Origin of the sequence: Spongiactinospora rosea, from assembly GCF_003315795.1 — a bacterium.
Classification (GTDB): domain Bacteria; phylum Actinomycetota; class Actinomycetes; order Streptosporangiales; family Streptosporangiaceae; genus Spongiactinospora; species Spongiactinospora rosea.
In genome coordinates, this window is record NZ_QMEY01000010.1 from 1 (window position 1) to 113,641 (window position 113,641).

General features: G+C 69.9%; 104 protein-coding genes and 2 pseudogenes (1 of these 106 cut by a window edge). 48 read left to right on the forward strand and 58 right to left on the reverse strand.

Annotated features, from left to right (window positions below; all coding sequences use genetic code 11):
- The first annotated feature begins 167 nt into the window (after positions 1-167).
- On the forward strand, positions 168-470 hold the full coding sequence (locus DP939_RS22525) for a hypothetical protein (RefSeq protein ID WP_113982750.1): 303 nt from the start codon (positions 168-170) through the stop codon (positions 468-470).
- A 333-nt stretch (positions 471-803) separates the two neighbouring features.
- On the opposite strand, the gene DP939_RS22530 is transcribed toward DP939_RS22525, so the two are convergent.
- From DP939_RS22530 to DP939_RS22540, 3 genes are all read right to left on the reverse strand, one after another.
- Positions 804-1,778: an alpha/beta hydrolase gene (locus DP939_RS22530; RefSeq protein ID WP_225878428.1), complete on the reverse strand. Its 975-nt coding sequence runs from the start codon at positions 1,776-1,778 to the stop codon at positions 804-806.
- A 79-nt stretch (positions 1,779-1,857) separates the two neighbouring features.
- Entirely contained in the window at positions 1,858-2,418 is a 561-nt protein-coding gene (locus DP939_RS22535; RefSeq protein ID WP_158578654.1) for a TetR/AcrR family transcriptional regulator, read from the reverse strand.
- 147 nt (positions 2,419-2,565) lie between these two features.
- A complete protein-coding gene (locus DP939_RS22540; protein ID WP_113982753.1) occupies positions 2,566-3,774 on the reverse strand; it encodes an MFS transporter in 1,209 nt (402 codons plus the stop codon).
- A 65-nt stretch (positions 3,775-3,839) separates the two neighbouring features.
- Between DP939_RS22540 and DP939_RS22545 the strand changes: the two genes are divergently transcribed.
- Positions 3,840-4,250, forward strand: a complete 411-nt coding sequence (locus DP939_RS22545) for a MerR family transcriptional regulator (RefSeq protein WP_113982754.1) — start codon at positions 3,840-3,842, stop codon at positions 4,248-4,250.
- Here DP939_RS22545 and DP939_RS22550 read toward each other — a convergent pair.
- From DP939_RS22550 to DP939_RS22595, 10 genes are read right to left on the reverse strand one after another with little or no spacing between them, the layout of a single operon-like run.
- A complete protein-coding gene (locus tag DP939_RS22550; RefSeq protein ID WP_199565352.1) occupies positions 4,172-5,131 on the reverse strand; it encodes an FAH family protein in 960 nt (319 codons plus the stop codon). The two genes, DP939_RS22545 and DP939_RS22550, sit on opposite strands and share 79 nt — an antisense overlap.
- Positions 5,132-5,141: 10 nt before the next feature.
- Positions 5,142-6,419: an aminotransferase class I/II-fold pyridoxal phosphate-dependent enzyme gene (locus tag DP939_RS22555; protein ID WP_225878429.1), complete on the reverse strand. Its 1,278-nt coding sequence runs from the start codon at positions 6,417-6,419 to the stop codon at positions 5,142-5,144.
- A 31-nt stretch (positions 6,420-6,450) separates the two neighbouring features.
- Complete coding sequence (locus DP939_RS22560; protein WP_113982756.1) at positions 6,451-8,085, reverse strand: AMP-binding protein; 1,635 nt, start codon at positions 8,083-8,085, stop codon at positions 6,451-6,453.
- Positions 8,082-9,197: a Glu/Leu/Phe/Val dehydrogenase dimerization domain-containing protein gene (locus tag DP939_RS22565; RefSeq protein ID WP_113982757.1), complete on the reverse strand. Its 1,116-nt coding sequence runs from the start codon at positions 9,195-9,197 to the stop codon at positions 8,082-8,084. Before DP939_RS22565 ends, DP939_RS22560 begins: the two co-directional genes overlap by 4 nt.
- A gap of 25 nt (positions 9,198-9,222) precedes the next feature.
- Positions 9,223-9,789 carry a type 1 glutamine amidotransferase gene (locus DP939_RS22570; RefSeq protein WP_113982758.1) on the reverse strand — a complete coding sequence of 189 codons (567 nt, stop codon included), beginning with the start codon at positions 9,787-9,789 and terminating at the stop codon, positions 9,223-9,225.
- A 30-nt stretch (positions 9,790-9,819) separates the two neighbouring features.
- Positions 9,820-10,614 carry an amino acid kinase family protein gene (locus DP939_RS22575; protein ID WP_113982759.1) on the reverse strand — a complete coding sequence of 265 codons (795 nt, stop codon included), beginning with the start codon at positions 10,612-10,614 and terminating at the stop codon, positions 9,820-9,822.
- Positions 10,611-11,666: an N-acetyl-gamma-glutamyl-phosphate reductase gene (gene argC / locus DP939_RS22580; RefSeq protein WP_113982760.1), complete on the reverse strand. Its 1,056-nt coding sequence runs from the start codon at positions 11,664-11,666 to the stop codon at positions 10,611-10,613. The genes DP939_RS22575 and argC overlap by 4 nt, the downstream gene beginning before the upstream one ends.
- Entirely contained in the window at positions 11,663-12,514 is an 852-nt protein-coding gene (locus DP939_RS22585; protein ID WP_113982761.1) for an ATP-grasp domain-containing protein, read from the reverse strand. Before DP939_RS22585 ends, argC begins: the two co-directional genes overlap by 4 nt.
- A gap of 4 nt (positions 12,515-12,518) precedes the next feature.
- On the reverse strand, positions 12,519-12,704 hold the full coding sequence (locus DP939_RS22590; RefSeq protein WP_113982762.1) for a lysine biosynthesis protein LysW: 186 nt from the start codon (positions 12,702-12,704) through the stop codon (positions 12,519-12,521).
- Positions 12,705-12,724: 20 nt separating this feature from the next.
- Positions 12,725-13,879 (reverse strand): LeuA family protein, encoded by a 1,155-nt coding sequence (locus DP939_RS22595; protein WP_113982763.1) that lies wholly within the window; start codon positions 13,877-13,879, stop codon positions 12,725-12,727.
- A 287-nt stretch (positions 13,880-14,166) separates the two neighbouring features.
- Between DP939_RS22595 and DP939_RS22600 the strand changes: the two genes are divergently transcribed.
- The 4 genes from DP939_RS22600 to DP939_RS22615 all read left to right on the forward strand — a co-directional run bounded on the left by DP939_RS22600 (position 14,167) and on the right by DP939_RS22615 (position 18,745).
- Entirely contained in the window at positions 14,167-15,336 is a 1,170-nt protein-coding gene (locus tag DP939_RS22600) for an acyl-CoA dehydrogenase family protein (protein ID WP_158578655.1), read from the forward strand.
- A gap of 18 nt (positions 15,337-15,354) precedes the next feature.
- Positions 15,355-16,557 carry an acyl-CoA dehydrogenase family protein gene (locus DP939_RS22605; RefSeq protein WP_113982765.1) on the forward strand — a complete coding sequence of 401 codons (1,203 nt, stop codon included), beginning with the start codon at positions 15,355-15,357 and terminating at the stop codon, positions 16,555-16,557.
- 793 nt (positions 16,558-17,350) lie between these two features.
- Positions 17,351-18,064: a response regulator transcription factor gene (locus DP939_RS22610; RefSeq protein WP_113982766.1), complete on the forward strand. Its 714-nt coding sequence runs from the start codon at positions 17,351-17,353 to the stop codon at positions 18,062-18,064.
- 45 nt (positions 18,065-18,109) lie between these two features.
- Complete coding sequence (locus DP939_RS22615) at positions 18,110-18,745, forward strand: LysE family translocator (protein WP_199565353.1); 636 nt, start codon at positions 18,110-18,112, stop codon at positions 18,743-18,745.
- 4 nt (positions 18,746-18,749) lie between these two features.
- Here the strand turns inward: DP939_RS22615 and DP939_RS22620 are convergent, their stop codons facing one another.
- From DP939_RS22620 to DP939_RS22640, 5 genes are all read right to left on the reverse strand, one after another.
- On the reverse strand, positions 18,750-19,232 hold the full coding sequence (locus DP939_RS22620) for a flavin reductase family protein (RefSeq protein ID WP_113982767.1): 483 nt from the start codon (positions 19,230-19,232) through the stop codon (positions 18,750-18,752).
- On the reverse strand, positions 19,229-20,452 hold the full coding sequence (locus DP939_RS22625; protein ID WP_113982768.1) for a styrene monooxygenase/indole monooxygenase family protein: 1,224 nt from the start codon (positions 20,450-20,452) through the stop codon (positions 19,229-19,231). Before DP939_RS22625 ends, DP939_RS22620 begins: the two co-directional genes overlap by 4 nt.
- A 134-nt stretch (positions 20,453-20,586) precedes the next feature.
- On the reverse strand, positions 20,587-21,561 hold the full coding sequence (locus DP939_RS22630; RefSeq protein ID WP_113982769.1) for an AraC family transcriptional regulator: 975 nt from the start codon (positions 21,559-21,561) through the stop codon (positions 20,587-20,589).
- 84 nt (positions 21,562-21,645) lie between these two features.
- Positions 21,646-23,793 (reverse strand): cytochrome P450, encoded by a 2,148-nt coding sequence (locus DP939_RS48780; RefSeq protein ID WP_113982770.1) that lies wholly within the window; start codon positions 23,791-23,793, stop codon positions 21,646-21,648.
- 327 nt (positions 23,794-24,120) lie between these two features.
- The gene (locus tag DP939_RS22640; RefSeq protein WP_113982771.1) at positions 24,121-25,341 is read right to left on the reverse strand and encodes a PucR family transcriptional regulator; all 1,221 of its coding nucleotides are present in this window, start codon (positions 25,339-25,341) and stop codon (positions 24,121-24,123) included.
- Positions 25,342-26,217: 876 nt separating this feature from the next.
- On the opposite strand from DP939_RS22640, the gene DP939_RS22645 reads away from it, so the two are divergent.
- Positions 26,218-28,833 (forward strand): terpene synthase family protein, encoded by a 2,616-nt coding sequence (locus tag DP939_RS22645; RefSeq protein ID WP_113982772.1) that lies wholly within the window; start codon positions 26,218-26,220, stop codon positions 28,831-28,833.
- A gap of 271 nt (positions 28,834-29,104) precedes the next feature.
- Here the strand turns inward: DP939_RS22645 and DP939_RS22650 are convergent, their stop codons facing one another.
- Positions 29,105-30,229 (reverse strand): FAD-dependent monooxygenase, encoded by a 1,125-nt coding sequence (locus DP939_RS22650; RefSeq protein WP_113982773.1) that lies wholly within the window; start codon positions 30,227-30,229, stop codon positions 29,105-29,107.
- A gap of 90 nt (positions 30,230-30,319) precedes the next feature.
- On the opposite strand from DP939_RS22650, the gene DP939_RS22655 reads away from it, so the two are divergent.
- A complete protein-coding gene (locus tag DP939_RS22655; protein WP_113982774.1) occupies positions 30,320-31,207 on the forward strand; it encodes a GntR family transcriptional regulator in 888 nt (295 codons plus the stop codon).
- Positions 31,208-31,210: 3 nt separating this feature from the next.
- Here the strand turns inward: DP939_RS22655 and DP939_RS47055 are convergent, their stop codons facing one another.
- A complete protein-coding gene (locus tag DP939_RS47055; RefSeq protein ID WP_199565354.1) occupies positions 31,211-31,354 on the reverse strand; it encodes an amidohydrolase family protein in 144 nt (47 codons plus the stop codon).
- Between the two features lie 59 nt (positions 31,355-31,413).
- Positions 31,414-31,632 (reverse strand): annotated as a pseudogene (locus tag DP939_RS49335) (amidohydrolase family protein); the annotation flags it as partial.
- Between the two features lie 154 nt (positions 31,633-31,786).
- On the opposite strand from DP939_RS49335, the gene DP939_RS22665 reads away from it, so the two are divergent.
- From DP939_RS22665 to DP939_RS22675, 3 genes are read left to right on the forward strand one after another with little or no spacing between them, the layout of a single operon-like run.
- Positions 31,787-32,428 carry a GntR family transcriptional regulator gene (locus DP939_RS22665; protein ID WP_225878430.1) on the forward strand — a complete coding sequence of 214 codons (642 nt, stop codon included), beginning with the start codon at positions 31,787-31,789 and terminating at the stop codon, positions 32,426-32,428.
- A gap of 29 nt (positions 32,429-32,457) precedes the next feature.
- Positions 32,458-34,002 (forward strand): aldehyde dehydrogenase family protein, encoded by a 1,545-nt coding sequence (locus DP939_RS22670; RefSeq protein WP_113982777.1) that lies wholly within the window; start codon positions 32,458-32,460, stop codon positions 34,000-34,002.
- A 42-nt stretch (positions 34,003-34,044) separates the two neighbouring features.
- Positions 34,045-34,773: a phytanoyl-CoA dioxygenase family protein gene (locus tag DP939_RS22675; RefSeq protein ID WP_113982778.1), complete on the forward strand. Its 729-nt coding sequence runs from the start codon at positions 34,045-34,047 to the stop codon at positions 34,771-34,773.
- Here the strand turns inward: DP939_RS22675 and DP939_RS22680 are convergent.
- From DP939_RS22680 to DP939_RS22690, 3 genes are all read right to left on the reverse strand, one after another.
- Positions 34,770-37,544 carry an outer membrane protein assembly factor BamB family protein gene (locus DP939_RS22680; RefSeq protein WP_113982779.1) on the reverse strand — a complete coding sequence of 925 codons (2,775 nt, stop codon included), beginning with the start codon at positions 37,542-37,544 and terminating at the stop codon, positions 34,770-34,772. The genes DP939_RS22675 and DP939_RS22680 overlap by 4 nt on opposite strands.
- Entirely contained in the window at positions 37,484-38,275 is a 792-nt protein-coding gene (locus DP939_RS46265; protein WP_158578656.1) for a hypothetical protein, read from the reverse strand. The genes DP939_RS22680 and DP939_RS46265 overlap by 61 nt, the downstream gene beginning before the upstream one ends.
- Before the next feature lie 269 nt (positions 38,276-38,544).
- Positions 38,545-39,345 carry an NPP1 family protein gene (locus tag DP939_RS22690; protein ID WP_113982781.1) on the reverse strand — a complete coding sequence of 267 codons (801 nt, stop codon included), beginning with the start codon at positions 39,343-39,345 and terminating at the stop codon, positions 38,545-38,547.
- 290 nt (positions 39,346-39,635) lie between these two features.
- On the opposite strand from DP939_RS22690, the gene DP939_RS22695 reads away from it, so the two are divergent.
- Positions 39,636-39,923, forward strand: a complete 288-nt coding sequence (locus tag DP939_RS22695) for a hypothetical protein (RefSeq protein ID WP_113982782.1) — start codon at positions 39,636-39,638, stop codon at positions 39,921-39,923.
- Between the two features lie 24 nt (positions 39,924-39,947).
- Here the strand turns inward: DP939_RS22695 and DP939_RS22700 are convergent, their stop codons facing one another.
- Together DP939_RS22700 and DP939_RS22705 are read right to left on the reverse strand one after the other, a co-directional pair.
- Positions 39,948-40,289 (reverse strand): DUF5713 family protein, encoded by a 342-nt coding sequence (locus DP939_RS22700; RefSeq protein WP_113982783.1) that lies wholly within the window; start codon positions 40,287-40,289, stop codon positions 39,948-39,950.
- Between the two features lie 8 nt (positions 40,290-40,297).
- Positions 40,298-40,498 (reverse strand): hypothetical protein, encoded by a 201-nt coding sequence (locus tag DP939_RS22705; protein WP_113982784.1) that lies wholly within the window; start codon positions 40,496-40,498, stop codon positions 40,298-40,300.
- An 89-nt stretch (positions 40,499-40,587) separates the two neighbouring features.
- Here DP939_RS22705 and DP939_RS22710 point away from each other — a divergent pair, with 89 nt between their 5' ends.
- The 11 genes from DP939_RS22710 (at position 40,588) to DP939_RS22760 (ending at position 52,784) form a co-directional block, all read left to right on the forward strand.
- Positions 40,588-40,965, forward strand: coding sequence for a VOC family protein (locus DP939_RS22710; RefSeq protein WP_113982785.1), 378 nt, complete (start codon positions 40,588-40,590; stop codon positions 40,963-40,965).
- 342 nt (positions 40,966-41,307) lie between these two features.
- The gene (locus DP939_RS22715; RefSeq protein ID WP_113982786.1) at positions 41,308-42,234 is read left to right on the forward strand and encodes a glutathione S-transferase C-terminal domain-containing protein; all 927 of its coding nucleotides are present in this window, start codon (positions 41,308-41,310) and stop codon (positions 42,232-42,234) included.
- Positions 42,231-43,550 (forward strand): NtaA/DmoA family FMN-dependent monooxygenase, encoded by a 1,320-nt coding sequence (locus DP939_RS22720; RefSeq protein ID WP_113982787.1) that lies wholly within the window; start codon positions 42,231-42,233, stop codon positions 43,548-43,550. The genes DP939_RS22715 and DP939_RS22720 overlap by 4 nt, the downstream gene beginning before the upstream one ends.
- The gene (locus DP939_RS22725; RefSeq protein WP_113982788.1) at positions 43,547-44,668 is read left to right on the forward strand and encodes an LLM class flavin-dependent oxidoreductase; all 1,122 of its coding nucleotides are present in this window, start codon (positions 43,547-43,549) and stop codon (positions 44,666-44,668) included. Before DP939_RS22720 ends, DP939_RS22725 begins: the two co-directional genes overlap by 4 nt.
- On the forward strand, positions 44,665-45,696 hold the full coding sequence (locus DP939_RS22730; RefSeq protein WP_113982789.1) for an LLM class flavin-dependent oxidoreductase: 1,032 nt from the start codon (positions 44,665-44,667) through the stop codon (positions 45,694-45,696). Before DP939_RS22725 ends, DP939_RS22730 begins: the two co-directional genes overlap by 4 nt.
- Entirely contained in the window at positions 45,693-46,817 is a 1,125-nt protein-coding gene (locus DP939_RS22735) for an LLM class flavin-dependent oxidoreductase (RefSeq protein WP_113982790.1), read from the forward strand. The genes DP939_RS22730 and DP939_RS22735 overlap by 4 nt, the downstream gene beginning before the upstream one ends.
- Positions 46,814-48,421 carry an ABC transporter substrate-binding protein gene (locus tag DP939_RS22740; RefSeq protein WP_225878431.1) on the forward strand — a complete coding sequence of 536 codons (1,608 nt, stop codon included), beginning with the start codon at positions 46,814-46,816 and terminating at the stop codon, positions 48,419-48,421. Before DP939_RS22735 ends, DP939_RS22740 begins: the two co-directional genes overlap by 4 nt.
- A complete protein-coding gene (locus tag DP939_RS22745; protein WP_113982792.1) occupies positions 48,418-49,323 on the forward strand; it encodes an ABC transporter permease in 906 nt (301 codons plus the stop codon). Before DP939_RS22740 ends, DP939_RS22745 begins: the two co-directional genes overlap by 4 nt.
- The gene (locus tag DP939_RS22750) at positions 49,320-50,111 is read left to right on the forward strand and encodes an ABC transporter permease (protein WP_113982793.1); all 792 of its coding nucleotides are present in this window, start codon (positions 49,320-49,322) and stop codon (positions 50,109-50,111) included. Before DP939_RS22745 ends, DP939_RS22750 begins: the two co-directional genes overlap by 4 nt.
- Positions 50,108-51,736: a dipeptide ABC transporter ATP-binding protein gene (locus tag DP939_RS22755; protein WP_113982794.1), complete on the forward strand. Its 1,629-nt coding sequence runs from the start codon at positions 50,108-50,110 to the stop codon at positions 51,734-51,736. Before DP939_RS22750 ends, DP939_RS22755 begins: the two co-directional genes overlap by 4 nt.
- 115 nt (positions 51,737-51,851) lie before the next feature.
- Positions 51,852-52,784: a CPBP family intramembrane glutamic endopeptidase gene (locus DP939_RS22760; RefSeq protein ID WP_113982795.1), complete on the forward strand. Its 933-nt coding sequence runs from the start codon at positions 51,852-51,854 to the stop codon at positions 52,782-52,784.
- Here the strand turns inward: DP939_RS22760 and DP939_RS22765 are convergent.
- Entirely contained in the window at positions 52,744-53,916 is a 1,173-nt protein-coding gene (locus DP939_RS22765; RefSeq protein ID WP_113982796.1) for a UDP-N-acetylglucosamine--N-acetylmuramyl-(pentapeptide) pyrophosphoryl-undecaprenol N-acetylglucosamine transferase, read from the reverse strand. The genes DP939_RS22760 and DP939_RS22765 overlap by 41 nt on opposite strands.
- A 404-nt stretch (positions 53,917-54,320) precedes the next feature.
- Between DP939_RS22765 and DP939_RS22770 the strand changes: the two genes are divergently transcribed.
- From DP939_RS22770 to DP939_RS22815, 10 genes are all read left to right on the forward strand, one after another.
- Complete coding sequence (locus DP939_RS22770) at positions 54,321-55,280, forward strand: D-alanine--D-alanine ligase family protein (RefSeq protein ID WP_199565355.1); 960 nt, start codon at positions 54,321-54,323, stop codon at positions 55,278-55,280.
- Positions 55,277-56,659: a UDP-N-acetylmuramoyl-tripeptide--D-alanyl-D-alanine ligase gene (locus tag DP939_RS22775; RefSeq protein WP_113982798.1), complete on the forward strand. Its 1,383-nt coding sequence runs from the start codon at positions 55,277-55,279 to the stop codon at positions 56,657-56,659. Before DP939_RS22770 ends, DP939_RS22775 begins: the two co-directional genes overlap by 4 nt.
- Before the next feature lie 25 nt (positions 56,660-56,684).
- Positions 56,685-57,698, forward strand: a complete 1,014-nt coding sequence (locus DP939_RS22780) for a tyrosine-type recombinase/integrase (RefSeq protein ID WP_199565356.1) — start codon at positions 56,685-56,687, stop codon at positions 57,696-57,698.
- Positions 57,695-58,024 carry a helix-turn-helix domain-containing protein gene (locus DP939_RS22785; protein ID WP_225878432.1) on the forward strand — a complete coding sequence of 110 codons (330 nt, stop codon included), beginning with the start codon at positions 57,695-57,697 and terminating at the stop codon, positions 58,022-58,024. The genes DP939_RS22780 and DP939_RS22785 overlap by 4 nt, the downstream gene beginning before the upstream one ends.
- A 295-nt stretch (positions 58,025-58,319) precedes the next feature.
- The gene (locus tag DP939_RS22790) at positions 58,320-60,365 is read left to right on the forward strand and encodes an ATP-binding protein (RefSeq protein ID WP_113982799.1); all 2,046 of its coding nucleotides are present in this window, start codon (positions 58,320-58,322) and stop codon (positions 60,363-60,365) included.
- Between the two features lie 220 nt (positions 60,366-60,585).
- Complete coding sequence (locus DP939_RS22795) at positions 60,586-61,827, forward strand: branched-chain amino acid ABC transporter substrate-binding protein (RefSeq protein WP_113982800.1); 1,242 nt, start codon at positions 60,586-60,588, stop codon at positions 61,825-61,827.
- A gap of 3 nt (positions 61,828-61,830) precedes the next feature.
- Entirely contained in the window at positions 61,831-62,742 is a 912-nt protein-coding gene (locus DP939_RS22800) for a branched-chain amino acid ABC transporter permease (protein WP_113982801.1), read from the forward strand.
- Positions 62,739-64,283 (forward strand): branched-chain amino acid ABC transporter permease, encoded by a 1,545-nt coding sequence (locus tag DP939_RS22805; RefSeq protein ID WP_113982802.1) that lies wholly within the window; start codon positions 62,739-62,741, stop codon positions 64,281-64,283. Before DP939_RS22800 ends, DP939_RS22805 begins: the two co-directional genes overlap by 4 nt.
- Positions 64,280-65,038: an ABC transporter ATP-binding protein gene (locus DP939_RS22810; RefSeq protein ID WP_113982803.1), complete on the forward strand. Its 759-nt coding sequence runs from the start codon at positions 64,280-64,282 to the stop codon at positions 65,036-65,038. The genes DP939_RS22805 and DP939_RS22810 overlap by 4 nt, the downstream gene beginning before the upstream one ends.
- Positions 65,032-65,730, forward strand: coding sequence for an ABC transporter ATP-binding protein (locus tag DP939_RS22815; protein ID WP_113982804.1), 699 nt, complete (start codon positions 65,032-65,034; stop codon positions 65,728-65,730). The genes DP939_RS22810 and DP939_RS22815 overlap by 7 nt, the downstream gene beginning before the upstream one ends.
- Positions 65,731-66,110: 380 nt before the next feature.
- Here DP939_RS22815 and DP939_RS22825 read toward each other — a convergent pair whose 3' ends face one another.
- The 3 genes from DP939_RS22825 to DP939_RS22835 are packed head-to-tail and all read right to left on the reverse strand — an operon-like array spanning position 66,111 to position 67,419.
- Positions 66,111-66,572 carry a VOC family protein gene (locus DP939_RS22825; protein WP_113982806.1) on the reverse strand — a complete coding sequence of 154 codons (462 nt, stop codon included), beginning with the start codon at positions 66,570-66,572 and terminating at the stop codon, positions 66,111-66,113.
- Positions 66,569-67,087, reverse strand: coding sequence for an SRPBCC family protein (locus tag DP939_RS22830; protein ID WP_113982807.1), 519 nt, complete (start codon positions 67,085-67,087; stop codon positions 66,569-66,571). Before DP939_RS22830 ends, DP939_RS22825 begins: the two co-directional genes overlap by 4 nt.
- Positions 67,084-67,419 carry an ArsR/SmtB family transcription factor gene (locus tag DP939_RS22835; RefSeq protein ID WP_113982808.1) on the reverse strand — a complete coding sequence of 112 codons (336 nt, stop codon included), beginning with the start codon at positions 67,417-67,419 and terminating at the stop codon, positions 67,084-67,086. Before DP939_RS22835 ends, DP939_RS22830 begins: the two co-directional genes overlap by 4 nt.
- Before the next feature lie 89 nt (positions 67,420-67,508).
- On the opposite strand from DP939_RS22835, the gene DP939_RS22840 reads away from it, so the two are divergent.
- The gene (locus tag DP939_RS22840; RefSeq protein ID WP_113982809.1) at positions 67,509-68,120 is read left to right on the forward strand and encodes a dihydrofolate reductase family protein; all 612 of its coding nucleotides are present in this window, start codon (positions 67,509-67,511) and stop codon (positions 68,118-68,120) included.
- Between the two features lie 122 nt (positions 68,121-68,242).
- Here DP939_RS22840 and DP939_RS48790 read toward each other — a convergent pair whose 3' ends face one another.
- From DP939_RS48790 to DP939_RS22895, 11 genes are read right to left on the reverse strand one after another with little or no spacing between them, the layout of a single operon-like run.
- On the reverse strand, positions 68,243-69,499 hold the full coding sequence (locus DP939_RS48790) for a phenylacetate--CoA ligase family protein (protein WP_113982810.1): 1,257 nt from the start codon (positions 69,497-69,499) through the stop codon (positions 68,243-68,245).
- 13 nt (positions 69,500-69,512) lie between these two features.
- Entirely contained in the window at positions 69,513-69,881 is a 369-nt protein-coding gene (gene paaI, locus DP939_RS22850) for a hydroxyphenylacetyl-CoA thioesterase PaaI (RefSeq protein ID WP_113982811.1), read from the reverse strand.
- Entirely contained in the window at positions 69,878-70,732 is an 855-nt protein-coding gene (locus tag DP939_RS22855) for an SDR family NAD(P)-dependent oxidoreductase (protein WP_113982812.1), read from the reverse strand. Before DP939_RS22855 ends, paaI begins: the two co-directional genes overlap by 4 nt.
- Positions 70,729-71,997 carry an MFS transporter gene (locus tag DP939_RS46270; RefSeq protein WP_158578657.1) on the reverse strand — a complete coding sequence of 423 codons (1,269 nt, stop codon included), beginning with the start codon at positions 71,995-71,997 and terminating at the stop codon, positions 70,729-70,731. The genes DP939_RS22855 and DP939_RS46270 overlap by 4 nt, the downstream gene beginning before the upstream one ends.
- Positions 71,994-73,211: an AMP-binding protein gene (locus DP939_RS22865; protein ID WP_158578658.1), complete on the reverse strand. Its 1,218-nt coding sequence runs from the start codon at positions 73,209-73,211 to the stop codon at positions 71,994-71,996. The genes DP939_RS46270 and DP939_RS22865 overlap by 4 nt, the downstream gene beginning before the upstream one ends.
- Entirely contained in the window at positions 73,208-74,197 is a 990-nt protein-coding gene (locus DP939_RS22870) for an ATP-grasp domain-containing protein (protein WP_147268088.1), read from the reverse strand. Before DP939_RS22870 ends, DP939_RS22865 begins: the two co-directional genes overlap by 4 nt.
- Positions 74,194-75,534 (reverse strand): KamA family radical SAM protein, encoded by a 1,341-nt coding sequence (locus DP939_RS22875; RefSeq protein ID WP_113982815.1) that lies wholly within the window; start codon positions 75,532-75,534, stop codon positions 74,194-74,196. The genes DP939_RS22870 and DP939_RS22875 overlap by 4 nt, the downstream gene beginning before the upstream one ends.
- Complete coding sequence (locus DP939_RS22880) at positions 75,531-77,240, reverse strand: class I adenylate-forming enzyme family protein (protein ID WP_113982816.1); 1,710 nt, start codon at positions 77,238-77,240, stop codon at positions 75,531-75,533. Before DP939_RS22880 ends, DP939_RS22875 begins: the two co-directional genes overlap by 4 nt.
- Positions 77,237-78,559: a flavin monoamine oxidase family protein gene (locus DP939_RS22885; protein WP_113982817.1), complete on the reverse strand. Its 1,323-nt coding sequence runs from the start codon at positions 78,557-78,559 to the stop codon at positions 77,237-77,239. Before DP939_RS22885 ends, DP939_RS22880 begins: the two co-directional genes overlap by 4 nt.
- Positions 78,556-78,774, reverse strand: coding sequence for a phosphopantetheine-binding protein (locus DP939_RS22890; protein ID WP_113982818.1), 219 nt, complete (start codon positions 78,772-78,774; stop codon positions 78,556-78,558). The genes DP939_RS22885 and DP939_RS22890 overlap by 4 nt, the downstream gene beginning before the upstream one ends.
- Complete coding sequence (locus tag DP939_RS22895; protein WP_113982819.1) at positions 78,771-80,231, reverse strand: amino acid adenylation domain-containing protein; 1,461 nt, start codon at positions 80,229-80,231, stop codon at positions 78,771-78,773. Before DP939_RS22895 ends, DP939_RS22890 begins: the two co-directional genes overlap by 4 nt.
- Positions 80,232-80,521: 290 nt before the next feature.
- Between DP939_RS22895 and DP939_RS22900 the strand changes: the two genes are divergently transcribed.
- Together DP939_RS22900 and DP939_RS22905 are read left to right on the forward strand one after the other, a co-directional pair.
- A complete protein-coding gene (locus DP939_RS22900) occupies positions 80,522-82,351 on the forward strand; it encodes an AfsR/SARP family transcriptional regulator (RefSeq protein WP_158578659.1) in 1,830 nt (609 codons plus the stop codon).
- A gap of 64 nt (positions 82,352-82,415) precedes the next feature.
- Complete coding sequence (locus DP939_RS22905; protein WP_158578660.1) at positions 82,416-83,762, forward strand: serine/threonine-protein kinase; 1,347 nt, start codon at positions 82,416-82,418, stop codon at positions 83,760-83,762.
- A gap of 3 nt (positions 83,763-83,765) precedes the next feature.
- On the opposite strand, the gene DP939_RS22910 is transcribed toward DP939_RS22905, so the two are convergent.
- Positions 83,766-84,920 (reverse strand): serine hydrolase domain-containing protein, encoded by a 1,155-nt coding sequence (locus DP939_RS22910; RefSeq protein ID WP_113982822.1) that lies wholly within the window; start codon positions 84,918-84,920, stop codon positions 83,766-83,768.
- 203 nt (positions 84,921-85,123) lie between these two features.
- Here DP939_RS22910 and DP939_RS22915 point away from each other — a divergent pair, with 203 nt between their 5' ends.
- Complete coding sequence (locus tag DP939_RS22915; protein ID WP_113982823.1) at positions 85,124-85,795, forward strand: GbsR/MarR family transcriptional regulator; 672 nt, start codon at positions 85,124-85,126, stop codon at positions 85,793-85,795.
- 42 nt (positions 85,796-85,837) lie between these two features.
- On the opposite strand, the gene DP939_RS22920 is transcribed toward DP939_RS22915, so the two are convergent.
- Positions 85,838-86,608: a cytidine/deoxycytidylate deaminase family protein gene (locus tag DP939_RS22920; RefSeq protein WP_113982824.1), complete on the reverse strand. Its 771-nt coding sequence runs from the start codon at positions 86,606-86,608 to the stop codon at positions 85,838-85,840.
- 1,047 nt (positions 86,609-87,655) lie between these two features.
- On the opposite strand from DP939_RS22920, the gene DP939_RS22925 reads away from it, so the two are divergent.
- From DP939_RS22925 to DP939_RS22945, 5 genes are all read left to right on the forward strand, one after another.
- Positions 87,656-88,186 carry a TlpA family protein disulfide reductase gene (locus DP939_RS22925; protein ID WP_113982825.1) on the forward strand — a complete coding sequence of 177 codons (531 nt, stop codon included), beginning with the start codon at positions 87,656-87,658 and terminating at the stop codon, positions 88,184-88,186.
- A 186-nt stretch (positions 88,187-88,372) separates the two neighbouring features.
- Entirely contained in the window at positions 88,373-89,809 is a 1,437-nt protein-coding gene (locus DP939_RS22930; protein WP_147268089.1) for a hypothetical protein, read from the forward strand.
- A 256-nt stretch (positions 89,810-90,065) separates the two neighbouring features.
- The gene (locus DP939_RS22935) at positions 90,066-91,763 is read left to right on the forward strand and encodes an ABC transporter ATP-binding protein (RefSeq protein ID WP_225878436.1); all 1,698 of its coding nucleotides are present in this window, start codon (positions 90,066-90,068) and stop codon (positions 91,761-91,763) included.
- Entirely contained in the window at positions 91,760-92,188 is a 429-nt protein-coding gene (locus DP939_RS22940) for a S26 family signal peptidase (RefSeq protein WP_113982827.1), read from the forward strand. The genes DP939_RS22935 and DP939_RS22940 overlap by 4 nt, the downstream gene beginning before the upstream one ends.
- Positions 92,188-92,748, forward strand: coding sequence for a MauE/DoxX family redox-associated membrane protein (locus tag DP939_RS22945; protein ID WP_113982828.1), 561 nt, complete (start codon positions 92,188-92,190; stop codon positions 92,746-92,748). Before DP939_RS22940 ends, DP939_RS22945 begins: the two co-directional genes overlap by 1 nt.
- 317 nt (positions 92,749-93,065) lie before the next feature.
- Here the strand turns inward: DP939_RS22945 and DP939_RS22950 are convergent.
- Both DP939_RS22950 and DP939_RS22955 read right to left on the reverse strand, forming a co-directional pair.
- Positions 93,066-93,654, reverse strand: a pseudogene (locus tag DP939_RS22950) (transposase family protein).
- Positions 93,655-93,819: 165 nt separating this feature from the next.
- The gene (locus DP939_RS22955) at positions 93,820-94,731 is read right to left on the reverse strand and encodes an RNA polymerase subunit sigma-70 (RefSeq protein WP_113982829.1); all 912 of its coding nucleotides are present in this window, start codon (positions 94,729-94,731) and stop codon (positions 93,820-93,822) included.
- A gap of 112 nt (positions 94,732-94,843) precedes the next feature.
- Between DP939_RS22955 and DP939_RS22960 the strand changes: the two genes are divergently transcribed.
- Entirely contained in the window at positions 94,844-96,247 is a 1,404-nt protein-coding gene (locus DP939_RS22960) for an MFS transporter (protein ID WP_113982830.1), read from the forward strand.
- Positions 96,248-96,252: 5 nt separating this feature from the next.
- Here DP939_RS22960 and DP939_RS22965 read toward each other — a convergent pair whose 3' ends face one another.
- Both DP939_RS22965 and DP939_RS22970 read right to left on the reverse strand, forming a co-directional pair.
- On the reverse strand, positions 96,253-96,486 hold the full coding sequence (locus DP939_RS22965) for a hypothetical protein (RefSeq protein WP_113982831.1): 234 nt from the start codon (positions 96,484-96,486) through the stop codon (positions 96,253-96,255).
- A 239-nt stretch (positions 96,487-96,725) separates the two neighbouring features.
- Positions 96,726-97,010 carry a hypothetical protein gene (locus DP939_RS22970; protein ID WP_113982832.1) on the reverse strand — a complete coding sequence of 95 codons (285 nt, stop codon included), beginning with the start codon at positions 97,008-97,010 and terminating at the stop codon, positions 96,726-96,728.
- A gap of 89 nt (positions 97,011-97,099) precedes the next feature.
- On the opposite strand from DP939_RS22970, the gene DP939_RS22975 reads away from it, so the two are divergent.
- Positions 97,100-97,333 carry a GntR family transcriptional regulator gene (locus DP939_RS22975; protein WP_199565358.1) on the forward strand — a complete coding sequence of 78 codons (234 nt, stop codon included), beginning with the start codon at positions 97,100-97,102 and terminating at the stop codon, positions 97,331-97,333.
- A 78-nt stretch (positions 97,334-97,411) separates the two neighbouring features.
- Here the strand turns inward: DP939_RS22975 and DP939_RS22980 are convergent, their stop codons facing one another.
- The 4 genes from DP939_RS22980 to DP939_RS22995 all read right to left on the reverse strand — a co-directional run bounded on the left by DP939_RS22980 (position 97,412) and on the right by DP939_RS22995 (position 102,198).
- Complete coding sequence (locus DP939_RS22980) at positions 97,412-98,599, reverse strand: helix-turn-helix domain-containing protein (protein ID WP_113982834.1); 1,188 nt, start codon at positions 98,597-98,599, stop codon at positions 97,412-97,414.
- A gap of 37 nt (positions 98,600-98,636) precedes the next feature.
- A complete protein-coding gene (locus DP939_RS22985) occupies positions 98,637-99,824 on the reverse strand; it encodes a helix-turn-helix domain-containing protein (RefSeq protein WP_113982835.1) in 1,188 nt (395 codons plus the stop codon).
- A 142-nt stretch (positions 99,825-99,966) separates the two neighbouring features.
- Positions 99,967-100,608, reverse strand: a complete 642-nt coding sequence (locus DP939_RS22990; protein WP_225878437.1) for a GNAT family N-acetyltransferase — start codon at positions 100,606-100,608, stop codon at positions 99,967-99,969.
- A gap of 237 nt (positions 100,609-100,845) precedes the next feature.
- Positions 100,846-102,198: a carotenoid oxygenase family protein gene (locus DP939_RS22995; protein WP_113982979.1), complete on the reverse strand. Its 1,353-nt coding sequence runs from the start codon at positions 102,196-102,198 to the stop codon at positions 100,846-100,848.
- A 183-nt stretch (positions 102,199-102,381) separates the two neighbouring features.
- Here DP939_RS22995 and pafA point away from each other — a divergent pair, with 183 nt between their 5' ends.
- Positions 102,382-103,740, forward strand: coding sequence for a Pup--protein ligase (pafA, locus tag DP939_RS23000; protein ID WP_113982837.1), 1,359 nt, complete (start codon positions 102,382-102,384; stop codon positions 103,738-103,740).
- Between the two features lie 466 nt (positions 103,741-104,206).
- A complete protein-coding gene (locus tag DP939_RS23005) occupies positions 104,207-104,839 on the forward strand; it encodes an IS5 family transposase (protein ID WP_199565359.1) in 633 nt (210 codons plus the stop codon).
- A gap of 29 nt (positions 104,840-104,868) precedes the next feature.
- On the opposite strand, the gene DP939_RS45500 is transcribed toward DP939_RS23005, so the two are convergent.
- From DP939_RS45500 to DP939_RS23025, 4 genes are all read right to left on the reverse strand, one after another.
- Positions 104,869-105,459: a DUF6461 domain-containing protein gene (locus DP939_RS45500; protein WP_147268090.1), complete on the reverse strand. Its 591-nt coding sequence runs from the start codon at positions 105,457-105,459 to the stop codon at positions 104,869-104,871.
- A gap of 74 nt (positions 105,460-105,533) precedes the next feature.
- A complete protein-coding gene (locus DP939_RS23010; protein WP_113982838.1) occupies positions 105,534-107,324 on the reverse strand; it encodes a NucA/NucB deoxyribonuclease domain-containing protein in 1,791 nt (596 codons plus the stop codon).
- A complete protein-coding gene (locus DP939_RS23015; protein ID WP_158578664.1) occupies positions 107,260-109,143 on the reverse strand; it encodes an Ig-like domain-containing protein in 1,884 nt (627 codons plus the stop codon). The genes DP939_RS23010 and DP939_RS23015 overlap by 65 nt, the downstream gene beginning before the upstream one ends.
- Positions 109,144-110,777: 1,634 nt before the next feature.
- Complete coding sequence (locus tag DP939_RS23025) at positions 110,778-111,071, reverse strand: hypothetical protein (RefSeq protein ID WP_113982840.1); 294 nt, start codon at positions 111,069-111,071, stop codon at positions 110,778-110,780.
- A 329-nt stretch (positions 111,072-111,400) separates the two neighbouring features.
- Here DP939_RS23025 and DP939_RS47065 point away from each other — a divergent pair, with 329 nt between their 5' ends.
- The gene (locus DP939_RS47065) at positions 111,401-111,574 is read left to right on the forward strand and encodes a nucleoside triphosphate pyrophosphohydrolase family protein (protein ID WP_199565360.1); all 174 of its coding nucleotides are present in this window, start codon (positions 111,401-111,403) and stop codon (positions 111,572-111,574) included.
- Between the two features lie 23 nt (positions 111,575-111,597).
- Positions 111,598-111,717 carry a hypothetical protein gene (locus tag DP939_RS47070; protein ID WP_263972342.1) on the forward strand — a complete coding sequence of 40 codons (120 nt, stop codon included), beginning with the start codon at positions 111,598-111,600 and terminating at the stop codon, positions 111,715-111,717.
- Positions 111,718-111,813: 96 nt separating this feature from the next.
- Here the strand turns inward: DP939_RS47070 and DP939_RS23035 are convergent, their stop codons facing one another.
- The 3 genes in view from DP939_RS23035 to DP939_RS23045 are tightly spaced (at most 7 nt apart) and all read right to left on the reverse strand, a layout consistent with a single transcriptional unit that may run on beyond the window.
- Positions 111,814-112,185, reverse strand: coding sequence for a hypothetical protein (locus DP939_RS23035; protein ID WP_113982841.1), 372 nt, complete (start codon positions 112,183-112,185; stop codon positions 111,814-111,816).
- Between the two features lie 3 nt (positions 112,186-112,188).
- Entirely contained in the window at positions 112,189-112,950 is a 762-nt protein-coding gene (locus DP939_RS23040) for an MFS transporter (protein WP_113982842.1), read from the reverse strand.
- A gap of 7 nt (positions 112,951-112,957) precedes the next feature.
- Positions 112,958-113,641: the 3' portion of a helix-turn-helix domain-containing protein gene (locus tag DP939_RS23045; protein ID WP_113982843.1), read on the reverse strand. 507 nt of this gene lie beyond the right edge of the window; 684 of the gene's 1,191 nt are visible here — the last part of the coding sequence; the start codon falls outside the window, past its right edge; its stop codon occupies positions 112,958-112,960.

The window sequence follows — 113,641 nt, forward strand, 5'->3', positions numbered from 1 at the left end:
ACTCTACCGGCCGGTGGCGCAGACCCTCGGCGGATGGGATCGAGTTGTTCGATCTGCGGGCGGTATCGGTGAGGCGTTACCGCTATCGGGGTTACTCGATCCGCGGCCCCTGGACTTTGTCCGGCCCCGCCTGACGGCAGATGCCGTGGAGAGCCCGGTGCTCAGAGATGGGCACGCCGGGTTCGGCGAGCGGTCTGGGGAAACGGACCGGCGGCAACGCCGGCACCGCGCCCCAGGCCGACTCAACGAGCCCGTGGGAACGCCTTCGCCTGTCCGCGATCGAGGCCACCTATCCCGGCTGGCGCATCCTCGTCCGCGACGGCCTGTGGTGGGCCACGAAGTACACCCCGCCGACTGAGGAGCAGAAGGCGTGCGGGATGTTGCACCAATTCGCCCGCCCCGGGCCGGATGAACTGGTCGCCGCGCTCAACGTGCAGCTCGGCATCCTCGCCCGGATGGGCGCGGCCTAAAGACCAGAGGCGGCCGGGCCGACGTCCACCCATAGAGGGACACCCGCTCGCCGCCCCCTAAGAAAGGTCTGCGCCGACGAACCCCCGCGCAGGCCCCGCGCCACACAGCAGCGCCCCGCCCGGAAGATCCCAGGCGGGGCGCTCGCGCGTACGGCTGGGCGTGGGATACGAGCTGTATCTGTTGTTGATCTTGCAGGGGGTGCCGGCAGGTGTCAGGCGCACCCGGCCACCCACTTCTGGTAGCCGCGCGCCGACAGCCGGTCAGTGCGCTTGGGCGCGATGCGCTGGAGTAGGGAGTGCTTGGCCACCTGGGCCGTCTGCATCGGTGTTGGGTCAGAGGTGGAGGATGCGTTGGAGCCAGGTTTGTTTGGTGGTGAGGGCCGCTTGGGCGACGTGGGCCGTTGAGGTGCCGGCGAAGCCGTGGTAGCCGCCGGCCCAGACGTGGAGTTCGGCCTGGCCGCCGGTGGACCAGATGCGGGCCGCGAAATCGACGGCCTCGTCGCGGAAGACCTCGGCCGCGCCCACCTCGATGTAGGCGGGGGGCAGGCCGGACAGGTCGGCGGCGCGGGCGGGGGCCTCGTGGGGGAGGACGTCGGGGGTGCCGCGCCGGGCGCCCAGGATGGCGGTCCAGGCGGTGTCGTTGTTGTTGCGGTCCCAGGCGCCGATGCCGTCGTACTGGTGGCTGGAGACGGTGGTGTTCCGGTCGTCGATCATGGGGGCGCCCATGTAGAGTCCGGCCGCGGCCGGGCCGCCGCGGTCGCGGGCCATGAGGGCGACCGCCGCGGTCAGTCCGCCGCCCGCGCTGAAGCCGGACACCAGCAGTCTCGCCGGGTCGAAGCCCAGTTCCTCGGCGTGCGCGGCCGTCCAGAGGTACCCGGCGTAGCAGTCCTCGGCCGCCGCGGGCGAGGGGTGTTCGGGGGCGAGCCGGTACTCCACGGTCACGCCCACCGTCCCGTGCTCAAGAGCCGCCGAGATCAGGCCCTCGATGCCGAAGAAGCGAGTGCCGAGCAGCATGCCGCCGCCGTGGATCTCGTAGATGCCCGCAGCGCCGGGCCGGGGGCCGCCCTTGGGACGTACGACGGTGACCGTCACGTCGGGCGCGCCTTCGGGACCGGGTACGTCCACGTCCCACCACTCGACCGGGCGGTCGCCGACGATGGCGGCCATCGGCGGGATCAGCGAGGCGAAGATCTCCCGGTTGCGCCGGATGGTGTTCGCGCGCAGCGGCAGCGCCTCCACCATCGCCAGGAAGGCCGCCAGCCCTTCTTCCAGCTCGGGGTCATAGGGAACCGGGACGTACTTCATCATGGACCTCCCCGCACCGCACGGCAGTGAAATTCTACGAACGTAGACGCTAGCCGCCGCGGGCCGGTTCGTACAGCCCTCATCACCCGCCCGGATGCACCGGTGCCGCACACCGATCGGCCCGCAGCAGGTCCAGCAGTACGCCGCAGGCGCGCTCGGCGTCGTGATCCGCGCGACCCGCCGGTTCCCTGGGCGCGCGGGAGAAGTACCACACGAAGGCCAGCAGCAGCCGGGTGACCACCTCGGCCGGGTAGTTCGCCACGATCGCGCCCTCCGACTGCGCCTGGCGGATCAACGTCAGCAGCGGGATGTGGATCGCCGTGAGGTCCGCCGAGGCCGCCGGTCCGTCGGTGAGCAGGCGGATGGCCGCCCGCGTGCGGATGTCGCACTGCAGGCCCCTGGCCAGGGCCATCACGCTGCGATGCAGGGCCACCTCGGCGGAGACCCCGGATCGCCGGTTGCGGGTGTAGGTGTCGGCCCAGCTCGTCAGGAACTGGTCGATCAGTACCCCGGCCAGCCCCTGCTTTGAGCGGAAGTGCGCGTACAGGGCGCCCTTGGTCATGCCGATCCGGGCCGCCACCGCCTGCATCGTCGCGTCGCCATAGCCGTGCAGGACGAACTCCGCGGCCGCGCTGTCCAACACCTGTTCGCGTGTGCGTCGAGACCGCTCCTGCACTGGCCGCCTCTCATCATCAGCAGATGGGGTGAATCGGGAAACGGGCCTCAGGCAGCGGCGGCGGCCCCACGCCGCCGCCGCGCGAGAGCGAGAACGAGAGCGAGCGCGAGGCGGCTAGAGCGCGCCCGGCCGCTTCGGCGGGAACGCGTGCGCGCGGGCGCCCACCACTACGATCAGCACCGGCACCAGCAGCAGGAACACGCTCCACGGAAAGGACGTCGGGCCGAGCCTGTCCAGCAGGATGCCGCCGACCGCACCCCCGCCCGCCATGAACGAGTTCCAGGTGGTGACCAGGAGGGCCTGCCCCCGGTCGCCGCCCGCGTCGGTCACCGCGGTCTGCAGGAGGGTCGCGACGCCGCCCCAGCCGAGCCCCCACAGCACCATCGCGGCGTAGACGACCGCGGGAACGTCGGCCAGCAGCGCCAGCGCCGCGGCGGCCACGATGAACAGGGCCGTACTGCCGATGGTGAGGTGCCGCAGCTTGCGGTCCACCAGCGCGCCGGTGATCCAGATGCTGACCATGGACGCGATGCCGAAGACCAGCAGCACGATGTCCCGGTCCGCGCCCATCCGGTACTCGTCGAGGAACGTGGCGATGTACGTGTAGAGGATGTTGTGCGAAAGCACGTACACCGCGACCACGAACAGCACCGCCACCACACCGGGCAGCGACAGCGCGCGCAGGATCGGTTCGCGGGCCTCCGGCCGCTGCCCCGGGTAGTTGGGCACCGACAGCGAGATCCACCCGAGCAGGATCACCGCGATGCCGGTGACCAGTAAGAACGTCAGCCGCCAGCCGAACAGCCCGCCCAGGAAGGTGCCGGCCGGGATGCCCAGAGACAGCGCCAGCGGAATGCCCGCCATGGTGATCGCGATTGCCCGGCCCTGGAGGTGCGGCGGGGCCAGGCGGCGGGCGTACCCGACCAGTTCCGCCCAGATGACGCCCGCGGCCACGCCGGCGACCAGCCGGAAGACCATCGTCACCGGGTAGTTGGACGAGATCGCGGTGATGGTGTTGGCCACCGCGAACGTCGCCACGGCCAGCAGCACCAGATGCTTGCGCCGCCATGTCGCCGTGGTCACCGCGACCGGGATCGCCGAGACGCCGGTGGCGATGGCGTAGATGGTCAGGGCCTGGCCCATCGCCGACTCGCTGACGGCGAGGTCACGGGCCATCTCGGGGAGTACGCCCGCGGGCAGCGCCTCTGTCAGAATGCCCATGAACGCGGCGGTGCACAAGGCCAGCAGCGGCGACCAGGGAAGCCGGTCCGTGACCGCCACCGTGCCGGGGCCGGACCTTGATTCTGTACGTTCGGTGGTCATGGTTGGTATCCTCAAACCCTCTCATAGATGTGAATGTCAACAGCGAGCGCTGTGAGGTGGGTCACATGCGGATCGGGCAGCTTTCCGAGCGCACCGGCACGTCCCGTCGCCTGCTGCGTTACTACGAAGAGCAGGGCCTGATCGGCGCGGCGCGCTCCTCGAACGGATACCGCGAGTACGACGAGCGGTGTGTGGACAAGGTCCTTCAGGTGAGAGGTCTGCTCGACGCCGGACTCCCGGTCCGGATCATCAAGCAGATCCTCCCGTGCATCGACCAGCCGCGGACCATCCACGTCTCCGACGCCACTCCCGAGACGATCGCCACCCTGGAGCACGAGCGCGACCGGATGACCCGGCAGATCCGCTGCCTGACCCGCAACCGCGACGCCCTGACCGACTACCTCGACGCCGTGCGCGCCGCCGCCCCCGACCCGGCCTGCGCCGCCGCCGAGCCCGAGGTCGCCAGGACGGCCTGACCCGCCGCGTACTCCACGACGTTGGAAAGCACGACGTCGTGGCTGGTCACCTCGATGGTCAGCCGGTCGCCGTCGGCGATGGTGAACCCGTCGTGGTAGCTCGCCTTGTCCGCGCCGAGCAGCAGGTAGTTCACCAGGCCGGGCCTGCGCACCGCCGGGTACGAGAACAGGTTGCCCACCATGTCCGGCACCCGGTGGTAGATCGCGTCGGACCCGCAGGCGAAGGGGCCCTCCCACGCCGTGACCCCGGCGCGCTCGATGACGATCCGGCCGGCCACGGTCCAGGGCGGCGCGTCCAGGAACAGCCACGGCGTCAGCGAGGTGTCGCACAGCTTGGCGTAGGGGGTCCAGCCCCACGGGTTCTGCAGGTGCAGGCCGATGTCGTTGAGGTCGTTGCCGAAGGTGTAACCGGCGTAGCGCGGGGTGCCGCCGGCGTCGTTGACGTACACCAGCGCGACCTCCGGCTCCTCCAGCAGCGCGATCGGCGCGGCGGGCACCGTCAGCGGCTCGCCGGGCATCCGCAGCCACGAGCCGAAGCCCTTGATCACCCAGTTCGGCGCCCGGAACTCCTCCTCCGGGTCCGGGTCGCGGTCGAACTTGGACCTGTGAGTCCCCATGAAGCCGCTGACCAGCGCGTTCCCGCTGCCGGTGGGCAGCAGCGGGGGCAGATAGCGTACGTCGGGGTCGCCCGCGGTCACCGTCACGGTCGCGGCCCCCTCGGTGACGGCGGCGATCACCGCCGCCGGGCCGCCCCCGGTGATCACCGCGTCGCGCAGCGTCCCGTCGGCGACCCGGTAGAGGGTCACGGGCTCACCGTCGGACGGCTTGCCGAGGCCCGCGTACCGGTGGCCCTGGTACTCGCACTCGAAGATGATGGACATGGGATGCCTCCTAGGTCGTGGAGCCGGTGAGGTCGGTCAGGATCTCGGCGATACGGTCCAGGGACGCCCTGATCCAGGGCAGCCGCAGCGGGTCGGACGAGGTCAGGGCGGTTTCGCGTTCGGCGGGGGTCTCGCCGTACAGCCGGGCGGTCGCGGCCCTGATCCGCAGCGAACGGCGGGGTTCGCCGAACGCCGGCCCCGCCAGCACGCCCATGCCGTACCGCTCGGCGAGCAGCGCGGCGAGGTCGTCGCCGCCGCGTACGCCGTGGTCGCGGGCGAGCCGGTCCCGCAGCGGCCCGAAGTCCGGGTAGAGGTAGCTGGTCGCGCGGACCGGCGCCAGCTCGGCCCCGGCCGCCGTGAAGGACCGCGCCACCGCGTGGGCCACCGCCTCGTGCAGCGCGCGGCTCGCGGCGACGCGCGCGACCACCCCGGGCGGCTCCGCGAAGGCGTACGCCGCGGCGGCCTGGACCGGGGCCGCCGTGGTGGACCAGATCTGGCTGGCCACCGCGACCAGCCGGGTGTGCAGGTCGCGCCCGAGCGGCCCGTCCGGGAGCCGGGCGACCCCCATCCGCCAGCCGCCCAGCGCCAGGTTCTTGGTGAGCCCGGTGGTGACCACCGTGCGCTCGGGCGCGAACGCCGCCGGGGAGACGGCCGGGTACAGGGGGTCGAAGACCAGGTCGCAGTAGATCTCGTCGGAGATCACGACCAGGTCCAGGTCCCTGGCCGCCTGCCCCAGGGCCCGTACGGTGCCGGGCGCGGCGATGGTGCCGGTCGGGTTGTCCGGTACCGTCACCACCACGCACCTCGGGTGCCGCCCGGCCGCCCTGGCGGCGGCGACCGCCTCGCGCAGCGCCGCCGGATCGGGCACCCCGCCCTCGCCCGGCCGGATGGGCACCGGGATCGCCCGGGCCCCGGCCAGCGTGGCCTGCGCGGTGTAGCTGACCCAGCTCGGCACCGGGACCACCACGTCGCCCCCGGCGGCCAGCAGCAGCGCGAAGAGCAGCGGCTTGCTCCCCGGCCCGCAGACGACCTGGCCGGGGTCGCAGCCGAGGCCGCGCCGGGCCCAGTATCCGGCCGCGGCGGCGCGCAGCTCCGCGCTCCCCGCGACCGGGCCGTACGCGTTGCCGCCCGCCGCCGCGGCGAGCCGGTCCGCAAGCTCGGGCAGGACCGGCAGGCCGATCTCGCCGCTGGCCAGGGACAGCACCCGCTCGCCCGCGTGGCGGCGGCGGGCCAACGCCTCGTCGGCGGCGAGGGTCGCCGACATCGTCACCGGTGTGGGTCCGGGCATGGTGGCCTCCAGCAGTCAGAAAGGATCAGGGTCAGCGCACGGCGTGGCGCTTGCGGAGTTCGGCCTTGCGGACCTTGCCGGTGAGGGTCTTGGGCAGTTCGTCCACCACGACGACCCGTTCCGGTACCGGCAAGTCCGCCGCTCCGGCGTCGCGGACGTGCCGCCGGATCTCGGCGAGGGACGGCCCGGCCGCCCCGCGCGCGACGACGACCGCGCAGATCTCCTCGCCGGTGGCGGTGGGCAGCCCGACCAGGGCGGCCTCGGTCACCTTCGGGTGGCGGGCGATCAGCGCTTCGAGTTCGGTGACCGGGACGTACGACCCGCCGCGCAGGATCGCGTCCTTGGCCCGCCCGAGGACGCGGATGCCGCCGCGCCCGTCGGACCGCGCCAGGTCGCCGGTGTCGAACCAGCCGTCCGCGCCGAACTCCGCCGCGAACGCGTCCTCGCGCCTGTGGTACCCGAGCGCGAGCGACGCGCCGCGCATCCGCAGCCGGCCCACCTCGCCGCCGGGGGTGGCGGGGTCGATCCGGACCTCCATCGGGCCGATCGGCCGCCCGTGGCTGTGCGCCGCCCAGTTCGCCGGCTGTTCCGGCCTGGTCATGGTCACCGGGCCGCTCTCCGACATCCCCCACAGCGAGTAGGCGCGCGCGCCCAGTACGTCGCGCACCTCGTCGATCAGCCCCTGGAGCACCGGCGCGGTGCCGATCACCACATGCCGCAGCCGCCCGACGTCGCGGGGCCGCTCCCGCTGCGCGGCGATCACGTCGCCGATGGTGGCGGGCGGCCCGTACAGCAGGTTCGCCGCGTACCGGTCCACCAGGTCCAGCAGCGCGCCGTTGTCCGTGACGTCCTGGAACACCACGGTGCCGCCCAGCATCACCCCGCCGAGCACGCCCTGCGCGAAGCCGGAGTAGTGGTAGAGCGGACTCGACAGCACGGCGACCAGCTCGTCACCGACGCCGTACGCGGAAAGGTAGCCGCGCACCGCCGCGTAGATGGTGTTCTGGCTGTGCAGCACGCCCTTGGACACCCCGGTGGTGCCCGAGGTGAACAGCACCACGAACGGCTCGTCGGGGCCGAGCGCCAGCGCGGGCAGGTCCTCGCGCCGCCGGTTCTCCCAGTCCACGGCCACGAAGAGGGAGTGGAAGTCGCGGGCCCCCGGCGGGACCTCGCCGCCCGCCACGACGACGTGCTCGACGGCGGGCAGCGCGGCGCACAGCTTGGTGGTGATCGCCGCCACCGGGGTGTCCGCCCAGTCGCTCAGCGTGATCACCACCCGGGCCTGGGTGAGTTCCAGCCGGTGGCGTAACTCGGCCTCCGGGCAGATCGGCGCGATCGGGCAGACGACCGCGCCGACCCGGGCGCAGGCGAAGATCAGCGGCACGATCTCCCAGCGGCTGGAGAGCTGGACCGCCACGAAGTCGCCCCGCCGTACGCCCAGTTCCAGCAGCGCGCCCGCGAAACGGTCGGTGAGCCGGGCCAGTTCGGCGTAGTCGAGGGTGTCGGTACGGGCCTCGGCGAGCCGCCGGCCGGCGATGGCGGGCTTGTGCGGACGCTCCCTGGCCTGGCGGAACAGGTCGTCCAGGAAGGTCTCGTCGCGCCACCAGCCCCGCTCGCGGTACTCCGCGGCCCACGCCGGGCCGTACGTCGCGAGGGCGGTGGTCATGCCCGGACCTTCCGCCGCGCGGCGAGCAGGTCCGCCAGCGGATCCACCGAGCCACCGGAGGCCGCCGCCAGCAGGTCCCTGGTGTTCTCGCGCACCCGGTCGGCCACCCAGCCGAACACCCAGTCCTTGCGCGCGTCCGCGGCCAGCTCGAACGGTACGACCCTGGCGATGGCCAGGCCCGCCGCCGCGGCCCCGCCGACGTTCGCGACCACGTCGGGGATCAGGGTCGCGCCGGAGGCGGCCACCTTCTGCTTGGCCTCCGCGCTGGAGCACAGGTTGCCGCCCTCGACGACCAGCCCGGCGCGCAGCCGGTAGGCGTTGTCGGCGTTCAGCGCGTCCTTGTTCGCGGCGAGGACGAGCAGGTCGGCGTCCACGTCCAGCCAGCCGTCGGACTCGTCGCAGGTGGTGACGCCCTGCGGCAGCCGGGAGCGGTCGATCCGGCCGAGGCTGTCGGTGATGGCGATGAGGCCGTCCACCGGCAGCCGGTCGGCGCTGATGGTGCCGCCCACGTCGGCGACGGCCACGATGCGGTGGCCGCGCTCCTCCAGGAAGCGGGCGACCGCGCGGCCGACCGTACCGAACCCCTGGATGACGACCCGCGCCTCCTTGTCGTGGCGCGCGGCCTCAAGGGCGGTGACGGCCGACACGCCGACGCCGTGCCCGGTGCAGTCCACCAGCGGCTCGTAGTACGTGCGCCAGTCCATCGGCATGTCCACGGCCCTGGCCCGGTGCCGAGGGTCGTAGCCGGCCTCGGCGAAGAACAGCGCCCGGTCCGCGGGCGTCACGCCCAGGTCGATGCCCAGGTGGATGCCGCCGTGCAGCAGGGGCCGCACGGTACGGCCGAAGGTTCTGAACGTCTCCTCGCGGCCGGTCCCGTCGGAGACGATGCCGCCCTTCGCCCCGCCGATCGGCAGGCCGACGAGGGTCAGCTTCTCGGTCATGCCCCGGGCCAGGCCGCGTACCTCGTCCTCGGTCACCGAGGCCGTCATCCGGACGCCGCCCATGGCCAGGCCGTCCACGAGCGAGTCGGCCACGACCCAGCCTTTCAGCGGGCCGCCGCTGCCGTTCAGCGAGACGACGAAGGCGGGCTCGCGCTCATCAATGCTGCTCATCACGCACTCCTCAGTTCGATGGGGGTCACTGGTAGAGCCGGGCGAATCCGCGCAGGATCTCCAGCCCGTCGCCGCGGAATTCGAGGTGCGCCTGCGAGCCGTAGATCCGGCCGTCCGCAGAGCGCAGGAACTCCACGGGCGCGTGCTCGGAGCGGCCGATGGCGCGGAATCCGGCGGGGGCCTCGCGCAGGTACAGCGTGTGCCGGTGGAAGACCGTCACGGTGGGCTTGACGTGGGCGAACAGCGGGTCGTCCAGGTCCACCTGGACCTCGTAGCCGCCCACCCGCTGCGGCCCTTCGACCAGTTCGCCGCCGTGCGCGACCGCGATGATCTGCATGCCGCCGCAGATCCCGAAGACCGGGACGCCGGCGGTGGTGATGAGGTCGATCAGCGGCCGGTAGTGGTCGCGATCGTAGGCGCGTACCTTGGTGCCGCTCAGCACGATCGCCTGGTAGCGCCGTGGATCGAGCCGGTCCGGCACCTCGGAGACGGGCACCGCGTCGGTCTCCGACCCCAGATCTTCCAACCGCCGGCGAAGCTGTTTCAGGGAGAGCGTTCCGTTGTTGACCACCAGGACCCGGGACGTCGCCACGAGTTCGGCTCCTTTCGATTCAGGGTCGCTTCAGGCAGGGGTGATGACCGTGCCGGACCGCTCGGCGAGCATGTCGGTGACGAGCGCGCTGCCGATCACGACCCGCTGGACACCGCCCGCCAGGGCCTCGCCCGCGGCGCGCAGCTTCTTGCGCATGCCGCCGGTCGCGCCCCGGTCGCGGAACTCCGCGGCGGCCTCGGCGGTGATCCGCCGCACCGGGCGTCCGTCGATCAGCAGGTGGGCGACGTCGGTGACCAGGGTCAGCGACGTCGCCGAGGTCGCCGCCGCGATGGCCGCGGCGGCCCGGTCGCCGTCGGTGTTCACCTCCTGCCCGGCCGTGTTCCTGGCCAGCGGGGTGATCAGGTAACAGTGGCCCGGCTGGAGGTTCTTCAGCAGGCTCGGGTCCACGCCGACGATCGGGCCGACCAGGTTGTCCAGTTCGACCAGTTCCTTGCCGCGCCACCACCAGCGCTCGCCCTCGCCCGCCCGGACCAGGCCGTCGCCGCCGATCAGCCGTTCGGTGGTGATGCCCCGGTCGGCCAGCAGGCCGATGACCTGCTCGGCGAGTCCGGCACTGACGGTCTTGATGTCGGCGATCACCTCGGGGGTGGTCCAGCGGCTCTGGTTGCCGTAGCGGTCGCGCAGGATCGCCGACGGCTCGGCGTACTCCGGTTTGAGTCGTTTGAGCGGTTTGGACCAGCCGTGGACCAGGATCAGCGGGTGGTCGCGGCCGTGCCCGGCGAGGTCGTCCCACCAGGCATCGGCCATCGCGTGCAGGGTCGAGCCGCCGAGCTTGACCACCGTGGGCGGCGTTTCGGCGCTCATGCGGGCATCACCGGCTGCATCTCCAGCCCGGCCCGCTCGGGCAGCCCGAACCGCCGGTTGATCGCCTGGACGGCCTGCCCGGCCGCGCCCTTGATCAGGTTGTCCAGCGCGGCCAGTACGACGATCCGGCCGCCCTCGCCGTCGTGCAGGACCGTCACGTCGCAGTAGTTGGACCCCAGCACCGCCTGCGGGTCGGGCATCGGGATCAGCGTCTCGGTGTGCCTGCGCACCCGGACGAAGGGGTGCTCCTTGTAGAAGCGCAGGTAGGCGCGCTGCAAGGTGCGTTCGTCCACCTCGTCGTCGGTGAACGCGTAGCTGCTGGCCATCAGCCCGCGTACGTGCGAGACGCCGTACGCCGACATGCTCAGCGAGCCGATCCGCCCCGGTTTGCCGCGCTCCAGGAAGTCGGTGACCTCGGCGGCGTGCCGGTGGCCGACCGGCGCGTACGGGGCGATGGCCCCGTTGCGCAGCGGGTGCAGGTCGGCGGTGCGGAGCTGGAGGCCGCCGCCGCTGGACCCGCTCTTGCCGTCCACCACCACGGTCTTGAGGTTGAGACCGAGGGAGAGGACGAGCGGGGCCAGCCCGAGGGTGATCGCGGTGGCGTAGCAGCCGGGCAGCGAGATCAGCGGGGCGCCCGCCATCTGGTCACCGACCAGCTCCGGCACGCCGTAGACGCTGCGGTCGGCCAGTTCGGCGGACCGGCGTACCGACGGGTACCAGCGTTCGTGCAGCTCCGGGGTCCGGATCCGGAAGGCGCCGCTGAGGTCGATGACGGCGGGCACCCGGTCGGTCAGCCGCGCCGCCAGCTCCGCCGACACCGGTGCCGGGGTCGCCAGCAGTACGACGTCACAGCGGCCGGACAGGTCCTCGGTGACCGGTTCGACGGTGACGCCGAGATCCAGCCGGAGGTTGGGGTGCAGCTCGGCGGGCCGCCGCCCGACGCTTGAGGAGCCGCCCAGGAAGGTCAGTTCGAGTTCGGGGTGCTGGGCGACCAGCCGGATCAGCTCGCCGCCGGCCAGCCCGGAGGCCCCGGCCACACCGACGCGGATCATGCGATCAGCTCCCGTACGTACTGGCAGATGGCCGTGGCGATGTCCGCCTCGCTGACCGAGGCCACCGCCCGGAAGGCGGGCGCGTGGTTGACCTCGTTGACGACGTGGCCGCCGGGCGTGCGGAACAGGTCGATGCCGTACACGCCTTCGCCCAGCTCGTTCAGCACCGCGTCGATGATCTTGCGTACCTCGGGGCCGGGGGTGACCGCGCGGTTGCGGTTGCCCACGGCCGCGTTGCTGCGCCAGTCGCCGCCCGCGCTGCGGAACTCCGCGACGGAGACGAGCTCGCGGCCGACGACGAAGCAGCGCAGTGACGAGCCGCCGGCCAGGTACGGCTCGACCAGCCCGGCCTGCTCGAAGCCGTGCCCGAGGTCTTCGACGTGGTCATAGACCGAATGCGCGGTGTCGGCGTCGCGCAGCAGGGTGACCCGGCGGCCCATGCCGCCGAAGACCGGCTTCAGCACCACGGGCGGCGGGAGTTCGGCCAGCGCCTTGTCGAAGTCCGCGCGGGACAGCACGAGCCGGAAGTCCGGCACCGGCACCCCGGCGGCGCGCAGCAGCGAGCGCAGCGACAGCTTGTTCTCGCAGGCGTGGACGGCCGCCGCCGAGTTCAGCACCGGGACCCCGGTGGCCTCGGCCAGGGTGGCGACCAGCCCGCCCCGGGTGTAGCTGCGGCTGCGGATCAGCACGGCGTCGTAGCCGGTGAGCGCCGCCGGGGCCGGGTCCCCGAGGCAGAGGGATTCGTCGTTGACCCATTCGGCGCGCAGGCCGAGCGCCGGGGCGGCGTCGATCAACCGGCGTTCCTCCCAGCCGATCCGGTCCGCGACGATGGCGACTTTGCGTTCCATGGGGTCACTGGCCCCAGTCGCGGAGCTTCACGGCGACCATCTGGAGGGCGAGCCTGCCGTCCTGGACGTCCTCCACGCGCAGCGTCAGCATGCACTCGGGGCAGGAGATGGTCTCGCCCTTGGCCATCGGCGGAGTGGTCACGTCGGTCTCGCACTCCGGGCAGGAACCGTTCAGCGTGCTGGTGGACATGGTGGTTCTCCTTCGCTGGATCAGAGGGACAGGAAGTCGATGGCGGCCTTGCAGATCTGGACGCGGTCGAGCAGCCCCCGCCCGTCCCGCTCCTGGCGGTCGATCAGCCAGGTGGTGAAGGCGGCCACGTCGACGTCGATGCCGGACTCGTCGAGCGCCCACCCGACCAGGGCGGGCGTCAGGCGGGTGCGCACCCGCAGTTCGCGGGAGTTGCCGACCAGCTCGGGCGGCACGCTCTCGTACGCCGCCGGCTGGCTGAGCTGGCCCGGCAGCTCGTACGCGAAGGCGTGCGGGGTGGTCGGGCCGGGCTGGAAGGCGTCGCCGAGCTGCGAGCCGCGCAGCGCGATCTCGGTGAGCTCGGTGAGGTGGCTCAGGTCGAAGCGGGTGTCGCCGTGGATGATCCGCAGCGAGATGAGCAGTTCGGCCAGCGGGGCGTTGCCGCCGCGCTCGCCGATGCCGCCGACCGTGGCGGAGATCCACTCCGCGCCCGCCCGGCAGGCGGCCAGCGAGTTGGCGACCGCCATGCCCAGCATGTTGTGCGAGTGGATCTCGATCTCCGCGCCGTCGATCGCGGTGATGCTCGCGATCTGCTCCTCCATCTGCCAGGGCGACAGATAGGCGACGGTCTCGGCGAGCCGGAACCGGTCGGCCCCGGCCGCGAAGCCCGCGCTCACGTAGGGGACGAGCCGTTCCTTCGGGGTGCGCGCGCCGTCCTCGCCGCTGAACGTGACGTGGAAGCCGTGCTCCTTGGCCTGGGTGATGGCCGCGCGGGCCAGCGCGTTCAGGTACTTGAGGCTGGGGGAGTCCAGCTTGAGCCCGGCGTGCTCCTCGGAGGTCGGGATCGAGAACATCACGGACCGCACGCCCAGCCGCGCGGCCTCCGCGAGCGCCTTGGCCACCTGGTGGCGGTCGCGCACCAGGACCAGCGTCAGGCAGCGCTCCGGGCCCACCGCCTCGTGGGCGGCGAGGATCAGGTCCGCGTCCTTGGTGGAGGGGCCGGAGATCATGCCCACCTCGACCAGTTCCACCCCGGTCCGCACCAGCAGGGTCGCGATGCGGGCGGCGTCCTCCGGGCCGAACTCCACGCCGGCCATGTGCGCGGAGTCCCGCAGGGTCGCGTCGGACAGGTGAGGCAGCCCCCTCGGGAGGCCGCCCCCGTGCTCTGTTACAGCCATTGCGCGCTCTCCTTCGCTGAAGCTCTCTTCGGTGGAGCCGTTGACGATGGTGGGCCAACCTTTCCTAAAGGGACAACGGCCTTTACTTCAGAGGTTTGTTAATGACTGTCATGGAACGTTATGTGAAGTGAGATATGCGAATTCTCGGTCTGTGTGATGACAAATCACCGGGCGAGTCGTCTGGTAGCCCGGCTTTTCCGGTTAGCGTGGGCAAGTCCGTCGCGACCGATCCGAAGGTTCTTCAAACGCTCCGCACATCACCGGGCGATGAGAAGGAGAAGGATCCAATGGTGCTTTCGCACATCTCCACCGAGACCAGCGGCGTCGAGCCGCCGCTCGTCGAACGGGTACGGGCCCTCGCGGGGCGCGTGGCGGGGCCGACCGCCGCCGACCGCGACCGCGACCGCCGCTGGGACCCCGAACTGCTGACCGAACTGGCCCGCGCCGGGGCCGGATGCCTCACCGGGCCGCTGGTGCCACGATCTCTCGGCGGCGCCGAACTGTCCGCCGTCCAGACCTTCGCGCTGCTGGAAGGGCTGGGCGAAGGGGCCCGCGACCCGGGCCTCGCCCTGGCGGTCGGCGTCCACGCGGTGCTCGCCACCGTACCGCTGCGCGCCTTCGGCACCCTCGGGCAGCGGGCCCGCTACCTGCCCCGGACGGCCTCCGGCGAATGGCCGGCCGGGCTGTCCCTGCGCCAGACGCAGGGCGCCGCGCTGGACTCCACCGTCACCGCCCGGCCCGCCATGGCCGGGCTGGGCGGCTGGGTGCTCAGCGGCGAACTCGACCTGGTCGTGAACGCGCCGATCGCCAACCACTTCCTGGTCGTGGCGGCGCACCACGGCGGCGGGCGTACCGCCTTCGTCGTGGACCGGACCACCCCGGGGCTGCTGATCACCGAGGCTGCCCCGGCGGCGATGCGCACCTGCGCGTGGGGGCGGATCGTCCTGGACGGCTGCCGGGTGCCCGACGAGGCCGTACTGGGCACCCCGCTCGGCGCGGCCACCGAGGTCGAACCGCTGCTGGCCACCTTGGACTGGGTCTTCACCAGCGCGCCCTGGCTCGGCATCATGCGTGCCCTGACCAGGGACGCCGTCAACGGCGCCCACCAGGCCAACCGCTTCGGCCGGCCCGTCGCGCACGCCCAGTCCGCCCGGTTCACCCTGGCCGACCTGGCCACCCGGTGCGAACTGGCCGGCGGGCTGCTGTACCGGGCCGCCCGCCGCTTCGACACCGACGGCAGGCCCTCCCACCAGGACGCGGCCATCGCCCGGCTGTTCGCCGCGGAGGCCGCCCTGGCGGTCACCGAGGGCATGGCCCGGCTCTCCGGCCCGCTCGCCTTCACCGGCGACCACCTGATCGAACGGGCCCACCGCGACGCGCTGTTCTTCGCCGAAACCGGCGGCGGCACCGAAGTGCTCCGCCCGGTGATCGCGGCTTCCCTGCTCGGACTCGGCTGAACGCGGGAGTACACCACCATGACCGACGCACTACCGAACTTTCCCGGCATCGCGGCCCGTGCCGCCGAGACCGACGCGACCGGCCGGGTGCCGCCGCCGAACTGGCAGGAGATCGCCGACAGCGGGTACGCGCGGCTGTTCTACCCGCCGGAGCAGGGTGGCACCGGGGCCGACGGGACCACCCAGGCCGAGGCCATGGAGGCGCTGGCCCGGGCCTGCCCGGGCACGTACTGGGCGGCGACCGTCTCCGCGCTGCTGTGCGGCAAGCTGATCACCGGCTACGGCGACCCGGCCAAGCACGGCGACCTGCTTGAGGGCCTGCTGTCCGGCGAGCGGCTGGCCTGCTTCGCCATCGTCGAACCGTCCGCGGGCAGCGACTCCAGCACCTACCGGACCATGGTCCGCCCGGTCGGGGACGCGGAGGGCGGCTACGTGATCAGGGGCGAGAAGTCCCGGATCACCAACGCGCCCTGCGCCGACCTGGCCGTCACGCTCGCCCGCCGGGAACGCCCGCCGGGCGACGACGGACCCGAATGGTGCCTGGCCTTCGTCGACCTGCGGCAGGACGGCGTACGCCGCTACGAGATCCCGCACATGGGGCTGCGCGGCATGCCCTGGGGCGGCATCGTCTTCTCCGACGCCTACATCCCTTCGGACAACGTGGTCCCGGTGACTCTGGAAGTGCTGTCGGAGGGCATGGCGTGGGGCTGGCTGCTGGTCTCCATCGCCGCCATCGCCACGGCCGAGTCGGCGCTGGCCGCCTCGGTGCGGCACGCCCGCGAGCGGGTCTCCTTCGGCCGCCCGCTGGCGCACATGGAGGGCGTGCAGGCCCAGCTCGCCGACTCGCGCACGCAGATCGACGCGGCCCGGCTGCTGGCCCGCCAGGCGGTGTGCGAACGCGTGGCCGGGCGGTCGGCCCGCGAGCTGATCGCCATGCTCAAGATCTACGCCACCGAGATGGCCGTCGAGGTCGCGACCCGGGCCGTGCAGATCCACGGCGCGGCCGGCGTGACCCAGGGGCACGAGGTGGAACGCCACTACCGGGACGCCCAGATGAACGTCATCGGCGGCTTCACCTCCAACCGGCTGCGCGAGGTCGTCGCCGAGGGGCTGGGCCTGGGGCCCGCGGTCTACCGGCCGTTCGACTGGGTGAAGCCCACCGGCATGGGCCAGGACCCGGTGGGCCTGGACGGCCTGTGGCCCGTACCGGTGGTCTCGTGATGGACGTCTGATCCGTGTGATCGACGACACGGGCCCGTGCGAAGGTCTCGCCGGGCCCGTGTCGGCGTGCCCGGGGCCGGATGCGGATGACGTCATCTGCGCGTTCAATCGGCTTTTGTTGCACGATCTGTGAATCATCTCCGCGTGCCGCGAAGGCCCGGCCCGGAAATCCTCGCCGCCGGCGTGCGAACCTGAACCGCGTTCGCCTGTTTTGAACTGCGGAAATGCCCCGCGGGCCGGAAAAGGAGCGGCGGCTCTAGATTCCGCTCATCCGGTCAATTCGCGCGCTTGACGCGCGGCCATGATGGCAGTGAGAGAGCGGTTCACAGGGCATTGCAATATACCTTCCGGCAGGTATATTCGGTCCTGGTGACGGCCGATTCACCGCGTGCTGTCGCGCTCCGGTCCACGCTCAAGTGGGCGGAGCCGGAACTTCCCCCACGGAGGAAATCTGTGAGCCTGCCGGTGCGTCTGATGGAGTTCGACTGGCATGCCGAGAGGTGCGGCATGCGGGAGGCGCGCGAGCACGCAGGGATCATCACCAGTAGTACACCGGGAGCGCCGCGTCCGCGGCCGGTACCTCTGGTCCCCACCGTGCCGGGCGAGCTGTTACCCAGGGCCGCCACAGGCCCTCGACATTGCGGGAAAGGCCCCGGAGTTCACCGGAGGTCTTCGCCCGGCTCCTGATCAATCGCTGTGGATCCGCCGGATCCTGCACCGGACGACCGGCATTAACTCGAATGCGGGGTGGCGGGTGCTGGCGCCCGTCATCGGGTGAGGAGCCAAAGCCATCATGGAGATCCTGATAGTCGAACCGTCCGAAATCGTGGCCGAACGGCTGGTCGGCGCGGCCCGCCGGCAGGGTTACACCGTCTCGACCGTACGGCGCGGCCAAGAGGCCCTGCGGAAGTACCATGGCGCCGATTTCATTCTGCTGAATCTCGGACTCCCGGACATCGACGGGCTGGAGGTCTGCCGGTCCATCAGGGCCGCGAGCCCGACCCCGATCATCTGCCTCAGCGAGCAGGACAGCGCGGTCGAACGCGTGCTCGCCCTGAAGTCGGGGGCCGACGACTGCGTGGTCCAGTCCTGTGGCGAGCGCGAACTCATGGCCAGGATCGAGGCGGTGATGCGCCGGGCCAACGGCCTGGCGGCCGGCCCGCAGGTGATCGCGCTCTGCACGCTGCGCATCGACGGCCCGGCGCGCGAGGTCCGCCTGCGGGACCAGGTGGTCGATGTGACCTCCAAGGAGTTCGAACTGCTCTACACGCTGGCCGCCAACCCCGAGACGGTCGTCTCCCGCAAGGAGCTGATGGCCAAGATCTGGGGCGACAACTGGGCGCAGACCAGCCGTACCATCGACACCCACGTCAGCAGCCTGCGGGCCAAACTCGGCTCCCCCACCTGGATCGTCACCGTCCGGGGGGTCGGCTACCGGATCGGCCTCGCCTACCCCAGGGTGCCCCAGCCGGTGGGCGCCCGCGCCGGAGACGGCGACGAGGAGTAGGTTTTCCGGCCTGGATCACCTGAATCGTCAGGAAGGAGATCGGCTGTGCCGTCATCAGTGCAGATCGTGGCTTTCACCGGGATCGTGTTGCTCGGGGCGATGAATCCCGGGCTGGACTTCACCATCGTGGTCCGTCAGTCGGCGTTGCTCGGCAGGCGGGGCGGGATGGCGACCGCGCTGGGGATCGGCGCGGGGGTGTTCCTGTGGGCGTGTGTGGCGGCCACCGGGGCGGCGGCGCTGATCGCGGCGTCGGCGGCGGTGTTCATGGTGATCAAAATGGTGGGGGCGGCGTACCTGATCTGGCTGGGGGCGCGGGCGCTGCGGTCGGCGATCAAGGGCGGGGGCGGGGCCGGGGTGCTCGCCGAGATCGACGGGCCGGCCGCCTCGGCCTGGGTGGGCTTTCGGCGGGGGCTGCTGACCAACCTGCTCAACCCCAAGGTGATCGTCTTCTACGTGGCGCTGATGCCGCAGTTCCTGGGGGACGCCCCGGCCGTCGGGGCGACGTTGCTGCTCAGCGCTATCGCGGCCGGGGTGTGTCTGGTGTGGTTCGTCCTGGTGGCGAATGTCGTGGGGGCGTTGCGGCGGTTGTTCACCCGCCGGGCGGTACGTCGGGGCATGGACGCGGTGACGGGTACCGCCCTGGTGGCGCTCGGCGTCGGGGTCGCCGTCAGCCGTACCTGACGGCTCACGCCAGGGCGGGCTGCGCGGCGGCGACCGTGCGGTACCGGCCGGAGTGGAAGATCAGCGGTTCGCCCGCCGAACGCTCGAAGTGCTCCACCGCGCCGAGGAAGATGTGGTGGTCGCCCCCGGCGTACACGTCCGAGGTACGGCAGACGAACGTGGCCAGCGTCCCGGCGAGCACCGGCAGGCCCGTGGCGGTGGTGAACACGTCCACCCCGGCGAACTTGTCCGGGGCGGGCGTCGCGAACCGCGTGGACAGCTCGTCCTGGCCCGCCGCCAGGACGTTCACCACGAACCGCCCGGCCCGCAGGAAGACCGGCGCGCTCGGCGCGCGGTCCGACAGGCACCACAGCACCAGCGGCGGGTCCAGCGAGACCGATGAGAAGGAGTTCACCGTCACGCCCGCGCGCTCGCCGTCCGGGGTCACGGTGGTGATGACCGCCACCCCGGTGGCGAACTGCCCGAGCGCCGCGCGCAGCGATCTCATGCCGCGACCTGGTCGAGGTAGGCCCGGGCCTTGTCGGCGTCCAGGAACCACTCGCTGAAGTCGGTGGGGTCGTCGAAGCCGTTGACGAAGCGGGAGGCGATCTGCGGCACCTGCCCGGCCGTCCCCAGCAGTTCCAGGTGGTGCGGCTGGGCGGGCGCGAGCAGCGCGTTGGTCCAGCGGGTGGCGTGCTGGGCCTGCGACCAGAACCGCTCGAAGGTCCGGCCCATCCACTCCGCGTCGAACGGCAGGCCGTCGCGCTCCAGGATGGCCTGGAGGTAGACCGCGGCGCACTTGGCGGCGTTGTTGCTGCCCTGCCCGGTGATCGGGTCGTTCAGCACCACGACGTCGGCGACGCCGAGCACCGGCGCGCCGGACGGCAGTACGGCCACCGGGTGGCGCACGGTGGGGGCGAACCGCCCGGTCAGCACCGCGTTGGCGTCGGTCAGCTCGATGCCCGCGCAGCGCTCGGCCTCCCAGGGGAAGAACGTCGCCAGGAGCTCGCAGCTGCGCGCCAGGTGCTCGGCGGGGCCGCGTACGTCGCCCCAGCAGTCCATCGGCCCGCCCGGCAGGCCCTCGAACACCATGATCTCGCACGGGCCGGTGTGCGTCAGGGCGGGGAAGACGAAGTACTCGCCGACGCCCGGCAGCAGGTTGAAGCACACCGCCGAGTGCTCCGGCCGCGGGGCGAGGCCGTGGACGTAGGTGACCGCCAGCGCCCGCTGCGGGGCGTCGTGCACCGAGCGGGCCGCGTCCCGCTCGAACAGCGAGGCGATCTCGCCCTTCCCGGCCGCGACCAGCACCAGGTCATAGCGGGCCGCGTACTCCTCCAGGTCGGCGGGGGTGACATCGTGGATGACCAGCTTGCCGCCCAGCCGCTCGAACTCCGCCAGCCAGACCGGCATCTTGATCCGCTGGTCCACCGCGGCGGCCGGCGCGTGCAGCCGGGCCGACCAGCCGAGCGCCTTGCCGCCGCCCGGGGCGGGCACCGACAGCTCGATGCCCTCGACGGGCGGGCAGACGTCCGCCCAGAGGTCCAGGCCGAGCGCCCGTTCATGCGCCCGCGCGGTGCCGAACATGCACTGTCCGGACATCACCCGGCCGTCGCGGATCGACTCGGGGGTGCGGTTGGAGACCACGGTGACGTCGTAGCCGTTCTGGAGCAGGCCGATGGCCAGGTGCAGCCCGGCCTGACCGGCTCCGACGACGAGGATTTCGCGCATGGGGGGTGTCCCTTCCGAGGTGGTCTGGGGTGGTCTGGGGTGACACTCAAAAGGTACGGAGGCGGGGCCCGGGTGATCCATCCACTGAGCGCGGATCTCATCCATCCGGCGCGGGCTTCGAAGCGGGGCCGCGTTCAGCCGCGGCGCAGGGTCTCCGACGGGTGCCTGCCGTACCTCTGGCGGTACTGCGCGGCGAACCGCCCCTGGTGCAGGAACCCCCAGCGGGCGGCGACGGTCGTGACCGTGCAGCGGGACGGGTCCCCGGCGGACAGCTCCTCGTGCGCCTTGGCCAGCCGTACCTCGCGCAGCTGGGCCGTCGGCGTGCGGCCCAGGTGGGCGCGGAAGCCCTCCTGGAGCGAACGGCCACTGACCGCCACGGCCCGCGCGACGTCCTCGGTGGTGATCGGCAGGTGCGCGTGCTCCTCGATGAACTCAAGCGCCCGCCGCACCACCTTGGGCAGCGCCGGGGGGCGGGGGGCCGTCAGCCGTTCCCGGTAGTTGGAGGGCTGCATCGTGAGCAGCGAGGTGACCAGCGCGCTCTCCAGGTGCGTGATGGCCAGCGGCTGCGCGGTCAGCCCGTCGTCGTGCTCGGCCTCCCTGACGATCAGGTCGACCATCCCGCGCCAGGCGCGAGCCCAGCCCGCGGTGAGGTCCACCCCCAGGTCGAAGACGATCGGCCGGTCGAGCGGTTCGCCGAGCAACTGCTCCAGCGCGCACTCGATCGCCGTACGCTCGAACTTGACGATCAACTGCGGCGTGCCCGCGGTCCACCGCATGTCCAGGTGCCGGGTGGGGGAGGGCAGGGAGGCGAGCGCGGACGTCGAGACGATCTCCTGGTCGCCCCCGCGGATCAGGCTCCGCCCGGCCAGCGGCATCATGACCAGGAAGAACGTCTCCAGGTCACCCGGCTCGATGCGGACGTCGGCCCCGTAGTCGAGGTAACTGACCCGTACCGAGCCGAGCCCCACCGAGTTGAACCGCGCCGACAGCAACGACGCCGCCCCGGCCAGGTCCAGCCGGTGCGGGCAGAAGATCCGGCTCACTTCGTCCCGCACCTCGTCGAGGTCGCTGCTGGCGAAGACCGGCCTGTTGCCGAGCAGCACGTCCATCCATCCCCCGCTTCGACGAACCTGTCGCCGGATAATCGCGGGAGACGGTCAAACGTTCCAGGTAAAAAGACGTGTTCGGGTGGATCACAGGTCGAGGTGGATGATGTCGTCGAGGGCCCGGCTGACGCACGGCATCATCGTCCGTCCGGCCGCGCGCTCCTTGGGGGACAGCACGACGTCCCGGTGGTCGGGGCGGCCGGCGAGCACGGCAGTCTCGCACGAGCCGCAGGTGCCCTCGCGGCAGGTCGAGGGGATCAGCACACCGGCCCGTTCCAGGGCGGCCAGGGCGGTCTCGCCGGCGTCCACGCGGATGGTACGGCGCATGCGCGTCAGCCGGATGTCGAAGGCGCGTTCCTTGGCGGGGTCGAGCGTGGCGTCGGCGTGCGCGGCGAAGCGCTCGGTGTGCAGCCGTACGCCGGGCCGCCGCCCGGCGTGCTCACCGGCCTGGTCGAGCATCCCTGCCGGGCCGCAGCAGTAGACGTGGCCGCCGGGCGGCACCCGGCCGATCCATTCGCCGAGGTCCGGACGGCCGCGCGAGGCGGTCGGCCAGAGCGTGACCCGCCCGTCCCCGGGCGGGGGCAGCCGGGTCAGGAACGGCATCCGTGTGACGTCCTCGGCCACGTAGAGCAGCCGCCAGTCCAGCCGCTCGCGTTCGGCGCGCTCGACCATGGGCAGGATCGGCGTGATCCCGATGCCGCCCGCGATGAACAGCGTGGCCGGTGCGGGCACGAACGGGAAGTTGCCACGCGGACGGACGCAGCCGATCGCCAGGCCGGGGGCGAGGTTGTCGTGCAGCCAGCGGGAACCGCCGCGCCCGTCGTCCTCGCGCTGGATCGCGATGTACCAGTCACCCGAGTCCGGCGGGCCGCACAGCGAGTAGGACCGGTACCGCCCGTCGGGGAGTTCGAGCTGGAGGTGGTCGCCGGGCGACCAGGCAGGTAGCGGCGTACCGTCCGCCGCGCCGAGCCGGACGCCGATGATCCCCCGGGCCTCCGCCGCGACGTCCTTGACGACCAGGCGGAGCGGACCGGCCTCCTGGGGGCGGGGCGCGGGCCTGCGGGCCTTCCTGGGCCGCCACGCGACGTGTAGATCGGTGGGGCCGCGGAACTCCCAGCCGCGCACGGCGGGCTCGGCGGTCAGCCGCAGGTCGTCGCACCGCTCGATGACGGCCGTCAGCGCCGCGCGCACCTCGGTGCGGGCCAGCGCCGCGCCGACGCACGCGTGCACCCCCGCCGCGAACGCCATGTGCCGCAGGTCCTCGCGGTCGATGTCGAAGTCGTCGGGTGCCGTCCAGCGTGATTCGTCCCGGTTCGCGGAGGCCAGTACGGCCGCCACGGTGACGCCCGGGTCGAGCCGGGTGCCGCTCAGCTCGACCGGGCGTACCACCTGGCGGGTCACCGTGCCGACCGGCGAGCCCCAGCGCAGCGACTCCTCTACCAGGCGCGGCACCGCGCCCTGTGGGTCGCGGTCGACGGCGGCGCGTACGTCCGGCCGGGTCAGGTACGCGTGCAGCGCGGTGCCGAACAGGTCCCTCGGTTCCTGGATCCCGCCGATGATCAGCAGCTTCACGGTGGAACAGAGCCGGGCGAACTCCTGGTCCGGCAGGCTCCGGCGTCCCCCCGCGATGGCGGCGATGATCGAACCGTCCGGCGCGCCGCGCGCGATGAGCCCGGCCAGCGTCTCGTCGATCTCGGCGTTGGTCCGCTCGACGTCGGCGTCCTTGGCCGGGTCGCGCTCGTAGTTGGCGGCGGCCCGCCCGATCGTGTCCACCCACCGCCGCAGAATGGCGGGCGCGACCGGCGGCAGGCCGCTGACCTCGCGCAACACCCGCAGCGACAGGTTCTCGGCGAAGTCGGTGATCAGGTCCGCCCGCCCGCGCGGCAGTACGTCGGCCAGCAGGTCCGCCACGGCGGCGTCCACGATCGCGGCCATCGCCGCCGCGACCGCGGACGGCCGCAGCGCCCGGGTGAGCGGTGCACGCTGCTCGGCGTGCCGGGGGTCGTCGGAGTGCAACAGGTTCGGGCCGATGGCCCGGCTCAGCGGCGAGTCGTGGACCTCCGCGCTGAACACCTCCGCATCGCGGGCCACCCGGCGTACGTCGGCCCAGCGCGTGACGAAGTACGTGTGCATGGACGGGACCCACGCCACCGGCGCGGTCCTGCGCAGCCGCGCGTAGGTGGGGTAGGGATCGACGTCGAGTTCGTCCAAGTGGACCACGACTTCGGCCGGCATACATCCTCCTGGAGTGGTCCCCTCAGGGTGGGCGGCGGAGGTGCGGCGGGGGAAGAAGCCATCATCGGAAGTCGGCGGTGGCCATTGCGACGATCGTCGGAATCAGTGACCGAGCAGGCGGGCCGGTCTCAGGTTGAGGTGCAGGACGAGCCGGTCTGTGGCGTTGGGCAGGTCCAGGCCGGTGATCTTGTTGGCTCGGTGCAGGTCGTGCCGTTGTCAGCGGTGGGGGCGTGTGCGAGGAGGCGGGAGAGGCGGAGGACGAGCCGGTCTGTGAGGGCGGCGAGGTCCGGGCTGGTGGTCTTCTTGGTCTGGTGGAGTTGTGCCGTGTCAGCGGCGGGGGTCGTGGGTGAGCAGGCGGGCCAGCTTCAGGTTGAGGTGGAGGAGGAGCCGGTCTGTGGCGTTGGGCAGGTCCAGGCCGGTGATCTCCTCGGTCCGGTGGATCCGGTAGTACAGCGTGGTCCGGTGCAGGTTGAGCCGTTCGGCGGTGGCCTTGATCCGGGCTCCCGAGTCCAGGTACCGCTCCACGGTCGCGGCGAGCACGCCGTCGGCGTCGTGCGCCAGCAGGCGCCGGACCGCCGGGTCGAGCCGTTCGGGGCGCAGGGCGGCGGGCTCGATGCCGAGCAGGGTGCGGTAGATGCCGCATTCGTCCCATACGGCGGTGTCGCCCACCTCCGCGTCGGCCTCGGCCACCCGGCACGCCATCAGGGCCTGCTCGTAGGAGGCCAGGGCGTCCACGCCGCGCTCGTGCGGGTCGCCCGCCCCGACGATGATCGGCTCGCCGCCGTCCGCGCGGTTCGTGCCGCGCTGGTACGCCGAGCGTACGGCGTCCCGGAAGGCCGCGGCCATGGCACGTACGTCGTCGCCGGGCGGCTTCACGGGCCGGACCACGACCAGCACGACATGGTCGGCGTGAACCAGGTGCAGCGCCCCGGCGAGGCCCGGACGGTTGCGCAGTGCCACAAGCTCGGCGTCGAACGCGGAGGTCAGGCCGGTCAGCGGTACGGCGGGCGCGGCCGGCCGGGCGACCAGGACGGTCCACCACTGACCACCTCGTACGGCGAGCCGGGCGGCGGCACTCTCACGAGACTCTTGATCGGCGGCGAACAGGTCGCGCAGCAACTCGCGTTCGCGGGTGCGTTCGCCCTCCTGGGCGACCTGTTCGCGGTGCAGCAGCAGCGCGATGCGCTCGGCCGCGCCCGTGGCCTGCGCCAGCTCGTCCGGGGTGATCGAGCCGTCCCTGTCGATGATCCACAGGTAGCCCCGCATGGCGCTGAGGTGCCGGATCGGGACGCAGATCCGCCCATGCGCCCCGAACTCGGGCTTGGCGGGCACCCGCACCGCGCCCGTGGCGTTGTGCAGCCCCAGCGAGCGGACGTACTCGACCACCTCGGCCGGGACGGACCGGTGCAGAATGGACGCGATCCGGGCCTGGTCCAGCGACCCTTGGTGCGGGCTGTGGTACTGCAGGCGCAGCCGTTCGTCGTCGATCGAGACGGCCCGCCCGATGGCACGCGCGAGCCGGTCCACGACCTGCTGGATCTCGCTCATCACCGACCGCCGGGCTCCCGTACTTCCGACGATCGTAGCAACGCGCCCGGACCGTTCTTCCGATGTTCGTCCCTGTCCGGCGGCCGGGCCGATCGGCCACCCTGGGTGTGCCCCCAATTCCCTACTCGACCTGGACGCGCTGATCGACGCCCTGGCGGCGGTGATGGCCGACGTCAGCCGCGGCGACACGTCGGTACCGGGCCGGGTCGGCGCGGTGGTGCCGGACGTGTCGGCCGCGAGGCTGTCGCGGGTCGCCTGGGGCTTCCCCGAGGGGTGAGAGCGGGCGCGAAGCTCGGCGTATTCATCGGTGCCCGGCTGATCGCGAAGGCTGCCGGGCAATGCTACTCTTTGTAGTGACTTGGTCACAGCTTGGTGGTCGGCTGACATCCGGAGGCAGAGTTGAACGATCGTCCCGGTCCGGATCGGCGTGTGTCCTCGGGCCTGCCCGCGTTTTCCGGCCGTCCCACGGGTCTGGGCACGTCCGCGGCCCACCTCGCCGACGTGTCGTCCCTCGCCGGCACCCGGCCCGGCTCTCCGGCACTCCGTGATCTGTGGTCCGCTACCTCGCCCGCCGCCGTGGCACCCGATGCCGCCCCGCCCGGCCCCCCGCCGCCCGGCGATGCGGGGGCCACCGTCCCGGGCCCCGCTGGGATCAGGCCCGGTCTCCCGGCATGGCCAGGTGCCCTGGTGCGCGGCGATCTGGGGTCTGCCCTCGCGCCCCCCGCCGATGCATCACCCGGCACCGCCCCGCCCGGTCCCCCGGCAACAGGCGATGCTGCCGGTACCAGGCCCGACGCTCCGGCGCAGGGAGCGACTTGGCCCGGTTCCCCGGCATCCGGTGATGGGGAGTCGTCCGCCGATACCCCGTCCGGTGAGGTGCGGCAGCGGCTGATCGGCTACCTGGTCGAGCGGGTGGGGCCCGATGGGCGGTTGCTCGACCTTTGTGAGAGCCGCATTCTGGAGTCCGCGCTGTTTCTGCGGCTGTTGCAGGACGAGGACACCGGCCCCGCCGAGCAGCGGGCGTTGAGCGAATACCTGGAAGCGGCCGAGCCCATGGACGAGGGGAGCGCGATCATTCGGGCCGCCGCGTTGGGGCATCCCGACCCCGCGCGGGCGGAGCGGTTCCGCGCCGCCTTCTCGCACAGTACGGGCGAGCGCAAACAGATTCTCCTCGCCACCGTGTTCGCGCTGTTCGGCCTGGTGCCCATGGCCGATCTGCCGGCCGTCCGCTACGCCGGGCAGGCCCAGTGGACCGAGCTGATCCTGTGCGCCAACAACATCCTCGGCGCCCACGCACGCGGTCGGTCCGACCTCGAGGATCAGGCGTTCCTAGTGGGCCGCCTGGCGACCGGCACGTTGCTGGGGCGGCCCTGGCAGGGCAATGTGCTGGCCCACCTGATCGCCCTGCACGCGCTGCGCACCTTCCAGCCCAAGGGGGCGCTGCTCGGCACCGGGCTCGCGGCCGTGTCCGGCACCCGGCGGCCCGATGGCGGGGTCCCGTTCGTCGGCTCCCAGGACGTCTACCTCACCGCGATGGCCGGGATCGCGCTGGCGGGCTGTGGCGAGCGGCCCGAGGTGGTGGCCCGGATGGCCGACTGGATCGCGGGCGCGCAACTGCCCGACGGGGCGTGGGGCTACTGCACCGAGGCCCTTCAGACCGACGTGGACGACACCTCCCGGTGCGTGGAGTTCCTGCGCGCGGTCGATCCCGGCCGCTACCAGGCGGTGATCGCGGCGGCCGAGCGCTACCTGGCCGGTATGGCGGGCCCCGACGGCGGGTTCCCGACGTACCTGGCCGGGCACCCGTCCGAGCCCGACATGACCGCCGGTGCGGTCGTGGCGCTGAGCGAGGGCTGGGACCGGCACGCCGATCTGCTCGGCGCGGCGGTCGAGTACCTGCTGGGCCAGGGCCGCGACGACGGCACCTACGAGCAGAGCTGGACGCTCAGCGAGTCCAGCGTCATCTGCCACGTCCTCGACGCGCTGCACCGGGTGCCCCGGGAGGTCGCGGGCGATCGGGCCGGGCAGGCGGCGGACGCGAGCCTGCGCCGCCTGCGGAAGACCCAGAATGACGACGGCGGATGGGGGAGGCGGCCAGGCGACGCCAGTGACGTCCTGTCCACCGCCCAGGCGCTGACCGCGCTCGCCCGCCATGGCCCCTCGTCGTCGGCGGTGCGCCGGGGGGAGGGCTGGCTGCGGCTGCGGCAGCGGCCCGATGGAGGCTTCCCCTCGATCCCCGACCAGGCGGGGCCGCGCCCCCACCCGTACGACTATCCGGCCCTGGCGGCCGTCCACACCCTCAACGCCTTCAACGCCATCGCCGCCGACGTCCCCGGTGATTCCGATTCCGATTCCGGTGGCGGTGGGCGGCGGCTGCCCGACTTCTACTGCCCGTTCCCGTCCGCCGCGCACGCCGACGGCGAGGAGCTGGACCGCCGGACGATCGCCTGGATGCGGCACTACGGCCTGGGCGCGGGCGACGCGGAGCGCGACCGCCTGGCCCGGGTCGGCGTGGGACACTTCGCCGCCCGGGTCGCCCCCCGGGCCCGTGCCGACCTGCGGCAGATCCTCGCCGACCTGACGATGTGGATCTACGCCTTCGACGACGAGTACTGCGACGAGGGCCCGCTGAGCGACCGGCCGGGCGAGCTGGCCGAGGCGATGGGCCGCATTCACCGTTGCGGCGATGTCGTCGAGGACGCGGTCTACGACGACGACCGGTACGGCATGAGCCTGCGCGACCTGCGGACCCGGCTGTGGAAGGCGGCCTCACCGGCCGAGAGCGACCGGTTCATCGAGGCGATGCGCGGCTACTTCGAGGTGGAGGCGGCCAGAGCGTCCTTCGTGGCCAGGAAGGAGCGTCCCGGGCTGGACGCCTTCGCCCTGGTCAGCCTCCGCTCCGGCGGAGCGCTGGCCCTGGCCGGCCTGGCCGGGTCGCTCAACTGCGGCGGCGCGCCCCCACCCACTCTGCTGCACGATCGCGCCGCGCAGGCGGTGACCGAGCTCGCGGGCACCATCGCCACCTGGAACAACGGCATCATCTCCATCGCCAAGGAGCGGGAGCGGACCCCTGACGGGTTCAACCTGCTCGACGCGATCCGCCAGGAGACCGGCTGCGGCGACACCGAGGGCGTCGAGCGGATGATGGCGCTCATGGACCGGACGACCACCCTGTTCATCCGGCTGCGCGACCGGCTTCGGCTGCGCCGCCCCGATCTGACCCACTACCTGTCGGGGCTGGAGCACTACATCGGCGGATCGCTCGACTGGGCGTTCACCAGCGACCGCTACCTCTATCTCGACGGCCAGGGCGGCTCCCTGGCCTTCGAGCCGGGCGGCCGTCGCCTCACCCCCCGCGACGACTCCACCGTGCCACCCCCCATCCCGTCCATCGCCTGGTGGTGGCACCACGACCCCGGCCCTTCGCCCTTCCCGTCCACAGGGAGCGGGATGCCGGTGGTCGCGGGAAAGGACTACGCCGCCTCGAAGTAGTCCGGCGCCATCCTGTTGAGGATGAAGCCGTTGTCGAGCGCGACCCTCAAAACGGGGTGCGCTCCGCCCCCGACCTCGGCGGCGAGCCTGCCGAGCCCCGCCGAGCCCTGCCGAGCCCCGCCGCGACATCCGGCGAGACCTCGTACGCCTCTTTCACCACGCCGGTGGTCCCGATCGGCGCGATCAGCACCGGAAGCCCTGCCGACTTCAGCCGTCGAGTTTCCCGGCCCGCCATGAGCCGTCCGGTGCCGGTCGGCCCAGGACGATCACGTCAGAGGGCGGGAAGCCGGATGGCGTTCTTGGCGTGGTCGAGTCCATGCTCCTCGGTGGGTTCGTGATCCATGGCCTCGCGGTTCTGCTCGATCAACGCCTGGTTGAGGGTGACGAAGGGGCGCATCCGGGCCTCGTACGCCGCGAAGGCGGCCTCCGGGTTCGGGGCTGTGGAGAGTTCGGCGGCCAGGACGTACGCGCCGACCAGGGCCAGGCTGGTGCCCTGGCCGGAGAGCGGCGACGGGCAGTAGCCCGCGTCGCCGAGCAGGGTGACGCGGCCCGCCGACCACCGGTCCATGTGGACCTGCGCCATCGAGTCGAAGTAGAAGTCCGGGGCCGCCCACATGGCCGTGAGCAGGCGCGGGACCTCCCAGCGCACGTGGGCGCAGTGGTCGGCGATGAGCCGCTTCTGGGCCTGGACGTCGCGGTGGTCGTACTCGATCGGCTGCTCGCTCTGGAAGCCCAGGTTGATGCGCAGTTCGGTGTTGCCGCGCACCGGGTAGACCGCGCCGCCCGCCCGCCCGTCGTTGAACCAGGTCTGCCAGTCCGCCAGGCCCAGGTAGTTGTCCGTGGAGAAGATCGACAGGTAGGTCCCGAGGTGGCGGACGTACTCCCGCTCCGGCCCGAAGGCCAGCCGGCGCACGTTGGAGTGCAGCCCGTCCGCGCCCACCACCAGGTCGAACGCGCGCGGAGCGGAGCGCTCGAAGGTGACGTGGACGCCGTGCCCGTCCTGGGTCAGCGCGGTGATCGAGTCGCCGAAGACGTACTCGACGTCCTGCCGCGTCCGTTCATGCAACAGACCGGTGAGGTCTTCGCGCAGCACCTCGATGTCGTCGCCGCCGACCCGGCCGCTGGACAGCGCGACCTCCGTGGACCGCCACAGCTCGTTGCCGTCGCCGTCCAGCATGGAGGTGCCCTTCATGTGGGTGCGCAGGCTCCGGAGTTCGGCCAGTACGCCCAGGCGTTCGGCGACCGTGAGCGCGGCGCCGCGCACGTCGATCGCCTGGCCGCCGGGGCGGGGCGCGGGGGCGCGTTCGACGACGGTGACGGAGAAGCCCTGGCGGCGGAGGAAGTAGGCGAGCGCGGGTCCGCCGACGCTCGCCCCTGAGATCAGTACGGAGGTCATGGATCCTTGGTATCCCCGGCCGCCCCCAAGCGTCCAACTGTGCTAACACAGTCTCGCCGCTCCCGAGTAAAACTGTGCTAGGACAGCTGGATGGATTCACCGTACTTGCGGATCGCGGCCGAGCTGCGCCGGCGCATCCGGGAGGGCGAGCTGGCCCCCGGCGACAAGGCGCCCTCGACCCGCGCTCTGTCCAGGGAGTTCACGGTGGCGACGGCCACCGCGGCGCGGGCGCTCGGCGTACTGAAGGAAGAGGGCCTGCTCACGGCCCGCCCCCGGTCCGGGACGGTGGTGGCGGTCGCGCTGAGCCGTCCCCGGCGGCGCGCAAGGCCGGTGGAGCTGACCCGGGAGGCGATCGTGCGGGAGGGGATCGCCATCGCCGACGCCGAAGGGCTGGGCGCGGTGACCGTCCGGGCGGTGGCGGCGCGGCTCGGCGTCGCGGCGGCGGCCGTCCACCGGCAGGTGCGCGGCAGGGACGAGCTGATCCGGCTCATGGCCGACCTCGCCTACGGCGAGGAACGCCATCCGCCCGAGGCCCTGGACAGGCGGGAGCGGCTGGCGGCGGTCGCCCGGACGCTGTGGCGGATCTACCGGCGGCACCCCTGGCTGTCCAACCTCACCCCGCTCGGCCGCCCGCTGCCGCTGCCCGGCCTGCTCGGGCACAGCGAGCACATGCTGCGCGCGCTCGACGGCCTCGATCCCCGGACCACGCTCACCATAGAGATCCTGATCTACGCGTACGTCCAGGGCCTGGCCGTGCACATCGAGCGGGAGGCGCAGATGCTGTCGGCCACCGGGCTGTCCAGCGAGCAGTGGCTGGACGTCCACGGGACGGAGATGAGCGCGTTCATGGCCTCCGGCCGGTACCCGCTGTTCACCAAGATGATCACGGGTCTCGGCCCGGAGGGGTACGACTTCGACCTCGACCGCCTCTTCGAGGCCGGGCTGTCCGCGCTCCTCTCCGGCCTGCGCGTCCCGTGAGCGTCAGTGCCGGATCGCACCGCCGACCAGGGTGTGGCGTACCTTCGTGTCCGCCACCTCGTCGGCGGGCACGCACAGCACGTCGCGATCGAGGATGACCAGGTCGGCCAGTTTGCCCGGTTCGAGGCTGCCCAGCTCGGCCTCCACTTGCCCGCGGCGATCGTGCCCAGGTCGTCGGCCACGCCGAGCGGCTCGGCGGACGAGGAGGTCGCGGCGACCAGTACGTCCGCCGGGCTCATTCCGGCCTGGGCCATCAGGTGGAGTTCGGTCAGGTTCTCGCCGTGCGGGGTGACGCCGCTGTCGGTGCCCATCGCGATCTTCACGCCCGCCGCGTACGCCCTGGCCACCGACTCGCGGTGGACGTCGGTCAGCTTGCGGGCCTTGGCGAGGGCGTTCGGGCTGATCCGCATGCCCTCGTCGGCCATCCGGACCAGGAAGTACCCGGCCGACAGGGTCGGCACCAGTCACGTCCCGGACAAGTTACATACTTCTCACACACAACTGATATATCAGTGGGCCGTTGGACTGTAGGCTTTGCCGGGAAAGTACGTCAACACCAGGAGAGCAGGGATGGCGCAAGTGACCGACGGCTTATTGATGGCCGAACGGGCATACGCCTACATACGCGATGAGATCGTCACGACCAGGATCCAGCCGGGCTCGCCCGTCGACGAGGAACGCCTGATGGCGGAGCTCGGCGTCGGCCGCACCCCGGTACGCGAGGCGCTGAAACGCCTGGCGCAGGAACGCCTGGTCACGGTCTTTCCACGACGCGGCACGTTCGCCGCCGACATCCACATCGACGACGACCTCTGGCTGACCGAGGTCCGCGTCCCGATGGAGGGCATCGCCGCCCAGCTCGCCGCTCGCCGGGCCACCGCCCAGCAGCGGGAGAAACTCGCCCGGCTGTCCGACGAGATCACCAAAGAGATCGAGTCGGGGGCCGACCTCAAACGCCTGGTGCTGTTCGACGCAAAGATCCACCGGTGCGTGTTCAACGCCGCCCAGAACCCCTTCCTGGCCGACACCCTCACCATGTACCTCAACCTCAGCATCCGGATCTGGTTCCACCGCCTGGACCGGCTGCCGGACCTGGCCCCGCACGTACTCGATCAGCGTGAGGTCATCCAGGCCATCCTCGACCGCGACGGCGAACGCGCCCATGCCGTCGCGCTAGACCACCTCAATGGGTGCTCCCACAGCATCCGCACCGGCTTCTGAAGACCGGTTCGCATAAGGAGATCGATCGCGTGTCGCACACCGTACGTTCCGTCATCGCCGGGGAGCGTGAGGCCGCCGCCGGGCGGACCTTCCGCTCGACGAACCCCGCCACCGGCGAACTCGTCGCCGAGGTCCAGCTCAGCGACGCCACCGGGTTCGCCGCCGCGGCGAGCACCGCCAAGCGGGCCCAGCGGGCCTGGGCCGACCTGCCCGCCCCCGCGCGCGGCGAGGTGATCGCCCACGCCGGGCAGCTCGTCCGCGCCAACGCCGAGAAGCTGGCCAGGCTGGTCACCCGCGAGATCGGCAAGCCGCTCAAGGAGGCCAGGGGCGAGGTGCAGGAGGTCATCGACACCTGCACGTTCTTCCTGGGCGAGGGCCGCAGGCTGTACGGCCAGACGGTGCCCTCCGAGATGCCGGACAAGGAACTGTTCACCTTCCGCCAGCCGGTGGGCGTGGCCGCCGTCATCACGGCGGGCAACTTCCCGGTCGCGGTGCCGTCGTGGTACCTGGTCCCGGCGCTGCTGTGCGGCAACGCGGTCGTGTGGAAGCCCGCCGAGTACTCGGCGGCGTCCGCCGAGGCGCTGTACGAGCTGTTCGCCCACGCGGGCCTGCCCGAGGGCGTGCTCAACCTGGTCTTCGCCGACGGCGCGGATACCTTCGCCGGGCTCACCGAGGCGCTGGGCGCCGGCACGGTGAACAAGGTCGGCTTCACCGGCTCCTCGGAGGTCGGCGCGCGCATCGGCGAACTGTGCGGGCGCCACCTCCAGTCGCCGTGCCTGGAGCTGGGCGGCAAGAACCCGATGGTGGTCACCGCCGACGCCGACCTCGACCAGGCGGTGGAGGGCGCGCTGTTCTCCGGCTTCGGTACGGCGGGGCAGCGCTGCACGTCCCTGGGCACCGCGATCGTGCACGAGTCGGTGCTGCCGGAGTTCCTGCGCCGGTTCGACGAGGCCACCCGTGCCGCCGTGATCGGCGACCCGACCGGCGACGTCCTGTACGGGCCGCTGCTGGACGAGAAGTTCGCCCACTCCTACGAGAAGACGCTCGGCCAGATCGGCACGCACCACGAGGTGCACGGCTCGACCGCGATCGGCCGGATCGGCGACGCGCGCCCCCGGGCGGGCTTCACCGGCGACGCCACCGGCCTGTACTACCACCCGGTGATCGTCTCCGGGGTACGGCCGGGCGACGCGCTGTTCGACACCGAGACCTTCGGCCCGATCGTCGGCGTGACCTCCTACCGGACCCTCGACGAGGCCATCGAGCTGGCCAACGCCCCCGGCTACGGCCTGTCCTCGGCGATCTACACCACCGACCCGGCCGCGGCCTTCCGGTTCCGCCGGGGGATCGGCGCGGGCATGGTCAGCGTCAACAACACCACGTCGGGGGCCGAGGCGCACCTGCCGTTCGGCGGCAACGGCAAGTCCGGCAACGGCAGCCGCCAGTCCGGCATGTGGGTGCTCGACCAGTTCACCCGCTGGCAGTCGCTGAACTGGGACTTCTCCGGTCACCTGCAGAAGGCCCAGATGGACATCACCGTCGTCGACCCCGACCTGGAGTACCGCCTGCCCTGAAAACCGATTCCGGTCCGGTCCGGCGCTCGCTAGGGTGCTCGCATGACCATCGTGGACATCGACCGTTTCGTCACCGACGGGTTCGTCAAGCTGACGGCGGCCGTGCCGCGTGAGGTCGGCGACGCCGCGCGGGAGCTGCTGTGGCAGCGGATCGGCCTGTCGCCCGACGACCCGTCCGGCTGGCGGGAGCCGGTGGTGTGGACCGCCGACCTCACCGGGGAGGGCCCCTTCGGGCAGATCATGACCAGCCCGAGGCTGTACAGCGCACTCGACGAGATCGCCGGTCCCGGCGGCTGGTCGCCGCGCGGCGCCCTCGGCAACATGCCGATCCGCTTCCCCGGCCGGTCGCTCGTCGACGACCGGGGCTGGCACATCGACGCCTCCACCGCCCGGCCCGACGGCTCGTGGGCCGTGTCCGGGCGGCCGGAGGCAATGTTGCTGCTGGTACTGCTGTCGGACGTGGGGCCGGACGACGCGCCCACTCGCATCCGGGCAGGCTCCCACCGCGACGCCGCCAAGGCGCTCGGCGACCAGGTGCTCGACCCCTTCGAGGCCGGTCCGCTGCTGGACGCGGCCTCCAAGGAACGCCCGCTGGCGTACGCGACGGGCTCGCCTGGCGACATGTACCTCGTCCACCCGCTGACCGTCCACGCGGCCGACGAACACCGGGGCACCCGGCCCCGCTTCATGTCCCAGGGCCCCATCCTGCTCAGCACCCCGGTCACCCCGGACGGCACGAACGCGCTGTCCCGCGCTCTTCGGGCGGGCTAACCGCCGGTGGCGGTGGGCAGCGCGTAGAGGTTGCCGTTCGACGCACCGACGTACACGAAGTCCGTCGTGACGACGGGCCGGGTCTGCACGTCGCCGCCGGTCTGGAAACGCCACCGCTCCTCACCGGTGGCGGTGTCCAGGGCGTGCAGCACGCGCTGGGCGTCCGTCAGGTACACGGTTCCGCCCGCCACCGTGGGGTGGGAGGAGTAGCCGGTGCCCGGGGCGGCGCTCCAGCGTTCCGCGCCGGTCGTCGCGTCGAGCGCGTGCAGCCGGCCGCCGGCGCCGCCCGCGTACACGACGCCCCTGGCCACCACGGGCTCCCACCCTTCTCCGTCCTCGCCGCTCATGGCGGGGAAGCTCCACAGGCGCCTGCCGGTGCGGGTGTCCAGCGCGTACGTCGTGCCGTCCTCGTCGGCGAGGTACACGATTCCGCCGGACACCACGGGACGGAAATTGACAGGGCCGAAGACCCGCGAACTCCAGCGGACCTTCCCGGTGGCGGCGTCCAGCGCGCGCACCTCGCCGGTCTCGCTCGCCGCATAGATCACGTCGCCGGTCCGTGCCAGATGGATGGTGTCGTGCCGTCCGCCGACCCGCGATCGCCACCTGCGGGCTCCGGTGCGGGGGTCCAGCGCGTACAGCGTGCCCTCGGGGTCGCCGACATGGACGAGCGTTCCGGCGATCAGCGGCGTGGGGGCGGCGAAGTCGCCCGGCGGGCGGAAGGTCCACAGCTTCCGGCCGGTGGCGCGATCCAGGGCGACCAGCTCGGCGTCCGGCAGTTCGGTGAACCTGACCCAGAGGTAGAGGCGGCCACCCGAGACCACCGGGATCGTGCCGGCCTCCATGGTGCGGCCCCACTTCAGCCGGCCGGTGGCCACGTCCAGCGCGACCAGCCGCTCACCGTTCGCCGCGAACACGGTGTCCCCGGCCACCACCAGGTGGCGGGCGTTCATGCCGCCGATCCGGAAGCGCCACCGCGGCGCGCCGGTGGCGGCGTCCAGCGCGTGCACCGTGCCGTCGTCGCTCGCGGCGTGGACGACGCCACGGGCCACCACCGGATCGGAATAGAAGACCGCGTCGGCCGGGTGGTTCCAGCCGCGTGGGTGCGGGGTGGAGGGGGCGCGGACGCCGGGCCGGTAGCGTGCGAGCAGATTGTCGCGTAGCAACGGCGAGATGAGCCGTACCGCCGAGCGTGACGGGGAGCTGAGCCGGACGATGACGGGGCCCACGTTGATGATCGTCGCACCGAAGTACCCGGTCGGGTGGGCCGCCGTGTAGGACAGGAAACCCGGGCCTTCCGTGGTGGGATCGTAGGCGTCCACCGACTTGACCTCCGCGGCCTGGGCGGTGAACAGCTTGCGGGCGCCCGCGCTCGACGGCGACACCGCCTCCACGGAGACCGAGATGACGGCGCCGTCGTCGGTGAGCGGAATCCAGTCGCACTTCGCGGGCGTCGTACCGGCGAGATCGTCCGTGCCGGGCAGCACGCGGTAGCCCTCGGCGAAGACCGACAGGTCGCGTTCGGTCAGCAGGGAGCAGGCGGCGGGCCAGGCGCTCGCCGGGACGCCACCGAACCGGGCGGGCCCGCGGGCAGGCCCGTAGCCCAGCCTGTAGGCGATGACCCGGCTGTCACCGGGGACGGTGCTGTGCACGAAGGCCATGTCCCGGATCGCGCCGAGCAGGATGGCGTGCTCGTGCGGTACGTCCAGGGGCAGTCCGCCGAGCCGCCCGGAGCCGGGGTCCAGCGACATCAGATAGGCGGGCAACGGCCACCTGTTCCGGGGGGTGTCCTCGCGCCGGTGGATCGCCTCGGAGTAGGAGCCGGTGAACAGGGGTGGGCTCCAGCCGTCCGGGTCCGTCATGCCGGTGGCCGCCCTGGCGTCGGGCAGCGGGTGGCCGTCCCCCGCGTAGAAGGAGTCGTTCGTCCCGATCCAGACCCGGATGTGCCCCTCCGCGTTGGTCGTGACGGAGAGATAGGCGTCCTCCATCGCCGCGAAGGGCGAGGTCAGCGGACGTGTCCAGGCGGGGCGCAGGGTGCGCGGGTCCAGTGCGGCGAGCTGTAGCCTGCCGCCCGCGCAGTGGCTGAGCAGGAGCACCGATCGCGAGGTCGCGGCGCTGCGCATCTCGCACCCCCGCGCGTACGTCGTCCGTGCGGTGGGCGCGCCGGTCCGCAGATCGAGGCCGTACGCGGCGGCGGGGTCGGCCGTCCGCTCGAACACCACGATGCCCCGCTCGGTCACCATGATCGGTGAGCCCAGGTACGCGTAGTCCTCATTCGGCGCCACCTCGCGCACGGTGATCGCGCGCCGCCACAGCACGGCGCCCGTGGCCAGGTCATGGCCCTCCACGGTCTTGTCGGCCCGGTCCCGTGCCCCTCTCGACACGACCAGGACGTCCGCCGCGATCCACACCCCCGTGATGGGCTCGATGGGGGCCGGGGCGGCGGGGACGGTGCGCCTCAGTTCACCGGTACGCGGATCATGGACCCGCACGCCGCCCTCGCGCGTCACCGCGGCGAACGCGTCGCCGGACACGGCGTGTCGCGGAGTGTCGGAGAACGACGTGCCGGTGTCGAAGTCCGCGGGTACCGACCACGCCTCCCGCCACTCGGCGGGCACCGGCCGGAACCGCGGAGCATCGCCGGCCACGGCAGGCGAGGCTGCCACGACCACCGCGGCCAGGACCGCCACCGAACGGGGCCTGAGCACGGTCAGCACCCCATGGCCTTCTTGACCTCCGCGCACGCCGCCGTACGGGAGAGCGGCTGCCATCCGCCCAGTGCGGAGATCCCGTAGTAGGCGCGATAGCGGTCGGCGATGCCGCTCACCCGGAACGGCCGGCCGTCGGGCCCCCCGATCGTCATCTTCTCGGTCCGGCCGTCCGCGAGCAGGGTGACCTGGAGATCGAACTCGTAGTACGCCGCCGATCCCGTGATGGACATGGCCAGCGTGACCGGATCGTCCCGTTTCAGGTCTATCTGTTGTTTTCTGAAGTAGGAGGTGTCCGGGTTCTTGGCGTTGGTGAAGCGGGGGGCCTGCTCGTCCAGGTCGGCGGACAGTTCGATGGTCTGGGCCACACCCTCGGAGGAGTAGACGAACAGCGCGCCGTCCGAGACCGGCTTGCGGGTGAGCACGCGCGGCGTGATGTCGATGATGCGCAGGCTGCTGCGGTTGCCGGCCAGGACCACGGTGACGTCCGCCGTTCCGAGCGGGGCCCAGTCGTGGCTCCGCATGATCGCCTCCCGGCTGGAGCCGGACCCGGCGCCCAGCAGGACCGCCCGTTCTCCGGGATCGGTCACCGGCCTGCGCAGGGTGGTGTGCTGCGTGGCGTAGTCCACGGCCACGTGGGCGACCGTGAGCGGTCGCTGTCCGCTGATCCGGTCGACCGCGTCGGGGCCGCGTGCCTCGAACCAGACGGTGAACGCGGTGCCGATCGCCGCGACGAGCACAGCGCCGAGTAGCCCGGCGAGCCAGGCCCGCATGGCCTTCCATCGGCCCGCCATGGGTGTGGTTTCCTCTGCCGGAGTGCGGGCCGCCACATTCGCCCGATTAGATGTGGTCCGCCGTTTTTGGCGCGCTTTGACCATGAGGCTTCCTCCCAGGAACAATGCGCGAAGCCGGCACCCCTTATCGCCTAGCTATATACCTGCGAGGCCGCGGCGGACAGGTTTTCGGCGGACTCTATGTTCGGCGGGCCTGGGAATTGTCCAATTAATCCAATTGTGGTGCGTATGAAACCCCGGCCCTGGTGTGGGCCGGGGCGGTGATGGGGTCAGGCCCAGGGGTCGAAGGGGATGCCGCCCGGCTTGGCGGCCGCCAGGTGGCTCTTCATGGTGTCGGTGCCGAGCTTGATGGTGGCCCGGCCATAGCCGGTGTGATAGATGAACTGGTTGCGGAAGTCCACACTGGGATAGCCGTTCCAGCCGACCAGGCGCGGATAGAACCACCCGCCGGTGTGGTTCTCGATCGCCTCGTCGCTGGCGTTGGCCAGGCGGAAGCAGTGCGTCTTGCGGGCGTCCTTGTGATAAACGACCTTCGGGTGCGTGCCGCTCGCGTCGAAGCGCACGCTCGAACGGTGGTAGGTCTCCCAGTAGTCGTGCTCGGAGTGGGAGACGTACTGCACCTGGTTGTTCTGCACCCACACCACGACGTGCTCGAAGTCGTGCCGGTGGCCGCAGCCCGGCTCGGTGCTACAGCCGTCCACCGTCTGGTCCTTCTCGAAATAGCTGGCGTACATGATCGCGCACCAGCCGTTGTTGCACTTCGCCCGCGCGTAGGTGTTGGATTCCTGTAATTGCGCGAGGTCGCGGCAGTGGCCGTTCACCGCGCCGCCGAGGCGCAGCCCGGGGTTGACGTAACGGCCGGAGGTGATGGCCGCCGTCGCGTAGCAGCCGTCCCTGTCGTAGTCGTACGCGGGGGAGAACGTCTGCTCCAGGCCGTCCGCGTTCTGCGGCATTTTCGGGATGACGTCGGCCCGGGCGGGAGACGACACGCTCAGCAGGAGCAGGAGAGCGCCGAACGCGCTCGCCAGAGCGCGCGGCCAGGTTCGGCCCGGAGTCGGAGCGATGGTCATTCGCGGCCCTTTCTTTTCCTTCGACGGCCCGGAACGTGTTCTCCGGCGGAATCCGGGCGCGTGGCCGGAGGAAATCGGGGGAGCATCGGCCGCGCGCCCCATTCAGCATCCGCCGGGGGCCGCATTTCGTCATCGGGTGACGGTCGCCCGGGTGGTGAATTTCCGATCGATGCCCGATGGCCGCCGGCCGTCGGGCGCGCAGCGGGGGTGACACGGGAGGCGGGGCACGCGTACGGTGAGCGCGTGGAGCATGGAGGCGGCCCCCTGGCCTGTGCAGGGACGAACGGCCGATGAGCGGCGGCAGTTGCCCCGACTGCGGCGGGAGCGGCGAGGACCGCACCCTGCCCGGCTACGTCCTGCGCTGCGGGCGGTGCTCCGGCCGGGGAGTCGACCATTTGCTGGGCAACGCCCCCGCCGCGCCTGCCGAGCCCCCGCCGGTCTGGGAGGACCGATGCTGGTCCGACCCCCGGCTGGCCGGGATCTCCTGCCGGATCTGCCTCGATCAGAGGTACGTCGCCAACGTGCGGGGCGGCGTCCTGGCCACGCTCCCGTGCCCGGCCTGTACACCGGGCGACTGAACCCCCGCGTCATGCCCTCCCGGCTCACCACTCCCGGGTGGCGATCAGTTCCTCCACATCGAAATCCGTGAATCCGTACGCCGTGGCGATGAACCAGAAGTCCTCGGCGATCACCTCTCGCGCGATGGTCTCGATCTCGCTCCCCGCCGCCTCGAACTCCGCCTCCAGCCGGTTGAACTCCTCCGTCGCGGCCTGGGTCAGCGCGTACAGGGACGCCAGGTCCGACGGCCGCTCCGCCTCGATCCGCTCGCACAGCGCGACCAGGATCGCACTGCCCTTGTCGAGGACGTGATCGGGGAAGTATGGGTCCGCGTACAGTCCGCGCAGGAACGTGCGCCCGGTCACCTTCTCGTTGGTGATCGTCATCGTTGATCTCAGTCCTTTCGCTGGTCGCCCGGGGCCCGGTCCTGGATCGACAGGCTGAGGAACACGAAGGCGACGACGAACACGACGCCCGCCGTGGCGCCCCAGCGCCATTCGCCCAGCCAGATCCACGCGATGAGCATCGCGGCGACGGCCGCGAACAGCGCGATGGCGACGTTCTTCATCCATCCGGTGGGCTGGCGCGTGCTCATCAGGCTCCTGTTCGCGGTGACGGGGGGCGTGCGATGCCGACGATAGTTGCGGGTGGCCGGGAGCAGGGACGGTCGGGCAAGATCGAGACATGGTCTCTGTAGTACAGAACGTCGCGATCGACTGCACGAACGCCTACGAACTCGCCCGCTTCTGGAGCGAGGTGACCGGCCACCCCCTCCACCCCGATGACCGGCCGGGCGACGACGAGACCTTGGTCATGCTCCCGGAGGGGCCGGTGCTGCACTTCAACCAGGTGCCCGAGGGCAAGACGGTGAAGAACCGGATCCACCTGTGCCTGCGTCCCGACAGCACCCGCGAGGCGGAGGTCGATCGCCTGCTGGCCCTCGGCGCGACCTTCGTGGCCGACCACCGCAAGCCCGACGGCACGGGCTGGGCCGTGCTCGCCGACCCCGAGGGCAACGAGTTCTGCGTACTGCGCAGCGCCGCCGAGCGAGCGGCGACCTGACCCGAGCCCTCCACCACAGGCCCGCACGGTCGCGTACCTATTTCCGATATATCAAGTAGGTAATATTGACTTATTGGAGATCGCGGCTTAGCGTCGAAGCATGAGCCAGGGCCTTTCCTTGATCAGGTGCCGCCACGTGGACTTCGGGCACGTCGCCGCCGCTCTCTGTCCTTGATCGGGGACCCGTAGCCGCGGGCCTCCCGCCCCTTTCGCGCTCGCGGCGTGGCCGGTGCCCCCGCCGACCTCCGGCTCTCCCCGCACCATCCGGGCGCCCGCCCCGGTCGCCGGGTGAGCGTGCTTCTCCCGTGAGGCCCCTTTCGACTCGTCACCCTGGGAGGACTTGTGTCCACATATGCACGTACGGCCACCAAGCCATCGCTCTACGCCACCCCCATCGATCACACCGCCTACGGCCACTACGGCGAGGGCCGCCTGTTCCAGTCCCCCGGCTGGAACCGCCCCCTCTACCCCTTCCAGGGCCGGATCTCCGCCGAGGGCGCCGGTGGTCCCTTCCCGGCCGAGCCCGGCCGCTACCACATCTACGCCGCCTGGGTCTGCCCCTACGCCCAGCGCGCCGCGATCGTCCGCAAGCTGAAGGGCCTGGAGCACGTCGTCTCCCTCTCCTACGTGGACGACGAGCGCGACGGCCGGGGCTGGGCCTTCCGGGAGCGCCGCGGCGCCGACCCGGTCAACGGCTTCACCCTGCTTGAGCAGGCGTACGAGGCCACCGAGAAGGGGTACGGCGGGCACATCTCGGTGCCGGTGCTGTGGGACCGGCAGACCGGCCTCATCGTCAGCAACGACTTCCCGGACATCACCATCGACCTGGCGACCAAGTTCGAGCGGTGGGCCGGTACCGACGCCGACCTCTACCCCGTGCCGCTGCGCACCCGGATCGACGAGCTGAACCGCTGGATCTACGACGACGTCAACACCGGCGTCACCCGCGTGGCCAGGGCCACCGTGGAGGTCGAGCGGGAACGCGAGCGGCACCGGGTGGTCGCCGCCCTGGAACGGCTGGACGAGCAACTGTCCGAGCAGCGGTTCCTGACCGGGGACACGGTCACCGAGGCCGACGTACGGCTGTGGGTGACGCTGGCCAGGTTCGACTCCGAGTACAACCGCGACCACCTGGTGAGCGAGCGGGAGCTGACCGACTTCGAGTACCTGTGGCCGTACGCCCGCGACCTGTACCAGCGCCCGGCGTTCCGGGAGACGATCGAAGGGCTGCCCGCCACCTGGGAAGCCGCGCACGGACGGGGCCGATGAGCCGCAGGCGGGTCCACCTGGCGGCCCACTTCCCCGGCGTGAACAACACCACCGTCTGGAACGACCCACGCTCGGGCAGTCAGATCGACTTCGCCTCGTTCGTCCATCTGGCACAGACCGCCGAGCGCGGCAAGTTCGACTTCTTCTTCCTGGCCGAGGGGCTGCGGCTGCGCGAGCTGAAGGGCCGCATCCACGATCTGGACGTGGTCGGCCGCCCCGAATCGCTCACCGTGCTCAGCGCGCTGGCCGCGGTGACCGGCCGGCTCGGCCTGGCCGGCACGGTCAACGCCACCTTCAACGAGCCCTACGAGCTGGCCCGCCGGGTGGCCACCCTGGACCACCTCAGCGAGGGCCGCGCCGGGTGGAACGTGGTGACCACCTCCGACGCCTTCACCGGCGAGAACTTCCGGCGCGGCGGCTACCTGGACCGCGCCGACCGCTACGAGCGGGCCGCCGAGTTCGTCCGGCTGTCGCGCGAGCTGTGGGACTCCTGGCACCCGGACGCGATCGTCGCCGACCGGGCGGCCGGGCGGTTCGTCCGGGAGGGCGCGATCGGCACGGTCCGGCACGAGGGCGCGCAGTTCACGATCGAGGGCCGGGCCACCGTGCCGCGCCCGCCGCAGGGCCACCCGGTGATCATCCAGGCGGGCGACTCCGACGAGGGCCGCGAGTTCGCCGCCTCGTCCGCTGACGTGATCTTCACCCCGCATGGCACGCTGGAGGACGGCCGGCGCTTCTACGCCGACGTCAAGCGCCGCCTGGCGAAGTACGGCAGGAAGCCGCACCAGCTGAAGATCATGCCAGGCGTGACCTTCGCGCTCGGCGACACCGAGGAGGAGGCCGCCGAGAACGCCGCCGAGATCCGCCGGAAACAGGTCGGGCCGCAGACCGCCATCGCGTTCCTTGAGCAGGTCTGGGGCCGGGACATGTCGGCCTATGACCCGGACGGCCCGCTGCCGGACGTCGAGCCGGACCTGTCGGGGGGCGTCAGCCAGGGCCGCACCCAGCTCGGGGACCGCGCCGCGGTGGCCGCCAAGTGGCGGGCGCTGGCCGACGAGAAGCGGCTGACGATCCGCGAACTGGTCATCGAGGTGACCGGACGCCAGAACTTCGTCGGCACCCCGCAGGCCGTGGCCCAGAAGATCGACGAGTACGTGCAGGCCGAGGCCGCCGACGGGTTCATCCTGGTGCCGCACCTGACGCCCGGCGGCCTGGACGAGTTCGTGGACCGGGTCGTGCCGCTGCTCCAGGAGCGCGGCGCCTTCCGCGCCGACTACACCGGCACCACCCTTCGCGAACACCTGGAGCCGGCATGACGTTGCACCTCGCGGTGGCCCTCGATGGCGCGGGCTGGCATCCGGCCGCGTGGCGCGAGCCGCCCGCCGCGCCGGAGGCGATCTTCTCGCCGCGCTACTGGGCCGGACTGGTCGCCGAGGCCGAACGCGGACTGCTCGACTTCGTCACCATCGAGGACGATCTAGGGTTGCAGTCCACCCTGCCCGACGCCCCCGACGATCGCATCGACCAGGTGCGCGGCCGGTTCGACGCGGTACTGCTGGCCGCCCGGCTGGCCCCGCCGGCCGGCCGGATCGGGCTGGTGCCCACCGCCACCACCACCCACACCGAACCGTTCCACGTCGCCCTCGGCATCGCCACCCTCGACCACGTCAGCGGCGGCCGGGCCGGGTGGCAGGTGAAGGTCTCGCCGCGTTCCTTCGAGGCCGGGCACCTCGGCCGCAGGCCGCTGCCCGGCTACCGGGACCTGTACGCCGAGGCGACCGACGCCGTGGAGGTGGCCAGGCGGCTCTGGGACAGCTGGGAGGACGACGCCGAGATCCGCGACACGGCCACCGGCCGGTTCATCGACCGCGGCAAGCTCCACTACATCGACTTCGCCGGGCGGTTCTTCTCGGTCAAGGGCCCGTCGATCACGCCGCGCTCGCCGCAGGGGCAGCCGGTGGTGACCACCCTGGCCGACTCCCGGGTGTCGTACGAGTTCGCCGCGGCCGGGGCCGACGTCGTTTTCGTCACGCCGCGCTCCGCCGAGGAGGCCAGGGCCGTCGTGACGGAGATCAGGGAGCTGTCCCCGGACCTGAAGATCTTCGCCGACCTGCTGGTCTTCGCGGGCGAGGACGCGTACCGGCGCAAGGCCCGGCTCGACGAACTGGCCGGGGCCGAACCGGCCTTTGACGCCGCCGTGGTCACCGGCACCGTCACCGAGCTGGCCGATCTGCTGCTGGAGTGGCGGCGGGCGGGCGTCCAGGGCTTCCGGCTGCGGCCGGGGGCCCTGCCGTACGACCTGCGGGAGATCACCCGGGGACTCACCGCCGAACTGCGCGACCGCGGGGCGTTTCGCTGCGAGTATGAGTCCGACACCCTTCGCGGGCTGCTCGGCCTCCCGCGGCCGGTCAGCCGATACGCGGAGGTTCGATGAGATTTCTGGCCATCACCCTGATCGCGCACAGTGACGACCGGTCACCCACCGAACGCTTCCGCGAGGTCGTCGCCAACGCGGTGCTCGCCGAAGAGCTCGGCTTCGACGGGTTCGGCGTGGGCGAGCGCCACGAGCGGCCGTTCATCTCCTCCTCGCCCCCGGTCGTGCTCAGCCACATCGCCGCCAAGACCACCAGGATCCGGCTGTTCACCGCGGTCACCACGCTGAGCCTGCTGGACCCGGTACGCGCCTACGAGGACTACGCCACCCTGGACCACCTGTCCGAGGGCCGGCTGGAGCTGATCATCGGCAAGGGCAACGGGGCCGCGCAGGCCAAGCTGTTCCACGTCACCGCCGACGACCAGTGGGACCGCAACCGCGAGTCCTACGAGCTGTTCCGCCGCCTGTGGCGGGAGGACAAGGTCACCTGGGAGGGCCGGTTCCGGCCCTCGCTCACCGACGCCGAGACCTGGCCGCGCCCGCTGCAACGCCCGATCCGGGTCTGGCACGGCAGCGCCACCAGCAAGGAGTCGGTGGACCTCGCGGCCCGCTACGGCGACCCGCTGTTCTCCGCCAACGTCACCAACCCCATCGAGCCGTACGCCGAGCTGGTCGACCACTACCGCGAACGCTGGGCGCACTACGGCCACGACCCGCGCGACGCGCTGGTCGGAGCCGGTACCGCCGGTTACTACGCGGCCAAGACCTCCCAGCAGGCCATCGAGACCTACCGGCCGATCTTCGACGCCCGCACGGCGTTCCTGCGGAAGTTCGACGTGCCGGTGGTCTTCCCCACGCTGGAGGACGCCATCGAGCGCAGCTCGATCCTGGTCGGCAGCCCGCAGCAGGTCATCGACAAGGTCCTGCGCTACCACAAGCGGTTCGGCCACGAGGTCATGCACCTGCACGCCGACGCCGACGGACTCGCCCCCGCCAAGCACCGCGAGTCCCTGGAACTGTTCCAGTCCGAGATCGCCCCCGTCCTGCGGGCGGAGATCCCCAGCCGTCCGCTCGGAGGAGCCTCATGACGCTGTCCATCCTGGATCTGGCCCCGATCAAGTCGGGGCACACGGCGGCCGAAGCGCTGCACGAGACGATCGACCTCGCCCGGCAGGCCGAGCGGTTCGGCTACCGCCGCTACTGGCTGGCCGAGCACCACTTCGCCCGGGGCGTGGCGAGTTCGGCCCCGGCCGTGCTGATCGGCCTGGTCGCGGCGGCCACCGCCACGATCAGGGTCGGGTCCGGGGCCGTCCAATTAGGGCATCAGACGCCGCTGTCGGTGGTCGAGTCGTTCGGCGTGGTCGACGCGCTGTATCCGGACCGGATCGACCTCGGCATCGGCCGCTCAGGGCAGCGCCGCGGCGAGATAGCCGCGGCGGCCGCCAAATCCGCCGAGCCCGCCGAGCCCGCGGAGCTCGCCGAGAAGCGGTCCGCCCAGGTCGTGGACGGCCTGCTGATCCCGCCGCCGTTCGACTTCGCCAAGCTCGTCAAGCATCCGCACTTCGCGCACCAGGCGTCGTTCCTCCAGCAGCCGGGCGCGCAGACCCCCGACTTCGCGGGCCAGATCGACGACGTGCTCGCGCTGCTCGCGGGCACGCACGAGGTGCCCGCCGTGCCCGGCGAGGGGGCCCGGCTGCGGGTGTGGATCCTGGGCAGCAGCGGTGGCCAGAGCGCGCAGGTCGCGGGGGAGCGCGGCCTGCCGTTCGCGGCCAACTACCACGTCAGCCCGTCTAACGTGCTGGAGGCGGTGGCGGCCTACCGGGCGGCGTTCAAGCCGTCGGAGGCCCTGGCCGAGCCGTACGTGATCGTGTCGGCCGACGTCGTGGTGGCCGACGACGAGGACCGCGCCCGCGAACTGGCCAAGGGCTACGACCTGTGGGTGCGCAGCATCCGCACGGGCGCGGGCGCGATGCCGTACCCGACCCCGGCCGAGGCCGACGCGCACGTCTGGACCGCCGAAGACCTCGAACTCGTCAAGGACCGCGTGGACACCCGCTTCGTCGGCACCCCCGAGCAGGTCGCCGGGCGGCTACGGGTGCTACGCCGGGTGACCGGGGCCGACGAACTGCTCGTCACCACCATCACCCACGACCACCAGGACCGGGTGCGCTCCTACGAGCTGCTCGCCGAGGCATGGAACCGCCCGTGAGACGCCTGACCCCTCTGCTGCTCGTGTTCGCCCTGGCCGCGTGCGGCGGGCAGCCCCAAACGGCCGGTCAAAGCACCCAGGGCAGCTCGCTGACCTGGGCGATCGAGACGCAGCCGGTCACGCTCAACCCGCAGCAGTGGTCCCAGAACAAGGCCAGGCTGCTGGTGTTCAACCAGTTCGACGCGCTGGTCTCGCGCGCCGAGGACGGCTCCTTCAAGCCGTGGCTGGCCAAGTCCTGGAAGGTCTCCGGCGACGGGCTGACCTACACCCTGCACCTCCGCGACGACGTCACCTTCCACGACGGCACGAAGTTCGACGCCGCGGCGGTCAAGGCCAACCTCGACCAGTTCCGGGTGCCGGGCTACAACCCGCAGGTGGTCGCGATCCAGCTCAAGGCGTTCGACCGGGCGGAGGTCGTCGCGCCGGCCACCGTCAAGATCACGCTGAAGAAGCCGGACGCGCTGTTCCTGGACTTCCTCGCCTCCCCGTACGCCGGGCAGGTGTCGCCGAAGTCGCTGAAGGGCGCCAAGGACGTGAAGTTCGGCGGGCCTGACCTGGTGGGCACCGGGCCGTTCATCCTGGACCGGTACGTCCAGGGCCAGGAGATCCACTACCGCCGCAACCCCGGCTACGCCTGGCCCCCCGCGGGCGCGGCGCACCAGGGCCCGGCGCACCTGGCGGAGATCACCTACCGCTTCCTGCCCGAGGCCGCGGTCAGGGTCGGCGCGCTCACCTCCGGCCAGGTGCAGGTCATCGAGGGCGTACCGGCCACCGAGACCGCCCTGATCAAGGAGAATCCCGGTCTGGCCCTGCTGACCAGCCTGAACGCGGGCACCGCCTACTCCTACTACTTCAACACCACCCGCCCGCCGTTCGATGACCAGCGGGTGCGCGAGGCGTTCCGCGCGGCCGTGGACGTGGACTCGGTGCTGAAGTCGGTCTACCAGGGCACCGCCACCCGGGCGTGGAGCGTCGTCGGCGACAAGAGCCCGTTCTACGACGAGACCCTGAAGGGCGCCTACGGCGGCGACGTGGCCAAGGCCAACGCGCTGCTCGACGCGGCCGGCTGGAAGGCCCGCGACTCCGAGGGCTTCCGGGTCAAGGACGGCAAGCGGCTGACCGTGCGCGAGGTGGCCTCCGCCCCGTACGTCCGCGACCGCAGGGACGTCCTCGCCCAGGCCGTGCAGGCCCAGGTCAAGCAGAACGCCGGGATCGACTTCCAGATCAGGACCGTGGACCAGGGCTCGGCCCAGAAGGCCCTCGACGAGGGCGAGTACGAGCTGTTCGGCAACTCCCGCGGCGACTCCGACGTGGGCGCGGCGCTCAACCTGATCCTGCCGAGCGACGGCGCGATCAACCGGAGCGGGTACGCCGACCCGCAGGTGGACAAGTGGCTGCGCGCCGCGTCGGCCACGTCCGACGCCGCCGAGCGCAAGGCGCTGTACACCAAGGTGCAGCGCAAGGTCGTGCTGGACAAAGCGATCCTGTTCCCGCTGTACGTGCCCGCCGACCAGGTCGCGGCGCAGCGCAGCGTGCAGGGGCTCGGCTTCGACCCGGCCTCCGGCACGCCCGCGAGCGCCTACGACGTCCGGATCGGCACGTGATCAAGCGTCTCGGCACCGGCCTGGTCGTGCTCTGGGCCGCCGCCACCGCGTCCTACCTGGCGCTGCTGTTCGCGCCCGGCGACACGGTGGACATCCTGATCGGCGACGGCGCGGACACCCCGGAGATCCGGGCGGGGATCATCGCCGAGTGGGGGCTGGACCGGCCGGAGATCGTCCAGTACCTCGCGTACCTGTGGCGGCTGCTGCACGGCGACCTCGGCCGCTCCTACCGGTTGCAGCGCGGGGTGGGCGAGGTCCTGGCCACCCAGCTCGGGCCGACCGCGCAGCTCACGCTGGCGGCGGCGGCCACCGGGGTGGTGCTGGCCGCCGTCATCGCGGTCGGCACCGCCGGGCGCGGCCGGTGGCTGCGCGGGGCCGCCTCCGCCGCCGAACTGGTGTCGGTCTCGGTGCCGCCGTTCCTGATCGGGCTGGTGCTGCTGTCGGTGTTCTCCTTCACCCTCGGCTGGTTCCCGGTCTCCGGCGCGCAGGGACCGGCCGCGCTGGTGCTGCCCGCGCTCGCGCTCGGCCTGCCGATCGCGGGCGTGCTCGGCCAGGTGCTGCGGGGCGGGCTGGAACACGCGCTGGAACAGCCGTTCGCGGTCACCGCCAGGGCCCGCGGGCTCACCGAGCGGGCGCTGATCGCCCGGCACGCGCTGCGGCACGCGCTGATCCCCGCCGTGACGCTGGCGGGCTGGTTCACCGGGACGCTGCTCGGCGGCGCGGTGATCACCGAGGTGCTGTTCGGCCGCCCGGGGCTCGGCCAGGTCGCCATGCAGGCGGTGACCGGCCAGGACATGCCGGTCGTGATGGCCGTCGTGCTGCTGTCGGCCGTGGTGTACGTGACCATCAGCACCCTGCTGGACGTGGCCTACCGGCTCATCGACCCCCGGATCCGCGCATGAGGTACGTTCCTGTCGCCTTTCTGGTGCTGCTCGCCGTGGCGGTGGCCGCGCCCGGACTGGTGGCCGTGGCCGACCCGCTGGCCGCCGACCCCGCGGGCGCGCTGGCCCCGCCGGGCGGCGGCGGCCTGCTCGGCACCGACCACCTGGGCCGGGACGTGCTGGCGCGGGTGATCCACGGGGCCCGGCACTCGGTCAGCATCGGCGTCGCCGTCACCGTCCTCGCGGTCTCCTGCGGCGTGCTGCTCGGCCTGGCCGCCGGGCTGTCGCCGAAGTGGCTGGACGAGGCCCTGGCCCGCGCCTTCGACGTGCTGTCCACCCTGCCGGAACTCCTGCTCGCGCTGCTCATCGTGGCGATCACCGGCCCCGGCACCGGCAACGTCATCTTCGCCATCGCCGCCGCGCAGCTCCCCAACTACGCCCGGGTGATCCGCGCGCAGACCTTCGTCGTACGCCGGGCCGGGTACGTCGAGCAGGCGCTCACCTTCGGCCGCTCGCGCTGGGCGATCACCGCCCGGCACGTACTGCCCAACGTCCTCGGGCCGATCCCGGTGCTGGCCACCATCGGCCTGGGCCAGGCGGTGATCGCCGGATCCGGGCTCAGCTTCCTCGGCATGGGGCCGCAGCCGCCCGCCGCCGAGTGGGGCGCGATGCTCGCCGAGGCCCGCAACTACCTGCGGGTGGCCTGGTGGGAGGCGCTGTTCCCGGGGGTGGCGATCACGCTGACCGTCGTCTGCCTGACCGTCGTCGGGCGGCGGCTGCAACGTCGCTTCGAGGGGAGGACGCCATGACCACGTACGCGGCGGCGAAGCCCGCGGAGTCCACGGCCACCCTGCTGGCCGTCACGGACCTGCGGGTGGGCTTCGGCGGCGAGGATGGCGAGGAGGTCGTGCGCGGGGTGTCGCTGTCGGTGGCCCCGGGGGAGTGCGTGGCGATCGTGGGGGAGTCCGGGTCGGGCAAGAGCGTCACCGCGCGCACGCTGCTCGGGCTGACCGGGCCGGGTTCGGTCGTGCGCGCGAAGGAGTTCCAGGTCAACGGGCGGGACGCGCTCGGCTTCGGCCCGGCGCAGTGGCGGCGGCTGCGCGGCGGGTTCGCCGGGCTGGTCCTCCAGGACGCGCTGGTGTCGCTCGACCCGCTGCGTACCGTGGGGGCCGAGATCGGCGAGGTACTGGCCGTGCACGACGTCGTGCCGCGCGACCGGCGCGCGGCCCGGGTGCTGGAGCTCCTGGAGGCGGTGGGCGTGCCCGAACCGGCGCTGCGCGCGAAACAGCGCCCCCACGAGCTGTCCGGCGGGCTGCGGCAGCGGGCGCTGATCGCCTCCGCCATCGCCGCCGACCCCGCGCTGATCATCGCCGACGAGCCCACCACCGCGCTCGACGTCACCGTGCAGGCCCAGATCCTCGCGCTGCTGGCCGCGCGCAAGGCCGAAGGCACGGCGCTGCTGCTGGTCAGCCATGACCTGGCGGTCGTCGCCTCGATCGCGGACCGCATCCTGGTCATGCGGGAGGGCCGGTTCGTGGAGGAGGGACCGGCCGCGCAGGTGCTGACCGCGCCCGCGCACGAGTACACCAGGGCGCTGCTGGCGGCGGTGCCGTCCGCCGCGTCCCGGGGCACCCGGCTGACCACCGGCGAGCCGCGCCCGCGCGCCACGCCGCTCCCGCAGGCGCGGGTCCTGGCCGGTACCGGGCTGGTCCGTTCCTACGGCCGCCGCCGGGTCGTGGACGACATCGGCTTCACCCTGCACGCGGGCGAGACGCTGGGCGTCGTCGGTGAGTCCGGGTCAGGCAAGACCACCCTGGCCCGGCTCGCGCTGGGCCTGCTCGAACCCGACGCGGGCGAGGTCACCCTGCACCGGCGGCAGTGGAGCCGGGTGCCCGAGCGGGTCCGCCGCCCGCTGCGGCCCAAGATCCAGCTCATCTCCCAGAACCCGCTCGACTCCTTCGACCCCCGGCACGACGTCGGCCGGCTGATCGCCGAGCCGCTGCGGCTGCCCGCCGCCGAGCGCCGGGCCCGGGTGCTGGACCTGCTGGCCCGCGTCGGCCTGCCGCCGGAGACGGCCCGCCGCCGCCCGCGCGAGCTGTCCGGCGGGCAGCGCCAGCGGGTCGCCATCGCCCGCGCCCTCGGCCCCCGCCCCGACGTGCTCGTCTGCGACGAGCCGGTCTCCGCGCTGGACGTCTCCATCCAGGCCCAGGTGCTCGACCTGCTCGGCGACATCCAGGCCGAGTACGGCACCGCCCTGGTGTTCATCTCGCACGACCTGGGCGTGGTCCACCACATCGCCGACCGGGTGCTGGTCATGAAGGACGGCCGGGTGGTGGAGGAGGGCGACGTCGGGGAGGTGTTCGCCCGGCCCCGGCACCCCTACACGCGCACCCTGGTCGCCTCGGTGCCGCGCCCGCCCGACGACTGGCTGTAGTGGCCTGGTACCCCTGGCTGTAGGTCCGGTCCGGGTGCTGGTGACAGCGACTTCGGAGGCCGCCGGTGATGTGCTGAACCGGCACGAATCAAGCGCCTCCGAGAGGAAAACCACGATGGTCGTCGACCGTCAGGCAGACATCGACCGGCAGTCCGGCGGCGGGCTCACGGGCTTCATCCGCCGCCGCCCGCTGCTGTCCTTCTTCGTACTCGCCAACACGATGAGCTGGATCGCCTGGATCCCGTACATCCTCTCGGGGACCGGACTCGGGGTCTGGGACTGGAGCTTCCCCGCGGTGCTCGGCACCACGCAGCTCCTCGGCATGCTCCCCGGGGCCTACCTCGGGCCGATCGTGTCGGCGTACCTGGTGACCAGGATCGCGGACGGGCGGCCCGGCGTGCGCCGCTGGACCGCGCGGCTGTGGAAGTGGCGGGTGAGCTGGCGCTGGTACGTCGGAGTGCTGCTCGGGGTCCCGGCAACGCTGATCGTCACGGCCGTGGCGATCACCGACGGGCAGATCCAGTTCCCGCCCACCCAGGTGCTGGTGCTCTACCTGCCGCTGATGCTGTTGCAGTTCGTCACGACCGGCGTCGCCGAGGAGCCCGGCTGGCGGGACTTCGCGCTGCCCCGCCTCCAGGCGAAGTACGGGCCGATCGGGGCCACGCTCATCCTCGGGCCGCTGTGGGGCATCTGGCACCTGCCGCTGTTCTTCAGCGAGTGGGGCGGCTGGCCGGACGTGGAGCCGATGACGGTGCTGAAGTTCGTCGCCTCCTGCGTGACCCTCAGCCTGGTGATGACCTGGGTGTTCAACCGGACCGGCGAGAGCCTGCCGCTGGCCGTCATCCTGCACATCGGCATCAACACGTTCTTCTCGCTGGCCTACGAGCCGATGTTCCCCACGATCGGCTCGCACGCGGGCTCCATGGACGTGCAGCTGCTGGCCACCACCACCGTCGCGCTCATCCTGCTCATCGCCACCCGGGGACGGCTCGGGTACCGGCGTGAGGTCAGCCCGGCACCAGTGGAGCCGGGGCGACCGACAGGATGACATCGACCAGGCGGTCGGCGGCGTCCGGCTTGCCGTGCGCGCGGGCCTGGGCGGCCACCGCGGCCCGGCGGGCCGGGTCGGTCAGCAGCGGCTCCACCGCCTGGCGCAGGGTCTCCGGGCTGACCTCGCCGAGCAGGGCCATCGCGGCCCCCGCCTCGTAGAGGTGGCGGGCGTTGTGGGCCTGCTCGTTGCCCGCCGAGGTGGCCAGCGGGATGAAGACGGCGGGCTTGCCGAGCGCGGTCAGCTCGGCGAGCGTGCCCGCCCCCGAGCGGGAGATCACGACATCGGCCAGGGCGAGGACGTCGGGCAGCTCCGGGCCGATGAAACCGGTCAGGTGGTAGCGGCCGACCAGCTCGGGGTGCATGGGCGGGATCTGCTGGCGCAGCTCGTCGTACATGTCCCGGCCGCACTGGTGGATCACGTTGGCCCGGACCAGCAGCCACGGCAGCAGGTCGCGCACCACGTGGTTGACCTGCCTGGCCCCGAGTGACCCGCCGGTGACATAGACGGTGGGCAGCCGCCGGTCGAAGCCGGGCAGCCGCAGGGCGTGGATCGCCCGGTCGGGGATGCCGGTGAGCAGCTCCGGGCGGATGGGGTTGCCGGTGACGACGGCGTTGCCCCGGGTGGCCTCGGGCAGCAGCGGGATCGTGGACTCGGAGGAGACCGCGATGCGGGTGGCCGAACCGGCGAGCTTGCGGTTGGCCAGCCCGAGCCGCACGGTCTGCTCGTGCAGCACCAGTGGCCGGCCGCACATGCGGGCGGCCAGGCCCGCGGGGACGGCGACGTAGCCGCCGGTGGCCAGGACGACGTCCGGCCGGAACCCGGCCACGATCCGCCGGGCCTGCGCCACCCCGAGCGGCACTCGGGCCATGTCCCGCAGGTTGGCCGGGGACAGCATCTTCAGGACGTTGGCGGAGCGGCGGATCTTGCCCGTGGCGACCGTCGCGTAGGGGATGTTGTCGGCCGGCGCGACCCGCGACTCGATGCCGTTGCTCGTGCCGATCCACACGACCTCCAGCGCTCTGCTCTGCGCGGCGAGCCTGGCCCGGAGCGTGCGCACGGCGGTGAGGGCCGGGTAGGTGTGGCCGCCCGACCCGCCCCCGGTGACGATCAGGCGGAAGGATGTCGTCATGGGACGAGCCTATCGGGACCGTGTCCCCTCGATCGGATAGTCCGGATCGCCTGAACCGTCGGCACCGCGCGGTTAATGGATAAAAAGTGGACTGCTGAGTGGTAGGTCGCGACCGGGGTCCCGGGCACGGTCCGTGGCCTCCGTCGTGGACTGCACGGATTACGCCCGAGGCCACGGAGTGCGTACGGTGTCCTTTCGTGACAGTTCAGGATTCGTTTGGCGTGATCCCATGACCCCCCGTCGCACCCCCGACACGTACACAGCGGTCAAGAACTGGGCAGTGAATGGCCTGGGATTTGATCAGCCGAAGGCTCGACACTCAGGTGTTGCGCGTACTGATGTCCACTATGTGTCCCCCGATGTCCCCTGTGTCCCCGTCCCCCTGCGAGGAAGGTCGATCGACCGTGACTGAACGCCTGCGCGTGGCCGTGCTGGCGGGAGGGCCGTCAGCCGAGCACGAGGTGTCGTTGCAGTCGGCGCAGGCCGTGCTCGACGCCCTGCCCAGAGAGCTGTACGACCCCTTCCCCATCGTGATCGACCGGCAGGGCCGGTGGCCGGTGGAGCTGCGTCCCGGCATGGCGGACGTGGTCTTCCCCGTGTTGCACGGGCCCTATGGCGAGGACGGCTCGGTACAGGGGCATCTGGAGACCGTGGGCCTGCCGTACGTCGGCTGCGGCGTGCTGGCCTCGGCCGTGGCCATGGACAAGGTCGCGATGCGCCGCGCGTTCTTCGCGGAGGGCATCCCGGTGACCCCCGGCGTGTGGTTCACCGAGCATGACTGGCGTACCACGACGGACGCGGCCGGGCTGGTCAAGCCGCTTGAGTACCCGCTGTTCGTCAAACCGGCCAACATGGGCTCCTCCATCGGGATCACCCGGGTCACCTCCCCCGGCGATCTGGCCGAGGCGGTCGAACTGGCCCTCACCTATGACCGGGTCGTCATCGTGGAGCAGGGCGTCGCCGCCCGCGAGCTGAACTGCGGCGTGCTCGGCGGCTACGACGAGGCCGAGCTGTCGGTGGTGAGCGAGCTGCGCCCGCTCACCGAGGGCTGGAACGACTACGAGGCCAAGTACCACGCCACCACCGACCCCGTGATCGTCCCGGCCGATCTGCCCGAGCGGGTCGCCGAGGACGTGCGCGAGCTGGCGCTGCGCGCCTTCCGCGCGGTCGGCGGCTACGGGCTGTCGCGGATCGACTTCCTCTACGAGGAGGACCGCGGCCGGATCAACGTGCTGGAGATCAACACGATGCCCGGGTTCACCCCGCGCTCGATCTACGGCAAGTTGTGGGCGGCCAGCGGGGTGCCCTACCCGGAGGTGCTGCACCGGCTGGTCGACCTGGCGCTCGCGAGGAGCCGTTCATGATCCCGATGCCGCTGAACGAGATCGCCTGGCTGCTGGACGCGGGCCTGCACGACGTGTCCGACTCCGAGGCGATGGTGACCGCGCCCTCCACGGTGGACTCCCGCGAGGTCGTGCCGGGCGGGCTGTTCGCCGCCACGGTCGGCGCCCGCGTGGACGGGCACGACTACGCCGCGGGCGCCATCCGGGACGGTGCCGTCGCGGTGCTGGCCTCCCGGCCGGTCGGCGTGCCCGCCCTGGTGGTCGGGAACGTCCAGGCGGCGCTCGGCGTACTGGCCAGGCACACCCTGGAGCGGATGGAGCCGACGGTGGTCGGCATCACCGGTTCGATGGGCAAGACCACCACCAAGGACCTGCTGGCCCAGATACTCGAACGGCACGCCCCCACCATCGCGACCGACCGGTCCTTCAACAACGAGCTGGGCCTGCCGCTCACCGTGCTGCGGGCCGACGCCACCACCCGGTACCTGGTGCTGGAGATGGGCGCGGGCGCGAAGGGCGACCTGCGGTACCTGACCAACATCGCGCCGCCGTCCGTGGGCGTGGTGCTCAACGTCGCCAACTTCCACATGACCACCATGGGCGGCACCCTGGAGCACGTCGCCGAGGCCAAGAGCGAGCTGGTCCAGGCGCTGCCGCAGGACGGCCACGCGGTGATCAACATCGACGACCCGTACGTCGCCCGGATGATCGGCCGGACCAAGGCCCACGTCCTGACGTTCGGCAGGTCGGAGACGGCGCAGGTGCGGGCCGAGGACGTACGGCTGGGCGCGGGGGCCCGGCCCACGTTCGAGCTGGTCACCCCCACCGGCCGGGCCCGGATCACGCTGGACGTCATCGGCGAGCACCAGGTGAGCAACGCGCTGGCCGCGGCCACCGCCGCGACCGCGCTGGGGCTGACGATCGAGGAGATCGCCGCCGGGCTGAACCAGGCGCAGCGACGCTCCGGCGGCCGGTTGGAGATCATCGAACGGCCGGACGGCGTCACCATCGTCAACGACGCCTACAACGCCGGCCCGGAGTCCATGCGGGCGGCGCTGCACGCGCTGAAGGCGCTCGCCGGGTCCCGCCGCACGGTCGCCGTGCTCGGCGCGATGGGCGGCATGCACCCGGAGGCCAGCCGGGAGCGGCACGTCCAGCTCGGCAGGCTGGTGGCCGACCTCGGCATCGACGTACTCATCGCGGTCGGACCCGGGGATCCGGTCGCGATGGCGGGCGAGACGGAGTTCGCGAACGCGGGCGTATCCGTCCACCTGGCCGAAGACGTCCCCGGATCGGTCAAATTGGCCAAAGAACTGCTCGAACCGGGCGACGTGGTGCTCGTCAAGGCCAGCAACGCCTTCGGGCTGAGCGTCACGGCGCGCGAACTGGCCGGTGCCTGACCGGCCCTACCATGATGGAGAAATCGTGTCGGGTGATCAGATCGAAGCGGCAGTCTTCGACGCGATGCTGGAGGGGTGGGCGCGGCAACAGGGCGGCACCGGGCTCTTCCAGACGTCGACGATCGGCTTCCGGGAACAGGTGGTGCGCCGGTTCGCCCGGTTCACCGCGGCCTATCCCTGGCAGTGGTCGCCCGAGCACGTGGACAGGTGGATCACGCACCTGACCACCGAGCGGCGCAGGGCGCAGTCGACCGTGCGCGGCTACCAGGCCGCGCTCCGGCTCTTCTGCGACTACGTCACCTCCCCGCAGCACGGCTGGGTGGCGGAGTGCGAGGCCCACTTCGGCGCGGCCCCCGCGCAGGTCTGCCAGGACTGGAACACCGACGCGCACCTCGTCGGCTACCAGGGCGACCCCGGCCGCCGCCCGATGACCCGCAAGGAGATCCAGCTCCTCCTCGACCACGCGGACGAACAGGTCGAGCAGTCCCTGCGCCAGGGGCACAAGGGGGCGCTGGCCAGCTACCGGGACGCCACGGTCTTCAAGGTCATCTACGCGTGGGGGCTGCGCTGCTCGGAGGCGTCCGCGATGGACGTCGCCGACTTCCAGCCCCATCCGGACACCCCTGAGCTGGGCCGGTTCGGTTCACTGCGGGCGCGCACCGGCCGCCGGACCAAGAACGCCCCGCAGTGGCGGACGGTCGTCAGCCTGATGCCGTGGGCGGTGGAGGCGGTCCAGGACTACCTGGCCAACGTCCGGCCCCGGTACCGCGGCGGCCACCTACCGGCCATGTGGCCGACCGAGCGCGGCGGCCGGCTGCGGACCAGGGAGATCGAGGACCGTTTCGCCGGTTACCGGGACGCCCTCGGCCTGGACCGCGCGCTGACGCTGTACTGCGTGCGCACCGCCTACATGGCCCACCTGCTTGAGGACGGCACGGACCCGGCGTTCGTGCGCGAGCAGGTCGGGCACCGCTCGCGGCGGCTGAGCGCCGTCGCGGTGCCCGCTTCCGGGCCGCTCTGCACGATGGGGGCGATGTGACGCCGAAGCTGGACTATCGCTGGCACCTGCGCGCGGTCATGGCAGGCCGGGGGATGTACGCCACCACCGACCTGCGCCCGTTGCTCGCCGAACGGGGCTTCCAACTGTCGCAGAGCCAGGTCTACCGGCTGGTCACCGAGCGGCCGGAGCGGCTGAACCTGCGGGTGCTGATGGCCCTCCTGGATATTCTGGACTGCGCCATCGAGGATCTGATCGAGCCGGTCGTGGACGCGGGGCAGTCCGACGAGACCTCGGGGCGGCGGCCGGTCGCGGCGGAAAGCAGGTTCCGCTCCCGCCCGACCCGGGCCCGGGTGCACCAGGAGTAGCGGCCCCGGCGGCAGGCCGGTGGAAAATGTGCGCTAAATGGGCGGTCGCGCATATTGGCTGGACCGCATTCTGCCTGCTGATTCGGGCCACCCACATTTCGCGCTTTATGCGTTCTACAGCTAGCTGTACCCTCCGCCGGTAGTGGGGGGTATCGTCGCAACCTGTCATCGTTTCGTAGTTTCGTCACGCAACGGCGGAACTCGACGGTGGTTCCGCTCAGTAGTCGCACCGACGAGCTCATGGGGGGCTCGCCAGGGAACCGACCCCGGCAGGCGCTCAAGGAGGATTACAGGTATGTCACCCGCGACCGACTACAAGACCGGATTGCTGGGATGGCGGTTGCAGGCCGCGCGCGAGCTGTCCTTCGTGGGCAGGCAGGAGGAACTGGCGCTCTTCAACGCGGCGTTGTACGACAACGGGTGCAGCGTGCTGTACCTCCACGGTCCCGGCGGCATCGGCAAATCGGCGCTGCTGCGCCGCTTCACCCAGGAGGCCGCGGCGGTGGGGCGGCCGGTGGTGAGGCTGGACGGGCGGATGCTGCCGACCTCGGTCGCGGCGTTCGAGGCCGAGGCGGGTGAGGTGCTGCGCGACGATCGGGCCGTGTTGCTGATCGACGCCTTCGAGGAGATCCAGAGCCTGGAGGGATGGCTGCGGGAGGCGTTCCTGCCCAGGGTGCCGATGGGCGCGCTGGTGGTGATCGCGGGCCGGTTACCGCCGGAGATGCAGTGGCAGGCCGACCCCGGATGGGCCGGGGCGCTGAAGGTGCTGCCGCTGCGCGACCTGCCCACCGAGGAGGCCCAGGCGCTGCTGGACTCCTGCGGCGTCCCCGGCGAACTGCGCGAGCCGGTACTGGCCTTCGCGGGCGGGCACCCGCTGGCGCTGCTGCTCTCGGCGACGGCGAAGAACCGCGGGCACGACGGACGTGGCGTGATGTGCCACGACGCCGTGGTCACGCTGCTGGACCAGATGGTGGGCGAGATGCCCTCGGCGGCGCACCAGAAGGCGCTGGAGATCTGCGCGCACGCGTACGTGACGACCGAGGACCTGCTCCGCGCGTTCATGCCCGAGCAGGCCGGGACGTTGTTCCGGTGGCTGCGGCGGCTGCCGTTCGTGGAGGCGAGCAGCCTCGGGCTGTTCCCGCACGCCGTGGTGCGGGAAGCGCTGGAGATGGACTTCCGCTGGCGGGACCCGCAGGGGCACGCCGAGATGCACGAGCGCATCCACGCGCACCTGGCCGAGAAGGTGCACGCCGTGCCGGACGCCGACCTGGTGGGCGCGGTGGGGGCGCTGCTCTACCTGCATCGTGACGAGGAGGCCAGCTCCACGTTCTACAGCGCGCGCACCGAAGCGCTGGTCGAAGAGGACGTTCTGCGTGCCGGAGACCTTGACAGGCTCTGTCAGGTGGCAGCGGAGACCGATGGTGAGGAATCGGCGGCGGCGGCCGTTCTCTGGGCGCGGCGGCAGCCGGAGGCGTTTCGGGCGTACCGGCTGATCGAGACCGGCGAGCCGGTGGCCTTCTTCGCCTGGCTGACCCTCTCGGAGCCGGCCGAGGAGGAGATCGCGGCCGATCCGGTCGTGGCGAGCGTGTGGGCGCACGCCCGCGCCACCGCGCCGCTGCGGGCCGGTGAGCACCTGGCCGTCGGCCGGATCTGGGGCATCCCGGAGTACCTGCGCAAGACCCCGGCGATGGACATGATGGCCTGGCGGGCGGTCGGCCACAGCCTGCGGTCCGAGCGGATGGCCTGGTCCTACATCGCCATGCGGTGCCCGAACCAGGGCGTCGTGGAGTGCCTGCGGAGGTACGGGCTGGACGAGCACACCGAGCGGCCGGTGGTGGACGGCGCCCATTTCACGCTGTTCACCCACGACTGGCGGGCGGTGCCCGCGCAGGTGTGGCTGGAGCGGTTGAACCGCGTGCCGGTGCCGGTCGGGCAGCTCCCGTCCACGAAGCTGGAGGTGTTGTCGCGCTCGGAGTTCGCCGAGGCGATCAGGCAGGCGCTGCGCCAGATGTCGCGGCTGGACGCGCTGGCGTCGTCCCCGCTGACCCGCACCCGGCTGATCAGCGAACGCGGCGGCGCCGACCCCGCGACCACCCTGCGCGACCTGCTCCGCCAGGTGATCGACGAGCTGGGCGAGGACCCGCGCTCGGTGAAGTTTCACCGGGCGCTGTCGGCGACCTTCCTGAACGGCGCGCCCACCCAGGAGGTGGCCGCCGAACGGCTCGGCCTGCCGTTCACCACCTACCGCAGGCACCTGGTGGCCGGCATCGAGCGCGTCTGCGCCGAACTGTGGCACCTGGAGCTGTACGGCACGGCCCAGGACCAGAAGATACGTGATTGACGTCGCCTCTCACCTCCCGCATTTCACGATAGCCGGTGTTTTTGCTCATTTCGGAGACCAAAAACCGTCCACTTACTGTCCACTCGGCGCCCCTGACCCGCCGTTCGTCGAATGGTCAGATGTTGGCCAGGGATTGACCTGTGAAGTGGACAGTCGGCGCCCCTAGCTTGCCGCGGTCTGGCTGTAATGAACCGACCACTTCGCGGTAGGAGAGATTCCGTTGACGACCAAGGGCACAGCCGTACTGACCGGCTTGCTGGCGCTCGGCACCGTACTGGGTGCCGGCGCGTGCGCCGCGAACAAGACCGAGACCGCGGGCGGCGGCTCGGGGTGTGACACCAGCAAGGGGAGGCTGGTGATCGGGGTCATCGCCCCGATGTCGGGCAAGATCTCGGCGATCGGCCTGGGCATCCGCAATTCGACGCAGCTCGCGGTCGAGCAGGCCAACCAGAAGTGCGCGGTCAAGGGCTACCAGCTCACGATGGACGCCCAGGACGACGAGGCCAACCCGGACAAGGGCGCCGCCGCCGCGCAGCGCTTCGCCGACGACCCCAACGTCGTGGGGATCGTGGGCTCCTACAACTCCGGGGTGGCCCGGGCGATCCAGCCGAAGATCGCCGGATCCAAGCTGGTGCAGATCTCGCCCGGCAACACCGACCCGGCGCTCAGCCGCGGGGCCGACTTCGCGACCGCGCCCAAGCGGCAGTACGACAACTACTTCCGCGTGGTGGGCACCGACGACCTCCAGGGCCCCTTCAACGCCCGCTACCTGGTGGAGAAGGAGGGCAAGAAGCGCCTCGCGATCATCACCGACGGCAAGGCGGTCGGCGAGAACATGGCGACGCAGTTCACCGCCGAGGCCAAGCGGCTCGGCGCGGAGGTCGTGATCAGGGAGAAGGTCAACGAGAACGACAGCGACTTCGCCGGCGTGCTCACCAAGGTCAAGGCCGAGAGGCCGGAGGCGATCTACGTCGGCTCGGAGTACAGCGTCGCCGGGCCGCTCAGCAAGCAGGCCAAGGACCTCGGCCTGAACGTGCCGATCTCCGGCAACGACGGCCTGTTCGACCCGCAGTTCATCGCGCTGGGCGGCAAGGAGGGCGACATCGCGACGTCGGTCGGGGCTCCGATCGAGAAGCTGGACAGCGGTAAGGCGTTCGTCGAGGCGTACAAGAAGAAGGGCTTCTCCGATGCTTACGGCGGGTTCGGGGCGTTCGCGTACGACTCGGCCAACGTGCTGATCACCTCGGTCGGCAAGGTGATCGCGAACGCCGAGTGGACCGGCGCGCCGGAGCAGCGCACCGCGCTGATCAAGGAGGTCCAGGGCTACCGGACCGACCAGGGCGCCAACGGCACGGTCGGCTTCGACCAGTACGGCGACAGCATCAACAAGCTGTTCACCGTCTACCAGGTCACCTCCGGTGCCTGGAAGGACATGATGAGCGGCGAGTTCGAGGCGAAGTGACCTGTGGCGACCCTTGCCCAGCAGATCCTCAACGGCCTGGTGCTGGGTGCGCTGATCGGACTCATCGCACTCGGGTACACCATGGTCTACGGCATCGTGCAGTTGATCAATTTCGCGCACGGTGAGGTGTTCATGGTGGGCGCGTTCGGGGCCCACCTCATCACGCGGTACGTGCTGCCCGAGGGCCTGCCCTGGTACGCGGCGCTGCCTGTGATGTTCCTGGCGGCGGTGGCGGTCTCGGTCGCCGTCGCGATGGCCATGGAACGGCTGGCGTACCGGCCGCTGCGCGGCGCGCACACGCTGGCCCCGCTGATCACCGCGCTGGGCGTGTCGATCCTGCTCCAGGAGGTCGTGCGGGTGTTCTACCCGGGCGCGACCGCGCCGCTGGCCTTCCCCAGGGCCTTCCCTGACGGCAGCCTGGCCATCGGCCCGGTGACCGTGCTGTGGACGGGGGTGCTGGCCCTGACGGTCGCCCCGCTGCTGGGCACGGCGGTCCATGTGTACGTCGAGCGTTCCCGGCTCGGCCGGGCCATGCGGGCCACCGCCCAGGACGCCGACGCCGCCCGCCTGATGGGCATCGACACCGACCGGGTGACGCTGGCCACCTTCGTGATCGGCGGGGTGCTGGCCGGGGTGGGGGCGGTGCTCTACGGCATCCACTACACCCAGATCGACACCGCGATCGGGTTCCAGAACGGCATCTTCGCCTTCACCGCCGCCGTGCTCGGCGGCATCGGCAGCATCCGGGGGGCGATGCTGGGGGCGCTGTGCATCGGCCTGGTGAAGTCCCTGGCCGGGCAGTACGCCTGGGGCGGCGCCGCCTACGACTACGTGTGGGTGTTCGCGCTGCTCATCCTGGTGCTGATGTTCCGCCCGCAGGGGTTCCTCGGCCGGCCGGAAAGGGTGCGCGCGTGACGGTCCTGGTCGACGCCTCCGAGGAAAAGCGCACGAGCCCGGCGCACTTTCGCCCTGACCCGCTCACCTGGGCGGGCGCGGCGCTGGTGGTGGTGGCCGCGCTGTTGCCGTGGGCGTCCCACGTACTGCCCGGCGGGGCCTACCCCGACCGGGCCACCTTGCAGTTCTTCGACGCTCCGCACCTGGTCACGGGCTTCCGGCTGCATCTGGTGCTGCTGGGCCTGGCCGGTCTGGCGGGCCGGGCCCGCAGGCCCGCGGGCATCGGGGCGATCGTCATCGCGGCGGTCCACCTGGCGTTCCTGATCGGGCTCGGGGCGCCGTCGGTGGGCGGGCCGGTCGCGCTGGTGGGCGGGGCGCTGCTGGTGTGGCGGCGGCCGGCCGTACCGGCCCTGTCGCTGCCCCTGCCCGGACGCCTCCCCGCCTGGGGGGCGCTGCTGGTCGCCTTCGCGGGCCTGCTCTGGCTGGTGTCACAGACCCTCACCGCGGGCGGGCAGAGCCGGGCCACCAACCCGTACGGCGGCGCGGAGTTCCTCGCGTTCTGCGGCTTCGCGTTCGCCCTGGTCGCGGTGCTTTCCGCGTACGGTGTCCTCCGCTGGCTCGCCGCCCTGACCCAGCGGCACCGGATCTTCGCGTTCACCGTCATGCTGGCCTGCGCGCTGCTGCTGCCGGTGACCGGCGCGGGCACCGGCTACTGGATGACCGTGGCCTCCACCATCGGCGTCTACGCGGCCACCGCCATCGGGCTCAACATCGTCGTCGGCCTGGCCGGGCTGCTCGACCTCGGCTACGTGGCCTTCCTCGGCATCGGCGCGTTCACCGCGGCGAACCTCGCGCACAGCGTCCCCTTCCCGGTCGCGGCACTCGCCGGGGCCGCCGTCGCGGGCGTCTTCGGCGTCGTGGTCGGCGCCCCCACGCTGCGCGTCCGCGGCGACTACCTGGCCATCGTGACGCTCGCGTTCGGCGAGATCTTCTTCCGGGCCGCGCAGAACGACATCGGCGGACTCACCGGCGGCGTCAACGCGATCCCCGGCATCCCGCCGATCACGCTGTTCGGGCAGGCGTTCAACCAGCCGGTCGGCGCGCTGCCCGGCGGGTTCCTGTACTACGGGCTGGCGGTGCTGATGGTGGCGGCGGCCATGGTCGTCCTGGTCAACCTCAAGAACAGCCGTACCGGGCGGGCCTGGGAGGCGATTCGGGAGGACGAGGACGTGGCCAGGGCCATGGGCGTACGCACCGGGCGGGCCAAGATCCTCGCCTTCCTGGTGGGCGCCACCATGGCGGGCCTGGCGGGCGCGGTCTTCGCGCACAAGCTGGGCACGGTCGGCTACGAGAGCTTCGACTTCAGCGAGTCCGTCACGCTGCTGGCCGCCGTCATCCTGGGCGGGATGGGCACCGTGCCCGGCGCGGTGGTGGGCGCGTCGCTGCTGTTCGTGCTGCCGGAGAAGCTGCGCGAGTTCAGCGACTACCGGCTGATGCTGTTCGGGCTCGCGCTCATCCTGATCATGCGGTTCCGGCCACGGGGGTTGGTGTCGTCGTCATGACCTTGATCGCGGAAAGCGTCTCCATGCGGTTCGGCGGGCTGGTGGCGCTGGAGGACGTCTCGCTCGCCGTACCCGGCACCGGCATCGTCGGCCTGATCGGCCCGAACGGCGCGGGCAAGACCACCCTGTTCAACTGCCTGACCGGCCTGTCCGCCCCCACCTCCGGGCGGATCGTGCTCGGCGGACGGCCCCTGCCCGCCGACCCCGCCGAGGCCATGCGCGGCGGTGTGGCGCGGACCTTCCAGAACATCCGCCTTTTCGGTGAGATGTCAGTACTGGACAACGTCCTGGTGGGCCGGCACAGCCGGATCAAACAGTCGTTGCTCGGCGCTCTGGTACGCAGCCCCGGCTTCCGCCGCAGCGAGGCCGAGGCCGCCGAACGCGCCCGCGCCGAACTCACCTTCGTCGGACTCGACCCCGACGGCCGCCGCCCCGCCAGCAGCCTCTCCTACGGCGATCAGCGCCGGGTGGAGATCGCCAGGGCCCTGGCCGGGGACCCGGCGGTGCTCATGCTGGACGAACCCACCGCGGGCATGAACGGCACCGAGACCGCCGCCATCGGCACCCTGATCCGCGGCATCCGCGACCGGGGGATCGCCGTGGTGGTGATCGAGCACGACACCAAGTTCATCTTCTCCCTCTGTGACCACGTGTACGTGCTGGTGCGCGGGCGGATGCTGGTGGACGGCCCGCCCGCCGTCGTACGGGAGGACCCACGGGTCATCGAGGCGTACCTGGGGACGGCCGCATGCTAGAGGTACACGGACTGTCGGTCGCGTACGGCGCCATCGAGGCGGTCAAGGACGTCAGCTTCACCGTCGCCGAAGGGCAGATCGTCTGCCTGGTCGGCGCGAACGGCGCGGGCAAGACCACCACCCTGCGCACGATCTCCGGCCTGCTCCGGCCTTCTCGCGGGGAGATCATCTTCCAGGGGCGGCCGATCCACCGGCTGCCCGCGCACGAAGTACTGGCCGCGGGCATCGCGCACTGTCCCGAGGGCCGCAGGCTGTTCTCCGGCCTCACCGTCGAGGAGAACCTGCTGCTCGGCGCCCACCTGCGCAGAGACCGCCAGATCGAGTCCGACCTGGCCCGCGTCTACGACCTCTTCCCGGTACTCGGCGAACGCCGCACCCAGCGGGCCGGGCTGTTCTCCGGCGGCGAGCAGCAGATGGTGGCCATCGGCCGGGCGATGATGGCCCGCCCGAAGCTGGTCATGTTCGACGAGCCCACCATGGGCCTGTCCCCGATCATGATCCAGCGCATCATGGACACCCTCGCCCTGCTCCGCGACCAGGGCACCACCATCCTCATGGTCGAACAGAACGCCCTCGCGGCCCTCACCCTCGCCGACCACGGCCACGTCGTGGACCTCGGCCGCACCACCCTCCAAGGCCCCGGCGAGCACCTGCTCGCCGACCCTCGCATCCGCGAGGCGTACCTCGGCTGACGCCGAGGCACGAGGGCTTCGCGCTCAGCGGGCCCGCCCCAGGCCCGCTGAGCGCGCAAGCCCCACCTTCCGCGCTCCCGCGCGTAATCGCCTTCGCTTCGCTCAGCCGTCTTCTCTAGGTCGGGCTTCGCCCGACGCTTGCGCCACCGACTTGATCACCATCATGCCCGGAGGAGTACGACAAACTGGGCGCGCCAATTTTCAGGACCGCGCGGCCCGACGTCTTCTCGCCGTCACGGCCCTTTCGGGCCGCCCCGCCTTCGGCAGAGGCCGCGCACCCGCGGCCCGCTGTTCCTGTCCGAACGCCGCCTGGTCCCGGCCCGCCGCCCCGCGGCCGCTGACCTCTCCGCACACCGGCCGCGCCCGTACCACACGTCCCATCAGCGCCAGGGCATGTGCTGGAGGCACCAGGTATTGCCGTCCGGGTCGGCGAAGTACGCGTAGAGCACGCCGCCGGAGTCTTCGATCTCGCTGATCTCGACGCCACGCTCGACGAGTTGAGCGCGGGATGCCTCGATGTCGGCTACCACGAGGTGCAGACCGCGCAGGGTTCCTGGGGGCATGTCGAGTGTGGGCAGGCCTTCGGCGAGGGTGATCGAGCATGCCGAACCGGGCGGAGTGAGTTGGACGATGCGGATACCGGGCTTCGGGTTGACGTCGACGTCGAGGCGGAACCCGAGTTGGTCCTGGTAGAAGGCTTTGGCCCGTTCGATGTCGGTGACCGGCACTGGCACGAGTTCCAGCAGCAGCGTGCCAGGGGGTACAGGCGGGTTGCCGGAGTCCTTGGGGATTTCCGCGAGGTCGGCCGGGATCTCGGTGACGGGGGCGGGTGCGTCGGTCATGGGTGGTGCCTTTCTTCGGGGAGGTGTGGTGACAGTGTGGTGAGTACGGCGGCGAGGCGGTCGTATCCTTCGCCGGCGCCGCGTCGCATGGGGCTGCGCACGACCATGTCGCGAATTTCGGGCGAGGAGTACTGCGCGGTGACGGTCATGGTGGTGTGTCCGTCTGCCTCGTCCAGAACGGTCGTGACCAGTGCCGCGCCGTCGGCCCAGTCACGGTGGATCTCGGTCTGTGTGAGGCGTACAGGCGGCACGACCTCACGGAACAGCCCGTGTTGTTCCATCTCCGAGCCGCCCGGCCCCGTTGAGACGAACCGCCAGACACCGCCTGGGCGTAGGTCGACCTCGCAAACGGTGAGCTGCCAGCCGCAGGCGCCGTGCCAGCGGCGGAGCAGTTCCGGCTCGGTGAGCGCGGCGAAGACCAGCGGCGCGGGAGCGGCGAAGGTCCGGGTGAGGACGAGGTCGGTGGCTCCGGACGCGACGACGTGCAGCCCGAGGCCGGGGTGCGGGGAGGTCATGGTGTGCCGTCCTGCAGGTCGTTCAGCAGGGCATCCAGTCGCTGATAGCTCGCTTCCCAGTAGTCGCGGTAGTCGGCCAGCCAGTCTGTGGCCGCCTTGAGCGGCTCGGCCACCAGCCGGCATGGCCGGCGTTGTGCGTCGCGGCCGCGGCTGATCAGGCCTGCCCGTTCGAGCACGCGCAGGTGTTTGGAGACGGCGGGCTGGCTCATCGCGAACGGCGCGGCCAGCTCGGTGACCGTGGCGTCACCGGCCGCGAGCCGGGCCAGGATGGCCCGTCGGGTGGGGTCGGCGAGCGCCGCGAACGTCGCGTTCAGCGTGTCGCTTGCAGCCATTTTCATAACCCTCCGGTTCCATAACCTGGTGGGTTTATATGTGCTAGTGTCCGGCTCTGTCAAGCTAGCGGATGCACTGGGGGGCAACCATGGGAAAGGTCTTCACACAGGCGTCGGTCTCGCTGGACGGGTACATCTCCGGCCCCGGCCAGTCAGGCTTCGACAAACTGTTCGCCTGGTGCACGGCAGGCACCGTGGCCACGCCAACGGCCGATCCGGACCGGCTGACCTACCGCACCTCCGAGGCGACGGCCCGCTACCTGCGCGAACTCCAGGAGACGCTCGGAGCCTGTGTCGTCGGCCGGAACATGTTCGACCTCACCGCGGGCTGGGACGGGCGACACCCGAGCGGCGTACCGGTGTTCGTTGTCAGCCACCGCCCGCCACCATCCGACTGGGCGGCGACGACGCCGTTCACGTTCGTCAGTGACGGCGTGGAGAACGCGATCGCGCGGGCCCGCGAGGTGGCCGGGCATCGCGACGTCGGCGTCGGTCCCGGCGGTACCGTGGCCGACGCGCTGAGGGCCGGCCTGCTCGACGAGTTGCGGATGGACGTCGTGCCAGTGGTACTCGGCGGCGGCACACCTATGCTGGCCGGGCTCGACGCCACGGCACCGATCGGCTTCGAGCAGGCGGAGGTCATCGAGGGAATCGGTGTGACTCACATGATCTATCGCCGCACGCTCCAAAGGCCGGTGTAATGCAAGAGAATGGAAACGCGGCTGAGCGGAGCGAAGGCGATTGCGCGCGGGAGCGCGGCTTTTTGGTGTGTGGGGGGCGCGCCCGGGGGTCTTGTGCTGAATCCGCCGGGCGCGCCGGCTGATTACGTGTGGGGGCGTTCGTCTACTACGGGGAGGACTTTGCCGCTGCGGGGGTGGAGGGCCAAGGCCGACGGGTGGGTCCATTCGATGGACAACGGGTGGACGGTGCCGGCGGCGATGCTTTCGGGGTACATGGGCTTGGCGGCGTAGATGGCCTCGATCAACTGGCCGGTCAGGGCGGTGGGGGGCTCTGAGGTGGAGGAGATGCGGAGGAGGAGGCCGTCGCGGCCGTTCCAGCGGCGTTGGACGAGTTGGAGTTGGGAGCCCGCCAGGGTGGGGGCGGCCTCGGTGAGGACCTTGCGGATGTCGGCGACGCCCATGGGGACGTTGGCCACCCGGGCGCCCTCGGTGGTACGGCCGACGAGGCGGAACCTGCGGCACTCCGCGTCGGTCCACTCGGCGAGGTCGCCGACGGGGTAGCGGATGATGGGCATCAAAGTCCGGAACAGGTTGGTGACCACGACCCGGCCGGGGCGGCCAGGCTCAGTGATCGGGGTGTCGGTGGCCTCGTCGATCAGTTCGACCACGGTGCGGTTGGGAAAGGCCTCGTGGACACGGACGTCGCCGCCCGGGACCGGGCCGCCGATCAGGCCGCCGTCCACCGAGGCGTACCCCAGGGAGGCGATCGACGCCCGGGGGAACGCCTTGGCCAGTACCGGCCGCAGGTCGTCGAAGAGCAGGTCGCCCGCGAAGAGGAGGAGTTCCACTGAGTCGGCGGCTCCACCGTCGAGCGAAACCGCATCGGCCACCCGGGCGAGTTTGTTGGGGAGGCCGGCCAGGACGTTGATGCCGAGGGTGCCGATCAGGCCCGCGATGAAGTCGTCGGCCGCGTGCCCCGCGATCGGCAGCCGGACGTTCTCCACAGGCGCGTTGTGCAGCGAGTGCTCGATGTACAGAAACCCGCCGTACAGTTCCCCGGCCAGGAACAGGTTCGCCACCCGGTGCCCCGGCCGCAGCCCGGCCGCGACCATCCCCGCCCCGAAGGCCGTCACCGAGTCGGCGTGTTCGGTGCGGGTCCACGGGGAGAACTTCGGCGCGCCCGTCGTACCGCCCGAGGTGTAGATGGCGGCGTCGGTCAGCGGGCCGGTGAGCAGCCGGTTGTCCGGCCAGGTGTTGGCCGCCCAGAAGGCGGTCTGGTCGATGACCGGCAGGTCGGTCAGTTCGGCGACCCCCTGGGGGAGGTCGCGGTACAGCTCGCCGTAGAAGGGGGAGTTACGGCGGGCGAAGTCGATCAGTTCGCGTAGCGGTCGGGCGGGCATGTGCCGCCTCCTTTCAGGAAACAGTGATGCTCTGGCCGCGGAACTCCGCGACGATCTGGCCGGACGGCCGCGACACGGTGACGTCGTACACGCCGTGCCTGCCGTACCTGACCCGTTCGGTGGCCTCGGCGACCAGCTCGTCGCCGGGCATGGCCGGGCGTACGAAGGTGACCTGGGCGCTCTGTGCCAGCGTCAAAGGACCGTGACCATTACAGGCGTGGTCGAAGGCGGCGTCGGCGAGCAGGAACACGTACCCGCCATGGGCCATGCCGTGCCCGTTCACCATGTCCGCGGTGACCCGCATCCGCAGCCGCGAACGCCCCGGGCCGACGGACTCCACGGTGATGCCGAGCGTCCGGCAGGCCGCGTCGTTCCCGGTCATACCGGGGCTCCGAGCCAGCTCCGGGCCATGGCCTGTACGCCGGAGCCGTCGACATCGGCGAGCTTGCCCGCCAGGTAGTCGGCCACCCACGCGCTGGTCGGGATGCGGAACGGCGGATCGACGTCCCGAAGCGCCCCCACCACGACCTCGGCCACCTCCTGGGCGGACTGCCCGGCCGTGGCCCAGCCGGCGTTCACCGCCCACTCGAAGTAGCGGTCGAACGCGGGCGCGTACGGCCCCGAGTCCCGCCGGATCGTCTTGCGGCTGACGTCCGGGAAGTACCCGAACCGGGTGTCACGGACGAACCCGGGCACGACCACGCTGACCCGTACCCCGTGCTCGGCCGCGACCGGCGCCAGGCTCTCCATGAAGCCCTCCACCGCCGCCTTGGCCGCCGCGTACGCCTCGTTGAACGGCTGCCCCACCACCCCATGGACGCTGCCGATGGTCAGCAGCCGCCCCCGGGCGGCCCGCAGCATCGGCATCGCCACCCGGCTCACCGCCACGACCCCGAAGAAGTTGACCTCCAGGTTGGCCCGCAGGGCGGCCATGGTGGACATCTCCATGGTCGGGTCGAAGTTGGATATTCCGGCATTGTTGACCAGCGCGTCCAGCCCGCCGTACGTCTCCCGCACCCCGTCCATGCAGGCTGCGATGGACGAGGCGTCCGTGATGTCCAGCCGGCGTACGTCCACCGAGACCCCGGCCTCCGCAGCCGCCGCCCGCAGCCCGGCGCCCCGCGCCGAAGGGTCGCGCATCGTGGCCACCACCGTGTACCCGGCGCGGGCGGCGGCCACGGCGGTGGCCAGGCCGATGCCCGAGGACGTCCCGGTGATCAGCAGTGTGGTCATGTCAGGCTCCCCGCGGGTTCGGCGTCCCGCCGGGCGCGGTCCAGCAGCGGCTGGATGCGCATGGCGGGCAGGAAGGAGAACGCGGCCAGCAGCGTGCCGCCGACCATGACGGCCTGGGCGGCCCCGAGCACGCCCATGCTCCCGGTGAGCAGGGTGACCGCCGTGCCGCCCACCAGCGCGGCCAGCGGGATCACCCCCCACGTCGCGGTGCGGAACGCCGCGTGCATCACGCCCTGGTTGTCGGCGTTCATCCGGGACTGCCGGATCGGCGCGCTGCACACGTTGATGCACGACATGAAGAAGCCGTAGCAGCCGAACGTCACCGCGATCACCGGCGCGGCGGGCAGCGCGGGCGCGGCGAGGATGCCGAGCCCGACGAGGCAGTGCAGCAGCAGACCCCAGGCCAGGGTGCGGCCGAGGCCGAGCCGGGCGCCGATCCGGGGGGCGACCAGAGCGCCCACCACCGCGCCGCACGCGGCCACCGACATGGCCGCGCCGAGCGCGCCCGCCGAGAGCCCGAACCCCTGGTACGCCAGCACCGGCAGCACGGTCACGAAGATCGGCCCGCCCGAGTTCAGCGTCACGGCGGCGACGATCACCCGGCGCAGCACCGGATCGGCCCAGTTCAGCCGGAACCCGAGCACCAGCCGCGCCCACATCCCGCCCTCCGGCACCGACGCGCCGCCCCACGGCCGCATCGCCCGCACGCACCCGGCCGAGACCAGGTAGCTGGCCGCGTCCACGAGCAGCGCGGCCACCCCGAAGGCGTGGTACAGCGCCCCGGCGATCGACGGCCCGCCGACCTCGGCCACGGTCCGGCTGCCCTCCAGCCGGGAGTACGCCCGCACCAGCCCGTCCTCGGGGACCGTGGCCGGCACCGCGACCAGGTACCCGATGTTGAAGAAGATCGTCGCCGCGCTGATCAGCGCCACGCACCCGAACAGCAGCGGCGTGGACAGCACCCCCAGCCAGTACGCCAGCGGAACGGCCAGCACCGCCGCCATCCGCACGAGGTCGCACACCAGCAGGGTCGCGCGCTTGTCCCACCGGTCCACCAGCACCCCGGCGACCGGCCCGAGCAGCGGAATCCCGAGGTACTGGGCCATCGCCACCACGCCCACCTCGAACGGCGACGCGTCCAGCGCCACGATCATCAGCGTCGGGACCACGAACACCGTGATCTTGTCGCCGACCAGGCTCACCGACTGCGCGGCCCAGAACAGCCCGAACTCCCGTCCGAGGCCCAGGCCGCGCGGCAGCTTCACGGCTCCTCCCGCACGACGAAGCCGGAGGTCTTGCCGGTGCGCCCGTTGCTGATCAGCTCGTCCACCACCGACACCCGGAAGGACTCCGGGTCGTGCTGGAAGGCCGTGCTGATCGTGAACGTGCTCGCCATCAGGTCCTGGCGCAGTCGTTCCGGCGAAGCCCCCGGACCGGCGAGCAGCAGGACGTCCACGGAGGCCACCCGCCCCTGCCGCTCGTTGATCACCACCTGCGCCCGGATGACCCCCGGCTCGCGTTCGGCGCGGGCCACGATGTCGTCGACGTGCAGGCCCAGCCCCCGTACCTGCACCACCGAGTCCCGCCGCCCGAGGATGCGCAGCGCGAGGTCCTCCCGCCCGCACGTACACGTCACGAACCGCCCCGCGTCCCCGGTCCGGTATCGCAGCACCGGGTTGAGGACGTCCGGGTCGAGCGTGGTGAAGTCCAGCAGCCCGTCCGCGTCCATCCCGACGAGCTGCGACGGCAGCAGGTGGAACACGTCCGCCGGGCACTGCGGCGTGTTGGTCCCCGCCACCCACGTCTCCGTGCTGCCGAACATCCCCCAGCGGCGGGCGTCCGGTGCCACCGCCGCCATGTCCTCGTCGAGCTGGGGGTGCCACGCCTCGCCCAGCCAGAGCACCTTGCGCAGCGCGGGCAGCTTCACGCCGGTGGCCCTGGCGTGCGCGAACCACAGCCGCAGCACGCTCGGCGTCCCCCCGAACGCGGTCACCTCCCGGTCGGCGAAGAAGGACAGCCAGTCGCCGTACTCGTCCCTGCCGACCGACCCCAGCGCGATCACCTGGCAGCCGGACAGGTCGGCGAACGCGGCCGCCAGGAAGTGCGCGCCCCACATCCGGCCCGCGCCCCACGCGTTGACGAACACGTCGTCGCGGTCCAGCGGGCGCCACTGTTCGTACACGCCGTGCATGTAGAAGCCGGTGGGCGCGTAGCCGACCTTGGGCGCGCCGGTGCTGCCGCCGCTCTGGAACAGCCAGGTCGCGCCGCGCTCGGCGGTCGGCCGCAGGTGCGCCAGCGCCACGTTCAGGTCGTCCTTGACCAGCGCGGGCAGCGCGGCCAGGTCGTCCAGCGTGCGCGGTTCGCCGTGGCCGGCGTAGCGGCCGGCGAGCGCGGGCACGCCGCGCAGCCGGTCCAGGGACCGGCGGGCCACGTGCAGGTGCGGCTCGGCCGCGGCGGGAGTCAGGGAGAACGCGTTCACAGGGTCACCAGCTCTCGGGTGTCGTGGTGGCGGGCATGGGCGTCCCGGTACGCGATCCAGCGGGCCCGGGTGACGTCGCGTTGCAGCGTGCGGGCGGGGTCGCCGAAGTCGGGGGCGATCACCCCGTCCGGCTCCAGCTCGGAGAACCAGTACCGCTCGCCGTCGAACAGGAAGTCCACGCAGAAGAAGGGGATGGGCAGCTTCTCGGCGAAGTACGCGGTGGCCTCGGCCAGCTCCGGCGGCACCGGCGGGAACTCCATCGCGCCGCCCCTGCTGGCGTTGGCGACCGGGGAGCCGGGCTCGGGGATGCGCTTCATCACCGCGTACGGCTCGCCGTCGACGACGTAGACCCGGTAGTCCACCGTCCCGTCGCCCAGGTACGGCTGCACGACCAGCGTCGTGTCCCCGCCCTGCGCCAGGCTGGCCAGGCCGCGGATCTCCTCGGCGTCGCGGGCCAGGTTCACCCCGCCGCCGCCGCACCACCCCGCGGGCTTGACGATCGCCGGGTACGTGAGCCCGCCGAGCGCCACCTCGTACAGGTGCTTGCCGACGTCCCGGCCGGTGCCGATGCGCAGGGTCGGGATCGGCGGCACGGGCGAGCCGGCCAGGTGCAGGACGGTGGCCAGCTTGTCGTTCGCGATCGGCGACAGCCACGGCGGGAACGGCAGGTAGAAACCGGCCTGCTCCAGCACCGCGTACAGCGCGTACTGGTTGAAAACGTCCATCGACTGGTAGGGCAGCGAGTACAGCGCGGTGATGAACAGCGTGTCGGCCGGGGTGACCCGCTCGCCGTCCACGTAGACGCGCGGCTCGCCGGGGCGCAGGCCGTCCACGGTCACCGCGTCGGGGGCGTGCATGGTCCAGGAGAGGCCGAGTTCGGCGGCGACCTCGGCGTACATGTCCCAGAAGAACGGGTGCCACATCGCGGTGGCCCTGGTGGACTCCCGGTCGGGGAAGATCCAGCACATCCGGCGCAGCGTGCTCATGGTCGCCTCTCTCCGCCGGCCCACCAGCGGCGGCCGGCCTCGGGCAGGGTGTCGATCGGGTCGTAAAAGGGGTACTCGCGGTCGAGGTCGCCGTCCCCGCCCAGGCCGAGGCCGTGCTTCCTGGTCCAGTACGAGACGCCGCGCTCCCGGTCGTACTCCACGAGCTGGTGCACCCAGCGCTTGCCGACGTACGGCACGTCGCAGACGATCCGGGGCGTGGCGTAGCCGGGCAGGTAGCCCATGATCGCTTCCTGGAGCCGCTGCGCCTCGTGGATCGGGGTCCGCCAGTGCTCGGCGTTGGGGATCATGTCGCAGACGTAGAAGTAGTACGGCAGGATGCCCGCCTCGTCCTGGAGGGCGAAGCACAGGTCCAGCAGGTCGGCGGGGGTGGTGTTGCAGCCGCGCAGCAGTACGCCCTGGTTGCGCACGTCCCGTACGCCCGCGTCCAGCAGCGCCCGCGCCGCCTCCGCGACCAGCGGCGTCACCGAACGCGCGTGGTTGGCGTGGGTGTGCACCGCGAGGTTCACCCCGCGCCGCCGGGCCAAGCCCGCCACCCGGGCCATGCCCGCCAGCACGTCCGGCTGGAGCCAGTGCTGCGGCAGCCCGACCAGCGCCTTGGTGGCCAGCCGGATGTCCCGCACCGACGACAGCTCCAGCAGCCGGGTCAGGAACGACTCCAGCCGCGGCCACGGCAGGTTGGCCAGGTCACCGCCGGAGACCACCACGTCCCGCACGCCGGGCGTGCGCTTGAGGTAGTCCAGGATCAGCTCCTGCCGGTCCACCGGCCGCAGCGTGAGCCTGGCCTTGGTCACCTGCGGGGTCGAGGTGCCGACCAGGTCCATCCGGGTGCAGTGCCCGCAGTACTGCGGGCAGGTGGACAGCAGCTCGGCCAGCACCTTGGTCGGGTACCGGTGGGTCAGCCCCTCCACGGCCCACATCTCGGCCTCGTGCAGCGAGTCGCGCTGGGCGTACGGGTGGCTGGGCCACTCCGGGTGCCGGTCGGACCGCACCGGCATCAGGTACCTGCGCACCGGGTCGGCCAGGAAGTCCTCGGTGAAGGTGGCGGCCTCGCCCGCCATCACGTTGAGCAGTTGCGGCGTGACCAGCACCGGCATGGTCGCGAACCGTTCGGCGTCGGCCGCGAGGTCGGCGTAGAACGACTCGTGCAGCAGGTCGCCGACGACCGCGCGGAGCTGCCGCGCGTCCTTGACGCAGTGCGCCCGCTGCCACTGGGCGTCGCGCCACTGCGCCACGGTGACGTCGCGCCAGCCGGGCAGCCGCCGCCAGTCCGGCTCGGTGAGCGGCCGGCGCACGTATACGTACGGGTCGGCGCTCATCCGGCCAGCAGCCCGGCGTGGCGGGTGCGCAGCTCCCGCTTGAGCACCTTGCCGGTGGGGCCGAGCGGATACTCGTCGTCGCCGCGGGCGATGATCACCGCGGCCAGCGGGGCCAGGCCCGCGTCGGCCAGGGCCTTGTTCGCCTGCTCGCGTACGTCCTCGGCGGTCACGCCCGCCGCCTCGGCCTGGGGCCGCACCACGGCGATCGGCCGCTGACCCTCGCCCGAGGGGATGCCGACCACCGCGCAGTCCTGCACGATGTCCGCGCAGTCGGCGATCAGCACCTCCTCCACCGGGAGGCTGTAGACCGGCCCGGCGGCGGTGTCGATCACGTCCACCGTACGGTCCAGGTGGTAGAACCGGCCCTCGCCGTCCCGCCAGGCCACGTCCCCGGTCAGCCAGTAGCCGTTCAGCTCGAAGCTCCTGGTCATCCGCTTGTCGTGCCAGTAGCCGGGGGTACGCGACGGGGTGATCACGCCGAGCAGGCCGACCGTGCCGTCCGGCACCTCGTCGCCGTTCTCGTCCAGCACCGCGGCCTTGATCACCGCCTCCTGGGCCCGGCCCACACAGCGGTCGGACCGCTCCGACTCAGGCGTGGTGACCTGGCCGAACAGCGCCATCCCCATCTCCGACGAGCCCAGCCCGTCGATGAACTGCGAGCCGGGCCGCGGCTCGTCGTCCGGGCCGCCGCCGGGCAGCAGCCACGGCTTGATCAGCCCGGCCGGACGCTCCCCGAGCCGGACCAGCCTCCTGATGTGCCCGTAGTGCGCGCTGTCCCCGGTGTTGAACCAGGTGTGCACCTTCGCCGCGGCCTTGGCCGGCGGCTCGCCGGTGGCCAGCTCCACGAACGTCCTCGGGAACGAGGCCACCATGGTCGGCTGGAACGCCTCCATCACCGGTTCCACGGCCGCGCGCCGCCAGTCCGACATGACCACGGTCGGCAGTCCGAGCAGCACGGCGGTCAGGAAGTAGCTGAGCCCGCCCGCGTGGGTGTGCGGCATCAGCGACATCAGCCTGTCGTACGGCTCGGCCGGGAAGCGCACCATCCGCTGCTGTTTGCCGTCCCAGAAGCTGCGGTGGCCCAGCGTGGTGGACTTCGGCGTGCCGGTCGTGCCGGAGGAGTGGATCAGCGCCACGAGGTCGTCGGGCGCGTGCCGGTGCGGATACTCCTCGGGCAGCTCGCCGGACGCCGCGTCGTGCGCCCCGACCTCGGCGGACAGCGCGATGAACCGGGGACGGCGGGCCGGGTCGTCCCGGTACGCGAGCAGCAGCCTGGTCGTGTCGTCGGCGACGATGCCGACCACGCCCACGTGGTCCAGGTAGCGGACCATGACGTCGGTCCGCATCGCATCGTTGACCAGTGCAGGGATCGCGCCCAGCGCGGTCAGCGCGAGGAAGTGGATCAGCGGCTCCAGCCCCTCGGCGACGACGATGGCCACCGGCTCGCCGGGGCGTACGCCGTTGGCCCGGTACCACTTCGCGTACCGGTCGCGCAGCGCGGCCAGGTCGGTCAGGCTGTGCCCGCGCAGCACCACGCCGCCGCGGTGGTCCTCGTGGTGGCTGTAGACGAACGGCACGCCGCGGTTCGGGTTGGCCGCCAGGGCGTGGTCCAGGAAGTTGCCCGCGCCCAGACCGGGTTCGGTCATGAACGCCTGCCGTACGGCGAGCGGGGCGATGGACATGGCGATGGGCATGGTCTCCGTCATTGCTCCTCCTGTGTTTCGGCTATTGCCTTGGCCGCCCGGTGTCCCGAGCGGATCGCGCCTTCCATGAGCCCGAAGAACTCCGTGCTGGTCTCGGTGCCGGCCCAGTGGACGCGGCCGTGCGGGCTGGTGAGGCCGGGGCCGAGCACGCCCCAGTCCCCGGGCCCGAACAGCGCGGCGTAGCAGCCGCGGCTGTACTCCTCGCCGAGCCAGTCGGTGACGTGGACCCGCTCTGGGGCGGGCAGTTCGGGGAACAGCCGGGCGGCCTGGGCCAGCACCCGTTCGCGCTGCTCGGCGGCGGGCAGCGCGGCGAACCGGTGTGCCTCCGCCCCGGTCACGAAGCCGGTCAGCACGCCCGCGCCGCCGTCCGGCGGCGAGTCGTCCACGGTGGACAGCAGCGGGCCTGTCGCGTTGACCGTCCAGCCGGACAGCCCGTACTCCCGCCACACCGGCCGCGGATAGATCAGATGGACCTTGACCGCGCAGCCCGGCGCGGTGGCGGACCGCGCCCGGGGCACCGCCAGGCCGGGCCGGAAGTCGATCGCGGCGGCCAGCGCGGGCGGCACCGCGACCACCACGGCGTCTGCCCTGACCTGCCCTGACGCCGACACCACGGTCACGCCGCCGGCGTCCTGGTGGATCGCCCGCACCGGCTCGCCGAGACGTACGTCGAGCCCGGCGGCCAGCCGCTCGCACACCTGGTGCGCGCCGCCGTCGATCCGGTCCTCCTGCGCGCCGCCCGCGAACGCGTTCAGGTACCGCAGCCCGCCCCCGGAACTCAGGTAGAACGCCATGTGCAGGACCGACACCGCGGCCGGGTCGGCGGCCATCATCTCGCCCAGGAACAGCGGGAAGAACCGGCGCGCGTCCGGGTGCCGCAGGTGCTCGGCGGCCCAGTCGGCGGCGGTCCGCCCGTCCAGCGCGGCGGCGTCCGGGGTCAGCCAGGGCGCGTCCACGCGGATCTTCGCGCACAGGTCGGTGAGCGCGTCGAACAGCTCGCCGAGCGCCACCGCCGACAGCGGAGGAAAGCGGCCCGCCCTGGTCTCGACGTCGCCGCCCAGCTCGAACCGGCTGTCGCCGTCCATCGCGGTGGGGGTGGTCTTGAGGTCCAGTCCGGCCAGGAGGGCGATCAGTTCGGTGTGCCGGTGACCTAAGTACGCCGCGCCCGCGTCGGCCCACAAGCCCGGCGCGACCTCAAGACCGTACGTCCGGCCGCCCACCCGGTCGCGGGCCTCCAGCACGGTCACCTCGACGCCCCGGGCCACGAGGGCGGAGGCGGCGGTGAGCCCGGCGAGACCGGCTCCCACGACGACGACGCTCATCCCCGGCTCGCGATCTTCTCGGCCAGCGCGCCGGGCGTGGGCGCGGAAAGGAAATCGTCGAAACCCAGCTCGACGCCGCAGTCCCGGGCGATGCCGCTCAGCACGCGGGTGGCCAGCAGCGAATCACCGCCGCTGACGAAGAAGTCACTGTCCGCGCTGACGTCGGGGTTTTCCAGCACACGGCGGAAAAGGTCGGCGAGTGCGTCGGCATTCACGAAACGGCCTCCTTGGGGGTGGTGTTCTTCTGATTTCCTTCGGCATATCTGCGGTGCGTACCGGCCCGGTCGGCCTTTCCGCTCGGCGTGTACACGAGTTCCGGCACGACGGTGATCCGGCCCGGCACCAGATGGGCCGGTACGCGGTCGCGCAGGAATTTCAGGACGTCGGCGGAAAGGTCATCGGCCGGCCACTGCGCGCGGGGCACGACGTAGGCGGCCAGGGTCGTGTGGTCGCCGGTGGCCACGCCGGCCACGGCCACCCCGCCCACCCCCGGATGGGCGGCCACCTGGCCCTCAACCTCGCCCGGATCGACCCGGACCCCGCGGATCTTCAGCTCGTGGTCGAGCCGGCCCTCGTGGACGAGCATGCCGCCGGGCAGCGTCGAGACCCGGTCACCGGTGCGGAAGTACCGGACGCCGTCGCGCTCGGCGAACCGCTCGGCGGTCGCCTCAGGCAGGCCGCGATAGCCCAGCGCCAGCGACGGGCCGCCGATCAGCAGCTCGCCGTCCGCGCCGATGTACTGCCTGACGTGCGGCAACGGGTGCCCGATCGGCACCTTGCCGGTGGCCGGCCCGGTGAGTTCGGCGGCGTGCGTGATCAGTGTGGTTTCGGTACATCCATAGGTGTTGATCAGACGAATGGTGTCCGTGCGGAGCTTTGTCCAGTCCGCGAGCCGGGCCGCGCTCACCGCCTCGCCGCCGATGACGACGAGCCGGACCATGGGGGGCAGCGCGGCCCGCTCGTCCACCAGGTGGCGGACGAGCTCGTGCCAGAACGCGGAGGGGAGGTCGAGCACGGTGACCCGCTCGGTCTCGATCGCGCGCAGCATCCGCCGGAACGACCCGGAGTGCGCGTCGTCGCTGAAGACCAGCGCCGCGCCCGTGGTGAGCGCGGGCAGGATCTCCTCCAGGCAGGTGTCCCAGTTCAGTGAGGCGAACTGGAGCACGCGGTCGGCGGGCGTGATGCCGAACAGCTCGCGCAGCGCGCCCGCCACCACGCCGATCGCCCGGCGCGGGGTGACCACCGGCTTGGGCGCCCCGGTCGAGCCCGAGGTGAACAGGACGTACGCGGGGTCGTCGTCCGCGACAGGGGCCATTTCGCATGGTCCGGACCCGGGCCCGGGGAGGGCCACCTGACGCACGCCGTACGGGACAGCCCCGGTGCCGATCGCCGCCGTGCAGCCGCTCGCGGCGATCAGTTCGTGCTGCCTGGCCGGCGGGTGCATCGGGTCGATGGGCACGTACGTGCCGCCCGCCGCCAGTACGCCGAGCAGCGCGACCACCGTGGCCGGGGCGCGAACCGCCGGTACCGCGACCGTTCCAGGCCGGGGCCCGAGCCGCCGTGCCGTCGCGCCGGCCCAGGCGTCCAGCTCGGCGTAGGTCAGGACGACCCCGCCGTGGACCAGCGCCGGCCGGTCCGGATGGCGGGCCGCCGCCTCGGCGAAGGCCCTCATCACATCGTGCTGCGGATATGACAATGCTGCCTCTTTCCGGAAGGGACGCGGACTGCGGGAAAGGCGATCCGGCGCCGGCCGCAGGGCGATTTCTTCGGCCCGTGGCCCCTCATATGAGCCGCGCGACCCCTCATATGAACCGTCGAGAAGGTTTGAACTGTCGGATGCGGGCTCAGCGTGCCGGGATACGCTGCACGTCGGCCTGATCCGGTCAGGATTTCGGCTGGACTGCGACTTGTGCCTCTCCTATGACTGCCGGTAATCGCATTCGCAAGGAAGAAGGGAGCGACATGTCGGCACAAGCACAAGCGCCAGAGCAGCGGCCCACGCTGATGATCGGATTACTCGGTTCGGTCCGGGCCTGGGAGAAAGGCCAGGAGATCTCGCTCGGGCCGCCCCGGCAGCGGGCCGCCTTCGCGCTGCTCGCGCTGGACGCGGGCCGGGTCGTCGCGATGGAACGGCTGATCGACGGACTGTGGGGCGAACGGGCCCCGGCGGGCGCGCGCAGCCTCGTCCAGGGGTACGTCTCGCGGCTGCGGGTGGCCCTCGGGCGGGCCGGCGTGACGATCGCGTACTCCCCGCAGGGATACCTGCTCACCCTCCCCGCCGAACAGGTCGATGTCCACGAATTCCGAGTTTCGGTCGGCAAGGCGCGGGCCGCCGAGACCGACGAGGCGCGGGCCGCCGGGCTGCGGCACGCGCTGGAACTGTGGCGGGGCGAGCCGCTGACCGGGATCTCCGGCGGGGAACTGCTGGACCGGCTGCGCGACTCCCTCGACGAGGAACGGCTGGCGATCACCGAGGAGTGCCTGAACGCCGAGGTCCGCGCCGGGCACGACGCCACGCTGGTGCCCGAGCTGATCACGCTGGTCGCCGAGCACCCGTTCCGGGAGCGGCTGGTCGCGCTGCTGATGCTGGCGCTCTGCCGCACCGGGCGGCGGGTGGACGCGCTGGAACGGTACGAGCGCACCCGCCGCAGGCTGGTGGACGAGCTGGGCCTGGACCCCGGACCGGAGCTCCGGCAGTTGCGGCAGCGCATCCTGCGCGGGAACGTTCCCGCCGGCCGCTCCCCGACTCTGTACGCGGTCCCCGATGCCGGTCCCGAGCCCGCCGCGGTGCCCGCGCAGCTCCCGCCCGACCCCGGCCAGTTCACCGGCCGGGCGCGCGAACTGCGCCTGCTGGACTCGGCCGCCGCTGATGGCGAGGCGGCGTCGATCGCGGTGGTGACCGGAGGCGGCGGGGTCGGCAAGACCGCGCTGGCCGTGCACTGGGGCCACCGGGTCCGCGCCCGCTTCCCGGACGGCCAGCTCTACGTTGACCTGCACGGATACTCGCCGGAACGGCCGCTGCGCCCGCTCCGGGCCCTCGGCCGACTGCTGCGCGCGCTCGGCGTACCGGCCGATCGGGTCCCCGACACCGTCGAGGAGGCCACCGCCGCCTACCGCAGCCTGCTCGCCGACCGGCGGGTCCTGGTGATCCTGGACAACGCCGCCTCCGAGGAGCAGGTCCGCCCGCTGCTGCCCGGCGGCGGGCGCTGCGCCACGGTGATCACCAGCCGGGAACGCCTGGCCGGGGTCGTCGCCAGGGACGGCGCGCTGCCCGTACCGCTCGGCCTGCTGGCCCCCGACGAGGCGGGCGCGCTGTTCGGCAAGATCCTCGGCCACGAACGCCTGTCCGCCGACCGGGACGCCGCCACCGAACTCGCCCGTGCCTGCGGCTACCTGCCGCTCGCGCTGCGCATCGCCGCGGCGGGCATCCTGTCCCGGCCGGGCGCGGACGTCGGTGATCAGGTACGCAGGCTGACCGGTCCGCGATTAGCCACCCTCTCCCTGAACGGAGACCCACGCGCGGCCGTCCGCGCCGCCTTCGACCTGTCCTACCAGCGCCTGGACCCGCCGTCCCGCCGCCTGTTCCGCCTGCTCGGCCTGATCCCGCACCCCGCCTTCACCGCGGGCGAGGCCGCCGCCCTGACCGGTACCGCCCCCGCCGAGACCGAACGCCTGCTCGGCGGCCTCGCCGCCGCCCACCTCATCGAGGAGTGCGCGCCCGGCCGCTACACCTTCCACGACCTGATGCGCGAGTACGCCCGCGACCGCGCCCTGAACGTCCTGGCCGACTGAGCACTGGGGCGGTGACGGGCTCGGATGCGTATGATCGCCGTTGGGCGGCAGCGAGGAGGCGGACGTGGCCGAGCCGTTACGGCCGGGCGACCCGGATCAGGTGGGCGCGCACCGGCTGCTCGGGCGGCTCGGTGATGGTGGGCAGGGGATCGTCTACCTGGGGGAGGGGCCCGCCGGGCGGGTGGCGGTGAAGGTCCTGCGCGGCGACGGTGCCGATGGCCGGGCCCGCGAGCGGCTGGCCAGGGAGATCGCGGCGGCGCGGAGCGTCGCGCCGTTCTGTGTGGCGCGGATCGTGGACGCCGATCCGCTGGCCGATCCGCCGTACCTGGTCAGCGAGTACGTCGAAGGGCCGTCGCTGGCCCGGGCGGGCGTACGCGCAGGGGCCGACCTCCAGCGCCTCGCGGTGGCCACGGCCACGGCGCTGGCGGCCGTCCACCGGGCCGGGGTGGTCCACCGGGACTTCAAGCCGGGCAACGTCCTGCTCGGCCCGGACGGGCCGCGCGTGATCGACTTCGGGATCGCCCGCTCGCTCACCGACCCGACGACCCAGACCAGCCAGGTTCTCGGGACGCCCAGCTTCATGGCCCCGGAGCAGTTCGCGGGGCACAAGGCGGCACCGCCCGCCGACGTGTTCGCCTGGGGCTGTGTGATGTTGTACGCGGCCACCGGGCTGCCGCCGTTCGGCAGTGACACGATCCCGGCGGTCATGCACCGGATCCTCACCGGCGAACCGGACGTCTCGGTACTTGAGGAGCCGCTGCGCTCGATCGTCCGCGCCGCCCTGGCCAAGGACCCGGCCGCCCGGCCCACGATGGTGGACATCTGCCTCGGCCTGATGGGCACCCCCGCCTCCGAACCGCCGCCCACGAAGGTGGTGGACCGGGAGCGGATCGTGCAGCGGGTGGCGGTCGGCGGCGCGGTGGTGGCCGTGGCCGTCGCGGTGACCGTCGCGCTCGTCGTACTCCCGCGCGGCGCCACCGCCGTACCCCCCACGACCACGCCCACCGTGACCCCTGTCGCGACGCCGACGCCGACTCCGGCGCCCACCCCGACCCCGACCCCGACGTCGGCGCTGCGCACCTTCCCCGCCGCCTTCAGGGGCACCTGGCAGGGGGACGTCGATTACGCCCCGGGCGCGAGCGACAGACTGCGCCTCGACGTCTCGGCCGAGCAGATCACCGAGCACTACCTGGAGTACCGCTGCGTCGCCACCTCCCGCCTGGTCAAGGTGGTGGGCGAGGTCGCCACCCTGAAGCGGGCGACGATGCGCGGCAACTGCCCGCGCAACGGCTCCATCACCTTGACCCTGGGCCAGGGTGTTCTGGATTTCAACTACAGCGGCCACGGCGAGAACAAGATCACTCGCACCATCGATTTCGCCATCCTCGGCACACTGACCAGGCCCGGCTGACCACTAGCAGAATTCGGCGCTCAGCACGTCGTTGAAGAGGCTCAGCGGCGCCCAGTCACCATTGACCTGGGTGGCCAGGCGGTGCTTGCCGTCCAGGGTGCCCATGGCGTAGTTCCAGGAGCCGTAGGTGGCGCCGCCGTTGCCCCAGACGCTCACCCCGCAGGGCAGTTTCTGAGTGAAGACGCCCAGACCGTACCTGGTGTCGGGAAGCCAGCCGGAGTTGTCGGTGGAGACGGTGGTGAGCATCTCGCGGAGCTGCGCGGCCGGAAGCAGCCGGCCGCCGAACAGGGCGGAGAAGAAGCGGTTGAGGTCGCCGGCGGTGGAGATCAGGCCGCCGGCGGTCCAGGTGGAGGATTGGTTCATCTCGGTGGCGTCGTAGATGACCGGGTTCGGGTCCTGGGAGTACAGGGTGGAGTAGTGCACCGGGTGCGGACCCCGGATCTTGGAGCCGGTGCCGGGCAGGGAGGTGCCGGTCAGGCGCAGCGGACGGATGACGATCCGGTTCAGCTCCTGGGCGAAGGGGCGTCCGGTCACCTTCTCGACGATCATGGCGGCGAGAATGTAGTTGGTGTTGGAGTACCAGAAGCGCTCGCCGGGCTGGTTGACCGGCGGGTGCTTGAGGGCGATCTTCATCAGTTGCTCGGGGGTGTAGGTGTCGTAGCGGTGCTCGAACCATTCCTCGCCCACGCCGAGCCGGACGAAGTCGGGGTCGTGGGTGTAGGCGTACAGGCCGCTGGTCTGGTTGAGCAACTGCCGGATGGTGATCTTGTCGGCTTGGTAGGCGGTGCCGGTGAACAGGCCGGGCAGGTGCTGTCCCACGGCGTCGTCCAGGCCCAGCCTGCCCTCCGAGACCAGCTTGAGCACCACGGTCGAGGTGAACGCCTTGGTGGCGCTGCCGATGCGGAAGCGCTCGTTATGGTGACGCCTGCGGCCGGTCTCGGTGTCGGACATTCCCGCGGTACCGGACCACACCTGCCGGCCGTCACGGATCTCGGCGATCATTCCGGGCGTGAGCTTGTTGGTCACGGCCTGCTCAAGCACACGCTGCACCTCGGGGTGGCCGGGGGCGGGCGACGCGGAGGCGGGCAAAGCCGTGGTGACCAGGCTCGCGGCGATGAGCAGGCTTGCTTGTGCGGCTTTCGCGGCTTTTGCGAACATCGAAATCGGTTCCCTTCCCACTAACCGTTCACAACATGCGAAAAGCTAGTTTGCGTTCACTCTATTGTCAACGCTGAAGCACGCTATATGAGGCTAATTGCAATGGCCTGAGCGTGAAAGCAAGGGGAAATACTTGCAATGAGATGGCGGCGAATGCAAGACTGGGCCGACCACATCGACACGAAGGGGAAGGGCTTTCGCCGATGCCCGGAGGCAGGCTGAGTCAGCAGGAGCGCAGGCAGATCGGCGACGGGCTGGCGGAGGGGCTCACCTACACCGAGATCGCCCTCCGCCTGAACCGGCCGCTGTCCACCATCACCCGCGAGGTGGCCCGCAATGGCGGCCCCACCGGCTACCAGGCCGACCGGGCGCACGAGGCCACCAAGGAGCGTGCCAAGCGGAGTCACCCTGCTCCGGGCGACCGCGACCCCACAGCGGTCAGCGAGCTGGAGGAGCGGTTCACCGGCATCCTGGCCGCCACCGGCCTGTCCCGCATGACCGCCCGCGTGCTGGCGAGCCTCTACCTCACCGACAGCGGCAGCCTCACCGCCGCCGAGCTGACCCGGCGGCTCCAGGTCAGCCCCGCCTCGATCTCCAAGGCCATCGGCGAGCTGGAGCGGCAGGAGATGGTCAGGCGTGAGCGCGACCCACGCCGGCGTCGAGACCGCTACGTCATCGACGCCGACGCCCTGTTCCGGGCCTGGGTGGTCGGCGCCCGCCAGAACACCCTGGTGGCCGACTTCGCCCGCCACGGCGCCCAGACCCTTGGTCCTACCTCACCGGCGGGGATGCGGCTGCGCGAAGTCGGCGACTTCTTCGACCACCTCGGCCGGGCCATGGCGCGCGCGGCCGAGGAGTGGCGCCGGATTCACTGATGCCGCATCGGGGAGGGGGTCTCTGATCGATCCCGCCAGGGGTCAGGTGCCGTCCACGCGGGCTCCGGCGTCCATCGGGACCACCGGATGCTGGGCGCCCTCCAGTAAGATCATCAGGTTCTTCGCCGGCACGTGGTAGCCCGCCCGCGGCTCCTTGCCCTGCCACCGCACGTACAGCCCGTCAGAGCTCGTCTTGACCTCTCCGGCGTTCAGGAAGTTCGGCGCGAACTCGTAGATGGGCCGCTCGTTCGCCATCGCGGCGTTGAGCTTCTTCCAGGCGTCGACCTGGTCCGGGTGCTCGTGGCTGTACATCACGGTCGCGTTGGGCGCCATGGTGGCCAGCCACACGATGCACGAATCGGCCTGCCGGATGCCCCGCGTCCCGCACGGCGACAGCTCGACGTAGATCCGGGTGATCGCCTCGATGCCCTCGCCCAGCAGGTTGTAGGCGTGCGCTATGGCGCTGCGTTCGGCGTGTACCTTCCCTTCGGGCGAGTCGTCGCTCTGGCTCCAGCCGGGGGCGTCGGCCACGATGAAGCCGTTGCCCTGGCGTTTGACCACCTCCACCACGGCGAAGCAGGAGGCGTTGCCCCAGGTCGGTTTGGCGGCGGTGCTCTTCTCACGCTGCAGGGCGACCTGCGCGGAACGGTTCTGCGCGCACTTGGCGGCGAGGTCGTTGATCCCGTGCTGGTTGGTCCAGGCGAGCCACGTCTGGAACGCTCCCTGCGCGGCCGCGCTGTTCCCCGGAGGCGGAGGCGGCGGGTGAACGCCTCCGGCGAACCGGGATGTCAGTTGGATCGTGCATATTCCCATGGACGTTCGTCCCCCCACCCCCGACCCGATTTACTCTGAGTAACCGCACGATATGTCGCTATAACACGTTAAGCAATGGCAATATCACATACTGTCCGCATCCGGACTTCGCCGAGGTCAGCGCACGGTCAGGTGCCGTCCACGCGGGCGGCGGCGAGCACTTTACCTGCACGATGGCGGTGGCGAGTGTGGGTGGTCCGGGGCCGGCAGGGTTCGCCGGGACGGGTTCAGGCCCCGTTGCTGCCCTCACAAGGCCGGTCACCTGTGCAAGGCCATCGCAGTCCCGCAAAACTATGAAGTCGCCCGACGATGAAAAAAATCGCTGCCTCGAAGATCGTCGGGGTTCGCTTCCGTCGGCCTAGTAACTGACCGATCTTCGAGCCAATACCCAACAGTGCGTTGCCATCGGTCGCCACCCAGGCTGATCGCTCGGCATCGACATCTGCTGAGGCGTGCAGTGCATAAAACGACTACCCCAATTTAGGTCGTGGATCCAGGCTCGATTTCGGGCACCCGAAATCGTGGATGTCGAAACCCATTGGGTTAATCGATTGACACTCTCCGCCTGTCGCAACGCGGTGACGTGCAAGATCATATTGGCAGGAGAGATTACCAAATGGGCGGCAAAGGGAAGAGACGCCGCGGCGGGGACTAACTGCATCGAGGCGTCTTGCGGCACCCTGCCTCAGGAGATATCGTCCTAATTGCATTGAGGGCCATCGTTAGTCAAGCGAGAGGAGGAAACATGAAGATCTACGAGGCACTGGAAGCCGTAGGTACGAAACTGCTCAGCAGATTTGTTCCTGCGATCGAGGCAGATGCCGGTTGCGGGCCGGATTACAAGAAGTGCTGGGGCTCGTGCCACCAGTGTGGTGGAGCTGCTTGCTGTGCTACCTGTGCCAGCGGCTGCGGCTGCTGGGACATCAAATGCAACACGTACGCGTAACTTCGTATCAAGATCAGTTGTAGGCGGTTGGCTGGAGGAATGCGCAAGATTCCTCCAGCCAACCGCTCCATTGTACAGCGTCGAATGGAGAGGTCATCGATATGCTCTCGTCGATCGTCGCAGCTATTGCGCTTGTCACCCTTCTCAACGTGATCCTCACGATAGGCGTCGTGCGGCGCCTCCGCGATCAGCATACCGTGTTGGAGTCACTGCGTCACCAGCAGCCAGGGCCCACGGTGGGGGCGGTCGTTGGAGATTTCGCTGGTGCCGCTACGACGGGACACTCGATCACGCCAAAGTCGCTCGCTGGACGGGAGACTTTGGTCGCATTCTTCTCCAACGAGTGTGAACCGTGCCGTACTAAACTTCCTCGATTTGTCAACTACGTCATCCAGCAGCAGCTTGCGAAACATGATGTCCTCGCAGTCGTCGTCGGGCAAGAGCGCGATTCAAGTGAGTTCGTTTCGCAACTAGCGCCTGTCTGCACGGTCGCTACAGAGGAGTTCAAAGGCGAAATCGCTGCAGCGTTTCAAGTTAGCAGCTATCCTACCACTGTGCGACTGAGGAGCGAGGGCGGGAACCTCGTCGTCAGCGAGATCGATGTAGATTTGGATGCTGCTGCCGCGTTGTGAGTCCACTCAAAATTCCCTCGCGGGCCTTGGCATCTCAGATACCATCGGGTGTCGGTTGGGGGTAATCCACAGTGGCGACATGGGGGCAACCCTGCCGGCGCAGGTTGTCGAGCGCAGTTAAAACGGGCTCCGAAGTCACGCACCGTATTTGTTGATAGCATTGATCACTCGAATCTCTGGGACCGTATGACCTCTTCTGAGTTCACCTCTGCGAGCCAGGATGATATTAGCTTACCCGGGTTTATCGGCCGCGAGAAGACGGGCAAAAAGGTCTTAGCGTGGCTTGGTCGGCACCGCTGGCTCTTGTTAGTGCTGACTATAGCCTTGTTATTGCGAGCATTCACTGTCCTTGGATATAGGCCTGCATGGATCTACTGGTTCGACTCTTTTACCTATCTAAATGCGGCAATGGAGCTCCGGCCAGAGCAAGGGTGGCAGCCCGGAGGCTATCCACTCTTTTTATGGTTACTTTGGCCGATGGGAAGCACGGCTTTTATCGCAGTGGTTCAGCATCTTATGGGGCTCTCGGTCGGGCTTATTATCTACATGCTCTTACGTCGCAAGGGGGTTTCGGACGTCATTGCGGCTATTGCCATCGCCCCGCAGTTGCTCGATGCCTCCTTTCTTCGTCTTGAGCACGCGATTCTCTCTGACGCGCTTTTTATCCTGCTGGTGGTTGCCGGTGTCGTTGCTCTGCTCTGGCCTATGCACCTCACCGTTCGACATGTGCTACTGGCGGGGCTGCTGCTCGGGAGTGCGTCGGTCGTGAGAACGATCGCATTACCCCTGATCTGCCTGATTATCCTCTGCTTGGCCTTGGGGCGTAGTGTTGGGTGGAGAAGGCTGGGGATATTCGCTGCTGCAGCCATGCTCCCCATTGCTGGGCACGGCGTCTGGTTCTTGCAGGCGCATGGGAGCTTCTCCCTCACTGGCGGTAATACTGGCGCTCTACTGTGGGCAAGGGTGATGACTTTTGCCGATTGCTCGATCATCAACCCACCTGCAGATGAGGCTGCATTCTGCCCGAACGGCATTGTTAAAGACGCAGCCTCCGAGTACGTCTGGGATCCGGGCTCGGCGCTGAACCGCTACGCAGGAGATACGGAAATGCGGGATAGGCTAGCGGCAAGGTTCGCTCTGCGCGCGATTCTTGCGCAGCCTCTGGATTACCTCTGGAATGTCACGCAGGATACATCGATAGCGTTTGCCTTAACCCCGATCGCGCATCCCAAGAGGACGACACCTGCCTACGGGTTCGGGCTGGGGTCTTGGGTGACTCCTGACAACCCTCTGCTGGATTCAGTACGCGAGCGGTATGACCCGGCGATCGGTACGCTTCGCTCGGTTGATCCGTACGCCTCGATTCTTGTCAGGTACCAGTACGTTGGCTATCTTCATGGGCCACTCAAGCTGCTGATCGTGCTTGTTGGAACTGCGGGACTCGTGTGTCGTCCCCGGCGTGCGCTGGTGCCATGGGCGGCTGGGATGTTCCTGCTCGTAGGGCCGGTTATGGTGCTTGACTTCGATCACCGGTACGTGTTGCCCGCCATTCCACTTCTGTCCCTTGCGGCAGCACTGGCAGTGCATGACCTCTTGGGATTATGGCGGAAGAAGTCATCATGATGCTCATAGATTTAGGTACCGCTGATGTGGTTGGGCGTTCCTGTGGTGTGTTTTTCCAGGAGCTCGGCATCTCCGAAACCAGACAGCTCGCGAGCGTCAGACTGCCGCCAGGGGTGTGGGGCAGGTGATGAGCCCCCAGGAGCGGTGGTGGGCGCCGCTGACTCTTATGGTTCCGGCTGCCGCGATAGCCTGGCGATCCGGTGCGCTCATCGTAGTACTGCTGCTGCTCCTTACCGTTGTAGGTTCCATAGCGCCAGTGGGCGTCGCCTGGCTTACCAAGTTGGTGCTGGAGGCCATCCTGGCCGGTGGCCAGGTGCTGTGGCTGGCCATTACGCTTATGGGCCTTGGTCTGGCGCTAGGGATGATCCCGGATGTGGGCAGATACCTGCGGTTGGAGCTGGGACGTCGCACGGGGATGCTAGCGCGGGATCGGCTCTACTCCGCGGTGAATCGGCTACCGGGCCTGGCGCGCTTTGAAGATCCCGTTTTTTTGGACCGGCTCAACCTAGCCGGGCGGTTCGGCGACAAAACCCCGGGCCAAGTGGTTGAGGGCGGTCTGGGGATGTTGGGTGGAGTGCTCACCGTGGGGGGTTTCCTTGGTGCGATCGTAATGATCAGCCCGATCATGGCTACGGTGGTGCTGTTGAGTGCCGTTCCGGCTCTGGCGGCGGAGATCGCGCTGTCACGCCGCAGGGCCGCCATGCTGGCTCAGGTCAGCCCGGCCGAACGGCGAGAGTCTTTCTACGCCGACCTCATGTCCAGCCCCGGTACTGCTAAAGAGGTGCGGCTGTTCGGGATCGGCGCCTTCTTACACGGTCGGATGCTGGCCGAGCGGCGTATGGGCGACGCTGCCAGGCGCGAAAATGACAGGCGCGAACTGGTCGTTCAGGCGGCGCTGGGGGTTCTGTCGGCGGCGATTTCCGGCCTCGGGCTGATCTGGGCGATCACCGCAGCCAGCGGAGGCATGCTCACGGTGGGGGATGTGTCGATGTTCATTGCCGCGGTGGTGGCCGTGCAGGGTGCGTTGGCTAGTCTGGTCACCCAAGCGGCCCAGACCCACCACCAGCTGTCGATGTTTGAGCATTTCACCCAGGTGGAGTCTGCTTCTCCTGATTTGCCAGCCACAGGTCCGCCCGCCGCGATGATCTCGCTGAGTACGGCGATCGAGCTGCGGGATGTGTGGTTTCGCTATAGCTCTGAGCATCCATGGGTACTGCGCGGGGTGAACCTCACCATCCCGGCCGGCCGGGCGGTCGGATTAGTCGGGCGCAACGGATCCGGTAAGAGCACACTGGTGAAACTGTTGTGTCGCTTTTATGATCCGCAGCGCGGGGCCGTCTTATGGGACGGGACCGACATCCGGTTGTTAAGTCCGGCCGAGCTGCGACAGCGTATCGGCGCGGTCTTCCAGGACTTTGTGATCTACGACTTTTCGGCAGCGGAGAATATCGGAGTCGGGGACCTGCCGCTCATGGCAGACCGGGAGAGCATCCACCGCGCCGCGCAGCGGGCCGGGATCCATCAGGAACTGGCCGGGCTGCGCTGGGGATACGACACGCTGCTGACCCGGGCCTTCTACAGCAACGCAGACAAGGACGACCCGTCGACTGGGGTGTTTCTTTCTGGCGGCCAGGCGCAGCGGGTAGCACTGGCGCGCGCCATGCTTCGCCGCCACCGGGATCTGCTGATCCTGGATGAGCCCAGCGCGGGATTGGATCCCGAGGCTGAGGCCGAGATCCATCTGAGACTAGCCGAACACCGGCGCGGCAGCACCAGCTTGCTCATCTCCCACCGGCTCAACGCCGTGCGGGACGCCGATCTGCTGGCAGTCCTGGATGAGGGCCGGATCGTAGAGCAGGGCACCCACGAGGAGTTGATGCAGGCAGACGGCCTTTATGCGAGCCTGTTCACGCTACAGGCGTCCGGTTACACCTCCAGGCAGAAAGCAGTATGACGATGCGTCGATGGCCATTGATTGCGGGCGTCGCACTGGGGGCTGTGATCTTGGCTGTCATTCGGCGGCGTCTGCTGGTCACTGACGTCACCGGATCGAGCATGCAGCCGACCTACTCCGATGGGGACCGTCTGCTCACCGTGCGCTTCACCCGCAAAGCAGCCCCCCGACCGGGACAGGTGGTCGTGTTGCACAACCCACAGGACCGAAGGCCAGCATCATTTCTGATCAAGCGGGTGGTGGCCGTGGCAGGGCAGCCCGTTCCCAAGGGACTGCCGGATGGCGTGGTCCCGGGCGGTGTGGTGCCCCAGGGGCATGTGCTCGTCCTGGGCGACAACCCGACCCGCAGCTACGACTCCAGAAACTTCGGAGCGATCCCGGTCGAGCGCCTGGTGGCATTCGTGATCAGGAAGATGGGACACTAATGGGGTACGTTGCGCTGTTTTGCGGGGCAATACTTGCGGGCGTCCTGGGTTACGCAGGAACCGCCAAAGTCAGAGATCCACGCGCGTTCGCTGATGCGATCACGTCGTTCCGAGTCATTCCCACCCGGTTAGCCCCTGTAACGGCTGCAATACTGGCATGGGCTGAGCTGGCAGCAGCCACTCTTATCCTCGCCTCCGCCGTCTTTGGCCCCAGGTCGGCCATAGCCGGATTCGCCCTCGCCGGCTTGCTCATGGTGGCGTTCGCCATCGTTATTGTCATTGTGTTGAAGGGTGGGACACGCGCGCCATGTCCCTGCTTCGGCAGGCAGAGCGCGCCGTTCTCGGCGCGGCACGTGATCAGAAATCTACTGCTTGCCATACTCGCAGGGGCGGGCGGCTGGAGTATGACAGCCCATTTCGGGGAGATGTCTCTGGAGTGGTCCGGGTTTGCACTGGCCGCCGGAGCGGTCGTTGCCATTCTGGTGATCGTTATGGATGATTTAGTGGATCTCTTTATCGGCGATAATACGCCGCCCGAAAATACAGGTAACTCATACTGACTCGCAGATCGGTCAGCTGCTGATGGTTGAAAGTGTGGTGTCGCGGAGGGCTGGCGGATCCTGATCCATGAGGTACGCCATCATTATGAGGTATGTGCAGGATGGCGGGCTGACCGCCGAGTGTCAGGCCTTCCGCGAGCGATTACGGATCCAGGGGGCTGAACGATTCACGCGGGAGGACCACAGAAGGACATCATCGGCGAGCGAAGGGTCACTGTGCGTTCGGTACAAATATGGCGGAGATCCTTGTCCCAGTGCGGCGAGCACGCGCTGGCTTCCAAATGACCGGCATCACTGCCATTGCTCAGTGAACCTTTTCATCCTTGGGCGGCTTCGTAGTTCTGGAGTACCGCGATGGCCTTGCACAGATGACCGGCCTTGCTCGGGCTGCACCGCAGCTTGCGCAGGAGGGCCCAGCTCTTGAGCCGGGCATTGGCCCGCTCTCCCGGACCGCGTAGATGGGCGTGTGCCCGGTTGGCCCGCTTCTGCGACTCCGGCTTGTCCTTGCCCCGGTATGGCGTGACCACCATGCCGTCGGCACCCTGGTAGCCCTTGTCCGCCAGGACGAGGATGCCGACCTGTTCCAGCGCGCGCAGGATGCCCCGGATCCGGGCAGCGCTCAGGCCATGCGTGCTACCCGGCAAGGCGTGGAGGTCTGCAGGATCGTCCCGTCGGGTGAGGCGATCACCTGTACGTTCATGCCGTGCACCCGGTGCTTGCCGGAGTAGTAGGGCCGGTCGGCCTTGATCCGGTCGGTACGGATCAGGCCAGGACCAGCAGGGCTTGGCGGCCCGGGGTGAGCCGCCGCCATGGCGAGCGGATCGCCCTATGGTGGCGCCGGATGATTCCGGCCACGTAGTTGAGGGTCTGGGAGGACAAATCGACGGTGGCACGATAGAACAGCATCCAAGGCCCCCGGTTCGGCGAACGTGATTGCGGTGATCAACCCGTCTACCAGAGGCTTCTCTATGTCGCCAGGTCAACGCCGCACCCGCGATCACCCTGTGATCGGCAGGTTCCTCACTCCGAGGATGAAAAGGGCTCACTGTCCGCATCCGGACAGTGCTCCCATCACCGGTGGATCAGTGGCAGGCCGAGCGCGCGGAACGCGTCCGTGTTCTGGTGGGAGACGATCCGGGTGATGCCCGCCGGGGTGAGGGTGAGGGTCTCGACGGAGTACGCGCGGTACCGGCCGTCCGGGCCGGGCGCGTAGGTGGCGAAGGCGGGGCGGCCCGCGTAGGTGGTGGGGACCATCCGGCAGGTGCCGAACGCCGGGCACTCGTTCGCGAGGAATCGGCTAATGGCCTCCCGCCCGGTGAGCTTGGACGAGGTCAGTTCGCAGACCGCGTCCTCGGTGAGCAGGCGGGTCAGGGCGGGCGCGTCGGCGTTCTCGAACGCGCTGACGTAGCGGTCGAGCAGGTCGCGGCGGCAGGCGTCGTGCGGTTCAGCGATCTCGTCGGGCTCGGGGGCCGCCTCCGACATGCGCGCTCTGGCACGGAGGAGCGTGCTGTGGACGGCCGCGCTGGTGGTGCCGAGCGCCACGGCCACCTCGGCGGCGGGCCAGTTCAGCACGTCACGCAGGATCAGTACGGCCCGCTGCTTCGGGGTCAGGTGCCGCCAGGTGGCCGCGACCGCCAGCCGTACTCCGGCCCGCGTCTCGGTCACCACGGCCGGGTCGGCGGGCACCGCCCCGAACACCACCTCGGCCGCCCGCCCCGGCTCCGCCGTCTCGGCGGGGAGCGGGCGGCGTCCCCGGCTCTCGATCGAGTTCAGGCAGGCGTTGGTGGCGATCCGGTACAACCAACTCTGCACCGACGACCGCCCTTGGAAGCCGTCGTACGCTCGCCACGCACGCAGGTAGGTCTCCTGAACGAGGTCTTCTGCCTCGTGCGCCGAACCGAGAATGCGCCGGCAATGCACCAGCAACTCCTGCCGGTGCTCGTCGATCAACGCCGCAAAGTCGGTGCGGTCCTGTGGTGTCATGGCTCGCGTCCTCCCCCTTGTGAAACTCGTCCTGGGTTAGGACCGCCCGGACGGGGTGGATTCGTCGTACGTCGCGCGGCGATTTTCACCGGCTTCGGTGGTCTCCAGCAGTATGACTCAGACGCCCCCACTGCCCGCTCCCCGCCTGACTCGATACCGATGGCCCGCGCTTGCCCTCCTGTGTGCAGCTTTCTTCATGGTCGCTCTGGACGGGCAGATCGTCATCCTTGCCCTCCCCTCCATCCAGGCCGACCTCGGGCTCGACGCCTCGGCGCTGCAATGGGTGCTCAGCGCGTACCTACTCGGCTTCGGCGGCCTGTTGCTGCTCGTCGGCCGGGTGGCCGACCTGCTCGGGCACCGCAGGCTGTTCCTCGCCGGGGTGGTGTTGTTCCTGCTCTCCTCGCTCGCCTGCGGCCTCGCCGGGAACGGCGGTGCGCTGATCGCCGCCCGGGTCGTACAGGGCGTCTCGGCGGCCGTGCTGTCGCCCACCGCGCTCGCCCTGGTGACGACCACGTTCGCGGAAGGCCCGGAACGCAACCGGGCGCTGGCGATCTGGACCGGCACCGGCGCGTTCGGCGCGACCGCCGCGTTGCTGGTCGGCGGGGTGCTCACCGACGTGCTCGGCTGGCAGTGGATCTTCTTCATCAACGTGCCGGTCGCGGTGGCCATGCTGGCCCTGACCCCCGTACTGCTGCGCGAGAGCCGCGCCACCGGCCCCGGCGGGTTCGACGTCGGCGGCGCAGTGACCAGCACGGCCTCATTCGTACTGATCATCTTCGCCGTGGTCGAGGTGCCCTCCTCCGGCTGGACCACCCCGCGCGCGATCATCGCCCTCGCCGCCGCCGCACTGCTGCTCGCCCTGTTCGTCATCATCGAACGCCGCGCGAAGGCCCCCCTGGTGCCGCCCCGCCTGTTCGCCAACGGCCCCCTGGTCGGCGGCAACCTGCTGATGGTCCTGGTCGGCATGCTGCTGCTCGGCTTCAATGTGATCGTCTCGCTGTACGCCCAGCAGGTGCTCCAGTTCACTCCCGTGATCTTCGGACTCGGCACCCTCGCCTACGCCCTGATGGACCTTCTGTCCGCCAACCTCACCGGTTCGTTCATCGGCAGGATCGGCCACCGGACGGCGGCCGTGGGCGGTATGGCCCTCTTCGTGCTCGGCTCGCTGCTGATGACCGGCGTCTCGGCCGACGGAAGCTACTTCGGCGACCTCTTCTGGGGCCTGCTCGTCTTCGGCACCGCCGTCGGTACGACCTTCGTGGCGGCCACCGTCGCCGCCCTGACCGGAGTACGGGAGGACGACGCGGGCCTGGCCTCGGGCATCAGCAACATGGCGTTCTGGATCGGCGGTGCGCTCGGTACCGCCGTGGTCTCCTCCGTCGCCGTCGCCTTCACCCACGGTCCCGGCCCGGCCGCGCTCACGACCGGCTTCCAGGCCGCCTTCTGGGCCTGTTTCGCCTGCGCGGCCCTCGGTCTCCTCGTCGCCCTGGCCCTACCGGGCCGGGCCCGTGGCTGACGGCTTCAGGCCGCGCCCATCCGGGCCAGGATGCCGAGCTGGACGGTCAGCGCGGCCACCAGCTCGTACGGCCCCTGCCGGGCGAACTCGGACAGCGCCCCGGCGGCCTTCTGTTCTCTGGTGGGCGGGACGTGTTTGCTCGCCCACCACCATCCGTCTCGTATGTAGATGTGCCAGCCGGGGTAGGTGCTCTCGATCGCGGCCAGGTGGGCACGTTCCGAAGGGCTCAGCTCGTCCATCGCACCGCCTTTCGTGAAGGGGCGCGGGCGGGCGGTGCCAGGGGTGGGGCCATGGCGCCCGCCCGCGCCGGCGCGGTACGGCCCGGGGGTGATGGGAAGGAGGGCCGCCGCGCGGTCTGTGTCGTTTCAGTCGGCGCGGGCGGGAGGAGCGGCATCCGCCCACCCGCGCCGGGCGGGCTCCCGACGGCCCGCCGTACGGTACGACGGCGCCCGCACCCTCACCACGCCGTCGTACCCGCTCATGTGATGGACTCCCACGCGTCCCCGGCCACGGAGACCGTCACGCCGTTGCCCCGGTGCGCGGTGACCAGCGTGGTGCCGTACCGGTAGTCGTAGATCGCCCCACGCGTCGCGGGAGCCAGGCACGCGTACCGGACCCGCCCCCGCCCCTGCGGGTAGGTGTCCAGCTTGGCCAGCATGTCCTTCTCGGCGGCGGCCTCGTCCCTGGTGACGCCGCCCGCCCCACGGTCGCCGCCATCCACCTCCCAGACCACGAACAACCGCTCATCGCCCAGAACCATCATGGCCGCGACCTCTTACGTGCTAGACGTTCTATACGTATAGGACGTAGCGCATGACAGGCGCGTGCAGGACGTGTCATACGTTGCCGTCCGTGACCGTCGATCGTTTCGACCCGACGCCGATCTACCTCCAGATCGCGGGCGTACTGCGCGAGCGGATCAAGAGCGGCCGGTACGCCCCGGGTCAGGTACTGCCCAGCGAGCAGCACCTCCAGCAGGAGTTCGAGGTCGCCCGCGCCACGGCCCGGCGAGCGGTCGAGGTCCTTCGCGATGAGGGCCTGATCGTCACGATGCCGCAGCGCGGGAGCTACGTCACACCGAAGTAGGCTCATAGGTCACACTCTACGGTCACGCTATGCGATGTGACCGAATCGCAGGGTGACGAACTCTGTGTTCGTCCCTGGTCAGCAGAGGATCTCGTGCCGCTTGGCGAGCTGCCGTATTTCCGTCGCCCACGACGGCCTGGCCCGGCGTACCAGTGACTGCACCACTTCTCTGAGCAGTATCTTGTGATCGAACTCCTCGGGGCACTCCCGCTCGATCCGCATCAGATGCAGCAGGCACCCCGCGTCGTCGCCGATGTCCTCGCAGGACCGGACGATCTCACACAGGTGTGTGGTGCGCCGCTCCAGGCTCGGTGTCTTACGAATATCCACATCTGCGGCGTATCGCAGCACGTTGTCTGCTTTGCGTGCGTCGTATTCCAGCGAGCACGCGTGAATCGCCACATTCGTGGGGGAGAAGAACGCGATCTCGTAAACGTCGCTGCCGTCCACGCGTTCGGCCAGCCGGCGGGCGTCGGTGCGAAGCAGCTCTTTGCCGCGCTCGCGGTCTCCGGTGCGGGCCACGCTGATGGCCGCGAGTTGGGTCAGGGCACCGAGTGCGCGAATGTGCCGCTGGTCGCCGTCGCCGACCACAGGCTCGAACTTCTCGATGCCGTGCAGCACCGTCTCGTAGGCGAGTTGCGGCATGTCATCGGCGGCCAGCGCCTGCCCGAGCCCCCAGTAGCTCCATGCGACCATCAGTGGGTCGCCCGTCTCCTCCGCGTATTGCATCGCACGATGCGCCGCCAGGTGCGAGAGGTCGATTCGGCCTATTTGTTTGAACGCGGTGCGCGCCAGGAAGTAGGTGTCGGCCGCCACCCGGTAGGCGGCTCGCTGCCCGTCACGTACAAGGCGCTCGGTGTCGGTGATCAGCGCGGGCAGCAGGCGAAGCGTCTCGGTGTAGCGATGCGGCGAACCGAAGTAGGTGGCACGGGCGGCGTTCACCCGTTCGACAAGCTGTTCCACGGTCGGCGATTCGACGTCCTTGATCATGGTCCGGTACGTGTGCAACGCGCGCTCGATGTCGGCGATCTGGGGACGTCCTGGCTCGTGTGTCTCCCTGGGGGCCTCGCCGACCAGGATGGCGGTCCGCACGCCCAGCACCTTGGCGATCTCGCGCAGCATCGGCAGGCTCGGCGTCCGCTGGCCGTTCTCGACAAGTTCGATGTAGCGGACGGTACATCCCACTCGGGTTGCGAGGGCGGTGGTACTCATGCCTCGCCGATCTCTTTCGTGGCGGATGGCGTCGCCTGTGTTCGCGTCATGCATTGTCCTTGACCCCTTCCTGGGGTGCTTGGGGTTCGGATCAGCAGGGGATCGCGTGCCGCCCGGCGAGGCGTCGTACCTCCGCCGCCCATGACGGCCTTGCCCGGCGTACCAGCGAGTGCACCGTCTCCCTGAGCGTGGTCCGGTGGTCCAGTTCCTCGGGGCTCTCTCGTTCGATCCGCGTCAGGTGCAGCAGGCAGCCCGCGTCGTCGCCGGTGTCCTCGCAGGCCCGCACGACGTGAGACAGGTGTGTGGTGCGCCGTTCCAGGCTCGGGGTCGTGCTGATGTCCACGTCCTCGGAGTATCGCAACACGCTTTCGGAGTTGCCCGCGTCATACTCCAATCCGCACACATGAATCGCCACATTGGTCGGCGAGAAGAACAAGGGGTCGTAGACATCGCTGGCGTCCACGCGTTCGGCCAGGCGGCGGGCATCGGTGCGGAGCAGTTCCCGGCCGCGTTCGCGGTCACCGGCGAGGGCCGCGCTGGTCGCCGCCGTCAAGGTCAGCGAACCTAGCGCGCGGATGTGCCGCTGACCGCCGTCGCCGACGTGCGGCTCGAACTCTTCGATGCCGCCCAGCGCCGTCTCGTAGGCGAGCTGAGGCATGCCATCGGAGAGCAGTGCCTGGCCGAGATTGACATGGGCCAACGCGATCATCAGGGGGTCGGCAGACTCTTCGGCGTATCGCATCGACCGCTCCGCCGCCAGATGGACGAGGTCGAGCCGGCCCAATAGCCGGAACACGCTACGAGTGAGGGAGTAGGTGTCGGCCGCCACCCGGAAGGCCGCCCGCCGGCCATCGCGTACGAGGCGTTCGGTATCGGTGATCAGGCCGGGGAGCACGCGAAGCGTTTCGGTGTAGCGGTGTGGCGAGGCATTCCAGGTGGCCCGGGTGGCCGTGACCCGCTCGGCGAGATGTTCCGCCGTCGGTGGCTCGACGTCCTGGATCAAGGTCCGGTAGGCGAACAGCGCCCGTTCGACATCCGTGATCTGCGGGCGTCCTGGCTCGTGCGTCTCCCGGGGTGCTTCGCCGACGAGGATGGCGGTCCGTACGCCCAGCACCTTGGCGATCTCGCGCAGCATCGGCAGGCTCGGCGTCCGCCGGCCGTTCTCGACGAGTTCGACGTAGCGGACGGTACATCCCACACGAGTCGCGAGGGCGATGGTGCTCATGTTACGCCGTTCCCGCTCGCGACGAATGGCGTCGCCTGTGTTCGCGTCATGCATGGCCCGGCCCCTGACCCTTCCTGGCGTCTTGACAGCATCAGGTTACGGTCAGGGGCCTTGGTATACCAGGGGTTCGAGAAAATGGCGAAAAGCTTGTACGGAAAACCCTGGATCACACCTTTAACAGCAGATATCCGAAGTGCTAGCCCTTCAGGCTGTAAAACCCGATTGGTGAATTCGGCTTGAATCCGATACGGGTGTAAACCGGCGCTCCGGCGGCGGTTGCGTGCAGGGTGGCGCGGGTCAGGCCGGTGGCCTCGCCGCCCTCGTACAGGGCCTTGCGCGTGACGGCCTCGGCGTACCCCCGGCGCTGCCACGCCGGGTCGGTGGCGACGGCCACGACGAACAGCCGGCCGTCCGCTTCGACCGTACCGGCGCACGTCACCGGCACCCCGTCGCGCAGGCCCAGGTAGGCCCGGATCTCACTCGTCCACAGCGCGGAACCGGTGAACCCGGCCCGCGCCGCCTCCTCCGGGAACCCATGGGCGCGCGCGTTGAGGTCGGCATAGGCTTCGACGTGCGCGCCGGTGCTCACGCGTACGAACGTGAGGTCGGGGTGCGCGGGCTCGGTGATGGGGAGCAGGTCCCCGGCCATGCCGACCCCCGACGACGACAGCTCCAGGCCCGCCTGCCCGGCGATGATCGGCAGCGCGGTACGCGCGTCGCCGTCCAGCAGGTCCTCGAAGACCAGCAGGGACCCCGGGCGTTCCTTGGCGCGCATGACCTCGGCGGCCTGGTTTAGTCGCCGCCTGGTCAGCTCGGGGTCCGCGCCGATATCGGTCAATGCGACGGTGTTCCAGAATGGAAATGGCGAGTCCGCCCAGCGTATGGAGATGCCGGGAAGGTCGCGTACATCCGCGTCCGGATTACGGTCGAGCACAATGGGCAGCCAGCCGGAAGCGAGCTGCTCGACTGATTCGATCGAGTCCGCGAGACCCGTCACTGGAAACCCCCAAGTATCGCGAGTTGACACCGGACCGTCATTGATCAGGTTACAACTTATGGCGGCATTTGATCGGGTTCATGCCGGTATCCAGTTGCCGTGGAAGCCCGCCGGGACACGTACCGGGACGTGTACCTCGGCCAGTGGCGGCGCGGCCAGGTCGGCGGCGTTCAGGATGGCCAGATGGCTGCGGTCGGTGGCCCGGTCGTGGACGAAGGTCATCAGGTAACCGTCGTTCTCCCCGGCCGCGCTGCCCGCCGCGACGAACACGGCCTCGCCGCACGTCTGCCCGGACGGGAAGCGGTGCACCGCCCGTACGCCGCCGTCGGCCAGGTCGTAGGCGTAGATCTCGGATCGCTCCGGCTCGGCCGCAAGGGCGAAACTGGCGGTGTAGCCGTACCGGTGCGGCAGGCCGATCGCGCTGTCGGCGACCCGGGGGAACTCGCTGGGCGCGTCGTCGATGGCGGCCTCGGTGACCGTGCCGGTACGCGGGTCCAGGGTCCAGCGGTACAACGTGGGCAGGCCGCCGCCGACGTCCTCGGGGCCTTCGCGCCACAGCGACGGCACCCGGGTGCCGGTGATCGTGATGGTGCCGGTGGCGGGGTCCTCGAAGGCGTTCATGGTGTGCCAGACGTAGCACGGCGCGACGTCGTACCAGCGCACGGGCGCGTCGTCGCCGGCCGTACGCGGCAGTACGCCGAACCTGGCCCGGTGGCCGTCGTCCCACCGCCACGGCGGCCCACCGGCGGCGGCCTGTGCCGCGTCGAAGATCACCGGCAGGTCCAGGAAGATCACGTGATCGCGGGTGACGGCGAAGTCGTGCATCATCGTCGCCCTCGGCACGTCGATCACCCGCGTCTGCACCACCTTCCCGGCGGCGTCGGCGCGGTAGTACGTGAGGTACGGCGGGCGCAGCCGGTAGCCGAAGAACAGCAGCTCGCCGGTGATCGGGCAGGTCTTCGGGTGCGCGGTCATCGGGGTGTGCAGCGCCCCGTCGAAGGTGTACGCGCCGATGGTGGCCAGCTCGGGCGTCACCTCGTACGGGAACCCGCCCTCCTCCAGCGCGAACAACCTGCCCGCGTGCGCGACCAGATGCGTGTTGGCGGTGGTCACCCGGTAGTCGATCCGGCCCGTCTCGGGGTCGAACGCGAGCGCGAACCGGGACTGGCCGGGGTTCTCGTACAGCGGCGTACGCACGTACCGGTTGCGGTACCAGCGGGCCCGCCCGCCCTCCAGCGCGACCGTGTGGATCATGCCGTCCCCGGCGAACGAGTGCGGTGACCAGCCGGTACGCGGGTTCGGCCCGTTCCGGAAGAACTGCCCGGACAGCTCGGCGGGGATCTCACCGACCACCTTGGCGGGCTCCAGCGTCACCTCCTCGGCGACCGGCGCGTTGTTGCCCGCGAGGTACAGCGGGACGTTCTCGGCCATGGCGAAACTCCTGTCGACGTGTTGGGGGAACGCCGACAACCATGCGCGGAAAGATCTCCGAACAACAGTCTTGTTCTTCCGGCCGCCCTCAGCCGCCCGGCATGAGCCCAGGTCAGAGCGGCGCAGGATTTTCATCCGGCCTGTGTCTAGGCCGCTCCGGATCGGGGGGATTAGTGTGAGGTAGTGGATCGACGCATCTTCGGCTTGGAAAACGAGTACGGCGTCACCTGCACCTTCCGGGGTCAGCGCAGGCTGTCGCCGGACGAGGTCGCGCGCTACCTGTTCCGGCGGGTGGTGTCCTGGGGCCGTTCCAGCAACGTGTTCCTGCGCAATGGCGCCCGCCTGTATCTGGACGTGGGCAGCCATCCCGAGTACGCCACCCCCGAGTGCGACAACGTCGTGGAACTGGTCACCCACGACAAGGCGGGGGAGCGCATCCTTGAGGGCCTGCTCGTCGACGCGGAGAAACGGCTGCGCGAAGAGGGCATCGCCGGCGACATCTACCTGTTCAAGAACAACACCGACTCGGCGGGCAACTCCTACGGCTGCCACGAGAACTACTGCGTGGGCAGGCAGGGGGAGTTCGGGAAGCTGGCCGACGTACTGATCCCGTTCCTGGTGACCCGCCAGATCATCTGCGGCGCGGGCAAGGTGCTACAAACCCCGCGCGGCGCCGTCTACTGCGTCTCCCAGCGGGCCGAGCACATCTGGGAGGGCGTGTCCTCGGCGACGACCCGCTCCCGCCCGATCATCAACACCCGCGACGAACCCCACGGCGACGCCGAACGCTTCCGCCGCCTGCACGTCATCGTCGGCGACTCCAACATGAGCGAGACCACCATGTTGTTGAAGGTCGGCGCCACCGACCTGGTGCTGCGCATGGTGGAGGCCGGTGTCGTCATGCGCGACCTGTCCCTGGAAAACCCGATCCGGGCGATCCGCGAGGTCTCCCACGACATCACGGGGCGGCGGCGGGTGCGGCTGGCCAACGGGCGCGAGGCGTCGGCGCTGGAGATCCAGCAGGAATACCTGGGCAAGGCCAAGGACTTCGTGGACCGCCACGGCGGCGACGAGATCACCCAGCGCGTGCTGGAGCTGTGGGAGCGCACCCTGCGCGCGGTGGACACCGGCGACCTGGACGCGGTGTCGCGGGAGATCGACTGGGTCACGAAGTACCAGCTCATCGAGCGCTACCGCAACAAGTACGACCTGCCGCTGTCCTCGCCGCGGGTGGCCCAGCTCGACCTCGCCTACCACGACGTCCACCGCCGACGCGGCCTCTTCTATCTGCTCCAACGGCGCGGCTCGGTAGAGCGCGTGACCACCGACCTGAAGATCTTCGAGGCCAAATCGGTCCCCCCACAGACCACCCGCGCCCGCCTGCGCGGCGAGTTCATCCGCAAGGCCCAGGAAAAGCGCCGCGATTTCACCGTCGACTGGGTCCACCTGAAGCTCAACGACCAGGCCCAGCGCACCGTGCTCTGCAAGGACCCCTTCCGCAGCGTCGATGAGCGAGTGGAAAAACTCATCGCCGGCATGTGACCAACCGCCACCTCGGCCACCGCCCGCCCGACACCTACTACAGCCCTACCATCTAAACCACGATCGCCACCGGGCCCCGCCGATGCCGCTGACAGGGCCCGGCTCCAGGGAACCGTTACCGACGCACCGGACATCATCGCGGACTCCCAACACGCCAAGCGGGGCCAGAACTCATACCGTGAACAAGCCTGCCAAGATCACCAAGTGGGATTCACGCCACCAGGCGGCACTGACGATCCAAGAGCAAGCTCCGGGGCCCGATCACCTTAGGTCATCCCATCCCTAGGGCGGCGTAGCCATGTCTCAGGAATTCCTCGAAGAGCCAGCACCAGGAAGTCGCCCGAATAGCGTGGTGACCTAGGCCGTGCTTTGAAAGATCGCGTGTGAGGCGTGTCGGTGATCGTTGAACGAAGAGGTCTCCGGTAGTTGGTTCAACGACCAAGAAGAACGAAACACCGGAGACCTCGTGGCCAGCGTAGTGGTGACGAGGCGGCACGACCTCACCGACGCGCAGTGGGCGGCGATGGAGCCGCATCTGCCTGCCGTATCGGGCAAGGGGCGTCCGCCGAAGTGGAGCAGGCGGCAGTTGATCGACGGGATCCGGTGGCGGATCCGGACCGGGGCGCCGTGGCGGGACGTGCCGGCCTGCTATGGCCACTGGTTCACCGTGTACAGGCTGTTCCGCCGCTGGCAGCGTGCGGGCGAGTGGACCCGGATTCTGGCGGGGTTGCAGGCGTGTGCGGACGCCGCGGGGAAGATCGGCTGGACGGTGAGCGTGGACTCCACCATCGTGCGGGCTCACCAGCACGCGGCCGGAGCGCGCCGGGATGGTCACCTGCAGAAGGAGCCGCCCGCGGGGGCGGGAGGCGAACCGGCCGATCACGGGCTGGGCCGCTCACGCGGCGGGCTGACCACCAAGACGCATCTGGCGTGTGAGCAGGGCCGCAAACTGCTCGCTGCGGTGGTGACCGCCGGGCAGCGGGGTGACAGTCCCCAGTTCATCGCGGTGCTGGGCAGGATCCGGGTGGCGCGCGTCGGTGGCGGCCGTCCCCGGACCCGGCCGGACCTGGTCCTGGCCGACAGGGCCTATGGTTATTGATAGCAAATGAATAGTGCCGAGAACTAATGTTAGATACTGTCAGCGGTGACAAGATAGCGAATATGGGGCCGCTCTAGCCATACCTTTGTGAGGCTCACTCCAGTTATCCGATGGACTAATTCCAGCGCGTTCGCCTTCCAGTCGTCTGATGTTGTTTCGTGTGTGAAATCCAAGTCATCTATGTAAGGCTTTAAAAAAGCCGTGTCACCGCTGGGCTCATCCAGCCATCGTAGTCGGCATAGTAGATGGCCATCGCGCGCATAAAGTAACGAATAGTGCATTAGCGTATCGCCGATCACCAGGGAAATTGCTTCAGAGCCGGCTGCTAGTTGGCCAATTCTTCTGGCAGCGAGCGCGCCGCCGGGCTCGGCTACTAAGTGCCAAGGCAAAATCTCTCCGATGACAAGCACATTACTTTCCCCGGTCTGCGAGACACGCTCGGATGACTCGTTGTCAGCCTCGACAACAGTTCTACGCGCCGCGGTGGAAAGGTCGGCGCCAAGTAAGCGGCCTATCTCGACTGCACTGCTGGCATGACACCATGTAAGGCAGATTTCTGGTACCGATTCGCTCAGCTGGGTGACGAGGGCTTGGGAGCGGAGTCCGCGTTGTTCTGGCATGGCTACATGGTAGCCGGTTGCTGTGCGGGCGGAAGCCCACCTGCACGGCAACCGGCTGGTGTGCCTAAGAACGGCTAGTGCGGTGTGCTCACGTAGAAGCGCTCAAAGGCATTAGTACGATCTGTGCCGTTAGTGGGGTCCGACCCGAACACTCTGTAGTCCTGCCAAAACCATCGGAGCTTGGCGCCCACCTTTACATTGTGATCCCAAATTATGTAGTCCACTGCGACGTTTCGGTTGGTCACAGGACCATCTGACCCTTCGTGGGTCGCCGCGAACGGGAATTCATCGCAGTCACGGTCAACCGGCTTCGGCTCCTTGATTTCTGCCAGCATCTGAGCACAGTAGGTTCTGGACTTATTTCTGTTTTTTGTCTCGCGATCCTTACTGTTGCTTCTGTGTAGCGGGCCCTTATCCGGCGTTCCAGGAATAATTTTGGGCTCATCATGCTTTTTTGGATAGGTGTTGGCTGGCTCCTCTATCGCTCGGCGAATTAGATCGGCGGACTCATTTATCACAGGTTCGCCATTCTTCCATGCATAGATCAGCGGCGCAGTAAAGGTTGGCGTGAATTCCACGAAGGCGCAGCCGCCGTAGCGATCCTTCAGGTCCTCCGATGTATCGCAGCGGACTGATATATCAGACATTTTTGTATTGATATACGGATCGCTTGTCTGGCCCGGAATATAGCCGGCGATAAGTGTGGGTTTGAATGTACATACGCTCAGCTTATGAGGCCCAGCGCTGGGAGTCTTATATGAGATGTACTCGAAGTACTGCTGTGGGCTGGTTCGCCACTCAGCCAAGGTCGATGTACGACTCCCACCCCTGGTTAGCGTGCAGTTCATATCGTCGCCAGTTGCTGGTGGCATGTGCAGTGTTATGGTAGAGCTTTCAGGCCAGGCTATTGAGCCATCGATGCCTTTGACGTGGATCTGGTCGATTCGAGCCCAGATCTTCATGGTCCGGCTATTTATACCGCCATTATTCTGATCGATTTCTGCCTGCGGGCTATCCTTCTTCCCGCCGGCGAAGGTATGGCCTACTACGCTGAACAGAAACTCAATCTTTCCCTTTACCTTGGTCTCACATCCGCAACTACCTTGGTTCTTCACCACCCTCACCTTGCCCAGTGTCCGGACAGAGCACCAATTGTAGGAGTCTCGGACCCATCCGTAAGGGAACTTTTTCTTGCTATTTGCTATCTTGTTGTTCCAGCAATCGGCTAGAGTTACTCTGTTATTCGACCAAGTCGGCCAGGGGCCAGCAATCGGATCGGCCTGGAGAGAGCCTGCCGTATCCTTCGGTATGGTGGTGCTTTCGGTAAGGTCGATGGTGAGGTTATGCCAGTTGGTCCACGGTCCGTTGACGCCCTCGGCGGTGGCTCGGGCTCGCCAGCGGACCTTCCAGCCGTCCGCGAGCTTGCCTGCGGGGATCTCTACTTCCGAATACTCGCCCGTTTCAACTTCGGGACTGGTACCCGACCAGATCAGCCCGCTGCCCTGGCCCGGAACCTCAGGTGCATGCTCCACTTGGACGGTCATGACGCCCGGCCGACCCGCGGGATCATCGATGTAGCCGGTGAACATCGGGGTCAGCGTTGTGGCCGTGCCACCATTTCCTGAAGTAGGTGAGGCATATTCCCCCTCAAGGATAGGCTTTGTGACATCGATGGTGAGGTTATGCCAGTTGGTCCACGGTCCGTTGACGCCCTCGGCGGTGGCTCGGGCTCGCCAGCGGACCTTCCAGCCGTCCGCGAGCTTGCCTGCGGGGATCTCTACTTCCGAATACTCGCCCGTTTCAACTTCGGGACTGGTACCCGACCAGATCCAGCCCGCTGCCCTGGCCCGGAACCTCAGGTGCATGCTCCACTTGGACGGTCATGACGCCCGGCCGACCCGCGGGATCATCGATGTAGCCGGTGAACATCGGGGTCAGCGTTGTGGCCGTGCCACCATTTCCTGAAGTAGGTGAGGCATATTCACCCATTAAGGTAGGTGCATCCTGAGGCGGCTCTGCATCTCTAGTCGTAAAAGACCATGAGAAAGGATGCATTAGGTTACCTGACGAATCCTTGGCGCCTGCTACTTCTGCCCTGTAGCGTGTTTCTTCGGCTAGTGGGCGACTCGGACTGAATGTGAGAACAGTAGAGCCTTCCATTTGCGCTACACCGGACACTGTTGCTCCGGTCTCATCCTTAATGAGGATGCCTGCCCCGGTTACCGGCTCATCGAATATCGCCCTGATGGCCACTGTAGGAGGTACGGCAGAGGCATCCTTTTCTGGAAAGGTCTGTGTTATGATAGGGGATGAGGTATCGGCCTTGCCGGTGGTGAACGACCAAGAGTAGGCGCTCATGGTGTTCCCGGCTTCATCGGCAGCACCTGATACAGTAACGGTAAACCTGGTTTCAGCTGCCAGAGGTCGTTCTAAGATGAACTTTTGCTGCCTGCGGTCGGCACTGGCTGAAATCGTTCCCTGGAGCAAGTCGCCTGAAGGAGCGCTTATCTGCATCTGCACGTGATCAACAGGCTCGCTGAACGTTACTTCGATTGGTGTAGCGTGCGGAACATCGGTGGCATCGGCCCTTGGAAGGGTTTCCGTTATAGTGGGCGCTGTCCTGTCCGGGTGCAGAGTTGTGAACGACCAAGTAAGCGGAGCCATGATATTGCCGGCCGCATCCTGAGCCCCGGACACTTGAACCTGGAAAGTAGTTCCCGGCTGTAACGTCTGCGTCGGGATAAACTCGATAATATCGCCACGAGGGCTTCTCTGTATCGAGCCGGCGACACTCTCCCCATCGGGAGTCTTGAGGACGACTTGCTGGCCTGTGACAGGCTCGCTGAAGAAGAGTGTTACATGTGTTGCAGGTCGTACATCTTGTGTGTCGGCGTCTGGCGTTTTGGCAACTAGAGCGGGGGGAATAGTGTCAGGTTGCTCGTCATCGGGCTCAGGCTGCTCGGTAGGCAAGGAATCGGGGTCTACGCTTACGGTCTGCGGTGAAGATGCCTGACGCTGGCCTGCCTCTGTGATGGTAACAGGCTCTGGGGCAGGCGGAGCCTCAGAGAGAGGAATTTGGTTCTCTAGTACCTCTTCGTAGCTAGGAAGGCTATCGTCGGGAAGGCCATCACGTTCATAAGCGATTTCAACTTCCTCTGGCGCCTCGTATTCTACGAATAGAACTGGGCCGCGCCCGTCAGAGCCGGTCCATTCTGAGGATAGATATTCACGGTAGTTGCGGCCGCCTGCTTCACCGAAAGAGGCCACCTGGACGCCGTAGTTTTGAGCGCCGTCAGCCCAGTCTTGGACGATTCCTTCGATCGAATAGTAGACTTCCTGTGCCGGATCAGGGCAATAAGTGACATCATTAAGTGTGCGCTGAATCTTTCCGACACCGCTACCCTTGACGCCCTGCCCGCGGGACGTTACCGATGGCTGGTTGTTCCATCGTAGGGCGTTGGACCCATCTCCGAGGGACCAATCGCTGGTGATCCGTCGGACCGCTATGTTTCCTGCCTCCGCGCCGCACATTGTTGTGATGTAGTTCCATGGGCGAAGGTCGGCGTTGAGGATCGGCCGATCGAAGAAGGGCGCTTCACTTAAGTCGAACTTGATGTAGCTGCGGTATAGGTAGTAGGGTGATTGCCCGAAGTAATCATACCGGCCCGCCACGATGGCATCCATGTACTGCTGCCTGCTACCGGTGTGAAAGCGAGGATCGTCGCTGACGAACGTATCGGTCGGAAAGCCGGGCCCGTACCATGGCGTTGGGTTGGCCGTCAGTGTGACGGGGTACATAGTCGCTGGATCAGTGAGGAACTTGGTGTCGGGGGTGTAGACCAGCGTAGACTTATCGAGAGCAGGTTCTACGACGCCGTACCGGCCCGCGATGATTGACTGCGTTGCTGCAGAGTCGCTCAGCAGGGCGGGCGGTAGCTCGACTGCTTTTTTGCCGCTTATGGTCGCGGTAAGTTCTCCAGACTTGCTTTGGTACTCCAGGCCGGCGCCAGCTGTAAGGGGCAAACGGTAGGAGACCGGGCCACTAGGTCGCTGGCGAATGACGATCTTTTGACGGATGCCGGAGGGTGTGACCTCGACTACTAGGTCGGTGTTCGATCAAAGGCGGATCGATATGTTGCCTTAGCGCCTGACAGCACAGGTTGGGGGAGCGTTCTGGCAAGGGAAAGGCTAGCCATGGCGTCGCGGCTCTTTACCGTGACGAGGGTATTGTTTCCCCCGGTAGAGAGCTCCACCTTGTCCTGGAGTGCCTTGGGACGGATAATGTTGCCATCGCGCACCAATGTGGTGTCTATGGCGGTCCATCCACTCTTTCCTTTGAACCTGATAGGTACGGTGTAGGTGTACGTGCCGAGAGTTCGGCCGTCAGGGTTAGCGTAGGTCGTGGAGTTTGCAGTGTGCAGGCTCGCAACCTCGACGGGCTTACCGCTCTGCACGGCCTTCCGCTTCGCGGCTTCCATAGGGTCGCCAGTGGATTGCGAATACTGTGCGGTGAGAGCGTGCTGCGGGCGGGAGGGAGTCGGGCTTGCTGACGCTGGGGTAGTGGTTGCCAGGGGTAGAAGTAATCCGATTGCAAACAGGAGCTGAGAGTAGTGGAGGACGCCGCCTGGTGATCTACTTGGTCGCTTTCTTTGCATGCGAAGGACCCTTCAGAAGGGAGTGGGTAAACTAGGACGATCTTCACATGCCATCCGGCGAAAGTAAAGATTGTTTGTGTAGGCGGATGACTTTGAAGAGTAATCTCCCGAAGTGATCGCCATCACATTGACAATCTATAGTTCATGTGGGTCGCCAGCGGGCCTGCGTTTACCGTTCAGGAGAGTGGATCGGTACTGCATCCGCCTGAGCCAGCTACGGATCAGAGCGGCGGGCTGATCGAGGGTGGCCGGGGCGAGGTTACCCAGGCTGCGCTCAAGGTGGGGCCACATGCCCTGGGCCGGGTTGAGCTCGGGCGCAAAAGAGGGCAGTTAGAACAACGGCTGGTCAGAGACGCGAGTCAATCAGGCAGTGCATCAACGCGTCCTGGTGGTGATCTGGTTGTTCTGTATCAGCACGATCTGCCCTCCGAGCTGCGATGGGCGGCATCGAGCAGGCGGGCGCAGTCGGCGTCACGAAAGCCCTTCTCCCCGCGTCGGCCCCGATACCGCCGCATGCGGTAGATCAGCCGGGGGCGGTGTCCTGGTTTGCGGCATAACAGGGCGGCCAGGGACACGCGTCCGGACCCTTGCCGATGACGGTGATGACCGGGGTGGATGGCAGCCTGGTCCGGCGCGCGTCCCTGACCGCCTTGTTGACCTCCGTCACCAGCCCCGGGCCCCGCCGGGCTGATGCCCGCCGCCCTCCTTCCATGCGACGAGCATCGTGTACGCAGCGGCGAACCGGGGGAACACGATCGGCAGCCGGTACGCCGGCCGCCCGCCGACCCCGCACCCGTGCGCGATGTTCAGCAGCTCCTCCGCGACCTCCGCATCCAGATCAGGCGGATTGCGCATTTCCGCCGTGACCGCCTCGGGCTCATTGATCGGCACGATGCCGTGATAGGTCTTGTAGAACGTGCCGAGCCACTTTCGGGTGCGTTTGGGGTCGGCTTCCACTTGAAGCACCAACGGGCCGTCTTTACGAGTATATCGGATCTTTCCCCTGCGCAGCCTGTTTCTGATCACCTACTCGGCCAGTACCGCGTCCAGGTGTCGATCCACTGGCCGCTCCCGTCCCCAGAGCGCCGACGCACGTAAGAACCCCCGTTGATGATGGGGGCTTTAACGGTGAAACGCCGGAGTGGTCCCGCCCTTCCACAAAGAATAATCAGCGTCCTTCGCACCCACGGTAACCTCTGGGGCTGGATGCACCCTGTCCCAGGAGGGACAGTGCCCACCATCGACCGGGTTCAGGCGCTCAGACTGTCACGCCACAGGAGAATCAGATGCACCTCCGGGACGTCCAGAAACGGGCTTGGGAGAACAAATTAGCCAAGGGGTTCAATACGACTGATGTGCCGCTGGAGTTCGCCCTCGCGCATGGGGAACTGTCGGAGGCGTTCGAGGCGGCACAAAAGCATCCGGAGAAACCCTTGGCGAAGAGCTGGCCGATGTCCTGATCTCCCTGGCCGGTATTGCGGAGATGTCCGGTATCGACCTCGATTCGGCGGTCGAGGCGAAGATGGCGAAGAACGAGGCGCGCCGCTATGAGCGTGGTCCGACGGGGGCCTTGGTAAAGGTGGAGGAGAAGCACCCCGAGTAGCAGGCTTAGCGATGAGGGGCCTTGGTGGGTGTGTGGGGGCGGGTGTTGGTTTGGCCGAGGTGGGCGCAGGCCCGGGATGGGGAGTACGGCGAGGATTTAGATGACCAGGGCGGTGCCGGCGAAGGCGGCGAGGGTGTTAGTGCCGAGGTCGGCGAGCAGCCAGCCTGCGACCACGTAGCCGATCGGGGTCAAACCGGAGGTGGCCAGCCCGTCCACGGCGAAGACCCGGCCGAGGTAGCCGGCGGGTATTCTGGTCTGCAACGCCGTCGTCCACAGCACCGCGAACACCGAGAGGCCCGCACCTGTCAAGGCCGAGGCGGCCAGAATGATCGACGGGTGCGCCGCCAACAGCAGGGTGACCGTCTGGGGTGCCTGGGCCGGCAGGGCGAGCATGGCGATCCAGCCGCGGGGGACGGAGCGGATGGTGGCCGCCGCGCCCACGAACGCGCCGACGGCCTCCGCGGCCACGATTCAGCCGTACCACGCGCCTTCGCGCCTGGTGAGCATCGGCAGGATGAGCGCGACCGGGGCGGCGACCAGGGCCATCTGGACGGTCCTCTGGATCATGACCGCGGCCATCCACGTACGCGAGGAGACGTAGCACAGGCCGTCGGCGATCTCGGCGGCCAGCCGTGGCCGGTGTTCCGGTGCCTCGCGGGCCGCCTCCGAGACCCGGACAAGGGTGAGGATGCTGACGACGAAGGTCACGACGTTGACGCCCAGCGCCCACTGCGGCGACGTCGCCACCGACAGGGTCCCTCCGGCGGCGGCCCCCAGGAGGGTCGTCAGCCGGTTGGTGATCGAGCGCAGCGCGTTGGCGCCGGGCAGCCGATCCGGCGGTACCAGGCCCGGCAAGATCGCCATGTACGCCGGGCGGTACAGGCCCGCCCCCACACCCAGCGCCCCCGACAACGCCCCCAGCAGCCGCAGCGGCGCGGACGGTCCCGCGAGGAGGATGCCGGTGACGGCGGCGGCGCGCAGCAGGTCGGAGGCGCTGATGACCCGGGCCCGGTGGTGCCGGTCGGCCAGCGCGCCGCCCACGAGAATGGAGACGATCCCGCCGAGCGCGGCCATGCCGAGGACCGTGCCCAGCGCGTGGGGGGCGTCAGCGCGCGGGAGCAGCAACAGCGCCACCGACACCCCGTATGCGGCGTCTCCGGTGAGGTTCAGTACCTGGCCTGCCCACACCTGCCGGAAGGCGGGGATGGACAGCGGGGCGAACAGCGCCCTCATCGCTCGTTCACACGGGGATGGCGTGGCGTTCGGCGAGGTGGCGGACCTCGGGGGCCCAGGAGGGCTTGGCGCGGCGCATCAAGGATTGGACCGACTCCCGGAGCAGGATGCGGTGGTCCAGGTCTTCGGGGCTTTCGTGGTCGATGCGTAGCAGATGCAGGAGGCAGCCGGTGTCGTCGCCGGTGTCCTCGCAGGCGCGGACGATGTCGCTGAGGTGGGTGGCGCGGCGTTCCAGGCTCGGGGTGGTGCGGAGGTCCACGTCATCGGAGAAGAGCAGGACGCTTTCCGGGTTGTGCGCGTCGGACTCCAGGGAGCAGATGTGGATGGCCACGTTGGTGGGGGAGAAGAAGAGGGGGTCGTACACGTCGCTGCCGTCGACGCGCCGGGCCAGGCGGCGGGCGTCGGTGCGGAGCATTTCTCTGCCGCGTTCGACCTCTCCGGTGCGGGCCAGGCCGATGGCCGCGAGCTGGAACATGCCGCCCAGGGCGCGGATGTGCCGCTGGTCGCCGTCGCCGACGTGGGGCTCGAAGTCCTTGATGCCGTGCAGCACCGTCTCGCAGGCGAGCTGCGGCATGTCGTAGCGGAGGAGCGCCGCCGCGAGTCCTCGATGGGCGAGTCCGATCATCAGTGGGTCGCCGGATTCCTCCGCGTATCGCATCGCCCGGTCCGCCGCCAGGTAGGCGAGGTCCAC

Excerpts from the sequence above, each read along its gene's own strand:
- DP939_RS22525 (WP_113982750.1), top strand. The coding sequence starts at position 168 with ATGGGCACGCCGGGTTCGGCGAGCGGTCTGGGGAAACGGACCGGCGGC.
- DP939_RS22530 (WP_225878428.1), bottom strand. The coding sequence starts at position 1,778 with ATGATGAAGTACGTCCCGGTTCCCTATGACCCCGAGCTGGAAGAAGGG.
- DP939_RS22540 (WP_113982753.1), bottom strand. The coding sequence starts at position 3,774 with ATGACCACCGAACGTACAGAATCAAGGTCCGGCCCCGGCACGGTGGCG.
- DP939_RS22545 (WP_113982754.1), top strand. The coding sequence starts at position 3,840 with ATGCGGATCGGGCAGCTTTCCGAGCGCACCGGCACGTCCCGTCGCCTG.
- DP939_RS22550 (WP_199565352.1), bottom strand. The coding sequence starts at position 5,131 with ATGTCCATCATCTTCGAGTGCGAGTACCAGGGCCACCGGTACGCGGGC.
- DP939_RS22555 (WP_225878429.1), bottom strand. The coding sequence starts at position 6,419 with ATGCCCGGACCCACACCGGTGACGATGTCGGCGACCCTCGCCGCCGAC.
- DP939_RS22560 (WP_113982756.1), bottom strand. The coding sequence starts at position 8,085 with ATGACCACCGCCCTCGCGACGTACGGCCCGGCGTGGGCCGCGGAGTAC.
- DP939_RS22565 (WP_113982757.1), bottom strand. The coding sequence starts at position 9,197 with ATGAGCAGCATTGATGAGCGCGAGCCCGCCTTCGTCGTCTCGCTGAAC.
- DP939_RS22575 (WP_113982759.1), bottom strand. The coding sequence starts at position 10,614 with ATGAGCGCCGAAACGCCGCCCACGGTGGTCAAGCTCGGCGGCTCGACC.
- argC (WP_113982760.1), bottom strand. The coding sequence starts at position 11,666 with ATGATCCGCGTCGGTGTGGCCGGGGCCTCCGGGCTGGCCGGCGGCGAG.
- DP939_RS22585 (WP_113982761.1), bottom strand. The coding sequence starts at position 12,514 with ATGGAACGCAAAGTCGCCATCGTCGCGGACCGGATCGGCTGGGAGGAA.
- DP939_RS22590 (WP_113982762.1), bottom strand. The coding sequence starts at position 12,704 with ATGTCCACCAGCACGCTGAACGGTTCCTGCCCGGAGTGCGAGACCGAC.
- DP939_RS22595 (WP_113982763.1), bottom strand. The coding sequence starts at position 13,879 with ATGGCTGTAACAGAGCACGGGGGCGGCCTCCCGAGGGGGCTGCCTCAC.
- DP939_RS22600 (WP_158578655.1), top strand. The coding sequence starts at position 14,167 with ATGGTGCTTTCGCACATCTCCACCGAGACCAGCGGCGTCGAGCCGCCG.
- DP939_RS22605 (WP_113982765.1), top strand. The coding sequence starts at position 15,355 with ATGACCGACGCACTACCGAACTTTCCCGGCATCGCGGCCCGTGCCGCC.
- DP939_RS22610 (WP_113982766.1), top strand. The coding sequence starts at position 17,351 with ATGGAGATCCTGATAGTCGAACCGTCCGAAATCGTGGCCGAACGGCTG.
- DP939_RS22620 (WP_113982767.1), bottom strand. The coding sequence starts at position 19,232 with ATGAGATCGCTGCGCGCGGCGCTCGGGCAGTTCGCCACCGGGGTGGCG.
- DP939_RS22625 (WP_113982768.1), bottom strand. The coding sequence starts at position 20,452 with ATGCGCGAAATCCTCGTCGTCGGAGCCGGTCAGGCCGGGCTGCACCTG.
- DP939_RS22630 (WP_113982769.1), bottom strand. The coding sequence starts at position 21,561 with ATGGACGTGCTGCTCGGCAACAGGCCGGTCTTCGCCAGCAGCGACCTC.
- DP939_RS48780 (WP_113982770.1), bottom strand. The coding sequence starts at position 23,793 with ATGCCGGCCGAAGTCGTGGTCCACTTGGACGAACTCGACGTCGATCCC.
- DP939_RS22640 (WP_113982771.1), bottom strand. The coding sequence starts at position 25,341 with ATGAGCGAGATCCAGCAGGTCGTGGACCGGCTCGCGCGTGCCATCGGG.
- DP939_RS22650 (WP_113982773.1), bottom strand. The coding sequence starts at position 30,229 with ATGACCTCCGTACTGATCTCAGGGGCGAGCGTCGGCGGACCCGCGCTC.
- DP939_RS22655 (WP_113982774.1), top strand. The coding sequence starts at position 30,320 with ATGGATTCACCGTACTTGCGGATCGCGGCCGAGCTGCGCCGGCGCATC.
- DP939_RS22675 (WP_113982778.1), top strand. The coding sequence starts at position 34,045 with ATGACCATCGTGGACATCGACCGTTTCGTCACCGACGGGTTCGTCAAG.
- DP939_RS22680 (WP_113982779.1), bottom strand. The coding sequence starts at position 37,544 with ATGGCAGCCGCTCTCCCGTACGGCGGCGTGCGCGGAGGTCAAGAAGGC.
- DP939_RS46265 (WP_158578656.1), bottom strand. The coding sequence starts at position 38,275 with ATGGCGGGCCGATGGAAGGCCATGCGGGCCTGGCTCGCCGGGCTACTC.
- DP939_RS22690 (WP_113982781.1), bottom strand. The coding sequence starts at position 39,345 with ATGACCATCGCTCCGACTCCGGGCCGAACCTGGCCGCGCGCTCTGGCG.
- DP939_RS22695 (WP_113982782.1), top strand. The coding sequence starts at position 39,636 with ATGAGCGGCGGCAGTTGCCCCGACTGCGGCGGGAGCGGCGAGGACCGC.
- DP939_RS22700 (WP_113982783.1), bottom strand. The coding sequence starts at position 40,289 with ATGACGATCACCAACGAGAAGGTGACCGGGCGCACGTTCCTGCGCGGA.
- DP939_RS22705 (WP_113982784.1), bottom strand. The coding sequence starts at position 40,498 with ATGAGCACGCGCCAGCCCACCGGATGGATGAAGAACGTCGCCATCGCG.
- DP939_RS22710 (WP_113982785.1), top strand. The coding sequence starts at position 40,588 with ATGGTCTCTGTAGTACAGAACGTCGCGATCGACTGCACGAACGCCTAC.
- DP939_RS22720 (WP_113982787.1), top strand. The coding sequence starts at position 42,231 with ATGAGCCGCAGGCGGGTCCACCTGGCGGCCCACTTCCCCGGCGTGAAC.
- DP939_RS22725 (WP_113982788.1), top strand. The coding sequence starts at position 43,547 with ATGACGTTGCACCTCGCGGTGGCCCTCGATGGCGCGGGCTGGCATCCG.
- DP939_RS22730 (WP_113982789.1), top strand. The coding sequence starts at position 44,665 with ATGAGATTTCTGGCCATCACCCTGATCGCGCACAGTGACGACCGGTCA.
- DP939_RS22735 (WP_113982790.1), top strand. The coding sequence starts at position 45,693 with ATGACGCTGTCCATCCTGGATCTGGCCCCGATCAAGTCGGGGCACACG.
- DP939_RS22750 (WP_113982793.1), top strand. The coding sequence starts at position 49,320 with ATGAGGTACGTTCCTGTCGCCTTTCTGGTGCTGCTCGCCGTGGCGGTG.
- DP939_RS22755 (WP_113982794.1), top strand. The coding sequence starts at position 50,108 with ATGACCACGTACGCGGCGGCGAAGCCCGCGGAGTCCACGGCCACCCTG.
- DP939_RS22760 (WP_113982795.1), top strand. The coding sequence starts at position 51,852 with ATGGTCGTCGACCGTCAGGCAGACATCGACCGGCAGTCCGGCGGCGGG.
- DP939_RS22765 (WP_113982796.1), bottom strand. The coding sequence starts at position 53,916 with ATGACGACATCCTTCCGCCTGATCGTCACCGGGGGCGGGTCGGGCGGC.
- DP939_RS22775 (WP_113982798.1), top strand. The coding sequence starts at position 55,277 with ATGATCCCGATGCCGCTGAACGAGATCGCCTGGCTGCTGGACGCGGGC.
- DP939_RS22790 (WP_113982799.1), top strand. The coding sequence starts at position 58,320 with ATGTCACCCGCGACCGACTACAAGACCGGATTGCTGGGATGGCGGTTG.
- DP939_RS22810 (WP_113982803.1), top strand. The coding sequence starts at position 64,280 with ATGACCTTGATCGCGGAAAGCGTCTCCATGCGGTTCGGCGGGCTGGTG.
- DP939_RS22815 (WP_113982804.1), top strand. The coding sequence starts at position 65,032 with ATGCTAGAGGTACACGGACTGTCGGTCGCGTACGGCGCCATCGAGGCG.
- DP939_RS22825 (WP_113982806.1), bottom strand. The coding sequence starts at position 66,572 with ATGACCGACGCACCCGCCCCCGTCACCGAGATCCCGGCCGACCTCGCG.
- DP939_RS22830 (WP_113982807.1), bottom strand. The coding sequence starts at position 67,087 with ATGACCTCCCCGCACCCCGGCCTCGGGCTGCACGTCGTCGCGTCCGGA.
- DP939_RS22835 (WP_113982808.1), bottom strand. The coding sequence starts at position 67,419 with ATGGCTGCAAGCGACACGCTGAACGCGACGTTCGCGGCGCTCGCCGAC.
- DP939_RS22840 (WP_113982809.1), top strand. The coding sequence starts at position 67,509 with ATGGGAAAGGTCTTCACACAGGCGTCGGTCTCGCTGGACGGGTACATC.
- DP939_RS48790 (WP_113982810.1), bottom strand. The coding sequence starts at position 69,499 with ATGCCCGCCCGACCGCTACGCGAACTGATCGACTTCGCCCGCCGTAAC.
- paaI (WP_113982811.1), bottom strand. The coding sequence starts at position 69,881 with ATGACCGGGAACGACGCGGCCTGCCGGACGCTCGGCATCACCGTGGAG.
- DP939_RS22855 (WP_113982812.1), bottom strand. The coding sequence starts at position 70,732 with ATGACCACACTGCTGATCACCGGGACGTCCTCGGGCATCGGCCTGGCC.
- DP939_RS22870 (WP_147268088.1), bottom strand. The coding sequence starts at position 74,197 with ATGAGCACGCTGCGCCGGATGTGCTGGATCTTCCCCGACCGGGAGTCC.
- DP939_RS22875 (WP_113982815.1), bottom strand. The coding sequence starts at position 75,534 with ATGAGCGCCGACCCGTACGTATACGTGCGCCGGCCGCTCACCGAGCCG.
- DP939_RS22880 (WP_113982816.1), bottom strand. The coding sequence starts at position 77,240 with ATGACGGAGACCATGCCCATCGCCATGTCCATCGCCCCGCTCGCCGTA.
- DP939_RS22885 (WP_113982817.1), bottom strand. The coding sequence starts at position 78,559 with ATGAGCGTCGTCGTCGTGGGAGCCGGTCTCGCCGGGCTCACCGCCGCC.
- DP939_RS22895 (WP_113982819.1), bottom strand. The coding sequence starts at position 80,231 with ATGAGGGCCTTCGCCGAGGCGGCGGCCCGCCATCCGGACCGGCCGGCG.
- DP939_RS22900 (WP_158578659.1), top strand. The coding sequence starts at position 80,522 with ATGTCGGCACAAGCACAAGCGCCAGAGCAGCGGCCCACGCTGATGATC.
- DP939_RS22910 (WP_113982822.1), bottom strand. The coding sequence starts at position 84,920 with ATGTTCGCAAAAGCCGCGAAAGCCGCACAAGCAAGCCTGCTCATCGCC.
- DP939_RS22915 (WP_113982823.1), top strand. The coding sequence starts at position 85,124 with ATGCCCGGAGGCAGGCTGAGTCAGCAGGAGCGCAGGCAGATCGGCGAC.
- DP939_RS22920 (WP_113982824.1), bottom strand. The coding sequence starts at position 86,608 with ATGGGAATATGCACGATCCAACTGACATCCCGGTTCGCCGGAGGCGTT.
- DP939_RS22925 (WP_113982825.1), top strand. The coding sequence starts at position 87,656 with ATGCTCTCGTCGATCGTCGCAGCTATTGCGCTTGTCACCCTTCTCAAC.
- DP939_RS22930 (WP_147268089.1), top strand. The coding sequence starts at position 88,373 with ATGACCTCTTCTGAGTTCACCTCTGCGAGCCAGGATGATATTAGCTTA.
- DP939_RS22940 (WP_113982827.1), top strand. The coding sequence starts at position 91,760 with ATGACGATGCGTCGATGGCCATTGATTGCGGGCGTCGCACTGGGGGCT.
- DP939_RS22945 (WP_113982828.1), top strand. The coding sequence starts at position 92,188 with ATGGGGTACGTTGCGCTGTTTTGCGGGGCAATACTTGCGGGCGTCCTG.
- DP939_RS22955 (WP_113982829.1), bottom strand. The coding sequence starts at position 94,731 with ATGACACCACAGGACCGCACCGACTTTGCGGCGTTGATCGACGAGCAC.
- DP939_RS22960 (WP_113982830.1), top strand. The coding sequence starts at position 94,844 with ATGACTCAGACGCCCCCACTGCCCGCTCCCCGCCTGACTCGATACCGA.
- DP939_RS22965 (WP_113982831.1), bottom strand. The coding sequence starts at position 96,486 with ATGGACGAGCTGAGCCCTTCGGAACGTGCCCACCTGGCCGCGATCGAG.
- DP939_RS22970 (WP_113982832.1), bottom strand. The coding sequence starts at position 97,010 with ATGATGGTTCTGGGCGATGAGCGGTTGTTCGTGGTCTGGGAGGTGGAT.
- DP939_RS22980 (WP_113982834.1), bottom strand. The coding sequence starts at position 98,599 with ATGCATGACGCGAACACAGGCGACGCCATCCGCCACGAAAGAGATCGG.
- DP939_RS22985 (WP_113982835.1), bottom strand. The coding sequence starts at position 99,824 with ATGCATGACGCGAACACAGGCGACGCCATTCGTCGCGAGCGGGAACGG.
- DP939_RS22995 (WP_113982979.1), bottom strand. The coding sequence starts at position 102,198 with ATGGCCGAGAACGTCCCGCTGTACCTCGCGGGCAACAACGCGCCGGTC.
- DP939_RS45500 (WP_147268090.1), bottom strand. The coding sequence starts at position 105,459 with ATGCCAGAACAACGCGGACTCCGCTCCCAAGCCCTCGTCACCCAGCTG.
- DP939_RS23010 (WP_113982838.1), bottom strand. The coding sequence starts at position 107,324 with ATGCACCTGAGGTTCCGGGCCAGGGCAGCGGGCTGGATCTGGTCGGGT.
- DP939_RS23015 (WP_158578664.1), bottom strand. The coding sequence starts at position 109,143 with ATGGATGCCATCGTGGCGGGCCGGTATGATTACTTCGGGCAATCACCC.
- DP939_RS47065 (WP_199565360.1), top strand. The coding sequence starts at position 111,401 with ATGCACCTCCGGGACGTCCAGAAACGGGCTTGGGAGAACAAATTAGCC.
- DP939_RS47070 (WP_263972342.1), top strand. The coding sequence starts at position 111,598 with ATGTCCGGTATCGACCTCGATTCGGCGGTCGAGGCGAAGATGGCGAAG.
- DP939_RS23040 (WP_113982842.1), bottom strand. The coding sequence starts at position 112,950 with ATGAGGGCGCTGTTCGCCCCGCTGTCCATCCCCGCCTTCCGGCAGGTG.